The sequence below is a fragment of the Sinanaerobacter sp. ZZT-01 genome, assembly GCF_035621135.1.
In the GTDB taxonomy this organism is placed as follows: Bacteria; Bacillota; Clostridia; order Peptostreptococcales; family Anaerovoracaceae; genus IOR16.
This window is the reverse complement of the sequence record NZ_CP141728.1, coordinates 806,078-921,420: the sequence shown is the minus strand read 5'-3', so window position 1 is coordinate 921,420 and position 115,343 is coordinate 806,078. Positions and strand designations below refer to the sequence as shown.

The following is a 115,343-nucleotide window of genomic DNA, read 5'->3' as shown; positions in this document are numbered from 1 at the left end:
TGCCTGGAATGATGTAAGATCAGACTGACTAACGACAGGTTGTTGTTGACACAAAAAGAATCGATAAGCTTCGGTGTATTTTCTTTGCGCCGAAGCTTATTTTTTTGTAAAAAAAGATAGCAAAAACAGAGCCGCTTCGGATATAATAGAGTACATGATAATTTAAGGGAGGCAGACTATGAATACAGCAGCAGCGATGATACCAACTCAATTCGAACGAAAAAAAGCAGTTCTTTGTATGGCTATCTGTGCTACAATGTGGAGTATGGGGGGGATTTTCATTAAGATGATTCCCTGGAATGCATTGGCGATTGCAGGGATGAGAAGTGCGATTGCGGCAATTGTTATATATGCGTATATAAGAAAGAAAAAAATAAAGCTACGGTTTGTTAAGCCTGCTTTTTTCAGTGGCTTTTTTATGAGCGGAATTTATATAAGCTTCGTCATTGCAAATAAACTGACGACGGCAGCGAATGCCATCGTATTGCAGTTTACGTCACCGGTATTTATTCTAATCTTGTCAGCGGTTTTTTTGCATAGAAAAAGCAGAAAAGGAGATTTGATAACCGTAGCCGTAACACTGATTGGTATTTCTCTGTTCTTTTTCGACCAATTGACACCGGGTGGCATTTTAGGAAATTTTTTTGGGATGTTGGCCGGACTCATGGTGGCGTGTGCTTTTTTAGTAGTGGGTGAAGTGGATGAAGAAACCAGAATGACGGGAATTCTTTTCGGGCAGCTTTTTACTGCTATTGTCGGAGTGCCAACACTTTTTATTACCCATGCACAAATAACAACACCCGCTGTTCTCAGTATATTAGCTTTAGGCATTTTTCAACTGGGAATTCCGTATGTATTATTCGGCATAGCGATGAAAAGCTGCTCTGCCCTGGCTTGCAATCTGATTGGTGCCATTGAGCCGCTTTTAAATCCGGTATGGGTATTCTTGTTTAACGGGGAAGCGCCTGGATTTTATGCGTTGATTGGTGCTTTGATTGTAGTCGTTGCCATTACTTCTTGGTGTGTATGGAATGAAAAAGTGAGCCGGAAACAAGAGCAGGAATGTCAAAACATCCCTCTGGATTCTACAATAGTTGAAAAAACGATTTGAGTTTGTGTTTTTCCAAACTTTTGCAGACTTCCGACAAATGAATCTAATTTGGAAGGTGTAGAAAAACATACTTTGATTAACATGGAATAAGCACCTGCGACGTGATAGCATGCAACTACGTTCGGGCAGGCAGTAATAAATTTTGTAAAAGCTGTTTTTTCTTCCGGAGACATGGTAAGCTCAACAAAGGCAAGGATCGGATATCCTAGCTTTTCCGCATCGACGATGGCATGATAACCTTTTAGTATTCCATGCTTTTCAAGCTTTTCGATTCGTGCGGCTACGGCCGGCGGGGTGAGGAATACATGCTGCGATAATTGATTGAGAGATATGCGCGCATTCTTTTCTAATAGTGATACAATTTTTTTGTCAATGTCGTCCATCTGATCCTCCTGTTTGATAACATAACTCTATTATAGGTACTTTAAAAAATGAAGTAAAGTGCCTATTTTTTTTTGTTATAAAAATTGCAGGATATTCTATTCTTTAAATAACAAGGAAGAAGCTGTTCTCTATTTACCTAGTAAAATACTCGTGCTATTCTTTGGCTGAAATAAGAAATAAAGAACAAAAATAAAGTGAGAATATAGGAGGCAGAACAATGAAAATGAGAATAGAATCAGACTACATAGGAAAGATGGAAGTGCCGGAGGAAGCATATTACGGAGTGCAGGCTTTACGGGGACAAGAAAACTTTTTAATTACCGGAAGACCGATGCATCCGGCTTTGATTTCAGGAATGGCAATAGTCAAGAAAGCAGCAGCAATTACAAATGCACAGGCAGGACTGTTACCTAAAAATATTGCAGAGGCTGTTTTAGTCGCTTGTGATGAGGTGATAGAAGGGAAGCTGAGAGATCAGTTTATACTAGATGCTGTACAGGGGGGCGCCGGAACATCTGCAAATATGAATGCAAACGAGGTAATTGCAAATCGAGCAATTGAAATCTTAGGGGGAGAAAAAGGTGATTACACCATTGTACATCCAAACGACCATGTGAACATGGCACAGTCTACAAATGATGTGTATCCGACGGCCGGAAAGCTTGCGATTTTATCCTTACTGCCTAAAATTATGATTCAGCTGCGACGGCTTGAAGAGGCGCTTGAAAGGAAAGCTGTAGAATTTGATGATGTATTAAAGATGGGAAGGACGCAGCTGCAAGATGCAGTCCCTCTTCGGCTGGGGCAGTCCTTTCGTGCGTATAAGCACATGGTAAAAAGAGATATTGTACGCCTGGAGAAAGTGCAGGAAGAAATTAAGTGCCTGAACATAGGCGGAACAGCGATTGGAACAGCAATTAATGTTAGCCCATTCTATTTAAGCCATATCGTTGAGGAGATACGGAAGGTGAGCGGACTCGATGTCATACATGCAGAAGACTTGATCGATGCAACACAGAATTTAGATGGATTTGTGGCAGTTTCTTCTGCATTGAGAACCTGTGCGGTAAATTTATCTAAGATGTCAAATGATTTGCGTCTTTTGTCCAGTGGTCCGAAAACCGGAATTGGAGAAATCAACCTTCCACCAAGACAAAATGGATCTTCCATTATGCCGGGAAAAGTAAACCCAGTTATCCCTGAAGTTATTTCTCAGATGGCGTTTTTAGTCATTGGAAATGATATTACCATTACAATGGCGGCAGAAGCAGGGCAATTGGAGTTAAACGCATTTGAGCCCGTGCTCTTCTATAAGCTGTTTGAATCCATACAAGCACTGGAAGGTGCAGTGAAAACATTGACAGATCACTGCATATTGGGAATTACGGCAAACAGAGAACGCTGTGCAGAACTCCTCGAAAAAAGTGTGGGAGTCGTTACAGTCCTTTGTCCGTACATCGGTTATAAAAAAGCGGCAGAATTGGCAAAAGCTTCATTAAAAAATGAAATACCGGTGAGGGTTTTGGTACAGGAAGAAGGGATTTTAAAATCTGAAGAATTGGAACGAATTTTAAGCCCAACCAGTATGACTGGTGAGGCACTTCATGTTCAGGCACAATAAAAATCTAGACATTTTCATTTTAATATGCTTATAATGAAATAAGAGTTTGTATCAGGCGTAAAAGAGGTTGTTTATGGAACGGATTGCGGTAATTGCAAACAATAAAAAATATGCAAAGTATCTAACAGATAATCTGGAAACGTATTTTCGGGATAGAGCAGAATTTCATTATTATGGAACGAATGAGATTGAGGCGATGGAAACGATCCGTGAAAAATATATTGTCCTGTCAGCTTTTACAATTTTTCAACAGGTAAAGAAAAAAACAACAAAGGAAGCAAGGCTGATTATTGCAGATTTGACGTTAAATCGCAAATTTATTGATCGCCTTTATAAACTGCCAAAAGCGACTAAGGCATTGTTGGTTAATATCGATTACCGTTCATGTATGGAAGTGATCACAATGATATACAGTGCAGGCTTTAAAGATCTGGAATTGATTCCATTCTATGCGGGGTGTCAGTATGATAAATCGATTCGAGTTGCGATCACACCGGATGAAGAGCAGCTGGTTCCTGCTGAAATTACAACCGTAATTAATATAGGGCAGAGAGTGGTTGACTTGAGCTGCATTTGGGAAATTGCAGATTATCTGGGGATTACAGAGCCGTTTTCTTCTGAGGAAGCAGAGCATGCGAAAAAGGATATTATATCTTCCAATATCGGAATAAAGCGTGTTTTAGGTGAAAATGAAAGCCTTGCAGAGCAAATAAATGTACTTTTAAAATTGGTGCGGCAAGGATTTTTGGTTACAGATGTGAAGGGCAAAATCTATTTAAGCAATGATATGGCAAAGCAAATGCTGAGAAGTCGCACGGAAATCATTGAGGGATTTAATATCACAGAGGTTTTGCCTGAACTGCAAAATGCAAATACGCATCCCGGCGGGGAAGAACACAACGGAGATTTAATTAATGTAAATGGTGTGAATCTGATTGCTTCTGTGACGAAGATCATTTCTCATGATGAGATCAAAGGAAGCGTTATTATGCTGGACAATTTTTTGGAAGCAGAAAACAGGCAGCATAAAATTCGACGTAAGATTACGGGTTATGGACATATCGCAACATATACCTTTGATAATATTTTAGGAGAAAGTGAAATATTAGAAGAAGCGAAAAAAATTGCAATGCGCATGGCAAAGTCTGATTCTTCAATGATCTTGTATGGAGAAACCGGAACGGGTAAAGAGTTATTTGCGCAATCTGTGCACAATTATTCGAATCGTGCAGGATATTACTTTGTGGCGGTCAATTGTTCAGCACTGCCTGAAAATCTTTTGGAAAGTGAGCTGTATGGCTATGAGGAAGGTGCTTTTTCGGGAGCGAAAAAAGGCGGTAAAATCGGATTGTTTGAGCTGGCGCATCAAGGCACTTTATTTTTAGATGAAATCGGGGAACTCCCTTTATCACAGCAGGCAAAGCTTCTTCGTGCAATTGAAGAAAAAAAGATATTGCGTGTCGGTGGAATGAATTTGATTGATATTGACGTACGGGTTGTTGTGGCAACAAACCGAAATCTTTTAGAGATGGTGAATAATAAGGAATTTCGAAGTGATTTGTATTACCGTTTAAATGTACTTCCGGTATACATCCCCAGTTTAAAGGAGAGAGGAAATGATATTTTTCTGTTGTTCGATTCCTTTAAAAAAACACTTCATGCAGAATTCCAATTGTCTGCTGAAGCGAGGTCTGCTATGCTGTCTCATTCTTGGAACGGGAATGTTAGAGAATTAAAAAATAATGCAGAATATCTGGCGAATCTTGGGAAAAAGAAGATAGAGGCATCGGATTTACCATTTGCAGAGAAAGATAAGAATATAAATTGTTTTGGAACGGATTCAAAAAAAGATGCACATTTGATAAAAGAATTTTTGCAGATGAAAAAGGCCAGCCTGAATAAATATGGTTTGATTTTAGAAGAAATGGAACAAGCTTATCGACGTCGTGAGCGCATTGGACGATACAGTTTGCTGAAACGGGCAAACGATAAGAATGTATTTCTTACAGAGCAGGAAATCAGAGCGGCATTGTCTAAGCTTTGTGCGTATGGATTTGTCGTTTCCGGTAAAGGCCGAAAAGGAAGTGAGATTACAGAATTGGGAAAAATTCTTTTGAATCAGATAAAAGGAAGATAGCATATTATAGGGTCAATAGGTTGAATTAAAAAGCCAGTTGACCCTATATTTTTTTCTTTTAAAAACTCTAAACAACGTAGAAAAACAAATAAAAAGATGCAATTTAAGCGTAAAAACGGTATTTTTCAAGGTGAAAAGGCGCAAAGGTGAATGCACTAACAGATAATTTGGAAAATTAATTCTATTGGCATGGTCTTTGCTTAATATAAAAGTAATCGTATTTATTTTATTTTTAAAGGAGGTTTGTTTATGGATGCAGCTCAAGTAGTAGATTATGGAATGTTAGCACTCATACCGCCGATTCTTGCAATTGGATTGGCAATTTGGACGAAGAACATCATTGTTTCTTTATTTATTTCCATTATCGTAAGTACAACTATTTTAAATGGTTGGAATCCGATTGTTGGATTTACTTCAATGATTAAGGACTATATGTTTGTATCGTTGGAGGATTCGATGAATACACAGGCATTGTTTATGATGGTTATCATAGGTGGATTTGTGGCATTGCTCACGCAATCCGGAGGGGCGATGGCCTTTACTGATATGGTAACGAAAAAAGTAAACACACGTGCAAAATGCGAAGGCGGCATTTGGCTGGGCGGCTTGTTTGTCTGGTTTACAGATAATGGGAATTCTTTGATTGTAGGACCTATTTTTGAAGCGCTTGCGGAACGATTAAGGGTATCCAGAGAAAAATTTGCTTATATCTTAGATTGTACAACATCACCAATTTGTGCAATGATTCCGATTATCGGCTGGGGTGTTTATGCAATGAGCTTGATTGAGACCGAGTTAGAAGTAGCAGGTATTCATGAAGTGACCAGCTGGGATGTTTTTATGCAGGCAGTTCCACTTAATTTTTACGCAATACTAACTTTATTAATGGCAGGAATTATGGCATTTACTCAGTGGGATTATGGCCCAATGCTGCGTGCACAAAACCGTGCGATGAAGACGGGAGAGACCTTGCGGGCTGGCGGCACACCTATGCGCAGCGAAACAAAAAAGCTCGAGTTGCCAAAAGGTGTCACTCCTAAAATTTATACCATGATTGTGCCCTTAGTCGTTTTGTTGGTGGTTATGTTCTCCTACCTGACAGCAAAAGGATTGTGGTATACAAAGGTTGCGGGTACCGATATCCGTACTGCCATTGCGTCGGGATTCCTTTGTGCGACTTTAGTTTTGATTGCAATTTGTGTGAAAGAGAAGATTTATGATTTCAACAAATGCTTAAGTATTATTACCGGCGGAATGAGCAATATGATGTTCATGTGCGTTGTTTTAGTTTTGGCTTGGTCCTTATCGGGAGTAACAAAAGCCATTGGTACAGCAGCTTATCTGACCGAAATTTCTCAAGGTCTTTTGAATCCGGCACTCTTACCGTGCATTGTATTTGCAATTGGTGCGGTGATGTCGCTGGCAACCGGTACATCATGGGGAACGATGGCGATTCTAATGCCAATTGCGCTCCCTATGGCAATTACTTTCGGTGTTTCCTTACCGCTGATTTCTGCGGCAATCATCAGCGGAAGCTTATATGGGGATCATTGTTCTCCGATTTCAGATACCACTATTTTGGCTTCTATCGGGTCAGCGTGTGACCACATTGACCATTTTGAAACGCAAATACCATATGCTACAACCGTTGCGGTCATTTGTCTCGCAATGTTCTTAGTGGCCGGATGGAACCCAACGCCACTTATGACGTTGGTAGCTATTATTGTTTTGATAGCTGTAATCTTTACTTTGCATAAGATATACGTTAAAAAATATGGCCATGAGAAAGACCTTGTAAAAGCTTAAAAATAAGGATGCATAACTGATTAAAAACTGATATGAGAAAGAAGAATTTTTGGAGGAAAAAATGGAAAATCAAATAATTAACTTAGATGAATGCCTTGCACAAAAAAAGCCATTGCCGGATATTCAGGCAATTGACGGAGAACGTTGGTTTCCTATGGATACTACAATTACAGAGGATATGACAACTTATTGGGGTGGTGACTGGGGTTGTTCCTCTGAAGTTAATAAGCTTAGGGCAGTATTGATGAGAAGGCCTGGTAAAGAATTAGAAAATTTTGATTATAAAGAAGTTCGCTTCCGTGCGCCTGTTGATGCCGAAATATGCAGACAGCAGCATGATTTACTTGCGGACTATTACAGAAGCCACGGTGTAAAGGTATATTATGTAGAAGAGCAAAGAGAAGACCGTCCAAATGCAATCTTTGAACGGGATAACTTGTTTATGACTCCGGAGGGGGCGATTATTACTCGTCTTGCTATGCCGCTTCGCAGAGGAGAAGAACGATATACGGCGCAGACTGCTGCTAAGCTTGGAATTCCAATTGTAAAGACAATTGCCGGTGATGGTATCTTTGAAGGGGCGAATGCCGCATGGGTGGACCGCCATACCGTCATTCTTTCTTTGTCGAGCCGGGCGAATGCATCTGGATACCAGCAAATGGCGGATGAATTGCACCGACAGGGGGTAACGGATATTATTACAATGCAGATTCCTTACGGGCATGCACATGTCGATGGACTTTTGAATTTTGCAAGCAATGATACGGTAGTGCTGCATGCCTGCCAGGTACCTTATATGGTAGTAGACGCATTGAAGAAAAAGGGTTATCGCATTTTGGAAACACCGTCCTTAACCGAAACCAAGTATTGTTATGCAACAAACTTCGTTGCGATTGAACCGGGGCATGTTGTTATGAGCGTCGGCGCGCCAAGAACAGTAGAAATGATGGAAAAAGCAGGGATAAAGGTAGATGTCTTAGATCTTTCTGAACTAAATAAAGGAAGAGGATCGGTACATTGTATGACTGCCTTCTTAAAACGAGATGAAAAATAATTAGATAAAAAATACTTTTTAAAATGCAAAATTGAAATCCTTCTATTAAAAAGGGGCTGTAAAATAAGTCTCTGAATCAAGAATCGCCAGTCCCGGCAAATGTCGGTTCTAGCGATTCTTGATTTTACTTTTCAATATTTAGAGTGAATGTGACCTCTTTTAGCAAAAAAGGATGCATTTAATAAAAGCATCCGCATAATACCTTCATTTTTAAGCAGCTAACTTTATTCCCTGTTTTTTATTATGATATTTGTAAAGGTTAAAACCACAAGAAATCAGCGTAAGTTCAAGAATTACGTTTTTCGCACCTCTTCGGAATAATCTTTTATAAGACTTATCCCATTTTAGAATGCCAAATGTTCCTTCTGCTTGTATAGTACGGTTCATTCTTAAAAGTGCTCCATGTATAGATTCAAGGTTGGAAATCACCTCTTGATGAATAGAGGTCAATTCCTGATTCATTCGGATTGTTCTGTTAGCTGATGCTTTAGGACAACAATCATTTTTATGCTGGCAGTCTGCACATGATTCACATTCATAGATTTCTTCCATATTTGTTTTTATAGACATGCTTCCTGCTTTTAAAATGAAATTTTTTTCCGTTTGGACATATCAGATTTCCAGATCCATCCCGTTTAAAGTTTACTGCCCGATATGGATTCTCGTGATACTTTTTATCGGTTGTTTCTTTTTTGAACATGGTGAATTTCATGTATTTTTCCATCCCGTGTTCTTCGCAATAAAGATAGTTATTATAGGAGCCGTATCCTGCATCCGCAACTGGATACAAACTTTTATGCGTATAAAACGAGATTACATGGGAAATGACCAGCTCCTTCCATCATATAATCTCCAGACTGCTGTCTGTGTTGAGTATATTGCAGTAGTTGATATAAAACCATATGCATCAGACATGGAATGTTTCGTTCCTTTATTGGAGAAATTTAATAAATCCTACGGACATTATCCTAAATTTTAATCGTTCCAGATATCCTTGTAATTCTTGGTACTGTTTTTGTTGAATGCTTTTCCTGTGACCGCAGCCTGAAACAAACGTAGATTCATCCAGCCTTGTACCTTGCTTGTACTGTATCTGATATCATTTCTGCAGAGTTTTTCTATCTCTCGCAAAGATGAGATCCCGTGTTCCATAAAAGCAAAGGGTATCACTTTGAGGAGCTTCTGTTCATCACATCTTGGACGACCTGTTCTGTAGCCTTTCTCTACAAAATATTTTGATAAGTCGATGTGATCCATAACTGTCTTACAGTATAATTATCATTGGTGTTTTTATTTATTTGCATACTTAATTATACCAAAAAATCGCTCAAGCCTCACGGCCTGAGTGATTTTTCTTTTAAGGGAGTTTTTTTACAGCCTCATTTTGCGTTTAAAATGAAATATTTTGGATAGTTTTGTCGAAGGCCTAGCATTATATAAAATTGATAGTATAGTTATTGTATGGAAGGCCTTTTTCAATTTGTTGAATAGAAATTAGTGTAGAATAATTATATATATTTAGATGCATGATAGTTATTCTCATATTTTAGGAGGGATTTAAAGTGAAACTTAGAAAGTTAATACTATTACTTATTGTATTTATTTTGATTTTAGCACAAGTTTCTATATGCTTTGCAGCATCAAAAAGTGCAGAAGATAAAAACCATAAATTTATAGGCGGGTATAACCCTGATTTTGGAACTCAGATTTGGAATATTACAACAAAGTTAACTGTTGATTATAATAAATCTGGAACTAATAACAATTTGAAGCGCTATCAGATCTATGCGGCAGGAATGCCACATGTTCCAGAAATAGGTGAGGGTACTTATGATTTTCCAAAAGGAATAAAGACCTATAGCGGAGGTACTTTAATAGGGACTGATTACAGAAAGAATTTTTCATATTTTGATATAATATATGATCCAACCTCTACATATCCATATATGCATGGTGAAAAAAGTGTTTCTTATTCTGTGCCAACAAGCAAAACTGCTAAAGTAGAAGCTGAGTGCCAATTTAATATAAATGGTTGGACTCCTATATTAGGATCAAGTTGGTGGACTGAATTAAGTGTTTCAATTTAAAAGATATTAGGAGGGATGAATATGAAGAAATATCTAGTTTTTTGTTTGTCAATAATTATGATTGTGGGAACATCTGTTTTTGCATTTGCTGGAAACATTTCAGGATTGGACAACCATATAGATATGTTTAAGGAGGCAGAAGCCATTAAAATTGTTTTAAATTCGGATAAAGTAAATCCATCTTATAAGATAGCAGAGATATATGGCAGTCCAGTATATGAGGATGAGTTTATATTGCGGTATCGAAAAGCCGTAGCTTCACAAAGTAGTACTCCATATGAGGATGCGGTAGAAAGTCTTACAAAAATAAAGGTTGATAATAGTATTGCTGAAAACAACGGAATTCTACCAACAGAACAAGATGTAGAAAATTATACAAATGAGCAGAGAAAATTATATGAAAATGAAATTGATGCTGAAATGAAAGATTCTATTAAACATTTTATTGATCTTACGGGCATGTCAGAGGATGAGTATTGGGGAGTTTATAAATTGAAAGAGAACAAAGAATATTTGACTTGCATTAATGTTGAGTCTTACCTATATGATTCTAAAGTAATACAAGCATATACAAAGTCATCAAGTTTTGAGTTGATTGATGAAAACTTTAGTAAAGAGAATATAGACACTTATTTAAATTCAATAATTTAAGTGGTGAATCGCACAGAATTTTAATTAGATCTGTGCGATTCAAGTATTATCTAATAAAAATTTTAATAAGAAACCGTAAAGTAAAAGATAGATAAATGAAATTGTTTGTAAGGAGTATTTGGTGAAATATGAGTATTAGTAAACGCAAAAAAAGATATTCAATTTATTTTATAGGCATAATTATTGTTATTATTTTCGGTATCTATATGAATAATATGCAACAATCATTTTTTAACGAAAGTAATTTTGCTAAGTCCGGGTCCGATAGCGATATCAAACAACTTAAAAATGTTTTTTCCGAAGATTTAGAAGGAAACGAGCAGTTGGATTTACAAGTTGGAAATATTTATAAAAATATTAACCAGGATAAATCTGCGCGAGCGAAAAGAGTAATAGGCACCATTCAAAATAAAAAAGTAACAGCAAAGGAAATGGAACTAAGAGCTCTCCGCTTTCAATTAAAGGGGTCAGATAATCCTTATTTGGATGCATGGAATGATTTGAAACTGGAATTAGAGTCAAATCGGTTAGCAAAAAAGTATAAAATTGATGTAAAATCAGATGTAGAAGAGAATATGGCAAATGTAAAAGAGGGAATTGAGCAAGAAGAAACCTTAAAAGAGGCCTTCGAGAGACGGATAAAGAGATATGGAATGACAGAAGAAGATTACTGGAATCTTTGGTATTTTTTAAATGAAAAAACACTCATTCAATATCGGCTAGAGGAATACTTAGAAGAAAATAAATTGGGAGCAATTGATATAAATAATATTCCGAATAAGATAACGGATAAAGAATATGAGGATAAAATCAATGGAATTGAAATGAGCAAAAAGGGTGAAGCTCAATAAATTAAAAAATGCATTTTGAAATGACCGTTAAACGGCAAATCAAGTGCATTTTTTCTTTGTTTGACAGGGGTTAAATACCCTTGACAATCCCTCCGGCGTACGTAATGCTTTCTTTTGCTAAAACCAAAAGCGGATCGATAAAGCGTTCATCAAAGCTGTAATAGTCTGTTGCGGCGGATAATTCTGTACAGCCTAAGATAAATACGGAAGCACCCAGTTCCTCCATTTCTTTCACTGCTTCAAATAAGCCCTCGGTTCCGATGGTGAGGTTATTTTTTTTAATCCCCTCATAGATAAAATCCATAACTTTTTTTTGGTGAATAGAAGGCTTTACAAGCTTCATTCCGGCTTTTTCAAAATACTGATCGTAGATCCCGGATTGAGAGGTTCCGTCTGTTGCTAATAGACCGATGGTTTTTGCTGTACCAAATTTTGTTTTGATGTAATTCACCGTTAAATCCAGCATATTCAGAATGGGAACTTCTGAAATTTTTAATAAGTCACGATAGAAATAATGAGCGGTGTTGCATGGCATAATTAAAAAGTCTGCGCCTGCGGCTTCGAGACGTCTGATTGAATGTGTCATTTCGGGAATCGGGCTGCCACACCCTGTTAATATACATTTTGTGCGATCCGGAATCGCTGTATTACTGTCAATTATGATATGCAGCTGCTCTTGATCGGAGTCTGCCTTTGTATTGATTGTAATTTTCTTGTATAAATCAGCTGTTGCGAAAGGGCCCATGCCGCCTAAAATACCGATTGTTTTCATTTTTTGTCCCTCTTTTTTATTTTAATTTACTATTTTGACTTCCATAAAATAATTGTAACAAAAATAAAAAAATGTGCAAGATAGAATGCATGAACTTTCCCTTGATTGAAGCACTGCTATGATGTACAATAATATACTAAAGATTATGAAATGCATCGTAAGATATTGAATTTTAGAGAAAAGGGGATTAAAAAGGGTAAGATGAAGAGAAGAAAGAGAAAAAATAAAAATAAGAACTTATTATGGGTTGCTTTTCTGATTGTTTTGGCAACGATTTTTTTTACAAAAATAGTGGGAAACACATTGCTGAGTGATAAAAACAAGCCAGAGGCTTTGATTTCTTCTGAACAGTCGGAAAAGGAAGGGAAAAAAGAGCAGAAAGAGAAACCTGTTCAAGATGAAGAGTTGTTAATTCTAGTAAATAAGCAGCATGCAATTGATGAAACTTATGTACCGGATGACTTGACACCGATCAAATATTTTGCATCCGACCGCTCTGAGCAGGGACGCTATATGAGAAAGGAAGCCGCTGAGCATTTTCATCAGCTTGTCGAAGGGGCGAAGGAAAGCGGATTTGAGCTTGTTATGACGACGGCGTATCGTTCTTATGCATTTCAGAATACGCTTTACACAAACTATGTCAATCGTTATGGACAAGCTGAGGCAGATACTTTTAGTGCAAAACCAGGACAAAGCGAGCATCAGACTGGATTAGCAGTCGATGTATCCTCTCCGGTGGTTCAATACCGTCTGACAAGTGAATTGGGAGACACAGAAGAAGGAAAGTGGATGGCGGAGCATGGACATGAATATGGCTTTATTTTACGGTTTCCGCTCGGAAAAGAAGAAATTACGGGCTACCAGTATGAGCCGTGGCATTTGCGTTATGTTGGACAGCCTGCGGCAGATGAGATCTATGCACAGGGGATCACACTGGAAGAATATTTAGAAGAATAAGGGCAAGCCCCTATCTAATATAAAGCACAATAAATTTACGAATAAAAGAAGAATGGAGGAATCAAATGGCAATCTATTTTAATGAACCATCTCGTACCTTTAATGAATACTTGTTGGTACCGGGGTACTCTTCAACTGAGTGCAGACCGGAGAATGTAAGCTTAAAAACACCAGTTACTAAATTCAAGAAGGGTGAAACATCAAAGATTACAATGAACATTCCGTTGGTATCTGCAATTATGCAGTCTGTGTCGGATGACAAGATGGGAGTTGCGTTAGCCAAGGAAGGCGGAATTTCTTTTATTTATGCATCTCAGTCAATTGAGAGCGAAGTGGCTATGGTAAAAAAGGTTAAAAGTTATAAAGCAGGCTTTGTAACCAGCGATTCAAATATCCGCCCCGATCAGACACTGGCGGATATTTTGGCTTTGAAAGAAAAGAGCGGACACTCTACGATTGCAGTCACGGATGATGGTACGGCTGCTGGTAAGGTCGTTGGTTTGGTGACTAGCCGTGACTACCGTGTGAGCCGTATGGCTTTGGATGAGAAGGTTTGTAATTTTATGACACCGTTAGAAAGTCTTGTCTATGCAGAAGAGGGAGTGACTTTGTCTGAAGCGAATGATATGCTTTGGGAACATAAGTTGAATGCACTTCCGGTTATTGATAAAAACGGAAGACTGACGCACTTTGTATTTCGTAAGGACTATGATTCACATAAAGCAAATCCGAATGAGCTGTTAGATGAAGGAAAGAGCTATATTGTCGGTGCCGGAATCAATACACGTGACTATGAAGAACGGGTGCCTGCTTTGGTGGAGGCGGGAGCAGACATTCTCTGCATTGACTCTTCCGAGGGTTTTTCTGAATGGCAGGAAATTACTTTAAAATACATTCGAGAAAAATACGGAGATACGGTCAAGGTTGGTGCCGGAAACGTAGTGGATCGAGAAGGCTTCTTGTATTTAGTGAAGGCTGGCGCTGATTTTATTAAAGTCGGTATCGGTGGTGGTTCTATCTGCATTACACGTGAGCAGAAGGGCATTGGACGTGGACAGGCATCGGCTGTTATTGAAGTTGCAAAAGCAAGAGACGAATATTTTGAACAGACAGGAATCTATGTCCCGATTTGTTCAGACGGCGGCATTGTGTATGATTACCATATGACGTTAGCTTTGGCGATGGGAGCGGATTTCATTATGTTGGGAAGATATTTCTCCCGTTTCGATGAAAGTCCTACAAACAAGCTCAATATCAATGGAAATTATGTAAAAGAGTACTGGGGAGAAGGCTCTAACCGTGCAAGAAACTGGCAGCGTTATGATTTGGGCGGAGACGGAAAACTTTCTTTTGAAGAAGGCGTGGACTCCTATGTGCCTTATGCCGGTAATTTAAAGGACAATGTGACATTGTCGCTGAATAAGGTTCGTTCTACCATGTGCAATTGCGGTGCGGTATCCATTCCGGAACTGCAAAAAAGTGCGAAATTGACTTTGGTATCGGCGACCAGCATTGTAGAGGGTGGCGCACACGATGTCATTCTAAAGGACAGTTCGGCAAACCCTGTCAGATAAATTCAGCTGCCTTTAAAGGAGACGATGGGGAGTCATAGCTTTAGAGAGATCTTTATCGTAAAAAATCGGAAAGAAAGGGAAGGTATAGTGCTTATACATTATACGAGGAAATATAATGGAGTACCAAGGAATCTTAGTTGTTGATTTTGGCGGACAGTACAATCAGCTGATTGCCAGAAGAGTCAGAGAAGCGAATGTGTATTGTGAAATTGTTCATTACACGAAGCTGATGGAGCGCATTGAAAAGGAAACGCCAAAAGGTCTTATTTTCACCGGAGGGCCAAACAGTGTTTATCTGGAGAATGCACCGATGCTGCCTAAAGAGCTGTTTGAAAAAAACATTCCTATTTTGGGAATTTGTTACGGTGCACAGCTTATGGCACATGTCTTGGGCGGAAAAGTTGTAAGCCCGGATTTTAAAGAATACGGACGTGTAAAAATATACAGCGGAAGCAGAAATAATCCAACACAAAAGCATGAGAGCCTTTTATTCGATGGCATTGAAGCACAGACGCTTTGCTGGATGAGCCATACGGATTATATCGAGCAGGTACCGGAAGGCTTTACGGTTTCTTCCTACACGGATCATTGCCCGACTGCATCGATGGAAGATGTAAAAAAGAAGCTTTATGCAGTACAATTTCACCCGGAGGTGCATCATACACCGTTTGGACAGCAGCTTCTTAAAAATTTCTTATATAAGATTTGTGGATGCGAAGAGAATTGGACAATGTCCAGCTTTGCAAAACAGAAAATTAAAGAAATTAAAGAGATTGTAGGAGATAAGAAGGTGCTTTGCGCACTATCCGGCGGTGTGGATTCTTCGGTTGCAGCGGTCTTGGTTCACGAAGCAATTGGTGATAATTTGACCTGTATTTTTGTAGACCACGGTCTTCTCAGAAAAGACGAAGGCGATCAGGTGATGGAAGTTTACGGAAAGCAGTTCAAGATGAAAATTAAGCGTGTGAATGCACAGGAGCGTTTTTTATCCAAGCTGGCAGGCGTAAGTGATCCGGAGAAAAAAAGAAAAATCATTGGCGCAGAATTTATCAATGTGTTTGATGAAGAATCAACAAAGCTCTACGAAGAGGAAGGCGGAATTGATTTTCTTCTGCAAGGGACCATTTATCCCGATGTGGTTGAAAGCGGTGCCGGAGATGCGGCAGTCATCAAGAGCCATCACAATGTAGGCGGACTTCCGGAAAATATGAAGCTGGAGCTTTTAGAACCGCTTCGCCTTTTATTTAAAGACGAAGTGCGAGCTGTGGGAGAAGAGCTTGGCATTGCGCATGAACTGGTTTGGAGACAGCCGTTCCCAGGGCCGGGACTTGCCATTCGCTGCTTAGGCGAAATCACCGACGAGAAACTCCACATCATTCGCGAATCCGATGCGATTTTGAGAGATGAAGTAGCAAAGGCAGGACTTACGGAATCCATTTGGCAGTATTTCACCGTACTTCCGAATATCCGCAGCGTCGGCGTAATGGGAGATTTCAGAACCTATGATTATACCGTCGGCATCCGTGCGGTAACTTCCGTTGACGGAATGACCTCAGACTGGGCACGTATTCCATACGAGGTACTGGAAGTAATCAGTAACCGCATTGTGAACGAAGTAAAAGGCGTAAACCGTATCGTGTATGATATTACGAGTAAACCACCTTCAACGATTGAATGGGAATAAAGAAAATAAACCCCGAAAGCCTTGTAAATACAGGGGTTTTGGGGTGTTTTTATATCTTTAAGTAAAAATAAGTACAATATCAAAGGAAAATAAGAGCAACTAGTCTAAATAAATTGGATAGTTGCTCTTATTTTTGGCTGCGTATTTGCTACTCTTTTGCAGATAAGTTAATTATGTGACTTAAAAAGTTTTCTTGTGATATGTACATCTCCTCTGCTTGTTGCTGAACTTCTTGTAAATTCAAAATGGTTTCTGTAATTTTGTTAAACAATAAAAAATACATTTCTTTGTAATCCGTCATAGTATTTACTCCTTTTGACATTTGGTGAGTGTCATATTATTTATGAGTCTACCATACAATAAATATATTGACAAGCAGTAGATGTCAATACGGGGGTGTGAAATGTACAAGAATAAAAATGAAGATGGTTCGTTAAACCTTTGTGGCAGTAAAATCAAAAAATTAAGACAAGCGTTAATTCCTTCTGTATCGCAGAGAATGTTGGCGGATCAGCTTCAACTAATTGGCATAGACTTGGATAAGAATGCCATCCAGAAGATAGAGAGTGGCAAACGCTTTGTAACCGACATTGAAATAGTTGCTTTTGCCAAGATATTTAATACTACAACTGATGAATTATTAAGATAGGCTCTATGGCAATTATCTTGACTCCAATTTAACTTCAATATTTGCCCGATAAAAAACAAGAATAATTACAAATATAAATAGCATGATTAATCTAAAGTACACAAAAACATATATTAAAAGTATTATAGAATGGAATCGTAACCATCAATTCCACAGAGCCTGAAATATAGGTGCTGTGGAATTTTTTTATTGTCTGTGAGGCTGGCTGTCATCATTCATGTTTCATTTTTAGTTTTAAGGCTTTTCATACGTGAAATTTTAAGTATACTAGATAGTGCATATTATGATATTTTAATATATAATGCAGCAAGCACATCGTTAAAGTGGAGAAAGTTAACGCTCTTAAATTTTTATATTCCGGAATAAGTCGTTTAAAGCATTTTTAATAGCATGAGGGAGTTGAAGTACGTGGAAGCAGTATATTTGCAAAATTATCTTGTTGAAAACTATATACTGATTGCAATGGTAGTGGGGACATATTTTGTTGTTTCCATGAAATCGGCAGTCGATTTATTAATAAAAAAACGAATGGTTATCAATATGACTCTGCTTTTGATTCTGTCTATCGCTGAGTTTTATATGAATTATCTTAAAGAACAAGCGATAGGGGGATTGCCGCTCATTATAACAGGTATAACCTATTATGCGCTAAAGCCTTTGATTATGGCCGCAGTCATAAGTATGGTGGAACCAAAAAATAAATTAATCTATATTCCCGCCATTGTGAATTTCCTTTTTTACTGTGCGGCCTTTTTTAAGAATAGTGTGTTTTATTTCGGAGTGGGAGGAAGACTTGAGCTTGGACTTATGGGATATGCTTTTATTGTTACAGACTGGGTATATTGGGTGATATTCCTTCTTATATTGAATATGAAATTTTACAGAAAAGCAGATGTAAACCCTCTTGGAGTCTTCTTCTGTATAGCGTGGCTGATGACTGCAAATATAATGGAATCGATGGGGATACGAACGGGGATCTTGATCGAAACGTATGCCGTAGCTTTTTTGTTTTATTACCTTGTAATCCATGTATATATATCACAACAGGTGAATGAGGAAAAGGAAATCAAGCTGAGGGAGCAAAGAGTATCATTGATGCTCTCGCAGATACAGCCTCACTTCTTATATAATACATTGAATACGATCACTGCACTTTGTCGGGCAAATCCGAAGCTTGCAGAGGAAACGACGATAAAATTTTCCAAATATCTCAGAGAAAACATGTATAGCATGGGTGAAAATGACACACATCCTTTTTCTCAAGAACTGGACCATACAAATATTTATCTCGATATAGAAAAATTAAGGTTTGGAGATCGGGTAAAGGTAGAATATGATATAAAATCAAATGATTTTAATATGCCAATTTTGACGTTGCAGCCAATTGTGGAAAATGCAGTCAAGCACGGAATCTGTAAAAAGCTTGACGGAGGAACAATAAAAATTTCTACAGAGAAAAAGGGAAGGGATCACATTATAACAATTGCAGATAATGGAATCGGTTTTGAATTAGATAAAGCATTAAATGATGGAAATCCTCATGTTGGCATACAGAATGTAAATGAACGGCTAAAAAGCACCGTCAAGGCAGAAATGGAAATTACAAGTCTCATAGGAATTGGAACGACTGTAAAAATTATCATTCCTGGGGAAAGAAAAAATATAAGGCTAGAAAGTGGGGAACGACGTGAAATACTTAGTATTGGACGATGAAATCATTGCAGCAGAGTATCTTGCAGCGTTGATATGTGAAGTTGATGAAAAAGCAGAAGTTGTAACGGCAAATAATCCGATACAGTCATTGAAACTTGCCAAACAGCAGCCATTTCATGTGTGCTTTATTGATATACAAATGCCAGGATTAAATGGCATAGAGTTCGCAAGCAAACTTAAGAAATTGTACCCGAAGACGAACTTCATATTTGTGACTGGCTATTCGGATTATATGGGGGAGGCATTCGGATTGGACGCCAGTGATTATATCATGAAGCCTGCAAATGTGAAGCAGATACGCCATGCACTTGAAAATCTTAGATATGTATCTCAACAAAATTTGGAACAAAAAGGAAAACAGAGGATACAGATTACTTGCTTTGGAAATTTTGAGATATTGATAGATGGAAAGCCTGTAAAATTTAAGTTTGACAAGACAAAGGAGCTTCTGGCATATCTTGTTCATAGAAAAGGGACAAGATGTACTTCAAAGGAAGTCATTGCAAGTCTATGGGAGGAAGATGGGCATGATTCATACTACAGAATGCTGAAAAAAGATTTGCAGGATGTATTAAACCAGCTTGGCTGTGGAGAAATAATATATAGTGAGAGAGGACAGATTGGACTCTCAAACTTAGAATGTATCCAGTGCGACTATTTTAAATGGGTAGAAAACAGCATAGAGGGCAGAATGCTCTACCATGGAGAGTATATGGCACAGTATTCTTGGGCCGAAGAAGTGAATGCGCTCATTGAAATGGAGAAATATCTAAAATAATTTTAAAATATGTAAAAAAAATGTCTAATATTGATATTTATTGACACTTCCTTGACGGAGAAAATATTATGATGCAATTGTAATTTTATAAATCATTATATTTTCGGAGGTGTTTTTATGAGAGAAAAAAACAAAACAGCCAGATTGCCTAACAAAGTGGAAGCTCTTATTCCAATTGTTTTTCTTCTGACTGTAATGATTACAAACTATGCACTTGGATGGGGACAGGACCCTCATATTCCTGTTACTCTTGCATGTGGAGTAGCTATGATTATTGGAAAATTGTGTGGCTACAACTACAAGGAAATGCTTGCTGCAGGTCTTGAAGCGGTGAACCAGTCCCTTGAAGCAATCATTATCATTCTTCTTGTGGGCTGCCTGATTGGCTCATTTACTGCATGCGGAACGATCCCGGCGGTAGTCTATTATGGATTGAAGCTGTTTACACCGGCTGTATTTCTTCCATTTGTAACAATACTTTGTGCTGCTGTAGGAATTGCACTCGGATCTGCATGGACAGTAACAGCAACGCTTGGTATTGCATTTATGGCGATTGGTACAACGATGGGGCTGAATCCCGCACTGATTGCAGGTGCGATTATTTCAGGTGCATGTTGCGGAGATAAATTCTCACCACTTTCAGACTCAACAAATCTGGCTGCCGGTTCTGCACAGACTGGACTTTTTGATCATGTAGGAGCTATGGTAACTACGACTTTCCCAAGTTTAGTTATTGCAACATGTATCTTTGCATTTTTCTCACTTTCAAAAGTTCAGAACTATGATTCTACTCTTGCAAATGAGTTATCAAATGCAATTATTGAGCATTATACATATATGAGTCCGATTCTTCTGATTCCTATTTTACTGATTATAGTAGTAGCAGTAATCAAGATGCCGGCGATTCCTTCTGTTGTACTTCTTTCTTTACTTGGATGTGCATTTGCTTCAATTTTTCAAGGCGCAGGAATTTCTGACTGTATTACAATGTTACACTATGGATATGAAGCGGAATCACAAAACGCATTGTTTACAAAACTTGTAAACAGAGGTGGTATGAATAGTATGCTTTGGACGAACAACCTTGTAATCGTTGCGGTTGCTTTTGGTGGTATCCTTCAGAAGATTGGTTCAGTGGAATCCCTTTTGGGCGGACTGATCAAGAAGGTTAAGACTCCATTCCAGTTAATCGTTGTTACCATCCTGACTTCAATGTTCTGTATTACAACGATGTGTGACCAGTATTTAGGATTAATCATTCCATCATCAATGTATAAGAAAAACTTTGATGAAATGGGACTGGGCAGAAACATGCTGTCAAGATCACTGGAAGACGGTGGTACTTTATGGTCGCCGCTTATCCCTTGGTCATCCTGCGGTGCATACCATGCAGCAGTACTTGGCGTTCCGACACTGTCATACCTGCCATATTGCTTCATGAATATCATCAACCCTATTTATGCGATTGTCACAGCAAGCTGGGGTGGAAATATTCTATATGCCGATGGATCGAGAACGAATCTGTTTGGTAGACTGAAAAAGGGCCATGGACCTGCTGATGCACCGGAAGAAGCACATGAAATAGCGATGAAGGCACTTGCGGAAAGGAGAACTGCCGGAATATATAAGAGCCTATAGAAATAAATTTAGCAAATATAAGAGAGGAAATACTATGGAATATTACGGAATCATGCCGCAACGAAAACTGTGGGTAAAAGTGGCAGTTATCCTCTTTGGAGCTTACTCTGTTTATAATGCAGCTGTAAATCATAGCTGGTTTTACCTGCCATTTGGAATGATTATGATTCTTGCTGCTTTTTCTGACAGAAGACATGTAATCTCACAAGAAGGAGTGAACATTCTGTACGCTGTCTGTGGAGTCCAGTTTCATAATATGTGGGACTGGAGCGAAATAAACACCATTCATACAGATTCAATCAAATCCAGACCAAATGTACAGCTGCATATTGGTAAGAATGTAGTATCCAGGAGGTTTATTTTATCAGAGGATGATGCTGGCAAAGCAATCGAGATTGCGGGCAGAATGAATCCAAAGATTTATGTTGCAGAAATGAACCACGAATAATAAAGAATCAAATTCTACAGGGGAAAAATATGACTTGGCCACCCTTGGGAGTAAAATGAAGGGGTGAAAAAAGTATTGCCAGATCAGATAAAAAGTCATTTGTATATAAGCTATTTAATATGCAGGAAAAATTTGATGATTACTGCAACGACAGTGGCAGAGGTGTAAACAGCAAGCAATATATGGAATGCTTAAAATCGTGCTAAAGGTAGCTCTATAGCTGCTTCGTATTATAGTACTTGACTGCTCATATCAAATAATAGTATTTTAAGTAAAACAAAAGACCACAAAGCAATATTTATACGGTTTGTGGTCTATATTTTTGTATGACTTATTTGTTTATATAAAAGAGGAACGCAGGAAGTAGATATGCTGATAAAATATCGTAAAATCCATGTGCGATCATAAGTGGAAGAATGCTTTTATTTTTGGATTTGTAAAAGTAAATGCATAAAAAAAGCGTATTTAAAGTAATATTAAAAAATTCTCCGAAGACAAAACGTACAGGAGGCCAATGGAAAGCATAAAAGAGCAAGCAGTTAATTGCTATGATAACGATTTTTTTGTTGCATAGTTCATGGGTTTTTTGTAGTATAACCCCTCTGAATATTAATTCTTCTGTGAATCCTACACACAAAAAGCAATAGATAGACATAATAATTATATTGCCCCAATTAGGTTCTTTTGCGAAAATAGAGTAATCCACTTTCATTAATAGAAGAGGGATCTGCTGTGATACAAACATGCAGAATCCTAACAATAGACCGTTCGGAATATCTGGAAAAGAGGGAGCATGGAATCCGATATAAGATACTGGCTTCTTTTCTACTTTTGCTACGTACAAAATAATAGTCACAGAAGAAAGAAGATAAGCTAGAGCTCCAACCCAGAGTCCATCTATGTTTAAAATTCCTGCTATCCTGCTAAAAAAAGTGTTAAATACAGCCATAAGAAAAAAGCTGAAAGCGATTTCGATAATCAATCTTAATTTTTTTGATATTGTTAAGTTCATTTTTTAACTCCATATTCTGTATGATTCGTTTTTTTATGTTAAAAGTGACCACTGCCGTTTTTATATAGCAACAAACATATTGAAAATATTACCATTAAATAACATGCTTTTCAAGCGGAATCATGATAAAAGGGGAAATTATGTGCAAGACAGAAAAAAGCTATTTTTTACTTGAAAAAGATTGCTGAGGCTTGTATATTGGAAACAACATTAAAATCGATAGTAAGAAGTTCTTAAGCAGGAAAGGAAGGCTCAAAATGTGCAATAACGTGAAGATTGATGGAAACCCTAAAATGGAAGAAAGTTTAAAGGCATACCAGGAAGAGAATGTTGCAGAAGGAAGACGTCTAATGAAGGAATTTTTGAAAGACGTGGAAGAGAGCGGACAAGATCATTGCAATTGCAAAGAGCCTTGTATCATTCACGGAAAATGTAAGGAATGCGTATTGCAGCATCGAGGGGCAAAGGATCATTTACCTTACTGTTTTAGAGAAATGGTAAATGACCGAATTGAGAAACTTTCTGCAATTACAGAACACTCCTTAAAGGAGAGACTATAAGAATATGCATCTCACACCGTATTGTGTGTGTTACAGTAAAATTTTTTTTTAGAGCCAATAAAGTATAGAATAAAATGCAAAGCTCCTCCGATTTTCCAATTTTACAAAGGTACTTAGGGGAGCTTTTTCGCGTCTTTTTCTGTTTTCTAAAATTTCGTTATTTTCCAGGTTTATTTTTGTCTTTGTAGAAGTCTTCAATTGCCTGGGCGAAAAAATCAGCGGTTCCTTCGCCATATTTTTGGTCGAGTGTTTGCTTTAAACGAATCTGTCTGTAATTAGATGCAACCGACAGCATAATACCGGCTTCTTGCTTCGCCTGAGTAAATTGCTTCATGACAAAACTGTATTCTCCAATCAGCTGCTTCGTTTCAAAAGCATCTAGAGGAAATTTTCTCAGACCGCTCAGCTTTTTTTCAATCGCTTCTATCCGTTTGCCAAAAACAGCACCGACTTCTTTGCTTGGGGGGTTTTTCATCGCATTTAAGGCGCTGCCTTTATCCCCATACCATTCAATGAGCTTTTGATAATTTTTCTGCATATCTTCTCTTGAACAGCGCTCGACATAATGTTTGCTCCATTGTTCGATGCTTCCAAATTCTTTTATGATGCTTTGCTGCATTTGCTCTGGCATACGCTCAAGTGTCGTCTGGCAAAGCTCTGCAATTTCTACCCTGCTAAATACTTCAAAATCCATTCTATTCTCTCCTTTCAGGATCTCGTCAATACTGGAAATTAAGCGTCCTATGCGTGCTTTTTTAGCAATTAACATGTTCCGCTGCATTTGCAGCATTTGGTTTTTATCAAGGTCAGGATTTTCCATAATGGATTTGATTTTCTTCAAAGAAATATCGAATTCTCGAAAAAATAATATTTGCTGCAGTGCTTCCAATGCAGGATCATCATAGAGGCGATATCCCGCTTCGCTTTTTTCAGTAGGCTTTAACAGCCCGATTTCATCATAATAATGAAGCGTACGCACGCTGATTCCTGTTATTTTTGATACTTCTTTGACAGTTCGCATTTTTATGGCCTCCTTCGTCCTGATAAGATTACTTTAGCCTATGACGCACCGTAAGGGTCAAGTCTTTTTTAGGCAGATCTAATCTCTATAGTGGAGTAAACTACATGACATTGCAAGAATTAAAATGTTTTTTCTCTCTTGACAGATGAAGCTGTTTGGAATATTATGAATGTAACGGTGTTATATAACACTGTTATGATTTGCTTGAAGGTATAAAAAACAAGGCTTTTATGAATATGCTTAAGCCAAAAAACATTTTTTATGCATGTGAGGAAATACATTATTATGGATGAGGTTCCAGAGGGGCCTCAAAAATTTTTCGAAATGAGTTAGATAAATCTAACAGAGAATATAAAATTTGAAAAGAAAGGATAATTGAGTTATGCATTTTAAAAATAATTTCAACGATAGAATAGTGCACATTTTATTTTGTTAAAGATTTATTAGAAAAGGTTATAGCAAGAAATTCATTGACATGAGTAAAAAGAAGAAAATTAAGGAGGAGAATACAGTATGTCAAAAGAGAAAAAAACATTTATTTTAAAACGATTCACACCATATATGGGTAACAAAAAAATACTTCTACCCATATCATTGATTTTGTCTGGTATTTCTGCAGTGATGAATATCATACCTTTTGTGCTTGTATGGTACATAGCTCGAGAACTTTTAGGAGCTTCGCAGCAAGTACAGGTTTCCAATATCAGTTTTTATGCATGGATTGCCTTTGCAAGTGCGGCAGGAGGAATTATTATTTATTTTTTAGCACTTTTGAGTTCACATTTGGCAGCGTTCCGTGTTGAAGTAGGAATGCAGAAGGTCGGAATGGAGAAAATTATCTCAATGCCTCTTGGCTTTTTCGATAAGCATTCGAGCGGAAAAATGCGAAAAATAGTGAATGATGGAGCTGGAACGACACATACATTTTTAGCGCATCAGCTTCCCGATATGGCAGGCAGCGTCGTGTCTCCGATTATTTTAATTATTTTAATTTTTACTGTAGATTGGAAGATGGGTCTGGCATCTTTGGTCCCGATTATACTAGGTTTCATAACAATGAGTTTTATGATGAGTGCTGAGGGGAAAAAATTTCAGAAACTGTATTTTGATTCTTTGGAGGAAATGAGTTCTGAGTCAGTGGAATATATTCGAGGGATACCAGTTGTAAAAACGTTTGGTCAGACTATTTTTTCCTTTAAGCGATTTTATGACAGCATTATTAAATATAAAGAAATGGTTCATGCATATACGTTGCTTTGGAGAAGACCAATGTCCTTTTACAGCGTTATCATGCAGTCTGCTGCATTTTTCTTAATTCCGATGGCGATTTTTTTGATCGGAAACGGAGATGCCATACCGCTTGTACTTGCCGATTTTATTTTTTATCTTCTAATATCCCCGATATTTACCATGCTTTTAATGAAGTCCATGTATTTTCAACAGAATACATTGATTGCAGAACAAGCAATTGATCGGCTCGATAATCTTTTGGATTACGCAGATATGCAACAGGTAAAGAGCGCGAACCATATGAAAGATAACAGCGTGGAATTTAAGGATGTCGTATTTTCTTATGAAGGAAGCGACCAGCGTGTCATAGATAAAATAAGCTTTAAATTAAATGAAGGAGAGACAATTGCACTTGTAGGAGCTTCGGGAGGCGGAAAAACAACCATTGCCAGATTGACCGCTCGTTTTTGGGATGTAGAGGAAGGTGAAATCTTAATTGGGGGTGTCAATGTGAAAGAAATCCCTAAAAAAGAACTGATGGACAAAATTTCTTTTGTGTTCCAAACAACAAAGTTATTTAAGGAATCTTTGAAAGAAAATATTATATTTGGTAAAGAAAGCGTCACAGAAGAGGAGATAAATAAAGCAATTGATTATTCTCAATCAAGACAAATTATAGAAGAACTTCCGAATGGACTAGACACAATAATTGGATCAAAGGGCACGTATCTTTCCGGAGGCGAACAGCAAAGAATTGCACTGGCAAGAGCGTTTGTCAAAAATGCGCCGATTGTACTTTTAGATGAAGCAACTGCGTTTGCAGACCCGGAGAATGAACATTTGATTCAGAAGGCATTGAAAGAGCTCAGTCGCGGTAAGACGACGCTTATGATTGCACATCGTCTGACCAGTGTACAGAATGTTGATCGGATTATGGTAATTGAAAATGGAAAAATAGCAGAGTCTGGTACGCATAAAGAGCTGTTGAACAAAGGTGGAATTTATAAAACAATGTGGGATGAATATCAAAAGTCTGTTGCATGGAAATTAGTCACAAAAAATACTGAAATCAAAGGAGGCCGAAATGCTTAAATATTTTCAAAATAAATATGCCATGTCTGAAAAGGGAGCAAGAGATCTGTATCATTCTATTATTTGGACAATTGTAATGGATATAAGCTTCATGGCTCCTGTGGTGTTGAGCTTTAAATTTTTAGATGAATATATGAACTTGTCGTTTGGCGCATTCAATCAATCTCAAAGTACCATCTTTTACTATGTTGTCATCGCATTGGTATTGTTTGCCATTATGTTCGTGATTGCATATTTTCAATATGATTCCGCTTATAGCAAGATTTATGAAGAAAGTGCGAAAAGGAGAATCAGTCTTGCTGAAACCTTGAGAAAACTGCCATTATCTTACTTTGGAAAAAAAGATATCGCTGACTTAAGCTCAACCATTATGGATGATGCAACACAGATAGAGACACTTTTTTCTCATGCGGTGCCTCAAATTTATGCAGCGGTCATTACCGTTTTTATTATGGGAAGCATGATGTTTCTTTATAATTGGAGATTATCTCTTGCTGTATTTTGGGTTGTACCGGTTGCTGCTCTTATTTTTTACCTCTCAAGAAAGACACAAAAAAATATGCATACAGAACTTTACCACGTTAAGAGGGATATTTCAGATAAAATACAAGAAGGGCTCGATTCTGTACATGAAATAAAATCTTATAACAGGGAAACGTCTTTTTCAAATGCCTTAAACGTAATGCTTGACCATTATGAACAGGGTTTGATTAAGGGAGAGCTTTTGATAGGTGCACTGATTAATCTGTCCTATATCTTCCTAAAGCTCGGGCTTCCAAGTGTAATATTGGCTGGAGCTTATCTCTTATCGACAGGTACCGTAAATATCTTTAGTTACCTTGTTTTTCTTGTGGTAACGGCTCGTATTTATAATCCAATTATGGATGCAATGAATAATTTTGCATTGCTCATTTACTTAAGGGTTCGTATCAATCGGATGAAAGAGATGGATGGAATGCCAAGACAGGAAGGGAAAACGGAATTTTGTCCTAAAAACTATGACATACAGTTTGAGAATGTAGATTTTTCTTACCAAGGTAACGTACAGACTTTGAAAAATGTGAATTTTACTGCAAAACAAGGAAATGTAACTGCACTTGTAGGCCCTTCCGGTGGAGGAAAGAGCACCATTGCGAAGCTGTCAGCACGATTTTGGGATATTGAAAAAGGGAAGATCACTTTAGGGGGAGAAGATATTTCTCAAATAGACCCTGAAACATTGCTTAACTATTATTCCATTGTTTTTCAGGATGTTACACTATTTAATTCCAGCATTATGGAAAACATACGACTTGGAAGAAAAGATGCGACGGATGAGGAAGTGATACAGGCAGCGCGGCTTGCGCAGTGTGAAGAATTTGTTCAAAAGCTTCCACAGCGGTATGAGACCTTAATTGGAGAGAACGGGGAACGGTTATCTGGAGGAGAACGACAGCGTATATCCATTGCCAGAGCGATATTAAAGGATGCGCCAATCATTCTGCTTGATGAAGCAACGGCGTCACTTGATGTGGAAAATGAAAGCAAAATACAAAGCGCATTGAGTGAGCTTGTAAAGAATAAAACCGTTTTAATTATAGCTCACCGCATGAGAACCGTCTCAGGAGCAGACAAAATTGTAGTTGTAAAAAACGGCAGCATTGCAGAAATGGGAGAACCGTTTGAGTTAAAACAAAAAGGAGGGATATTCTCATCGCTTTTGGAGAAACAAGCGCAGAGACAGTAGCTTTGAAAGATCAATAAAAACAAAAAAGAAAGAACAAGCAGAAAATAACTGCAAGACTTCAAGCTGAACTCTTGCAGTTTTTTCTTGTCTATTTTTTTGAACATAGGTAAATATCACATGAAAAGTAAGAAAAAACATCAAAAAACAAAAATATACCAAAAAACATGTTATGATTAAGAATATAAAAAAAGGAAGGCTGTTTTTATAAGTGCATTATAGGGATTATGACAAGGAGGGATGCAATGAAAAAGCGAATACTATGTTATATCGGATGGGATGTTATCTTTTTTTTAATTTTATTCATAAGTGTGATGCTTGAAAAGAAGTATAGAGCATATTTCGTAAGGTATCAGCTAAATATAACTTTATATGCATGGTTATATGTACTTTGCATTGTAATTATGGGAGCAGCGCTTTCTCTGTTTTTATATTGGAGCAGAAGAACACACTTTAGACTGAAAGATGCGATTTGTGAGTTTATTTTCGTCGGTATTCCGTCTTTTGTTGTAGCGACAGCGATTGCTTTGCCTGCCAGCTTAGCAGCGATCATAAATAAAAATACGCTATATTATTCACCTTTCTTTTTTCAACTATTGACAAGCAAATATTCCATAATGATGGGGAGTTTACTTTTTGGAATAGAGTTGGTGGTATTGATTATTAGGATAATCGAATTCCGCACAATACCAAATCAAGAAAGCCTCAAAGAAATACAAACTGACAGATAATGAAGAATTTCTCAACTCAATTATTTTTTGTTTGTATATTTTCTGTAATAATTCTATAATAAATGGGATGAGATTGATATAAATTAGGGGGAACATCATGAAAAAAACGGATGATATGGAATCAAAGATTAATTTGAAGGGAATTAAGTGGAGTTGGTTTTTTGTTATGATCGCTCTCTTCTTATGGGGGATGTATGATTACATTAAGACGCAAAGAACCCCACTTCCGTCTCTCTTATTTATATTACAGTTTCTGGTTTATTTTTTTGTTACCAGTATTGAAAAATGGAGAGTAAAAAAAGAGAAAAACAAAAAGTGATATTATTTAATGCAAAAGGCAAACTGAAATAACCAGTTTGCCTTTTATCATTTATGGTTGTGTTTAAAATAAAGTAGGTTGCATATTTAAACAAACATAATTTTTTTATAAATAAACAGAAAATAAATAAAAAAAAAACATTCTTCGAATATACTAAACCTAATTATTTTCATTATTAAAACGATAAGAAAGGAATTTATTATGAAAGATGGAAAGCATCTAGAAAGTCTTACAACGGAAAATACCGAATTTAAACGTGAAATTGGTGTTTTTGGTGGGGTAAGTATTATCGGTGGAATCATGATTGGTTCGGGAATTTTCTATTTAGGTTCCTATGTATTAGAACGAACGGGAATGAACGGCGGATTAGCATTACTTTGCTGGATTATCGGAGGCGTTATCAGTTTATTCGGCGGTCTATGTTATGCGGAGCTTGGAACCGCAATGCCAAAAGCAGGCGGCAGAGTTGTTTATCTTGACGAGGCATTTCATCCTGTAGTTGGTTTTATGGCTGGATTTACAGATTGGCTAATCGGTGGACCGGGGTCAATCGCAGCGATCGCAATTGCTATGATGACAGTGTCTAAGTCATTTTTCAGTATCAGCGACACTGGCGTAAAAGCGGCGGCGATTGTGATTATTATTTGCCTGACCGCTTACAATCTCATTGGTGTAAAGCTGGCATCATTGGTTCAGAATATTTCTATGGTCGCAAAATTAATCCCAATTGCGATTGTTATGCTGGCAGCTTTGATCGTTGGAAAAGTAACGCCTGATTTAACCTTGGGTACAGCGGTGACTTATGCAGCGCAAAATAACACGAGCGTGTTCAGCATGATTGCAATTGCGGTAGTCGCATCTCTTTGGGCTTATGAAGGCTGGACAAACTTAAATACAGTAGCGGAAGAGCTAAAGAATCCGAAGAGAAATTTACCACTTGCCTTGATTATTGGAATCGGAGGCATTACTATACTTTATACTTTGTTTAACTTTGCTATTATGAAAGTGCTTCCTCATGATCAAATCGTTTCCATGATTAACGGCGGAGATCTGTATCTTGGAACTGCGGTTGCAAAGCAAGTATTGGGAAATACAGGTGCAGTCATTGTATCTTTAGGAATGATTATAGCAATGTTTGGTGCAGTAAACGGAATGATTATGGCACAGCCTCGTATGTATTATGCAATGGCAGTAGAGGGACATTTTTTTAAGTCATTCGCGAAACTTGATCCGAAACATAAAGTACCAACAGTACCTATTATTGTTCAAGGGGTGTTAGCTGTTGTTTTGGTCTGCCTGAGAAATTTAGATCAACTGACCAATATGGTAGTGGTAACAGCGATGATTTTCAATGTATTAGTTATACTTGCAGTTCCTATTTTAAGAAGGAAGTATCCGAAGATTGAACGCCCATACAAAGTATGGTTCTATCCGGTATCTGTATTTCTTACCGCTCTGATTTTTGCAGGCTTAGTCATCAACTCTGCAATGGAAGATATTGTAACAGGAGCAACCGGATTAGTGGTACCGGCACTTGGTGCAGTTGTATATTTCATCTTTGATAAAAAAGTAAAGAAAGAAAGTAAATAAAATGAAACAGATTTTATATAATGGAAAGATATATCTAGAACGTGAAAAATTTGCTGAGTCCGTTTTAATAAAGGATGGCATCATTGCAAAAGTTGGAATGAATGAGGAAATAAAAAAATTTGCGGATACCGAAACAGAGTTATTTGATTGTAAAGGGAATACGGTAATTCCGGGATTCAACGATTCCCACATGCATTTTACAGAGTGGGGAGAAACAATGTATCAGGTTCGAATCAATGATTGCAAGACGATTGATGAAATAATTTCCAGATGCAGGATCTTTGTCAAAGAGCATCCGGAAAGAGTGAAAAATGGAATTCATGCAATTGGATGGAATCAAGACTTATTTATCAATGGTGCCAGAATGCCAGATCGATTTGATCTTGATCAGGTTTCAACGGAAATTCCCATTGTCTTGGAACGGGTTTGCGGACATATCGTATCTTCGAATACCAAGATCATTCAAATGCTTGGCTTGGATAAAGATTCGCCTCAATTTCCGAGTGGAAGCTTTCTGACTGACGAAGAGGGATATCCCAATGGCATTTATACAGGCAACGCCTGTAATATTGTAAAAGATCTGATTCCTGATTTTTCAATAGAAGAGAGACGCAGTATGGTGCTGGAATCAATGAAAGCCGCTGTGGCAAGAGGAATTACGAGCGTGCAGAGCAACGATGTCGGAACGACTTTTATGGATGGGCCTGCTGCTTTTAAGCTGTTTCATGACATATATGAAAAGGGAGAAGGACTTCTGCGATATCGGCATCAAGTGTGTTTTAATGACCTGGAGGATTTTAAAAGATATTTATCTGAAGGAGAATTTGCAAATGGGGATTACCCTGAAGATTCTTGGCTGACACTGGGACCTTTAAAGCTTTTTAAGGATGGAAGCCTGGGAGCAAGAACAGCCTTAATGCGAAATGGCTATGCAGATGAGCCTTCCAATCATGGTTTAGAATGGACTTCAAATGAAGAGATGGAAGAATATTGCGCATTAGCAAAAAATGCAAACTTACAGGTTATAACACATGTAATTGGTGATGCAGCAATTGAGCAGACCATTCATTGCTATGAAAAGGCGTTTGTTGATGGAAAAAATAAACTGCGACACGCTTTGGTTCATTGCCAAATTACCGATCAAGCCCTTTTGAAGAAGATCGCGCAAGAGGACATTCTTGTGATGGCACAGCCGATATTTTTGGATTATGATATGCACGTTGTGGAAGATCGATGTGGAAAAGAGCTGGCATCTACTTCGTATGCATTTCATTCTCTTGAAAAAATGGGCGCAAGAGTTTCATATGGGACGGATTGCCCTGTAGAAGACTGCAATCCATTTCCTAACATTTATGAGGCAGTAACAAGAAAAGATAGGACTGGTTTTCCTGCGGGCGGATTTTATGCCGATGAATGTGTTGATGTTTACACAGCAATCGATGCATACACGAAGGAAAGTGCATATGCTGAATTTATGGAAGCAAAAAAAGGGAGGATTCAGGAAGGGCAATATGGTGATTTGGTCATCCTCGATAAAGATATATTTACAGTTGACTCTACAGAAATTAAGGATATCAAACCTCTGTTGACAATGGTTGGAGGAAAAATTGTCTTCCAAAGTAAGTTTTAATGAATTGGCTCATGTTTTTAAATATTATAAAAACATGAGCCATTATTATGATAAAATAAATATGATTTATGTAATAAAATCAAGAGATTTTATTACGGTTGTTTTATCGCTGTGAAACAAGCCAAGAGCCGTTTGTATATATTAGAATCAGATCGTGGCGAATTGAAGGGGAAAGACTATGAATGCAGATATTATAATAATAAATGGAAAATGTCTGACAATGAGGGGAGAGGAAACGGCCGAGTACGTCGTAATTAGGGATAAATATATTTTAGAGGTTGGAGACGGAAACGGGTGGGAAAAATACAGAGATTCTGCGATCCTATTGGATGCAGAAGGAAATACCGTACTTCCTGGCTTTATTGATAGCAATATGCATGTGACGAAAACAGCAACCAATGCCGCTGGACTTAATTTGTCAAAAATGAAAAATTTCGAAGAAATCGGAAATTTGATTCAAGAGGTGGCTAAAGAGCATCCGGGTGAACCAATATGGGGTTATTCCTTGCAATGTGAAATTCTTGATGAAAAACGATATCCAGACAGGTATATTCTCGACAAGTATTGTAACAATGCGCCTGTATCTCTTTATTCCACAGATTATCAAGTTTCAGTTTTGAATACCTATGGCATGCTTCATTACAAAATCCCCTTTTCACAAGAAGGCGTGGAGATGAATGAAAAGGATGTTCCGACGGGTGTGTTTAGAAGACAATCCAATGCGATACTATATGATAATATCGTTAGAACGATCCCAGATGAACGCAGAGATGCCGCAATGGAAAAAATAATGAATCGTTTATTGGCGAATGGGATTACAACCATTGTTGCTACGGAAGGCGAGAATATGTGTGGTTCGTTAAAAGAAGATGCGGAAGGTGATTATATATATAAATACGGTTCAAAGTATCCGATTGATCTGGAATTATTTTATCAGACATTAGATATTGAAAAAGTAAAGCGTATGGGCTTATCCAGAATCGGCGGAGAATTGTATATCGACGGAACGATTGGAGCGAAAACGGCTGCGCTGACATTTAACTACCGAGATGATGATACAAATGGAATTATTTGCATTTCTCAAGAAGTTCTCAATAAATTTGTTTTGGGTTGTTATAAAAACCAGTTGCAATGTGCCTTGTTTGCAATCGGTGACAGAGCGATAGAGGCAGCCATTATCGCACATGAAAATGCAGCGAAAGAATATGGTGTCAGCAACTTGCGTCATGTGATTGAGCATGCAGAACTTATAACAAAAGAACAGATGAAACGAGTTGCAAGGCTTGGCATTCTTTTGTCGATGCAACCTGCATATGAAGCGTATTGGGGCGAAGCGGGCGGTATGTATGAAGATCGGCTTGGTGAAAAATACAAAGAGACCAACCAATTTAGAGAAATTATAGACAGTGGAATTGTAATATGTGGAGGCTCAGATGGAGATGTCACGGAACCAAATCCTCTTTTAGGAATACACTATGCGGTCAATCATCCAATTAAACACCATTCGGTTTCTATTATTGAGGCATTAAAAATGTTTACGATTCATGGGGCTTATGGAATCTTTCAGGAAAGTGAAAAAGGAACGTTAGAAAAGGATAAACTGGCAGATGTAGTGATTTTAGACGGAGACATCTGTAATATGGATAAAAGAAAAATAAAAGATATGAAAATAATCGCGACTATAAAAGCAGGAGAATTATTGCACGACCGGTTATAGAAAAGGAATTGTTGATATGCTGAAGCTCTTTTTCTTAGGCAAAGTAAAAATTGAAAAAAGTGGAGAAAATATTTTTATAAAATTAGGCAATAAGACAGCAATGTTAATTGCTCTACTTATGATACAAAAAAATGGCTCTATGAGCAGAGAGAAATTATTTAGCTATTTATGGCCGGACAGTAATGAAGAGGCCGCGAAAGGAAATTTAAGATACAATCTATGGAAAATAAATAAGATAGTTGGGAAGGACAAGCATAACAACGCGTTGATCGAATCGAATAAGGAATTTTATACGGTTAATGGAAACTATGATTTCTTTTGTGATATATTCGAAATAGCATCCGTGAAAAATAATAAGATTTCATCGATAGAAGAACTTGAAATGCTTCTTAATCTGCTGTCTGGTGAATTTATGGAAGGCTGTTATTTTGGTAATTGCGATGAAATCAATGAAACAATCATTGCTCAGCGAAGATTATTAGAGAATAAAAAAATCATGATTATGAGAAGTTTGGTAGATGCTTATGAAAAAGAACTGCAAATTGATAAAGCATTGTCGCTTTTGCAAGAATTAATCATTCTGGAACCTTACGATGAATTCTTAGCTTCCTGCATGATAAAGCTTTATTCAAGAAAAGGGCAGCGAGGTGCAGCGATTGATTTCTACCATTCCTTTACCAGCAGGTTAGCTTGTAATTTAGGAATCGAACCTTCAAATGATTTAATTAATGTATATAATAAAATCAAAAATTCTTATGAAAACAGTAAAGAATTTGTACTAAATGAAAGTGAGAATAAAGACGGAAGTCAACTAGAATATACGATTCATACTTACTGTGCAAAGATTGATTGTTATCTGATTGCAGATCTGATCGGAAAGCTGCTGGATTTCAATCATGTTAATTTAAAGAACTATGTAGCAGATAATTGTATTAGAGATCTGGCTTTTATACAGCCTCGCCTGGGTGAAACAAATCAGATTATCCCAATCGCAAGAGTTGTTGAGAGTTTTCTTTTACTCATCTCTTCTTTTTGTAAAAGAAATAGATTAATCATATATATTGAAAACCGAGAAAAGATGGATCGTATCTCTATAGAAGTGTTAGAATGCTTAGCTCATATGCATCTAAGTAATTTAAGTATTCACTATATTTCTTGATGCATCAATTTATCTATTTAATAATTTGTAAAATAAAAGGAACTGGATATCCAGTTCCTTTTATTTTTGTTGATTACTTTTGGAAACTTCCACAATCTGTACATTCCACAGAGTTTGCAGTTGAAGAGCTTTTTACTACATTGATCTTATCCAATGTGCAGTAATTGTCATCTTGGCAGTGGAATTTACATTCAGATACAGAACATCCGATACTTGAATTATGATTCATAATTTTTTTCTCCTTTCATCTTATAAACTTTTTGCTACAATATTATTTTGTACGTTTTCTAATAAAGAATACGATTAAAATTTTAAAATATAAAAGCAGAAATTTATAAAAATGGTTAAACTAATAAAACGAATTTAAAGTATAAAATGAAAGGTAAAAGAGATTTATGATTAATTTAAATAGAGCAATCTATGTACTTTTACATTTGTTCTTATTATTTGCATTTATTTTTGCATTTATGATATATACGTCTTTAGATATGAATTTTCCATGGTATGATTCTTATGGAATACAATTTTTAAATTTATTTACTATTTGTATCCCAATTCTTTTCATAGCAGGTATTTCATTAATCCTTTTGAATACGAAATATCCAATTTTAAAAGGAAATTTATTTCTTCCTTTTTATTCCGCTGTAGGGATTTTATTTCCGATATTAGTAGATGACAGTTTAAGTAAGGCTACTTTAATGACAGGTGTCCTTTGCTCTTTTATCTCAATATTGCTAACTGTAGTTTTTTCGGTAAATCAACTCACAAAAAAGAACATCATAAAAAAAATGTCAAAAATACAGATTTTTACCGTAATTTTTTTAATATGTTATATCATATGGGAATTGAATGTGAGCAATTGGTCAGTCAGTGTGTTAGGACCTAGAATTCGAGTCGATTTAATTTTCATCTATCCGGTTTTGGCTGTATTGATTGGTACTTCAATTTATCAATGGATAAAAGCAAAAATAAATAAAAAATAAAGGAAATTAGGTCTTGTTTTGAAATGCAAAAAAAGGGTAAACTATAATCAGTTTAAAAATAACAAAAGAAGAAAGGATTGGTGAACCTATGGCAGTTTATGTTTGTGGAGTATGCGGCTGGGAATATGATGAAGCAGCTGGTTACGAGGAAGGCGGTATTGCACCTGGTACGAAGTGGGAGGATCTTCCGGATGATTTTGAATGTCCGCTGTGCGGAGTAGGAAAAGATCAATTTGAAGCAAAATAAAAAAGCAACATCGAATCTGTAATAATGAGCGACCCCCAAAAGTTAGACAATTGGGGGTCGTCGTTTTTATAGAATGAAAATAGGAATTTTTGGTTTTGTCATTTCCAGTTTTTTAATATTCATAATCGGTTCGATGAATAGGGATATCATTATTGACTTCTTTACTGAGAAGCAGCTGATGTAAATCGATAACACCATTATTAAAAGAAGCAGCACAGGCACAAAGATATAATTCCCACATGCGTGTAAAAGAATCCGTATATTTTGCCATGACCTGCGGTTTTACCTTTTCAAAGTTTCGATACCAGCAAAGAAGTGTTTTCACATAGTGGCGGCGCAGGCTTTCCACATCAATGGTATAAAAATTATAATCACCGCATAATGTTAAAATTTCACGCAGACTGGGAATAACGCCACCAGGAAAAATATATTTTTTTATCCATGGATCACCCGGATTTTCCTTTAAAGCACTGATATATTGGAGTAAAAATATGCCCTTTGCTTTTAAGACTGCATTTACATTTTCAAAGAATAAATCATAATTATCCCGCCCTACATGTTCAAGCATACCGATACTCACGACTCGGTCAAATTGGTAGCGGGAACGTTTGAGTTTTCGATAATCCATACAGCGCACTTCAAGTTGATCTTCCAAATTTTCTTTTTTAATTTTTTCTTTAAACGATTTGTATTGTTCTTCACTCAAAGTAATACCAAGCCCTTGGATTCCATATTTTTTTGCTGCTTCAATGAGAAGATAGCCCCAGCCACAACCAATATCTAACAACGTCATCCCTTTTTTTAACTGAAGCTTTTTAAGTATTTTTTGTACCTTATTGACTTGCGCTTCATAAAGGGTATCCTTTTCGGTTTTGAAATATCCACAAGAATAATTCAGCGTTTCATCAAGCCAAAGCTGATAGAAGTCATTGCCAATGTCGTAATGGGAGCAAACTTCTTTTTTTTGATTCTTTTCTTTTGTAGATGTATGCAAAATAGTATCCAATGCCTTGGAGTTGACCGAAAATTTGTCAATTTGGCTAAGTACGATATTTAAAGCAGTAAATAAATCACCTTCCACCTCAATATCACGCCGCATGTATGCTTCGCCCAGTGCTAATGAAGTGCTGTGGATCAGTTCTTTTTTGGGGATTGGTTTATGGATAATGGTCGAAAAAACAGGATCTCCTTTCCCGACGGTAAAAACATCTTCCCCCATAAATTGAACGCGGAAAGGAACTTGATCCAATTGATTAAGCAGCCTTTTAAGAGCAATTTTTTCAAATATCATAAGAGTTGTCCTCCTGAAATATACTAACGATACTAAAGTTTAGGATGGACGAAAAACCTTGCAATTATTCAAAATTCTATGACTTGAATAAAGTGATTTTATAGTGTAAGATAACACTGAAAGTGAGGGGATTTCATGAATCGAAAGGAATTTGTCGAGAAACTGAATGAACGTGTGAAGCTAATAAGAACCGAATATGCTTTTAACCAAGAGCAGATGGCATATATACTAGGAATCTCTAAGAAGACATTGGTTGAAATTGAGAAGGGGCGTTCCTCTTTGGGCTGGACAGGCGCTGTCGCAGTATGTACCCTTTTTTCAGAGAGTGAAATCCTTTCCGGTATCTTTGGCGGAGCACCTACGGATATGATTATTGCACTCGCATTTGAAGAGAATGAGCCTCGTTATCCGAAAACAATGGGAGGAAAAGTATGGTGGAGAATATTAGAGGAATATGATGGATATAAGCTCCAGCAGAATATTGTTTCGCAGCATTATCGCATCTTAAATCAGGAAAATAAAAGAATGCGAGCTTCCTTTCATTATGAGCAGATTCAAAAGCAGTTTGATGAATTGCGACGGGATCAATAGAAAATATAAAATTGACATAAAAGTGTCTTATAGTGTAATATTACACCATAAGACACTTTTTTAATTGATTAAAATACAGAGAAGGCATAAGACGGTTACTCTGTGAAACAAAGAAAGAAAAGGGTGAGAAAATGAAGAAAAGAGGGATATTAATTATACACGGTTTTATTGGAAGTCCGGATGAAGTAAGCATCCTTTCAAATTATTTACAAGAAAAAGGTTATCTTGTAAGTGTTCCACGACTGCTTGGGCATGGCTCAGACAAAGATTTGTTATATAAAGTTAAGGCAGCGGACTGGATTAAAGAAGTAGAAAAAGCTTATCTTGAACTTGCGGACACTTGTGATTCCATTTTTGTAATTGGGTTTTCCATGGGAGGATTGCTGGCGGCGCACCTTCATGATTACGGAATTTCAGGATTGGTAACAGTCAATACACCTGTGTATTACTGGAATGTAAAGCAGATGATTTATAATTTATTTTCTGATTACCGTAACTATTCATCAAAATATCTGAATTCGGGAAAAGGAAAACCATTAAATGCCATGATACAATTTCAAAAGCTTTTGAGTCTTACCAAGCCTATTTTCAGCCGACTAAATTGTTATTCTTTAGTATTACAAACTGCGGATGACGATACGGTGCTGCCGATAAGCTCTGATTACATTTTTTCTAAAATAAAAGGGAAAAAACGCTTGGTCAAAATCGCAGAAGGAGGGCATCAAATTTTTCAAAGTGATTCTGCACAAGAAGCTTGCATGATTATAGAAAGATATTTTGATGATTTTATTTCATGATTCGAATCATTTTTTTTTATTAAAATTAAAATAAGAAATGATATTTTTCAATAGAGGAGAGTGAGCGTGCTTAATTTTTAGGAGATAAATGTATTAAGCTCTAAAGTGGTAAAAAAAAGGAGATTTTGACCGACAAAAGCTCCTTTTTCTATTCAATAAATAATGCTTTTATTTATTCAGACTTTAATTCAGAAAGCCACATTTCACAATCGGCATCACTCGGCATTCTCCAGTCACCCCGAGGGGATAAGCTGACAGAGCCGACCTTTGGCCCATCAGGTACGCAGCTTCGTTTAAACTGCTGTGTGAAAAAGCGGCGATAAAATACAGTCAGCCATTTTTTGATAAAGGTTTCATCATATTCATCAGAAAAAGCTGTTTTTGCAATGTATAAAAGTTTCTTCGGCTGCATGCCAAAACGTATGGTATAAAACATAAAGAAGTCGTGGAGCACATACGGCCCTACAGTGTCCTCTGTTTTTTGTGCGATTTCTCCCTTTTCATCCGGCGGTAAAAGCTCGGGTGAAATCGGGGTATCCATGATTGCCTGCAACGTTTCTTTTAGTAAGCTATTGTTGCTGCTAAAAGCTTTGTCTTCTTTTGCACCGCTGAGTTTGTTATTCATAACCCATTGAATGACAAAGCGGACCAGAGTTTTCGGAACACTGGCATTTACACCGTACATAGACATATGATCGCCGTTATAGGTGCTCCAGCCCAGTGCAACTTCTGACAGATCACCGGTACCAATTACAAGACCGTTTGATTGATTTGATACATCCATCAGTACTTGTGTACGTTCTCTGGCCTGCGCATTTTCATAGGTAACATCATGGACGTTTTCATCGTGTCCAATGTCTTTAAAATGCTGCAAAACGGAATCTTTAATGGAAATTTCACGCACTTGGGTTTCCAGCAGCCTCATAATTGTCAACGCATTTCGATAGGTTTTTCCTGTCGTTCCAAAGCCGGGCATGGTGACGGCAATAATATCTTTTGTGTTTTTTCCGAGGAGTTTGAAGGTCTGCACCGCAACAAGAAGTGCAAGCGTCGAATCCAATCCGCCAGAGATTCCGATGACTGCTGTTTTTGCACGGGTATGCTGTATGCGCTTTGCAAGTCCGGCCGCTTGAATATTAAAAATATCACGGCATCTTTGGTCAAAGCTTTTTGGATCAGCAGGGACAAATGGATTCTTTGCATATTGCCGCATCAAAGTGTCTTTTTGGGAATCTAAGACGCGAAGAGGCTGCAATGCGACTGTTTGAATCTGATCTCGACTGCCATAAGCAGTATTGCACAGCTCAAAGGTTTGTCCATAGGTTCGCTCAAAACGAAGGTGTTCATAGTCAATTTCTCCGTAGAGTATGGCACTTTCCCGTTCGAATAAAGGACGTTCTGCAAGGAGTGTCCCGTTTTCTGCAATCACGCTGTCACCGCTGAAAACAACATCAGTCGTTGACTCATGGACGCCGCAGGAGGTATAGACATAGCCGCAGACATTTTTTGCACTGTTTTGCAGTATCAAGCTATGACGATAGTCTGCTTTCCCTACCGTCTCATTGCTTGCAGAGGGGTTAAATAAAATATGTGCACCATTGAGTGCCAAATGTGTACCGGGAGAAATTGGAACCCAAAGATCTTCACATACTTCGATGCCTAAATTCAGGTCATGCTGCTCGTCACGAAACAGCAGGTTCCCAAATGGAACATCCTCGCCAAACAGAGTAACCGAATTGCGAGATTTGGAAAGCGCAAATCCTGAGGCAAACCAGCGTGTTTCATAAAATTCTCTGGAATTCGGTAAAAACATTTTTGGTACAATACCGGCAAGTTTTCCACCCTGTATCAATGCGGCACAATTGTAATAATTATTCTCAACTTTGAGATAGAAGCCCACGATAAGAGCAGCATTCATATTAGACGTAGCATCTACGATAGTTTTTAAGCTGTTTAAATTTTGTTCATATAAGAAGGTTTGATAAAATAAATCAGCACAGGTATAGCCTGTGATACATAGCTCAGGGAATAAGATAACACCTGCACCTCTTGCATCCGCTACGCGAGCACACTTTAAGATTTCTTGCGTGTTATAGGCTGTGTTTGAAACCTTTAGCTTTGGAGAGACCGCGGCGGTACGGATTAAGCCCAATTGATTCATAAGAAGTCCTCTCTTTTTCTGTGATAAATTTATTATATACCAAAATACAAGAACTAAAAACAGCATTTACGTTATTTTTAAGATTAACAAGGCTAAATCCTTATTATACCATTTTATGAAACGTCTCCTTTTCATAAAGAAGATTGAATTTCATGAATCCCTTTTCTCTTATCTTGCGGGTAAGGGTTTAAGTAGTATATAATAAAATATAGAAAAAAGCTGAAAGAAGTTGAAAGAAATAGAAAAGAGAATTCGTAAAGAGTGAAATTCTTACGAACTTCAGATGAAATAGATGGAGGATTAACATGAAAGAACGTTATGTTGTAGAATTACGTGCGGAAGAAGAATTGCAGGATTTTTTTCTGGTAAAGTCTGTAGGAATTAAAATTGGATCAAATAAAAAGCAATATCTTGATTTGCTGCTTGCAGATAACACCGGAGAAATCACAGCAAAAAAATGGGACGTAGCGGATACGGAACTGCCATCTTTGAATGAAATTAAAGAAGGAGATATCATTAAAGTCAAGGCGAATGTTACAGAATGGAACGGAATGAAACAACTGCGTGTTCTTCGTGTGCGCAAAGCTGTTACACAAGATCAGGTTGACTTGGTACAATTTATTAAAGCTGCCCCGGAAAAAGCAGAGGATATGCTGCAATACATCTTAGATGCAGTTGAGAAAATGAAAGACTTGGATTTAAAAAGATTATGTGAACGGGTGCTTGCGGATAATCACGAAAAACTACTGTATTATCCGGCAGCGGCGAAGAATCATCATGCCGAGCTTTCCGGACTTCTTTACCATATGAAACGCATGCTGGATATGGGAGAAAGAGCTTGCCTTGTATATACCAATCTAAAGCGGGACTGGGTGATAGCAGGAGTTATCTTACATGATATGGAGAAGATAAACGAAATTGAAGCAAATGAACTTGGAGTGGCATCCGGTTATTCGTTTGAAGGGCAGATGCTCGGACACCTTGTTCAGGGAGTGAAGACCATTGATCGATTAGCAAGAGAGCTTGGGATGGAACGAGAAAAGGCAATTCTATTAGAACATATGATTTTAACGCACCATTATGAACCGGAATTCGGAAGTCCAAAGAAACCTTTGTTTCCAGAAGCAGAAATATTACATTATTTGGATATGTTGGATGCTCGGATGTATGACATGCAGGAAGCACTGAATGGTGTAGAACCGGGTGGATTTTCCGACCGTGTATGGACTTTGGATAATCGAAAGCTGTATAAACCGTTAGAGGAAGAAGGAGAAGCAAATCATGATTAAAATGCCGAAGGAAATAAACCGAATTCTACAAAGCTTGGATCAAAAGGGGCATGAGATTTATTTGACTGGTGCCTGTGTTCGTGAAGGATTATTGGGGAAAGAAAGTAATTCCTGGGATTTCATCGGAAATGCGCCCATTGAATCCATACAGCAAGTTGTACCCGAATTGGTAATTGTGAGCGAAGAATACGGATATGCAGAGCTTTCAGAGGGGGAATTACTGATAGAATTTTCTGTGACGGAGCGTATTCCGGAAGCTTTAAAGGAAACCGTTTTTACGATTGAGAGCATTGCAGACAATCCGAATCGTAAGCTTCTGGATTTGTATGATGGAAGGACGGATGTTACGAAGCGGCTGGTTCGAACGATTGGAGATGCGAAGCTGCACTTTGATAAGAATCCATTGCTGATATTAAAAGGAATTGCATTGGCAGCGGAGACGGACTTCGATGTTGAAATGGATACCTTTGAAGCAATGAGAGAAAAGGTATCAAAATTGCAAGAGAGCAAAATGGAAGATGTTCGGGACGCTTTTGCTGAAATTATCACAGCGCGCTATGCAGCAAAAGGTCTTCGAATGGCTATGGCAATCGGAAGTATGCCATATGTGTTGGGGGAGAATTGCTTTCCTCCAAAAAGCAAAAATGAAGCAGCAGATTTTCAAATTTTAATGGAGAATTTTGATCGATGCCGATCTGAATTAGAGTACCGTTATGCACTTATCTTTTTATGTTTTGAAAAGAAGAGAGCGATCGAGGCAATCCAACGACTGAACTTTGAACCGGAAATGGAAGAAAAAATGATATTGGCACAAAATTTAGTTCCCGAGCTTTATTTTATTGTACAGCCATTTCCGTTTAAAAAGTTTTTAGGTAAATATGGTTTTGAAATATATGAATATGCCGAAAATGTGACAAAACAGCAGAGAAAGGTCTATGATCATGCTGAAAACCGTATTTTGAGCAGATATTATATGCTTCAAGATTTTGAAAAGGTAAACATGCCGATCTATGTGGACGATTTAGCGTTAACGCCAAAAGATTTGACACAAATTGGAATTGAAGAGGAAGAAGAGGCCAAAGAAATGTTGAAAATGCTCTTGGATATGGTTCATGCGTATCCAAGAAGAAATGAAAAAAAAATCCTTTTAAAAAAAGCAAAGGAGTTTAAAAAAAATCCAGTCAAGCGCATGCTTCGAGGCGTACAGTGGATGAAATAAAAGAAATAGGCGGTAAAAATGGAAGAAAAGCAGGGAAGTATAGCAGAAGTTATTTATTATAATAAAGAAAACTGCTATACCATTGCAGTGATAGAAAATGAAGAAGAGCAATTCACGGCAGTCGGTTATCTGCCCGTGGCGGAAAAAGGACGAACCTTTACTTTTCAGGGAATGTGGAAAAATCATCCGGTTTATGGAGAGCAATTTGCATTCTCTGTTTTTCGTGAACAAATGCCGCAAAGTATACAGGGAATTGAAGGTTTTTTGGCATCCGGCGTCATGAAGGGGATCGGAAAGAAAACCGCGGCGGCAATTGTAAAGCAATTTGGGACAGATACGTTTCGCATTATTGAAGAGGAACCGGAGCGTTTATGTGAAGCGGAGGGGATTGGTCAGGTTAAAGCAGCTTCTGTTTGTGAAGCCTTCCATGCACATCGGGAATTTGCACAAATTACTTTGTTTTTCCAGCAATACGGGATCTCCGCCAATTATGCAATGAAGCTGTATAAGGTTTACGGGGCGGATACTATTAAAGCGATAGAAGAAAATCCTTACAGCTTAGTAAACGATGTCTATGGGATTGGATTTCGCAAGGCAGATCAGATTGCAGAAAAAATGGGAATGGACAAGCGAGATGAAAACCGCATCCATAGTGGCATTTTATATGCCTTATGGTCATTTGTAAATGAAGGACATACCTTTGCTCCGCAAAAGCTTTTCTGCGAGCAGACGGGGCAGCTCTTAGATGTTAGTGCGGAAGAAATTTATGAAGCAGCCGTGGAGATGTCGATGGAGGGTGAAATTCATTTAGAAAATCTGGATGGCAGAAATGTACTGTTTCTTTCTGCATATTGGAATGCAGAGCAGGCGGTTTGTAAAAAATTGATGCTTTTGAATCAAGCAATCTTAAAACACATTAATATTGATGTGGAGCAATTTATTCGGGGACAGGAGCTAAAAAGCGGAATGATACTCTCGGAGAATCAGAAATATGCTGTGACCTCTTGCTTAAAAAACGGAGTTTCAGTGATTACCGGCGGACCGGGAACCGGAAAAACTACGATTATTCATACCATAATGGGAATCTTTGAGCAGTGTGGCTTTCAGACTGCGATCGCAGCACCGACTGGGCGGGCAGCAAAGCGTATTACAGAAACTTCCGGCTATCCGGCTTCTACGATTCATCGACTTTTGGAATACTATTACTCTGAAGGAGAAGATTCCATGCGCTTTGGAAAGAATGAAGAAGACCCTTTGGCATACGATGCAATTATTGTGGACGAGGCTTCAATGATTGATATTATATTGATGAATGGTCTGCTTGCTGCGATACCGGAAGGGACTCGCTTGATTGTAGTTGGAGACGCAGATCAATTACCTTCTGTAGGTGCGGGCAATGTGCTAAGAGATATTATTGAAAGCGAAATCATCTATTCTGTGAAGCTCACCGAGATTTTTCGTCAAGCAAAGGAAAGCATGATTGTAGTGAATGCACATCGAATCAACAAAGGAGATTACCCTGATTGCAATGGCAAGGATAAGGATTTTTTCCTGCTACGTAAAAACGGAGAAAAAGATACGGTTAATACTTTACTGGATTTGTGTGTAAGGCGTCTGCCCAATTATTATAAAGATTGCACGGCTGTACGTGATATTCAAGTATTGACACCAGTGAGAAAGGGTATTTTAGGTAGCAGCCAGATGAATAAAGAATTACAGGCAGCGTTAAATCCGGAAAATCCGCTCAAGGCAGAGAAAAAATTTGGAGACCGTTTGTTTCGGGAAGGCGATAAGGTAATGCAGATCCGAAATAATTACCAGCTTGCCTGGAAACATTTGCACGACCTTTCAGAAGGAGAGGGCGTTTTTAATGGGGAAGTTGGATTTATACAGAGCATTGATAATGAAAATGGGGAAATACACATTCTATTTGAGGAAAATAAGCATGTAACTTATGAGTTTTCACAAATGGATGAATTGGAGCTTGCATATGCTATAACTGTGCATAAGAGCCAGGGAAGTGAATTTCCGATTGTTGTAATGCCTGTGAGCTGGTTTCCGCCGATGCTTGCGACAAGAAACCTCTTATACACGGCTGTGACACGTGCAAGGCAGTCTGTGGTATTAGTTGGCTCAGAAAATAAGCTGCATGCGATGGTAGATAACAATCGTATCATAGAACGCTATTCTGGGCTGGGATTACGCCTGCGTGCTTTTTTACAGCCGAGCAGTTAAGGAGTATAAGACGAAATGCAATTCGCTAAAAAATTAAGTGAATGGGTGAAAATGGCATTGGAAGCTGTCTTCCCTTCTAATATTTATTGCATTTGCTGCAATGATTTTATTGATAGTAAGCAGCTTTATGCTTTGTGCTCCTCCTGTATGCATAAGTTACATTGGATTGTGGAATCAACTTGTCCAAAATGTGGAAAAAGTGTAGAAGAAGAAGGACTGTGCTTGGATTGCAGTGCTTCTCATCGATGGTTTGAAAAAGGAATTTCCTGTGTACAGTACGGAAGATTAGAAAAAGAAGTGATTCACCGTTTTAAGTACCGTGATGCTGCTTATATCGGTTGCAAACTGGCACAACTTATGGCAGAACGCTTCGAGATAGAAAACCTTTCGGTTGATGCGATTGTTGCAGTTCCTATGTATTTAAAAAAGGAAAGAAGGAGAGGCTACAATCAGGCAGCGGTGCTCGCAAAAGAATTATCAAGGGAAATGGGCATAGAATATATAAACGGGCTGCTGATCCGTACGCGTGATACGGTCCCCATGAGTGAACTTTCTGCCGACGAAAGAATTAAAAATGTAAAAAATGCATTTACGGTGAATCAAAATTATTATAATATAGTAGAGTATAAAAAAATATTATTAGTGGATGATGTTTTTACTACCGGAAATACGGTAAATGAATGCAGCCGTGTGTTAAAGGAATGTGGAGCGGACAGCATTTATGTTTTAACCTTTGCTTCTGGTGTAGGCAAATAAGAATCGAATGAGGAGACCGGTTTGGTCTGTGGTTGAAAGTCCATGCTAGTTACGGGCAAAGGGACCCACGTAAGCTGGACCGCAAGGCGGCAGTGATCATGGCGTAGCTTAGAGGTAAGTCCTTGGATAAAAATCCAAAGGCAGGTGTGGGGGCAAAGACCAGGTCAGCAAAACGGTTTCCTCAATCGGTTCTTTTTTATGTCTTTGAGAGTATACGAATTGCAGCGTAAACTTTAAAGAGGAAAGCCTGTAAAAAAAAGAAAATTTAACCTTATGCACAGTTTTATCCACAGGGCTGTTTATAGATTGTAAAATCAGGGTATTTTATATAAAATGAATAAAATATAACAAGGAGGTTAATACTAAAAACGTTGAAAAACAAGGGATTTAGTCAAAAAAGGCGATGTGTGAATAACTTTAGAGATTGAAGAACGAATGAATTTTTTTCCACTATTGAAAACGTTGTATTTTCAATTATGCACAGAGTTATCCACAGTATTAACAGTGGATAATTTGTGGGGAATTTTGTACATTTATTACTCAAGGTTACTTTCAAAAAAAGAGGAAAGTCTATTAATTTGTCGAATAATACTATAAACAAATAACAAGGGGGTCATGCTATGAAAGTGATTATTACAAGCAAGAATTTTAGTTCTAGCGCCAATTTGAACGATACCGTTACATCAAAATTTGAAAAATTATCTAAGTATTTTTCTAGCGATATCGTAGCAAATGTCACAATGACTGTAGAAAAGGAAAGACAAAGAGTTGAGGCAACGATTAACGCAAATGGTACTCTTTTCCGAGCTGAAGATACTTCACTGGATGCTTATGCCAGCGTGGATCGCGTTGTGGATAAGTTGGCTTCTCAAATGTCCAGATTTAAGACAAAGCTTTTACGTAAGCATAAGGGGCAAAAAGAACTTAATTTTATAGAACTTCCTGATATTGAAGAAAATGAAGTGGAAGATGTAAAAGTAGTTCGAAGAAAGACCTTTGAATTACAGCCAATGTCAGTGGATGAGGCTGTTATGCAAATGGAATTGCTGGGGCACACATTCTTTGTATTCTTAAACATTGACACCGATAGCGTAGGTGTCGTTTACAAAAGAAAAGACAAGGATTACGGTTTACTAGAGACACAATATTAATCAGTTTATGAGAGGCGGATTGCAAAAATGGCAGTTCGCCTCTTTTTGCTTTGTTTTTTTGCTTTTTATATGGCGTTTTCTATTGAATAATCATACTTTTTTCGGTACAATAAAAATAACATTGATGATATTGTGAGGGAGTAATCAAATGTCAGATATTTTTTCTAACATTTTTTCTGGAATTGGAATTTCAGATGTGATAGATGTTATAATTGTTGCATTTGTAGTTTATAAAATAGTTGGTTTTATTAGAGAAACGAGAGCGGAGCAGTTGGCCAAGGGATTGATGGTATTGGTAATTGCTAATTTTGCATCTCGTCTTTTTCATCTTTATACATTAAACTGGATCTTAGTGAAAACAATGGATTTAGGAGTGATTGCGCTGATTATTGTGTTTCAGCCTGAGCTGCGTCGTGCACTTGAGTATTTGGGAAGAAGCAAAATTATTACCAAGCAGTTTGTACAGATGGATAAAGAAAAGGCAAAACAGCTTACTTCTGTTTTAATTAAAACCGTCGAATATTTTTCTTCAAATAAAGTTGGCGCACTTATAATTTTAGAGCGTGAAACGACATTGACTGATATTGCAGAAACTGGCACAGTTGTTGATTCAAAAGTATCTTTTGAACTGTTAGGCAATTTGTTTTACGAAGGAGCACCGTTGCATGACGGAGCAGCGATATTAAGAGGAGACCGGATTTTAGCTGCAGGCTGTGTACTGCCTTTAACTCAAAATAAAGATCTGAGTAAAGACTTAGGAACCAGACACCGTGCGGGAATTGGAATCACAGAAAATTCCGATGCAATTAGTTTAATTGTATCAGAAGAAACGGGTATTATCTCGATTGCAACTGATGGTAAACTCTCACGTTTCTTAGATTTAAAAACTGTTGAAAAAACTCTTTTGAATTTATATTTAAGCCAGCTTAATGCCAATGGGAATAAAATGCCATTTTTTAGCTGGTTAAGGAGGCGTGATAAGGATGAGCAATAGTACATTTAACAAAATACTCTCTATTGTGATTGCCTTATTGCTTTGGATTTATGTGATTGGAGAAGTAAATCCAACGACACAGCATACATTCACGAATGTACCGGTTTCACTGGTGAGCATGGAGACTCTTACTTCAAGAAATTTGGCTGTTGCCGGGGACAGTGAATATACAGTGGATATCGTTGTAGAAGGGCAAAGGGCAGATGTATCAAAGCTGACAATGGATGAAGTGGTTGCAACTGCAGATCTTTTTGGTTTTGGCAAGGGGCAGAGCTATATAGAGGTCTCTGTGAAAGTGCCGGAAAATGTAAAGAAAATTGAGGTTCGACCTGCGAGAATTCCGGTTAATATTGAGGAGCTTGTGGCAGTGAGTAAGCCGGTTCGAGTTACAGTAAGTGGGCTGGAAACAGGAGATCAAGAAGTTGGAAATATTAAATTGAAGCCAAGCGAAATTGAGGTTACAGGTGCGAAGTCTCAGGTTGATTCCGTTGAATACATCCAAGCAACACTTGATGCAACGAAGGTTTTAGAAAATGGAAGCACTTTACAGGTAACCGCAGTTCCGATTGACGGTGATGAAACACCGGTACGGAATGTAAGGCTTTCTTCAGAGTATGTTGAAATAAGTGCGAAATTATTTGGAGTAAAAACGGTAAAATTAAATACGAAAACGACAGGTGAACTTGCAGAAGGGTATGAGATATCAAGCATTGAGTTGCCGGAAACAATAAGAATAAAAGGATCGAAATCAGTACTGCGAAATTTATCTGAAGTCAGCACGGAGCCGATTGATATAACGGATATTTCATCCAATACAACGCAAAGGGTAAAAGTAAATCTTCCAGATGGAGTAGAGCTTGCCAATACGAACAAAACAATTGAAGCAAAAATTTATATACGAGATGTTGTATCGAAAGAGTTTGAGTACAGTTCGGATGAAATTCAGATAGAAGGATTGTCGGAAGGATATGAAGCATCCATTCAAACATCGCCGGTGATACTGAAAGTGATTGGTGAAGAAAGTGCGATGGGATTGATTCAAAAAGAAGATTTCACACTTTCTATCGACCTGTCTGAGGCAGATACGACAACTGCCTCTGCAAAGGTAATTGTGAACCATACAAAAACAGTAAGTCGTATTATTGTTACACCAGAAAAGTTAAACGTTACAGTAAACGAGGAATCATAGCCTCGTTTACTTTTTCTATACCTTTTTATGGACGCATGATTGAATTGAAATTGAAATTAGAGGAGAATTGAAGATGGGTAGATTATTTGGGACGGATGGAGTGAGAGGGATTGCTAATTCTGAATTAACACCGGAATTGGCCTTTCGTTTAGGAAAAGCCGGAGCTTATGTTTTGGGAAAAGAGGGACAGCGCCCGGTTGTTATTATTGGGAAAGATACCAGAGTTTCCGGTGACATGCTGGAGGATGCAATCAGTGCTGGCATATTAGCAATGGGTGGAAATGTTATTAAAATCGGTGTGCTTCCAACTCCTGCAGTTGCATATTTAGTTCGTTATTTTCATGCAGATGCAGGTGTTGTTATATCTGCATCACATAATCCTTTCGAATATAATGGAATTAAGTTCTTTAACAGCGATGGGTTTAAATTGGATGACGAAATTGAAGACGAAATTGAAGACATCATACTGAGAAATACTGACGTGCATACGAATATCACAGGAGAGCTTTTGGGAAGATCCTTGGAGGCAAACGAGGACGCGCTGTCTTTATATGCAGAGTTCTTAAAAGGTACGGTAGATGTGAATTTAGTGGGGATGAAGCTTGTCATTGATTGTGCAAATGGGGCTGCTTATCAAGTTGCTGAGCGTGTGTTTCGTGAACTTGGTGCAAAAGTGACAGTGCTGTTTAATGAACCCAACGGGCATAATATTAATGATAAATGCGGGTCTACACATCCGGAAAAACTGCAAGCTGCGGTTATTCGAGAAAAGGCAGATATTGGTCTTGCTTTTGATGGAGATGCGGATCGCTTAATTGCAGTGGATGAAAAAGGGAAAATACTGGATGGTGATCAAATGATCTACATTTGTGCAAAAATGTTGGAGAAGGCCGGAAAGCTAAAGGATCATCTGGTAACTGCAACCGTTATGAGTAATATTGGTTTTCATAAGGCAATTGAGAGCATCGGTGCAAAAGTAGAGACGACGCAAGTAGGTGATCGGTATGTGTTGGAAAGTATGCTGAAAACGGGATGCGTGATTGGAGGCGAACAATCTGGGCATATTATCTTTTTAAATCATACTACAACCGGAGATGGCATTTTGTCAGCATTGCAGCTGTTGCAGGCCATTAAGCAGTCAGGGAAGAAACCTTCAGAACTTTCGAAGGAAATCACAATATACCCGCAGATATTAAAAAATGCAAAAATTAAAAATGAACATAAAAAGAATTATATGGAACATCCGGAAGTTAAATCTGAAATAGAAAAAATGGAAAAAATAATGGGAGGGAAAGGGAGAGTTTTAATCCGCCCTTCGGGTACGGAGCCGCTTGTACGTGTTATGCTTGAAGGAGAAAACATCGAGCAAATTACAACTTTAGCAGAAGATTTGGCAACATTAATAACAAAATTTCTTTCTTAATTTTTTTATTATAGATATTAAACATGCAATTTTTGAATTTTTAGCCGACTAAAAATGACTTTAGTCGGTTTTTTCAGTTAATTACAAAAATATACATTAAGATTACTATTGATAAAGTGTCGAAGTCTGTGTTATTATGGAAGAACCGTCGTGTCTAAATAGGCGTGGCGTGGTATTTTATCTTATTTTTTACTAGGAGGGTAAAAATGAAAGCTTTAATCAAATTCTTACCGGTTATTGTTCTTGCAGCTCTTATGATATGCGGGTTCGATGCTTTACTTGCGGCTCCGATCGCAACGATCGCTGCGATCCTCATTGCTATGCTGACAGACAAGCTGAAGTTTCAAGACTGTATTGATGCTGCAATGGAAAGTGTGAGCAAAATTTTGGTTGCACTCTTTATCTTGATGTTTGCTTATGCTATGGCAAGTTCATTTATGTCAACTGGCGTAGGAGCATCAATTGTAAACGTCGCATTATCTTTAGGAGTAACTGCGAGAACAGTAGCGATGGTGGGACTTATTGTAACGGCAATATTGTCCGTTGCTACGGGAACTTCTTGGGGAACCTTTGCGGCATGCGCACCAATTTTCTTATGGTTAAACCATATTGTAGGCGGGGATTTATATTTAACAACCGCTGCAATTGCCGGCGGTGCCTGCTTCGGAGACAACATCGGATTGATTTCGGATACGACTGTAGTTTCTTCCGGTATCCAAGGTGTAGAGGTTATTGACCGAATCAGACATCAGGGTGTTTGGTCAATCGGTTCTTTAGTAGTTGCGGCAGCGATTACTTTCGTGATAGGTCTTACTTTAGGACTTCCAAACGAATCGACAAATGCTGGTGCGGTTATCAGCCAGATTCCGGATGAAGTTTGGACTGCATTGGCTGAGAAAAGACCGGCTGCGGTGGACTTATTGAATCAGGTACAAGCAGGTGTTCCTGTGTATATGATTATTCCTTTAATCTTGGTAATCGTGACTGCAATTTTAGGATTTTCAACATTCCTTTGCTTAGGAACTGGTCTACTTTCTGCGTATGTTTTAGGACTCTTTGCCGGAACAGTTACCAGTACGATGGATTACTTAAAAATGATTATGGATGGATTCGGTGAAGCTGGTTCTTGGGTAATTGTTATGATGATGTGGGTTGCTGCATTTGGCGGTATCATGAGAAAAATAGCAGCATTTGCACCGCTTTCCAGGCTTGTATCTGCAATATCTCATAATGTTAGACAGTTGATGTTCTGCAACAGCGTTCTGTCCTTACTTGGCAATGCATGCTTGGCAGATGAGATGGCACAGATTGTAACGGTAGGACCGATCATTAAAGACTTGGTAGATGAGAATGTAGTCGCAGAAACAGAAGAAGATATGTACAAGCTTAAGCTGAGAAATGCAACTTTCTCGGATGCTCTTGGCGTATTTGGTTCTCAGTTAATTCCTTGGCACGTATACATGGGCTTCTACTTAGGAATTGCATCTGCAGTATATCCGCTTCAAGAAATTGCAGCGTTTGACATTATTAAATATAACGTTATGGCAATGACGGCTGTGTTGTCCATTATGATCTTAACATTGACCGGATGGGATCGTTTCGTTCCATTATTCAGGCTTCCTAGAGAACCACAGGTTCAGCTGAAGAAAAAAATGAAGCAAGGAATGGCAGAGCGTTAATAGTCGTTTTGAATAAAAGAAAAGATAGATTCTTATCGTTCTTTAGAAGCATAGGGTTAGAAATAATCCTATGCTTTTTTTACATAAAACAATTAGATATATATAAATAAAATATACCCTTTTTTCTAAAGAAAATTATAAAAAAAACTCCCTAAACCGTATGTTGGAGGGAGTTTTCAGTATGGAATTAGTTATAAATTTTTAATCATGTGCAAGGATTGAGCGAGTTGATTCAAGTCCTTAAGAAATTCATTGATCCTTTCTTCAGGAGTTGCCCAAGATGTGACCAATCGGATTGCACTGTGATCTTTGTCGATGATCTGCCATACATAGAATTGATAAGACTTTTCCAATTCGGTAATGATTGTATTTGGAATAATTGGAAATATTTGGTTTGTTGGTGAATCTGTCAGAAATGTAAAACCCAATCGTTCAAATTCTCTTGCCATTTTTTGGGCCATATCATTAGAATGTTTTGCTAATTTAAAATACAGCTTGTCCCGCATTAATTCTTCAAATTGTATTCCCAGTACACTTCCTTTCGCAGTCAAGGCCCCTCTCTGTTTAATATGGAAGCGAAAATCCGGCTTGATTTTTTCGTTTACGATGATCAAAGCTTCTGCCATCAGTGCACCATTTTTTGTTCCGCCTATATAAAAGATGTCTGCAATTTTAGGAAGGTCTTCCATTTTGACATCATTCCCTTCCGCCATGATTGCACTTCCCAAGCGTGCACCATCAATATAAAGATACATATCATTCTCATCACATATTTTGCGGATTGCCAGTAATTCTGATTTTAGATAAATGGTGCCGTTTTCCGTTGGGTTTGTGAGAAAGACCATTTTTCTTCGAACTGTATGCTCGTCCTCAAAACCATCTAAGACTTCTTGAATATGTGAAGGCGTCAATTTTCCATCTGGTGTTTTAACAGAGAGAATTTTATGCCCGGTGGCTTCAATTGCACCTGTCTCGTGTACTTCGATGTGACCGGTACTTGGTGCAATGACTGCTTCATAGGAACGTAAACAAGCAGCGATTGAAATTAGATTGGTCGGAGTTCCGCCTGGAAGAAAATAAACATCTACATCTTCATGATTGATCTCTTTTTTAATTAGATTTGCAGCATTTATACAGTGCCGATCATAATTATATCCTTCGTTTTGTTCATAGCAAGTGCTGGCCAGTGATTTTAAGATATTAGGATGTGCCCCTTCGCTGTAATCGCAAATAAAACTATACATAAATGAATCCCTCCATAGCAATTTTATGGAATAAGTATATCATATTTAGAAGAAAATCGCGAAGGAGATTTATAGGTCGTAATAAATCGCTGGCATTTTTATGCCTTTTTTTATATAATATTATAGATAAGAGAAAGGAGGAAATTAAAAAAAATTTTAAAAAGCGCCAGAGCTTGTGTTCAAATGCAAGCTGACGAGGTCAGGGGAGTATCGAATATTCGGCGGATGCCCCTGGGGTTCAATTGGGAATCCTTAACGGTGAAACAAAACCTGCAGGCGACTGCTGGAACAAAAGCACCGCAGTATGATATGAAATAATAGGAGGGCACAAATTATGTGCGGAATAGTAGGATATGTGGGCGATCAAAATGCCTGCGATATTATTATAGATGGATTAAAGAAATTAGAATACAGAGGATATGATTCTTCTGGAATTGCACTTTATGAAAAGGGAGAACTGGAAATACACAAGTATAAAGGGCGTATATCAAATTTAGAGGATGCAATTGCCGATTATAATTTTAAAAGCACAATTGGTATAGGACATACGAGATGGGCAACGCATGGTGAGCCATCCGATTTAAATGCGCATCCCCATGTCAGTATGGATAAAACGATAGCAGTTGTTCATAACGGCATTGTGGAAAATTTTGTAGAATTAAAGGAATGGCTGATAAAAGAGCATGGAATTGTTTTTACATCAGGAACAGATACAGAAGTGATTGCCCACTTAATTCAGGTATGCTATAAGGGTGACTTGACTGATGCGGTTTTCGAAGCTGTTGATAAGATGCGAGGAGCTTATGCATTAGGTGTTGTGTGCAGCAAGGAGCCAGACAAATTGATTGCAGTACGGAAGGATAGTCCATTGGTTGTAGGCTTGGGAAAGGGGAGCAATTTTATTGCTTCGGATATACCAGCTTTGCTAAAGCATGTTCGTGAGATTTATCTAATTGAGAATAATGAAACTGTAGTGCTGACAAAAAATAAAGTGACGCTTTATAATGCAGAACGGCAAGAAGTAAAACGTGAAGTTTTTCATGTGACATGGGATGCAGACGCTGCCGAAAAAGAAGGCTACGATCATTTTATGTTAAAAGAGATACACGAACAGCCAAAAGGGATATTGAAGACGTTAACCAGACGCCTGGGTGAAAATAACGAGATCAATTTAGACGGAATAACCATGACGAAAGATGACATAGAGTCTTTTAATAAGGTTTACATCGTTGCTTGTGGAACTGCTTACCATGCAGGAATGGTTGGTAAATTTATCATAGAGAAGCTTGCAAAGATACCGGTTGAAATAGATGTGGCTTCTGAATTTCGTTACCGAGATCCTTTTGTTGATGATAAGACGTTATTCATTGCAGTCAGCCAATCAGGAGAGACCTTAGATACGCTGGCCGCATTGCGGGAGGCGAAAAGAAAAGGCGCTAGAGTCTTATCTATTGTAAATGTAGTGGGAAGTTCTGTTGCAAGAGAATCGGATGATGTTTTTTATACGTGGGCAGGACCTGAAATTGCTGTTGCTTCAACGAAAGCTTATACAACGCAATTAATGTGTATGTATTTGATTGCATTATATATGGGAAAGACCAAAGGCTGTCTGCCTATTGAAGAGTATACTCGTTATTTGGAAGAATTAAAGGAGATTCCTGATAAAATAAAAACAATATTAAAACAAGAAAAAGTAATTCAAAATATGGCAAAAGAACTATATAAGAGAGAGCAGGTTTTCTTTATTGGCCGAGGTGCAGATGTAGGAGTTTCTTATGAAGGGTCATTGAAGCTAAAGGAAATTTCCTATATTAATTCGTTTGCAATTGCGGCGGGAGAGCTAAAGCATGGGACGATTGCTTTAATAGAACAAGATACGCTGGTAATTGCATTGGCAACACAGGATGCATTGTTTGCGAAGATGTTATCAAACATTCAAGAGGTAAAAGCAAGAGGTGCCTATGTGGTTGGCTTTGCAAAGGAAAACAATAAGGAGATGGGAAGGCAGGCCAATCAAGTATTTTATATTCCAGAATGCATGGATGAAATTACGCCATTGTTGTCCGTAATCCCGCTTCAAATGCTGGCATATTATATTGCAAAACTGAGAGGATGCGACATTGATAAACCTAAAAATTTAGCTAAAAGTGTTACTGTTGAATAGAATAAAAAAATAAAATGAAAAGGACGGTGATTTTTTCACCGTCCTTTTATAGGTCCTTAATTTTTATATCATATATTATTGCGTTCTGTTAGAATTAGAGATTATTCTATCGATTTTGCAGCAATCTCTGCATCTAGTCTTCTTTGCTCCAATAGAGCTTCATATTCTTCATCTGTCATCTTTTCCATAGAGATTCCGGTAAATCCGTAGAAAATAGATACCAGTGGGTTGATCCAGTTTAAGAACGCATATGGTGCATATGCAAAGGTATCAACACCTAAGAATTTTGTCATGGAAGCACCGCAAGTGTTCCATGGTACTAATGCGGAGGTAATTGTACCAGAGTCTTCTAAGCATCTGGACAAGTTCTTCGCCTTCAGTTTTTTGTCTTCAAATGCTTCTTTATACATACGTCCAGGAAGAATGATGGAGAGATACTGGTCAGAAGCGATGATATTTACAAAGATACAGGAGCACACGGTAACTGTTACTAATGCACCTGTGCTCTTTGCTACCTTTAACAGTGCTTCTGCTAAAGCAGCTAGCATGCCGGTGCAGTCCATGATACCGCCAAAGGTCATTGCACATAAAATCAAGTTTACTGTCCATAGCATGGAAGACATGCCGCCGCCGCCAAGAAGGTCAGCTACGGTATAATCATCATTTAGAGCAACTTCACTGATCGATTCGTATCCATAGTGCATAATTCCGAACCATTCATTTACAGGTATCCCTTGCATAGTAACCATAAAGATAAGTCCAACAATAATTCCTCCCATTAAACCAGGAAGTGCCGGAACTTTTAGTACTACAATCGCAATCAGAAGAATCGGCGCGATTAAAAGAATTGGAGAAATTGAAAATTCATTTAGGATTTCATCCTGTAAGGTGGTAGCTAGGCTCAAGTCTACGTCACCGCTGCCTTTTCCCATACCGAGTATTGCATAGATAACAAGCGAAATGAGTAAGGAAGGAGTAACGGTCCAAACCATATGCTGAATGTGATCGAACAGAGTAGCACCTGCGACCGTTGGTGCTAAGTTTGTTGTATCAGATAATGGAGACATTTTGTCACCAAAGTAAGAACCGGATACAACTGCACCAGCTGCCATTGCCGGATTGATACCAAGACCAACTGCAATACCAATCATAGCAACACCTACAGTACCTGCTACGGACCAAGAGCTTCCGATTGCAAGTGCAACGATGCCGCAAAGTATACAAGCTGTTACTAGAAAGATTCCCGGAGAGATGATGTTTAAGCCGTAATAAATCATTCCCGGAATAACTCCGGCAGCTTTCCAAACACCAATAAGAATACCTACAGTTAATAAAATTAAACAAGATTGCATGGAACGGGAAATACTAGAGATGATACCTTGCTCTAAGAAACTCCATTTCCAACCATTGGAAATAGATACAACTGCTGCTACCATTGCTGCGATAATTAAAGGAATGTGTAATTCACCGTAACCGGTAAAGACGATGGAATAAATCAGAAGTGCAATAGTGATAAGCATTACAATTGCAATCTGCCACATAGGAATTTTTTTACCCATAGTTTTTTTCCTCCTTGAGATAAAAAGAGATAAGATAAGATAAAATAAGTAAAATATGTTGAGGACCCACCAACATAAATAGTATACTACAATTAATTGATTTGTCAATATATATCGAATTATCAGTTTCTTTTGATAGTTGTGAAAATGGCTAAAATAGTAGGGTTAAGGGGAAACAAAAAACTTTATACCAGCGAATCACCATGTTATATTTTCTTATTTATATATAAATATTTTAAGCCTTCTGAAATATTCGTAAAATCAAAGCAAAAAAACTGAATAGTCAAAATAGTGAGAATATAAATAATGCAAGTTAAGTTCATCAGTATCTAATATGTCTCATCTTCATTGTATTAATACAGCGAATTTGGATAATATTAAAGAAGAAAGGGAATAAGGAATTGCTTCTATAGGTAATCTTTATAAAAAAATACCTATAAAAAAGTATTGAAATATACTATATATAATAGTAGGAAAAATTTTTAAGGGTATCTTGAATAAAGAAGACTTTAGAGATAAAGGTAAAAAAATCAAAAAAACTGTTGACAGAATATAAATAATTTGCTATTCTATTATAGCTGTCACGCGAGATAAGATTCGTGAGAACATCGAAAAAAGTTTGAAAAAGATGAAAAAGATGTTGACAAAGACAAGCAAATGGGTTATACTAAAAAAGTTCCGTCAACACGGAGCAGCACTTGAAAATAGTGCATCGGACGAAGAAGATGGACAAAAGAATTTGAAACATTTTTCAGTCTGAGACCTTTCGGAAAGTATGCTCGGCATAAAAGAAGAAAGGGATGAACCTTGAAAACTCCATAGTGTAGAAATTGAGTCAAGAGATTTTTAAATAAATCTCAAACGTCGAAACAGTGCAAACTGACAGAGACGAAAAAGACTTAAGTACAAAAACAATCTGCAAAAGATTGGTAAGAAACATTCAATAAATTGGATGGATCTTCGTACAATTTCTTAAAAACAATAATTTCAGATTCGTAACTGAAAAATCTCTATCAACTAAAGTTGATGAGATTTCTGTACGACACCTACTAAAATTTGTGAAACGAATTTTGTTAGGGGTTCGAGCAATTATGAAAATGAAACCAAGCAAAACGCAATGCGTTTAGCTGAGCTAGATTTGAAGGTTCCGAAAGGAACGTTTAGATACCAAATTGATTAAGAGTTTGATCCTGGCTCAGGATGAACGCTGGCGGCGTGCCTAACACATGCAAGTCGAGCGAGAAGCTCACGAATGAAACTTCGGTCGAATGAGTGAGAGGAAAGCGGCGGACGGGTGAGTAACGCGTAGGCAACCTGCCTCATACAGAGGGATAGCCTCGGGAAACCGGGATTAATACCTCATAACATGTGAGTGTCACATGACACTTTCGTCAAAGATTTATCGGTATGAGATGGGCCTGCGTCTGATTAGTTAGTTGGTGAGGTAACGGCTCACCAAGGCAGCGATCAGTAGCCGACCTGAGAGGGTAATCGGCCACATTGGAACTGAGACACGGTCCAAACTCCTACGGGAGGCAGCAGTGGGGAATATTGCACAATGGGCGCAAGCCTGATGCAGCAACGCCGCGTGAGCGAGGAAGGCCTTCGGGTCGTAAAGCTCTGTCCAAGGGGAAGAAAAAAATGACGGTACCCTTGGAGGAAGCCCCGGCTAACTACGTGCCAGCAGCCGCGGTAATACGTAGGGGGCGAGCGTTATCCGGAATTATTGGGCGTAAAGAGTACGTAGGTGGTTATGTAAGCGTGGGGTGAAAGGCAATGGCTCAACCATTGTTAGCCTTACGAACTGCATGGCTTGAGTGCAGGAGAGGAAAGCGGAATTCCTAGTGTAGCGGTGAAATGCGTAGATATTAGGAGGAACACCAGTGGCGAAGGCGGCTTTCTGGACTGTAACTGACACTGAGGTACGAAAGCGTGGGGAGCAAACAGGATTAGATACCCTGGTAGTCCACGCCGTAAACGATGAGCACTAGGTGTCGGGGGAGCGATCCTTCGGTGCCGTAGTTAACGCATTAAGTGCTCCGCCTGGGGAGTACGCACGCAAGTGTGAAACTCAAAGGAATTGACGGGGACCCGCACAAGCAGCGGAGCATGTGGTTTAATTCGAAGCAACGCGAAGAACCTTACCAGGACTTGACATCCCTCTGACCGTCTCTTAATCGAGGCTTCCCTTCGGGGCAGAGGAGACAGGTGGTGCATGGTTGTCGTCAGCTCGTGTCGTGAGATGTTGGGTTAAGTCCCGCAACGAGCGCAACCCTTGTCATTAGTTGCCAGCAGTTCGGCTGGGCACTCTAGTGAGACTGCCGGGGATAACTCGGAGGAAGGTGGGGATGACGTCAAATCATCATGCCCCTTATGTTCTGGGCTACACACGTGCTACAATGGCCGGTACAGAGAGAAGCAAATTCGTGAGGAAGAGCAAAACTCTAAAACCGGTCCCAGTTCGGATTGTAGGCTGAAACTCGCCTACATGAAGTTGGAGTTGCTAGTAATCGCGGATCAGAATGCCGCGGTGAATGCGTTCCCGGGTCTTGTACACACCGCCCGTCACACCATGGAAGTTGGGGGCGCCCGAAGTTGGTCGAGAAATAGATTACCTAAGGCGAAATCAATGACTGGGGTGAAGTCGTAACAAGGTAGCCGTATCGGAAGGTGCGGCTGGATCACCTCCTTTCTAAGGAGACTACAATTTCTACACTATGAGTTTATATAAAACAATTGAAATGTGCAAATCGAAGATTTGTAGATTCGTTGTGTCCGTTTGCTTATCATTTACAATAGAAATGAAGCAAACTAGTATGGGGAATTAGCTCAGCTGGGAGAGCACCTGCCTTGCACGCAGGGGGTCAAGAGTTCGATCCTCTTATTCTCCACCACTTTGTATTGTTATACAGAGAAATAGGTTGCGCAAGTAACCGAACGTACCTTGAAAACTGAACAATGTAAATCTTAAAATTCAAATTAAGACGAAATCGAAGTGCACTTGTCTTACGTTTCCGTAGGAAATGTTAGAACGTGCTTCGTCAGGAATTCACAAACTTTAGTTTGTAGAATTCTACGGCGGAACATAGTCAAGCAAGTAAGACAAAGGCAAAAAAATAAAGTAAAAACTAAGACAGTCTTTTCGAGCATGGAATCGAAAGAGGAAGTGAAAGAGAAGCTGACTGGGTATTTACTACAATTTCAAATTAATTGAACCGAGAAACCAGAATTACTAAGTTTTTTAACATAGTAAAAAATAAGTCCACATTACTCAGTGGACGATTCACTTAGGTCAAGTGAATAAGAGCATAAGGCGGATGCCTTGGCACTAGGAGCCGAAGAAGGACGTGACAAGCTGCGATAAGCTACGGGCAGGTGCAAATAACCGTTAATCCGTAGATTTCCGAATGGGGCAACCCACTTGTGGTAATGCGCAAGTATCCTATACTGAATCAAATAGGTATAGAGAAGGTAACCCGGGGAACTGAAACATCTAAGTACCCGGAGGAAGAGAAAGAAACATCGATTCCCTCAGTAGCGGCGAGCGAACGGGGAAGAGCCCAAACCGGATTTATCCGGGGTTGTGGACCACTCATCACTTACAAGATTGATAGTCGAAGCGGCATGGAAAGGCCGACCGTAGAAGGTAAGAGTCCTGTAGACGAAATGAATCGAGTAAAGAGTGGCACCAGAGTACCACCAGGCACGTGAAACCTGGTGGGAAGCAGGGGGGCCCACCCCCCAAGGCTAAATACTACCTAGTGACCGATAGAGAATAGTACCGTGAGGGAAAGGTGAAAAGAACCCCGGAAGGGGAGTGAAAAAGAACCTGAAACCTTATGCTTACAAGCAATGGGAGCGCAAGTGACCATGTACTTTTTGTAGAACGGGCCAACGAGTTATGGTATGCAGCGAGGTTAAGGTGTTCAGCACCGGAGCCGAAGCGAAAGCGAGTCTGAATAGGGCGATGAGTTGTATGCTGTAGACCCGAAACCGGGTGACCTATCCATGTGCAGGTTGAAGTATCCGTAAAAGGATATGGAGGACCGAACCCATGTCTGTTGAAAAAGGCTGGGATGACGTGTGGATAGCGGTGAAATTCCAATCGAACCCGGAGATAGCTGGTTCTCCTCGAAATAGCTTTAGGGCTAGCCTCAAGGAAAGATACGCGGAGGTAGAGCACTGAATGTCCTAGGGGCCTTCACCGGTTACCGAAGACTATCAAACTCCGAATGCCGCAGTATTATACTTGGGAGTCAGACTATGTGAGATAAGTTTCATAGTCGAAAGGGAAACAGCCCAGACCAACAGCTAAGGTCCCAAAATGTAAGTTAAGTGGAAAAGGATGTGGAGCTGCATAGACAACTAGGATGTTGGCTTAGAAGCAGCCACTCATTTAAAGAGTGCGTAATAGCTCACTAGTCGAGTGGCTCTGCGCCGAAGATAAACGGGGCTAAAACTTACTACCGAAGCTTTGGAATTGCTTAGGCAATTGGTAGAGGAGCATTGTATACGGGCAGAAGGTGAGCTGTAAGGCGAGCTGGACTGTATACAAGAGAGAATGTTGGCATGAGTAGCGAGAGGTAGGTGAGAATCCTACCCGCCGAAAATCTAAGGTTTCCTGAGGAAGGTTCGTCCACTCAGGGTTAGTCGGGGCCTAAGCCGAGAGCGAACGCTGTAGGCGATGGACAACAGGTTGAGATTCCTGTACCACCGAAAATCGTTTGAGCGAAGTGGGGACACAGAAGGATAAGTTGAGCACGCCGTTGGTAGAGCGTGTCTAAGCGTCAAGGGAGTTATGGTAGGCAAATCCGCCGTAACAATTCTGAGGCGTGATGGGGAGGGAAATAAAGTACCGAAGCAACTGATTTCACACTGTCAAGAAAAGCCGCTAGCGAGATCGTAGGTGCCCGTACCGCAAACCGACACAGGTAGATGAGGAGAGAATCCTAAGGCGAGCGAGAGAACTATTGTTAAGGAACTCGGCAAAATAACCCCGTAACTTCGGGAGAAGGGGAACCACAGAAATGTGGTCGCAGTGAAAAGGCCCAGGCGACTGTTTACCAAAAACACAGGTCTCTGCTAAAGCGAAAGCTGAAGTATAGGGGCTGACGCCTGCCCGGTGCTGGAAGGTTAAGGGGAAGTGTCAGAGCAATCGAAGCACAGAACTTAAGCCCCAGTAAACGGCGGCCGTAACTATAACGGTCCTAAGGTAGCGAAATTCCTTGTCGGGTAAGTTCCGACCCGCACGAAAGGCGTAACGATCTGGGCACTGTCTCAACAATAGACTCGGTGAAATTGTAGTACCGGTAAAGATGCCGGTTACCCGCAGCAGGACGGAAAGACCCCGTGGAGCTTTACTGCAGCTTGATATTGGATTTCGGTGTTGCATGTACAGAATAGGTGGGAGGCTAAGAATCTAGTACGCCAGTATTAGAGGAGCCACCTTTGGGATACCACCCTTGTAACATTGAAGTTCTAACCACGTGCTGTGAACCAGTACTGGGACAGTGTCAGGCGGGCAGTTTGACTGGGGCGGTCGCCTCCTAAAGAGTAACGGAGGCGCCCAAAGGTTCCCTCAGCGCGGTCGGAAATCGCGCGAAGAGTGTAAAGGCAAAAGGGAGCTTGACTGCGAGACCAACAAGTCGAGCAGGGACGAAAGTCGGGCTTAGTGATCCGGTGGTACCGAGTGGAAGGGCCATCGCTCAACGGATAAAAGCTACCCCGGGGATAACAGGCTTATACCCCCCAAGAGTCCACATCGACGGGGGTGTTTGGCACCTCGATGTCGGCTCGTCTCATCCTGGGGCTGAAGTAGGTCCCAAGGGTTGGGCTGTTCGCCCATTAAAGAGGTACGCGAGCTGGGTTCAGAACGTCGTGAGACAGTTCGGTCCCTATCCGCTGTGGGCGTCGGAAATTTGAGTGGAGCTGTCCTTAGTACGAGAGGACCGGGATGGACATACCTCTGGTGTACCAGTTGTTCTGCCAAGGGCACGGCTGGGTAGCTAAGTATGGAAGGGATAAGCGCTGAAAGCATCTAAGTGCGAAGCCCCCCACAAGAATAGATTTCCTTCAGTTTACTGATAAGACCCGTGAGAGACTATCACGTTGATAGGTCGGAGGTGTAAGTATGGTAACATATTCAGCTGACCGATACTAATAGGTCGAACGCTTGACCAATGGTTTCAAGAAAGTAACGAAGAAAAGATTACATTGTTTAGTTTTGAGGGTACATGAGCCTGTCCCATTTAAGAATTAAATGGATGACAGACTTGTGCAAGAAATTCAATAAACTTGTTTGTTAGAATTTTATTGCCTAACCTTCAAAGCGGAAGAATTTCCGCAAGCACCTACCAACGCTTTATTTCATAAATCGGGTTAGGATGCGTATATCTGGTGACTATAGCAAGGAGGTCACACCTGTTCCCATATCGAACACAGTAGTTAAGCTCCTTTGCGCTGATGGTACTTGGCGGGCAGCTGCCTGGGAGAGTAGGACGTCGCCAGTTTTTATGGCTCCATGGTCAAGCGGTCAAGACACCGCCCTTTCACGGCGGTAACCCGGGTTCGATTCCCGGTGGAGTCACCAACAAAATGTGGGGTCGCGCTTATGCGCGACTTCGCTAATATTAAATGGTATGCGCGTGTGGCGGAATTGGCAGACGCACTAGACTTAGGATCTAGCGGGCGACCGTGGGGGTTCAAGTCCCTCCACGCGCACCAGAAGATTAGGTCAAAATAGATACATGGCTGAAAAAGCCAGTGTTTATGCGGCCTGACGAGGGTTCTGAATGAAAAATTCAAGACCCTCGTTTTTCATAGATGCACCCTGCTTTTTAACAAGAAAGCGGGGAGTTTCTCATTTTTGGCCAGAATCAGTCCGGTCAACAATTTAATAAAGCCAATACCCTACAGGGCAATTTTGAAGCGGCTGCAAAGCGGTGATCGATACTCTGTTTGAGTCGGAGGAACTGAACGCCTTTCTCAGCCGCCAGAAGGACATCGGCGAGGTGAAATGGACGGACGGTGTGTATGATCGCTTTGTAAACGGTTAGCGGGATACCCAAGAACTCACTCCGCTGAAAAACTGCCGTGTGTGGCAGTTAAAGCCTGAATCTGATCTCCGGATGCGCTTCATCAGCCTTGCGGATTTCTGCAAATTATTCGGGAAACCCAAGATGTCCGATTACCAGATCGTCTATGACGGAGAGGTGGAAACTAACGATCTGGAAGCCCTGTACACCAAATTCAATACCGCTCATCCTCCCGGCTATGCGGGACATTCCCTGTCCATGTCGGATGTGCTGGAGCTGTACGGTGAAAACGGCAGCAGCTTCTTCTACTGCGACCGCTTCGGATTTCAGGAAATCGGCTTCATACCACTGGAACAGACACAGACCATGCAGCTCTAAAGGGGGCTGTTTTTTATTGCCAAAATGCGTTTTTCTATGATGCTGCCGAGGGCTTATTGACATCCGTGATTCTGCTGATTACAGAATACTGTCCTCCGGAGAAACGGCACATCATATCGGTGTTCAAAATGATACAGGACTTGCTGGCTCCCTCGCCTGTGAAAAACAAAAGCCAGTTCCAGTTGCTCATGGACAAGTTACCGACTGACCATAAGGCAAGGTGGTTTGCAGGAGCCGCCCTCAATACCGCCGACCAAGCAATGGCCTCGGTGCTGTCCACTGCCATGTCAAGATTGAATGCTTTTCTGGATTCTGAGATGGAGCAGATTCTGTGCTTCGACAGCTCACTGGATACAGAAACCTTCTGCAAGGAGAAGTGCGCTATCTTTATCGTTCTGCCGGAGGAAGATAACACAAAATACTTCATGGTTAGCCTGTTCCTCCAGCAGCTCTACCGGGAGATGCTGACTGTGGCCGATGAGATTGGAACCATCCCCAAAATCCAGTCGATGGAAATGATGTTCTCCGCAGGCTGTTCTCGCCGAATCAGCATGGTACCCATTATCCAATCCTTTGCCCAGCTTGAGAAAAACTACGGCAAAGAGGGTTCCGCTATCATTATTGATAACTGTCAGGATATTCTATTCGGCGGTTTTGCACCTAACTCGGAAAGCGCTGACATCCTCTCAAGGGCGCTGGGAAATAAAACTGTTATGTCCGGCTCCATCAGCAGAGGCAAGAACCATCCTAGCCAGAGTTTGCAGATGATCCAAAGGCCGCTGATGACACCAGATGAATTAAAAACTCTGCCCAAGGGCAATTTTATTCTGGCCAAGACCGGCTGCTGTCCCATGCGCACTAAGCTGCCGCTGTTCCTGAAATGGGGTATCCAGTTTGAAAAGTCCTTTGAGGTGGAGGAATGTGCTACCCGAAAGGTTCATTATGCAGACCGCTTCGAGTTGGAACAGGAAATCCTCCAGCGTGGCTGTGCCTATGATGAGGATGACTTTGCTGAAATGCCTGAGCCCTCTGATGATGACCGCAGCGGTGGAACGCTGCACACACCGGTGCAGGAGCATGAGCCGGAACCTCCTGCCATGCCTCTGCGCACAGATTAAGGAGGTGTTTGTGATTGAGCTATCTCTCTTCTCTCTACGCTGCAGATGTCCCACACCGTGCCGTGGTGGTGTACCGATATCTGAAAGACCGGGCAAACAAGAATGGAACCTGTCACTCTAAGGATTTCTTTAAACACAGAGAAACAACAATAATCACTTTAACATGAAGAAAATCCACCTCCGAAGAAAGAAGATGGATTCTGCTTATCTGGAATCCAATAAAGCCTTTACGGTTGCAGCAGCTATTTTGATTTCCTTTTCGCCGCACAGCTGGATCATGTGCAGAAGCTGTTCTTTTTCTCTGTCTGTATGTTGAATTTCTGGATAAAAGATCGTATCGGCTGATATTTTCAAGGTGCGTATGATCTTAAGCAGCACCGGCATTCTTGGGTGTTATTTTCATTCTCAATGCCCATGGTATCTTGGCGTGACTCCGATCTGTTCCGCAAGAGCATCCTGTGTCATGCCTGCGGCTAGCTTCTGCTTTGCCGACTGAAAAAGTATTTCGTTTTTATCCGTTAATTCCTCCTCACTAAAATAGCGGTTGTCAATATATTTTGTATAGCGCAGCTCCATCATCACGCCATCAATCCGCTCGCCAAAAAGCTTACGGTAGTGGTTAATAATGTGTCCTCCCAAGTTTGCATTATCTATCACACTGTAGCCTTGTGCTGTAAGACTTTCATGCTTCCTTGATTAGGTTCAATAGTCAAAATGTCTTTTCTGAAAATTTTTTTAATTGAATAGTGTTGGAAAGCACAGCACCATTTGATACCCCTGCCCCGGCTCACTCTCAATGATCATGGCGCCAACGTGTGCTTCCACAATCTGCCGAACCAATAGAAGCCCTAAGCCGTGGCGCAGGTTTAGTCGTTCGTCCGTGCTTTCCATGTAGTGGGTACTTTCTTTAAGCTCCCGTAGCTTTTCAGCCGAAAGCCCCACACCATTGTCCGCAACCGTAAGAGTAATCACTGTTTCGGAGTAATCAAGAGTGAGCGAAATTTCACAGCCCTGCGGATTGTGACGGATGCTGTTTTGCACCAAGTTATTGATTCCACGCATAATTAAACGGGAGTCACATTCCAGCATGGCGTTTTCGGCGGCAGGCTTAATTTCAACCTCCACCGGATAGGATTCGGAAAGCCCACCGTTCAGCAGCTCCACGGCGTATGATCGCAGAAGTTTGGAGAAGCGTACCGGCTCCTTATGGATTGGCTGCATTTCGTATTCCAGCTGAGAAACCAAATTCAAATCCTGCACCAGTTCCTTGATTTTAATGCTTTGCTGCCGCACGATTTCAGCCTGCTCTTTTACAGAGTTGTTTATGGTTTTATTATCTGCAATGCGTCCGGCATATCCCAAAATCATGGACAGTGGTGTGCGAATGTCATGGGAAACACCGCTGATCCAGTTGGCTCTTGCTTCATTTTGCCTGCTTAAAATACGGGATGCTTTGTTAATACTTCCCGCAACTTCCGATAAATCACCTCCGATAGATAACGATACCGGCTTGCCATCGGAAAGAGTCTCAATCGCATCAATGATTGGGTCTGTGTTTCGGATAATTTTCCTCTTGGAAAAGAAATAGGCCAAAAACAACAATAAGAAGTCGGCTGCCAGCATTCCGGTAATATAGAGCGGAAGTGTTTGAATCGCATGGATAGAGAAATAGTTGCTGGTGAGCTTTGTATAGCTGTCTTTCGGATAGCCCAATACCAACAGGCCATTTTCGGTGTTCCAGACAAAAACGGGATAATCCTTTAAGTATCCTTTGGAAAAGAGCGCAACATCCTGAATGGTGTATTTTTCGAGAATGTCTTCTGGTGTATCGACGGCCCATATACGCTTCCCGTACGGGTTCAGAAGCATGGCCCAAATATGAGCGCTTTCCAGTTTTTGACGAGCATCGTCCGATACACCCTCTATTGTTGAAGCAGCGGCAATTTCCTCCAGCATATTTTGTGGCGAGGTGTCTCCGTAGTCGTTTATAATAACGTTCTGAAACGTAATACCAAAGGCCAGTACATTGAGTAGCGCCAACACAAGAATAAAAGCGGCAAAGGATGCTAGATGTTTCGAAATATATTTTCCAAATGCTTTCATGGCGTCACTTCCTTATATTCAGCTTATAGCCCAGCCCTTTAATGGTGATCAGGGAAACCGGTTTTGACGGATCTGTTTCAATTTTTTCACGAATACGTCGCACATGGGCATTCAGGCTGTTCTCATACCCGAAAGGATTGTCACCCCAAAGGGCTTCGCAAAGCGAATCTATGGAAACAATTTTGCCCTCATTGTGTGCAAGGGTTTCCAAAAGAGTATGTTCCTTCGCAGTCAGGGGGATAACCTCACCGGCTTTATGAACTTCGGCACGGCTGAAATCAACCGTGCATACGTCCAGCTTCAGGAGCTTACCATCCACTTTGTAGCAGCGGCGCAAAACAGCATAAACACGCAGTAACAATTCCTGGGCCATAAAAGGCTTTACGATATAATCATCGGCTCCCAGTCCAAGACCGGCCAATTTATCCGCAGCCTCGTCCTTAGCCGTCAAAAAAATGATCGGTACATCGGTAAAAGAGCGCATTTGCTCCATAAGGGAAAAGCCGTCTCCATCCGGCAGCATCACATCTAAAATTGCTAAATCAGGCTTTTCATTTTCAGCGACTGCGATACCTTCTTTCACAGAAGCGGTTGATACAGTATTTTCAAAACCGTCATCCTTTAAAATGGCGGTTACCATTTTAAGCAGTTCCGGCTCGTCATCCACAAGCAGGAGCTTTTTTGTGTGTAAAAATGTTTGATCCATTCCTTCACCTCCAACTGTAATCTATTATACCAAAGCATGTCCGTTTTGTGTGATGTTCAGCAAAAAGTAAGGTAAAAGTAAGGACAGGAGAATGTAGATGTCAGGTTGACGCTGTACCATAAGAGTATCGAAAGGAGATGTTCTTATGGACTACATGATTACAACAGAACAGTTGACAAAAAGATATAAGAATTTCACATCTGTCAACAGTGTTTCGCTTCATATCCGAAAAGGTAGCATCTATGGCTTTCTTGGGCCGAACGGTGCCGGAAAATCTACCACCATGAAAATGCTGCTGGGATTGACGGCCCCCACAAAAGGGAGCTTTACCATTGACGGAAAGCACTTTCCCGATGACCGGCTGGAAATTCTGAAAGAGATCGGTTCCTTTATCGAATCGCCCTCGTTCTATGCCAACCTGACCGGGCGTGAAAACCTCGATATTATCCGCCGAATTTTGAAGCTGCCGGAAAGCGCGGTAGAGGATGCATTGGAACTGGTTGGACTCACAGAGTTTGGTAATAGGCTGGCAAAGAAATATTCGCTGGGCATGAAGCAGCGGCTGGGACTTGCTGAGGCGCTGCTGGGTAGACCACCCATCCTCATATTGGACGAACCGACCAACGGTCTTGATCCCTCTGGCATCCACGAAATTCGTAATCTGATTAAATCTCTGCCGGAGCTCTATGATTGCACCGTGCTGATTTCTTCCCATATGCTGTCCGAAATCGAGCTGATGGCGGATGATATCGGCATTCTGAACCACGGTCGCCTGCTGTTCGAGGGCAGTCTGGACGAGTTGCGGCAGAGTGCGCTGCAGACCGGTTTTGCCTCGGACAATTTGGAAGAAATGTTCCTTTCCATGATAGAAAAGGACAATGCAGCCAGAAAGCAGAGGGTACAGCTATGAATGAACTTGCAATCGAACTGCGAAAAGAAAAGCGTACAGGAATAATTCCAGTGCTGCTGGCGGTTGGCATTCTGGGGGCGGCATACGCCTTTGTCAATTTCCTTGTACGGAAAGATACCCTGCTGAACCTGCCGCTGGCTCCGATGGATGTTCTTTTGACCCAGCTCTACGGCATGATCATGATCTTAAATATGTTTGGTATCGTAGTCGCCGCCTGCATGGTCTACAACATGGAGTTCAAGGGGAATGCGGTCAAGAAGATGTATATGCTGCCCATGAGCGTTCCGGGGATGTACCTTTGCAAATTTCTGATCCTGACCGTGATGCTTCTGGTTGCAGTTGCGCTGCAAAATCTGGCTCTGATGAATATTGGCATGACCGAGCTTCCACAAGGCACCTTTGAGATGGGGACACTGGTGCGGTTTGCCGCTTATTCGTTTATTACTGCCATGCCTGTGCTGTCTTTTATGATTTTAATCTCTTCCCGGTTTGAAAATATGTGGGTTCCTCTCGGTATCGGAGTTGCGGGATTTTTAAGCGGGATGGCCTTGGCAAACTCGAAAGTTGTTTTGCTGATGATTCACCCCTTTGTTGTGATGCTGAAACCCGCCGTTGCTATGAGCGCACAGCCAGATAGCACGGTGATCCTTGTTTCTTTAGTGGAAACGATCCTTTTTCTTGGGGCAGGGCTGTTGATGGCAAAGCATCTGCGCTATGAATAAGGAGGGAGGATTGAAATGAGTTTTTTAGAACTGCTTAAAATTGAATTTATGAAAGTGAAGCGCTCAAAGATTATTCCCTTGATTTTTGTTGCCCCGTTATTGGTGGTAGCATCCGGGATTGCGAATTTGAGCAGCTATTTTACACCGGAATATACGAATGCGTGGCCTGCTATGTTCATTCAAAGTGCACTAGTCTATGCCTATTATCTGCTTCCGCTCAGCATGATCGTCGTTTGTGTCATGATTGCCGGACGGGAAACGCAGAATAACGGCATTCTGAAAATGCTGGCTCTGCCGGTCAGCCGTTATACGCTTTCTCTGGCAAAGTTTTGTGTGCTGATGTTTTATCTTTTGGTGGAAATGGTGGTGTTCCTTGCAGTATTTGTTGTTGCCGGATTGATTGCAACAAACACCATGGGGATCACCGAAACACTGCCGGTCCTTTACCTGCTCAAGTGGTGTGCGGGGCTGTTTCTTACTATGCTGCCCAGCGTGGCAACCATGTGGGCTGTTACGGTGTTGTTTGAAAAACCGCTGCTGTCCGTCGGCCTGAATCTGCTCCTTGTCATTCCCAGCGTCTTGGTCGCCAACACGCCGCTATGGATTGTCTATCCATATTGCTACAGTGGCTATCTGGTGTCCTGCTCGCTGCACGAATTTACAACGAATACCGCAGGAATAGCCTTTAAGCTGTTTCCATTCCTGCCCTGTGCCGTCCTGATTTTTGCATTGGTGCTTACAGTGGCGGTAACACAATTTGGAAAGAAAGAAATGAGGTAAAAAGATGGAAAATAAGAAACTTCAAAAAACAAGTATGGCGGCACTGATTGTCAGCGTATTGCCGCTGGCAACCTTTATTCCGATTTTGCTGAAAATCACTTTGTCGGACGGAGTACGCAGCATTTGGGCTGGGGCCAATATTCTTTTTATTCTGGTAGGGCTTTGTCTTTCCATTGTCTGCGTGAAAAATAGCGAAAGCCGTAGTGTTTTAAATATCATCTCTACAATAATAAGTGTCGTGTTGATACTGATCGTGATTGGAATAATTATTCTGGCATTGTTTTTGAATTTTCTACAATAAGATGAATTGCTCCTTTGTCTAAATGTCAAATTTTTCGGTGAATTATCCGCCATATAAAAAAACGGTAGTTTGGCGGGACACTTTACATGCTTAAATACCATTTGAAACCCTCCAAACCCGTGAAGTTTATCACATTCCAAATGGAGATGCCAGTATCACATAGTATTTTCTCCGAAATATCGTAGACAAGAAATCTACGGAAAAATAAAAGCAGACATTGGAAAAATACTTAGAAATTTGTGTCAGCAAAAGGGCGTAGAAATAATTGAGGCAGAGCTTTGTCCAGATCATATACATATGCTTGTAGCAATACCACCTAAATTAAGCGTTGCAGCCTTTGTAGGATATCTCAAAGGAAAAAGTTAACTCATGATTTTTGACAAGTATGCGAATTTAAAATACAAATATGGAAATCGTCATTTTTGGTGTCGTGGATACTATGTTGATACAGTTGGGAGAATCAATTACAGGAAGACATCGCAAATGACCAAATAAGCATGAAAGAATATATTGACCCGTTTACGGGTAGCCAGAATAATTAGGCAAAAGAAAACGCCTTTAGGCGTAGCCTGAAAAATCATGCGGTTGGCGGGACTTTCAGTACGTCTTAAGGCGTTGCTAGTAACATGCCCTTATAGGGCTGGTACATACCACTAGTTCAACTAGTGATTTTGATTTTTTTATGATAGAATAAGGTAAACACATAGTATTTATATTTGCTTGATTTGCACTATATGGACAAGACTAATAAAAATTTACTTTAAAAGCATGAGGGGACAATTTGATTATTAAAAACGACAAGCAATTTAATATGTTTCCACTCATTTGGGACTAAGAAAGTATGTTTCAATATTACAACATTGTATTTCCGGGTATTGAGCCTTGTTTACACCAATAAAACTCGACAAATAAAGGAGAATGCATATGAACTGGGAGCCTTGGACAGGTTGTTACAAAATAAGCGATGGCTGCACAAATTGTTATTTTTACGGACCATACGCAAAACGCTACGGTCAAAACACCATACAAAAAACAGATAAATTTGATTGGCCTATAAGGAAAACTGCAAAAGGTGACTACAATATCAAAGGAAACAAAATTCTTGCGACCTGTTTTGCAACTGACTTTTTTCTTCCCGAAGCGGATGAATGGCGTAAAGAGATTTGGGCTATTATCAAGGAAAGAACAGACATTGATTTTTTAATTTTAACAAAACGAATTGATCGTTTTCTTATATCGCATCCATCCGATTGGTGTGCAGGCTATGACAATGTAAATATTGGGTGTACTGTTGAAAATCAAAAATTAGCAGACGAAAGACTTCCGTTATTTTTGTCCTATCCGATAAAGCGGCGTTTTATCGCTTGTTCCCCACTTTTAGAAGCGATAGATTTAGCACCGTATCTTTATGGGGTAGACCATGTTACGGTTGGCGGTGAAACGGGGCGAGAAGCTCGCGAATGTGATTATGATTGGGTACTTAATATTCGTGAACAATGCGTAAAAGCAAATATAACATTTTGGTTCAAGAATACAGGCTCACTTTTTAAACGTGACGGAATAGTGGAAAAAGTAAATCCATTTAAGCAAACAAGTATGGCGAAAGAGCTTGGTATAAATATTTCAGATGGAAAAAGATTGTTTTGACAGAAACGGAAGAGCATAAAACACCTTTTCTGCCATATTAAAGAAAATATTAATATATTGCGAAATTAAAATCTAGTCTAAGATATGGAAGTGGTGCTATTTTTCCGAATTTATTGCCCGCATCTATATTGACCGAGTGATACAGAAAAGACATATCCACCTTTGATGGAAAGCTATGTCTTTTTTTATTGTGGAAAGCGTGGTAAAATGAATTTGAATTCCCTTGTCATAGAAAGATAAACAACATATTTCTTGGGGAGCTCCACATTGAAGATTGTAGAGGCTGTATGCTTTGCTTTCAAGAAGGCGAAAGCAGCTGTCCCTGTCGAGATGATTTGAATGACTTGAAAAAGCGTTTATTCAGCGCTGACGGATTGATTGTCACAAGTCCTGTCTATGCATATCAAGTCACAGCGCAGTTAAAGCGTTTCATCGACAGAATGTCTTATTTATTAGGTTCAACAGGATAATTTATAATTTTTTTCCATGCTAGCAACTCCTTAAATATAGCAATAGTTACCTTAAGGTTAGTAAGTGAATAAAAGGCACTACTTGAATAAGATTAAGTATTATATACTGAGAACATAGTGAATTCAAATATTTCAGATGGGAGATAAAATTTTATGAACAAACAGTTAAGCGTACTTTATTTTAGCGCTACGAACGGTACAGCAAAAATCGTCAAAAGTGTGGCCGATGGGGTTGCTGATAGCTATAGAGAATATAACATTACCTTACCGGGCAACAGAGAGCAAGGGATTACTTTTGACTCTAATGATTTAGTAATTGTTGGTGTGCCTGTGTATGCTGGCAGAGTGCCAAAGTTCTTAATCGATTTCTTTGAAAATGTAAAAGGAAATAATACACTTGCAGTTTTTATTGCCGTCTACGGAAACCGTAATTATGATGATGCTCTTATTGAGTTAAAAGATGTCTTTGAGAGTAAAGGTTTTATTGGAATATCTGCTGGAGCTTTTATTGCAGAACATTCCAACACCTCGAAAGTAGGTACGAATAGACCTGATTCCAAGGACTTAGATAAGGCAAGAAAATTTGGTGCCGATATTAAAAACAAATTAGAGAACTTAAATAATTTATCGTCATTATCAAAGATTACCGTGAAAGGTAACATTCCATACAAAGAGAGAATGCCCGCACCGCCAATCGTTCCAGATACGAATGATGCGTGTACTGAGTGCGGCATATGCGCTAAGCATTGTCCAATGGGCGCTATCAGCTTTACTAATTTCAAAGACATAGAGCCTGCAAAGTGTGTGCGCTGTTGCAGTTGTATTAAGAAATGCCCTGAAAATGCTAAATCCATTAATCACCAGATGTTTATCAAAATTACCAACGGATTAATTGACAACTTCAGCACCGTTAGAAATGAACCTGAGTTCTTTATATAAACTCAATTTAGCTCTGCTACTGCATCTATTTTGACCTAATGACACAAATTTAAATCATGTATGAGATTATATCTCATATGTGATTTTTTATTATTCAACAAGGAAAGGGTAGTTGAATGAAAGGGCATGAACGTTGAAAAAGCATAGAAATTGACATTAAGACTTCACATTTGACAATAAATATGATATTATTTCATAAGTGTCTAATTTTCAATTGACGAAAAAATTTGATGCTTGTGGTATTTATATTAATTGGGGTTTAGAGTTTTTTTGAAAATTTTAAATTAGGGGTATGGAAAATGAATTATATTTTAGGATATGCTATATGGGCGATGCAGATTATTTCTTTTGTAGGTATTGCGTATGTACCGGTTGCCTTTCTTATGAGAAAGAAGCTGTCACCGCTTCGTCGTACAGCAAATTTCCTGTTTCTGTCATGGGTGATAGTTGTACTTTATGTTACTGTTTTTGGAAATATTGTTTGGGGTGTGACGGTATTTAGACCGGGAAACATTCCAGCAAATATAAATCTAATTTCCACGATTACGGAATGGTCAAAAAACTCGGGCAGAATTGTTGAGCAGCTTTTAGAAAACATAATTATGTTTATGCCAATAGGTTTTCTAATGCCGATGGTGGTAAAAAAAGCTCGTAAAATAGGATCGGCATTTTGCAGCATTTTGCTACTCACTTCCTTTATAGAAGTTTCTCAATACCTTTTAGGGACAAGGGCTGCTGATATTGCCGATATTCTTATGAACACTTTAGGTGGGATTATAGGATATGTGGTATTTCGAGGATGTAACTATGTGTTAAAAAACAAATCATGGTGGAAATCATTATGCAAATCCGATGCTCTTTCTTATTCAAGACAGTCAAATAAGGGTCATATCAACAACAGTAAAACTGCGGGAGCATATTTAGCTTTATTGATTCTTGCGATAAGCTCCTACGCACTCTTCACACATTTTGACAAGTTGATAAACTCTTCCTATTCTCAGATGAGCAGCTATAACGGTGAAAAGACATCGTCTAGTGAACCATATAAAGTTAGTCATAATGATTCTGATATGGAAATTTATCAATATACAGAAGAAGATCTTCAAATAGACCAAAAATTGCAGGAAATTCGAGAGCAGAATATTGAATTAAACCAACGAATGCTGGAAGAAGCAAAAGAAAAAGGGATAGAGATGCCTGAGGGTGCTATGTTTTTATCCTCTCCGGTCGATGTTTTGGGATATAGGGTTGAGCGTCCCTTTTTTAATGAATCCCAACTTCGTTCTATTTATAAAGTATATGAAGAGTATCTTTTAACCAGATATGATGAATTTGAACCTTATGATGAAGATAAATATACTTCAACCACTTCAAATGATCCACGCATCAGTGCTTTGCTTTATGACCCTGAGTCTGACCGTACAAAAGGGGCATTAAAAGATTATCAAGCCGATAATTTGTATGCCATGGAAGCGATGAAAAAAACAGGTGAATATACCACGATTATATTAGGCAGAGCCTCAGAAGAGGATAAATGGAAAGTAATATTAGAAGGAAGCTATTATGAATTACGACCACAAATTCTATAAAATGTATGATTTATTTGATACGGATTAAATGGATGGAGTGATCTCAAAAAGTCCGCGCAGATAAATATCACGCAGATGTTCAAATTATTATAGAGGAGACAGTCATTTACAGGAGATTGGAATGATCGGAACAATCGGGACGCGAAAGAAATTTGTTATATTTTTCATTATTTTACTCTTTGCAGCATTTGCTGTAAAGACAGCTATTAATCATGTTTATCCCGTTGGATATGAAGAGTATATTTTAAAATATTCTAGAGAATATGATATTGATCCCTATCTTTTAACGGCGATCATTAAGGTAGAAAGCAAATTTGATAAGAACGCAACCTCACATAAAGGAGCGATCGGTCTGATGCAGCTTATGGAGCCTACCGCATTTTGGATCGCGGAGTCCATGGGAGATGAAAACTTCGCAGTAGACAATCTTTATGATCCGGAAACAAATATAAAAATGGGAGCATGGTACGTCAACAACATTAGAAGAGAATTCAAATATACTGAGCTTGTTCTCGCCGCTTATAATGCAGGGCGGGGGAATGTGGCGAGCTGGATTGATGACTCTCTCATCGCTCGTGACGGAACGGATTACAGCGGGATACCATATAATGAAACAAGAAAATATGTTGAAAAAGTTCTATCAAATCAGGATATTTACAGAATCCTGTACAATATTAGCTAATATTTATATGCCGTGTGCGATATAACAAAAAAAGATAGGTTTATCCTGTCTTTTTTTGTATACAAAAACCTATAATATTGAATGATTCAAAAATCACAAAGAATTTGCTGCGGCTAACCCTTTTTGTTCAAAGTATGGTAGCAAAGGGGCTAGAGGCTCGCTTTTTTTATTCAATGACTGTAATTTTTTCTTGATTTGGAACATGGGGGCTACCAGTTTCTGTAGCATAGCCTAGTAAAATGCCAATGCCGCATTTGTACCCTTGCGGAAATTTCAGTCTGTGCTTGAATTCTTCCGCCTTGTCACCGGTAAATGCCATAGTGGCGAATCCGCAGTGTACGTTCGCGATGCCGAGAGAGGTCGCAGCGAGTGCTACATTTTGGGCAACGATTCCGCAGTCCATCCATTCCGCTCCTTCTAGGGAGGCTTCTCTAATTGCAAGGATAATCAAGCAGGGGGCATTATAGAATAGCTTGCCACCGCGTGCCATAATGTGTTCATATAAAGACTTGTCCTCCATGAGAGATAGAATTTTCATTCCCTCTGCTTCCATTTCACGGATAAGTGAATTGTCCTTTACGACAATGACTTGCCAGCCTTGACGGTTCATTCCGCTGGGAGCCTGTATGGCTGCTTGTGCAATGGCAGAAAGCTCTTTTTCTCCCAAAGGCTGGTCTGTAAAGCTGCGGCAGGAATAGCGTGTCGCTATTGTTTTTAACGTTTCATTCATAAAAATAACCTCCTTTATATAAAGAATATACACATAAGTAGATAATAATCTGATGTGGCTATCTAAACATTATAGCACACCCAATGTAAAAATATGCGCTCCTTTTATTAAACGCTGCTATTTTTCAGAAAGCAAACCAGTAGAAGTAAGATATTTCAAAAAAGATTAGAGATAGAAAACATTGTTTTGTTTAACATTTATGATAAAATGATAGGAAAAGTATTTTAATCAATGAGGGATGGGGTAGATGAACTATTATTATGTTTTTGGATTTGTATGTAGTATTATGGGGCTGATGGCACTAGAAATTTCTTCATTAAAAAAAGTGATTCGAGATTTACAAGAAAGATTGAATTGCTTAGCAAAATTGACAGATCATGAAGAATTATCTTTGAATTGGATTTCTAGTGAATTAAAAGAACAGGTAATACAGCTGACACGAGACGGAAAAAAGGTAGAAGCCATTAAAAAAATTCGGCAACAAACACAAATGGGTCTACTTGAAGCAAAACAATATGTTGAAAAATTAGATTGAAAATTCAATAGAAAGTCATGTAGAGGAAATTGAACTGATACATGATTTTTTATTTTGTTTACAGTGTTCGATTTCCAAATGTCCGATATAGCTACTTTTCAGCAAACACTAGAAATTTATAAATCCTCCGGTAGATTTTTGTAATGAATATTTCTTGTGAAATGATAAGAGACATGTTACCTTTGTAGTGTGGCATGAATGACCTATCCTTCATTGCAATTGAGTTGTACACCGTCAAAAGAGGGTAACGAGAAAATCTTAGGAAGCGAATGCAGTTTTAATCTTAAGATTTTATGAAAGGAGAAATGAACTTGTCTGAAAATATAACAAGACTAGATTATCAGGATAAAGAAATTATTTTAATAGGAACGGCGCACGTATCAAGGGAAAGCGCGGAGCTTGTCAAACAAGTGATCGAAGAGGAACATCCCGACAGCGTCTGCGTTGAGCTTGATGAAGATCGATATCATAATATTCAAAACCCGAAAGCATGGGAGGATACCGATATCATAAAAGTTATTAAGTCAAAAAAGGTAGGCTTTCTTCTTGCGAACCTTGCATTAAGTTCGTACCAAAAAAGGATTGCCAAACAACTAGATGCTCCTGTTGGTGGCGAGATGCTACAAGGAATAGAAAGTGCAAAGGAAGTAGGTGCCGCTTTAGTTCTGGCAGACAGGAACATTCAGACAACTTTTCTCCGCATTTGGAGAAAGCTTAATGCATGGGAAAAGTGTAAACTGATTGGCAGTCTGTTGTTCTCTTTTGATGATGACGATGAAGTATCAGAACTGGATCTGCAGGAGCTTTTGAAAGCGGACATGCTAGAGTCTGTTTTAGTTGATATGCGAAAACAATTCCCCAAAATTGGGGATATCCTGATCAGCGAACGAGATCAGCATTTAGCGGCAAAGATAAAAGAGGCGCCCGGTAAAAAGGTGGTGGCTGTTCTTGGCGGTGCACACGTTCCTGGGGTGAAAAAAGAAATCTATCGTTCACAAAATCTTGATGAGATTTTGATTGTTCCGCGGAAAGGGATTGCATCTAAAATTGCCGGATGGATAATTCCAGCATTGATTATTGGATTGATTTTCTATGGATTTGTTACTAATATCCAGACAGGGATTCAGCAGCTATCCGTTTGGGCACTTTGGAACGGCGGTCTTGCAGCTTTATTTACAGCGATTGCGTTGGGTCATCCTCTCAGCATACTCACAGCCTTTGTCACAGCTCCCTTTACCTCACTTAATCCATTACTGGCTTGCGGGTGGTTTGCCGGATTGGTTCAAGCAACCGTTAAGAAACCGACGGTTCAAGATGTACTCAATGTTCAGACTGATATCTTTAGCGTAAGGGGTTTTTTTAAAAATCGGTTCCTTAAGACGTTGATGGTTGTTGTGTTTGCCAATATCGGGAGCGGTATTGGAACCTATGTGGCTGGATTTGATATCATTAAAAATCTGTTTTGAAACTTATAATTTGGAAATACTAAAGTAAGATGATCCTGCTATAATACAATCTAGGCTCCCAAAACCAGCACAAGTTGTGAAAAGTTGCTTGTATGGGTTGAAATAGGGATTCCTGAGGCATAAACTGTGAATATCGGACATCTTTTGTGCGAACGGGATGACAGCAAATAAGGTGGCTATAATTAAAAAATAAATGAATCGTATTAGATAAAACTAACTTGACACTTAGAGTCTGTTGATATATAATGAACACATATTCAATATTGGAAAGAGTGAAGCTATGGCACAGGTATTAAAAGAGGAAATAAGAAAGCGCATCTTTGAAGCTGCTTTGGATGAATTTTTTGAGAAGGATTTCAAAACAGCTATTATGCGGGATATTGCCATACGGGCTGGCATTCCTACGGGATTAATTTACTCGTATTATAAAAACAAGCAGGCTCTCTTTGAAGAGATTGTTCGACCTGTTATTTGGAATTTCCCTGAGACTTTAAAAGAAGCAGAAGCTTCTTCCGACATGGGGATGGAAAACTATTTTAAAATTGAGAGAAAGTTTTATGTTAGTCTATTTGACAGGCGCAAAGAATTTCTTTTGCTCATGGATAAAAGTTTGGGAACCAAATATGCAGATGCAAAAGACAAAATGATTCACAAAATTGAGCAGCATATCCGGGTTATCCTACAAAAACGTGGCACTCAAGAATACGATGATATTTTATTTCATATTCTCGCAGCAAACCATGTGGAAAGTTTGTTGGAAATCATGAGGCATTATAAAAACCGGGAATGGGCCGAAGAGATGCTGGACTTAGTAAAAAAACAGTTTTTTCTGGGGAGCGATTCTCTCTAAGAAGCTTTCTTTTATAGAAGCTTCTCTCTTTTTTGAACAATATTGAATTGTGATTCAATATTGAGATTATATTGCGCAAATTCATGTTGCATAATTGGCCTGCAAAAAAAATAGGGATTCTCTCTTATTGCCTAAAGACAGACAAATTTAAGGAGGAAAATATGGATAAAACATTTGATTCAAAGAAACTATCAGAACAGGTTAAAGCAAAAAGTTTACCCTCTAATATTTTTTTAGGGGCAAGCATTTTGTTTGGGCTTGCCCCATCTATCATCATTGTCGTAATGGTTGGCTTTCTCATGAACGGAAGCTTTGATATGCGGCATTTTGGCATAAGTGCGGCAGGAATTACGGCAAGCCTGCTTTTAAAAGCACTCTTTTATGCGCTTTCTATTTGGAAAGCACATGATGCGGCCTATGGGACACTTACAGATATACGCCTAAATATGATTGAGCATATGAGGAGAATGCCCATTTCCTTTTTCCAAAAACGAAAGACTGGTGATTTGGCGAATATTATCAATCACGATGTAGAGCAGGCTGAAGTCTATTTGGCTCACGCAATCCCGGAAATTATGTCCTCTACTATTATTCCCGCAGCCATATTTGTTGTTGTACTGATTATGGATTGGAGAATGGGACTGGCTATGGTATCCACGCTCCCTCTTGTCTATCTTCTGCGAAAAGGCGTAAACAGCATGTGGTTCAGGCGGGCAAGAAAGTTTTCGGCTAGCAAACAAAAGATGTCCGAGGATTTGGTTGAATATATCGCAAATATTTCTGTGATTAAAGCTTTTGCGAAGGAGGAGCAAAAAACAAAAAATGTACTTAACGGCATTAAAGAATATCTGCGGTGGGTCAAAAAGTCCACCATTGGTGTTTCAATTCCTATGAGTATCATTACCATGCTGATGGAAAGCGGTGTCATTTTGATTATTATGGTAGGCTCCACTTTGTTTTTGGAAGGTCAGATTAGTGTACAGCAACTGATTTTGGCCTTTATACTCGGCGGCGTTTTTTCGGCCTCATTTTCTAAGATGGCAACTTTTCAGCATTATGGGATTGTATTTAATCAATCCATGAGAAATGTGGGTTCCGTACTGGGGGAAGAAGCACCTCGGCGCAGCAATCTTTTATCTGAGGCTGATGCAGGAGATATTGTCTTTAAAGATGTCAGCTTCAGCTATGACAAGGATAACGAGGTTCTATCCTATATCAATCTGACATTCAAAGAAAACTCGTTAAATGCCATTGTTGGTTCGTCCGGTTCCGGCAAGAGTACCCTTGCCAACTTAATTATGGGGTTTTGGGAACCTGACAGCGGAATGGTTTCTATTGGCGGTAAAAATATTGCAGATATGACAGAGCAGACATTAGCCGGACTTGTGTCAATGGTTCAACAGGATGTTTTTCTATTTAATCTTTCCATTGAGGAAAACATACGAATCGGAAAACCGGATGCGACCCTGGAAGAAATTATGGAAGCGGCAAAACGTGCTCAAATTCACGATTTTATTGTAAGCCTGCCGAAAGGATACGACACAATGGCAGGCGAAGCCGGAGTGAAGTTTTCAGGCGGAGAAAAACAACGAATATCCATTGCTCGCATGATTCTGAAGAATGCGCCGATTATCATTCTGGATGAAGCGACTGCTGCTATTGATCCCAATAATGAACATTTGATTCAAAAAGCAATTAGCAATCTTGGGAAAGACAAAACCATTATTACCATTGCCCACCATTTAAACACCATTGTCGGAGCCAATCAAATTATCGTAATGGATGCAGGGAAAGCTGTGGCAGCAGGTACCCATGAAGAACTGCTGGCAACATGCCCTCTCTATGCAGAAATGGTTGAGCAGCAAAACAAGGTGGATACCTGGCAGATCAAGGAGGAACTCGTATGATAAAGAATATTTTGGGGATGATGTCCCGTAAGGGAAAAGGTATGATGGCGGCAGCCATACTCTTTTATACCCTGTATGCACTGTCGGGAACAGCTATCATGGTTGTGGTGCTTGACTTCATCAATAAGCTTATTGGCGGCCAGACAATCAATCAATCTTCCTATTGGATTCTTTTGTTCTCGCTGTTGGCTGCAAAAGGAATTTTCAGTGTGATTGGAGATACAACAAAGCACTTTGCCGGATTTGATATTGTTGAGCAAATCCGTGGGGGCATTATTCTGAATCTTAAAAGATTCTCCCTTAGCTTCTACTCTCAGGAGCGTTTGGGTGAAATCAGCACTGTCATCCATAAGGATGTTGACAACATGGAAGGTGTTGTAGGTCACATGTGGTCCCGTATGGGCAGCGACTTTCTCGTGGCACTCATTTTGGGAACAGGACTTTTCATTGTTGACTGGCGTATGGGATTGGCCATGATATCTCTACTACCGGCAGGATTCTTAGTACTTGCAAACGGAATAAAATCCGGAAAAGCGCTTCAAAAGAAAAATCAGGACGATTTAGCCGATATGGTGAGCCTGTTTGTGGAATATGTAAAGGGAATTCCACTACTGAAAGCCTTTAGTGAAAGTGGAAACTTCCGGCAAAGCCTGAAAACAAGTGCTGAGAACTTTGGTGAAAGCAGCAAAAAATCAGCAAGATCTGTGGCAGTCTACTTAGGACGCTATGCGCTCTTTTTAGAACTTTCCTTTGCGATTATGGCTATTTTAGGTATTTGGCTGGTTTATCAGGGAAGCTTGTCTGTTTTTACCTATCTGTTGTTTGTCATTGTAAGCAGGGAGTTTTATAAGCCCTTTGCCGGAATGGAGGCTCATTGGACAAATTATCTTAAGGTTACAGACAGCTATTGCCGGATTTTAACTGTGCTGGAAGCCCCTGTTGTGGAGCAGCCCCCACAGCCCAAAACTTTAAAGGTTTTTGATATTGACTTTGATAAGGTACGGTTCTTTTATGAAGAAGGCGAATTTGAATTGCAGAATGCAAGTTTTCATCTAAAGCAAGGGACGCTTACTGCTCTTGTAGGACCTTCCGGCTCGGGTAAAACCACTATTACCAACCTGCTTTTGCGCTTTTGGGAGCCGCAGCAGGGTCATATCCGCATTGGTGGTATCTCCATTCAAGATATGGATTATGACGAGCTTTTGGGACACATCAGTATCGTCATGCAGAATGTCATGCTATTTGCAGATACCATAGAAAACAATATCAAAATCAGTAACCGCAATGCCACAAGAGAGCAGGTAATTACCGCAGCGAAGAAAGCGATGATACACGACTTCATTATGGGACTTCCTGGGGGATACGACACACGTGTGGGTGAAAACGGAGTAGGTCTTTCTGGTGGGCAGAAACAGCGTATTTCTATTGCCAGAGCATTCTTAAAGGATTCTCCCATTGTCATACTGGATGAAATCACGAGCAATGTTGATCCGGTCAATGAAGCTAAGATACAAATAGCTATCAGCAATCTTGCAAAGAACCGAACTGTTTTAGTTATCGCCCATCATTTGCGCACCATTCGCACAGCAGATAACATCCTTGTGTTTGAGAAAGGCGACATCGTTCAGTCTGGGACTCATAATGCCCTGCTTGCAAAGGAAGGACTTTATAAAGAACTGTGGGAATCTCAAGAACAGGCAAAGCAGTGGAACATTGCTGGTCTCAGACAATGTGGCATGACAAGCCCGGCAAAGGCGTTTTAAGTCTGCTCTTTGCTGTCCAAGGAAGACGCTGCATCCACAGGACACTTTGTACTTTAGAAAATCACTTGAAAGATAATCCTAAAACCCACTATAATTCGCTATAAATAGTAAGTTGACACGTTTTCACAAGAGAGCTTGTCAACTTTTTTAGTTTTAAAACAGACAGGAAATCAGATATAATAAAAAGATAAGTTGATTCTGACATTGAAAAGACATAAGTGATTGATATAGTAATGGTCGTTATGTAAGGAGGGCTGATTATGGAAAAGCTATTGATTGTGGATGACAATAAACAAATAGGATCAATCCTAGAAGAATACGCTAAAAAAGAAGGATATCAGACGATCATAGCAACGGATGGTGAAGAGGCGATCAGAAAATTCGAAGAAGAAAAGCCGGATATTATTTTGCTTGATGTCATGATGCCGAAAAAAGATGGCTTCTCCGTCTGCCGTGAAATCCGTCTTACCTCCAATGTACCGATTATAATGATTACCGCTCGCGGTGAAGATTTCGAAAAAATTATGGGCTTAGAGATCGGTGCAGATGATTATATTGTAAAGCCGTTCTCCCCGGGAGAAGTGATGGCGAGAATCAGAGCAATCATGCGCCGTATTGTCAGAGAGGAAAAACAGGAACAGCTTTTTATCTATGATAATTTAACGATCAGCCTGGATCATTATACGGTAATCGTAAATGATGATTTAGTGCCTTTAACAAAAAAAGAAATTGAAATTCTTTGGACTCTGGCTACAGCAAAGAATAAGGTCTTTTCTCGTGAGAATCTTTTAAACAGCCTTTGGGGATATGATTATTTGGGAGACGATAGAACAGTAGACAGTCACATTAAGCGGCTTCGTGCAAAGCTTATGAAATATGAGCACCCCACATGGGATATTAAAACAATATGGGGTGTCGGATATAAGTTTGGAGTGATTGCAGATGAAAAAAAGTAAAATTGCATTAAAGTTAAGTTTTAATTTTGCAGCAGCGCTCTTGCTGTTTTCCTTTATAATAGGAAGTGTTTTTCTTGTCCTATTTAAAAATTATACGGTAGAGGTTCATAAAAATGAACTTCAAAATTACGCAGAATCCTTAGCGAAAGCGTTATCTGACGAAGGTACTGATGGGTTTGGAAACCATATGGGTGGATATGGGGCGTATTTACGCTTTATTGGTGAAATTGCAAATACTGATGTGTGGATTGTAGATGAAAACCTTAATTTACTCACGGTAGGTAAAGGAAACAAAATGATGAATGGGCGATATAATTTTACCGATTTACCTGAAAACGCCAGTGAGTTGATTGATGAGGTATTGCAAGGTGAGACGACATTCAGCAAAGACTTTAGTAATATATTGTCACAACCTACCTTAACTGTAGGCGCACCGATTAAAAATGAAAATGGAGGTATTTGGGGTGTTGTACTTCTTCACTCTTCTGTAGAAGGATCAGCGGACGCGGTCAATCGAGGACTTGGTATTTTGGGCATCAGTATTGTTTTAGCACTTGCAGTCACTTCAATATTATCAATCATTCTCTCTTATTCTTTTACAAGACCGCTTTCAAGGATGAAACAAGTAGCATTGCGCCTTTCCCAGGGAGATTATTTTGTACAGTGTGGGATCAATCGAGAAGATGAGATCGGAGAGCTTTCTGATATTTTAGATTTGCTTGCCGCTCGATTGAAAGAAGCAAGCAGGCAGAGTGAGAAATTAGAGCAGCTGCGTCGTGATTTTGTCGCTAACATTTCGCATGAACTGAGAACGCCGATTACGGTTATGCGTGGTTCGTTGGAAGCGTTACATGAAAAAGTAGTAACTGAACCGCAGAAAGTTGAAGAATATTATATTCAAATGATTGATGAAGCGAGGTTTTTAGAGCGGCTTGTCGGCGATTTATTAGACTTATCAAGACTTCAAAATGCCGATTTTATCGTGAATCTGTCACCTGTTATTCTTTGCGATGTTCTTTCTGATGCAGCGAGAAGTGCGAAGCAGCTTGCGCAGGAGAAACAGATAGAGATTCAAACAGAGATGCCGGAGCCTTGCATGTGCATCCAAGGGGATTATGGCAGGCTGCGTCAAATGTTTCTCATTATTTTGGATAATGCTATTAAATTCTCACCGGAGAATACAGCGGTGCATATTTCGGTGATCGGACAAAGAGTTCTGATTCGTGATCATGGTCCGGGAATCGAATTACAGCATATTCCGCATATCTTTGAGCGGTTTTATAAAGCACAGGGAACGCAAAATAAATCAGGAACAGGTCTGGGACTTGCGATTGCAAAGCAAATTGCAGAAAGGCATAATATCAAACTATCGGTTGTAAATCATAGCGACGGCGGCGCAGAATTTACATTTGAACTACCTATGTCGTAACGGAGCAGACTCTTATTTCAAGAATAAAAATCAAGCAGCAAATCACATTTTCATGTGATTTGCTGCTTGATAGAAAAAAGGCGGACGTTAATACTTATTACTGGACGAAGCATCGTCAAAATGATCTGTAAATGCTTCCTCATAGGTAAAGTTCGTATTTGTATGGTCGATCAAATCACTGTAATCGGAAACATGGATATCCTCGGATTGATTCAATTTGAATCTTGCAATTAACTCCTTTAAAAGGTTTGATTGACTGGATAACTCTTCACTTGCTGCGGCACTTTCTTCAGCAGTTGCAGCATTTGTTTGCACTACCGCAGATATTTGTTCGACTCCCATATTAACTTGAGCAATAGAAGTTGCCTGATGGTCAGATGCCTTTGTGATCTGATCTATGATCTCCACTGTTTTAGCGGCTACTTCTGCACTGGATTCTAAGGAGTGTGCAGTTCGATTGGCAATGGATGAACCATTTTCAACAGCATAGATGGTTTCCTCAATGAGTGAGGTTGTGGTTTTAGCAGCCTCGGCGGATTTACCTGCTAGGTTCCTGACTTCGTCGGCAACAACTGCAAAGCCCTTTCCAGCAGATCCGGCACGTGCAGCTTCAACTGCAGCATTTAACGCAAGAATATTTGTTTGGAATGCAATATCATCAATGACTTTAATAATTTTAGATATTTCATTCGACTTTAATGTAATATCACTCATTGCTTTTAACATATCGTTCATCTCATCCGTGCTCTTCTGAAGCTCTTTTCCGGCTAGTTCTGTCATCTCATTTGCTTGCTTTGCATTGTCTGCATTTTGCTGAATTTCAGTAGTGATTTCAGAAATAGATGCAGATAGTTCTTCAATTGAGCTGGCCTGCTCGGTTGCACCTTGTGAAAGAGCTTGTGCACCATTTGCAACTTGATCCGAACCGCTGGCAACTTGATCAGCTGATTGATTCATCTGTAAGAAAGTAGCATTTAGGTTAGAAAGCAAGGCTTGCATATTTGTTTTCACCTTGGAAAACTGACCAACGTAATCTTTTTGCAATTCAATCATAAGATTGCCTTGTGATATTTTATTGAGTGCGTTCGAAATTTCATCAATGTATCCTTGGTAATTCATTAATTGCTGAATTGTAAGATTGAAGGCATTCGCAAGTTGACCGACTTCATCTTTTGAATTGATAGAAAGTTCTACGTCAAAGTGACCGTTTGCAATTTTTTGAGCCGCATTGGTAACTTGTTTAATCGGCTTTGTAATCTTCGAACTTATGAAATAAGTAACGGCAACTCCAATAATAAGGGAAATCAAGGAAAAGGTGACTAATAAAAATTTAATTGCATTGATCTCTTTTAGAATTTCACTGCTTTCAATTCCGACAGCAACAATCCAGTCGGTTCCCTCAATAGGAGCATAGGCAACAATTTTATTAATGCCGTTGTATGTATATTCTCCGCTTCCTGATTCACGATTGGTCATGGATTTTGTTAAAGCGCCTAATTCTTCAAGTGCCTGGTCAGTTTTGGCATCTTCAATAAAGTTTTCTTTACTTAAAACTAAATCTTTATTTTCATGACCCACCATAGTACCTTGATTATTTATGATATAGGCATATCCGGTTTCACGATAACTGATCCTGCTGGCAATGTCGGATAAAATTTGCCCGTTCTTTGTTCCGTAAAAGATACCGGAGACTTGTCCGTTTTTATAAACGGGGGCAGCGTAAATAAGTGCTAACTCATTTGTTGAGCTGTTGACAATCAGATCAGAAACAGCGATTTGACCGTTCATAGCGGATTTAAAAAATTCTTGATTTGCGTAATTAGCGGTTTCTTTTTTTGCGTCAAAGGCAATGCTGTTACCAGCTTTGTCGATAAATCCAAAGTTTAGATATCCTGTTCTCGCTGCTTCTGATTCGAAAAATGTTGATTTTTGTTCGAAAGAAGCGTCAGCATCAGTGAGCATTGGATTTTGCGCTAAGGCATCCACATAAGTAAGCTCACCGTTGTTTTCGGATTGAAGATAATTCGCCTCTTGTTTTGCAATTTCTTTTAGGTCACCATGAGTCCCGGTAATTAAATTTTTACTGGTCAGGTAAATGGAGGATATTCCTAAAGAAGATGTTAAAATTAGTATCAGTGTTGTAAAGATAATTATTAGCTTGCTTTTTAATGATTTCATGTCACAGAACCTCCTAAGTCTAATATTTTAATCATTGCCAATCTCTATAAACACTTATTACCCCATTTGTAATTCTTGAAACGAATTGTTTTTTTAGAAAATTGTAAGAAGATATAAATTAAGTTTAGTAAGTATATCATGCAAAAAATAGCGGGTCAATAAAGATAGACCAGAGTAAAACATGGTAATTTTTGTATTATCTATACCCTATAATTTTGTCAAAAAGTCTTTTTGAGAAAGTGTATTTTAGAGGAGGAATGAAACCACAATAAGATAAATAAACTATATTGACAGAGAACAAAATAAGTTTAGCTGAAAAATGCTAATAATAGATGCGAATCAAATAAAGGACGGGGTGATGTGATGAAAGTTGATTTTAAAATAAGAGTGTCGGTTCTGCTTACTTTTATATTGATGATAGCAGTCAATATACTTGCAAATGCAATTCCCATTAATGGTGTAACGACTGCTGAGGTAGCCGATTTTTACGCCAATTTGTTTACACCGGCGCCGATTACTTTTGCTATTTGGGGCCTCATTTATTTACTTCTTTTTGGCTACACTATTTATCAGTTTATTTATAAAGGAAGAAATATTACGGCACAGCTGATGAACCGAATCGGAATTTATTTTTTGATTTCGTCATTGTCAAATGCGGCTTGGATCCTTTGCTGGCATTATTTTAAAATTCCTTTCTCAATGATCTGCATGCTCCTTATTTTAATTTGTTTAATAAAGATTGCATCGGAGAATGCAAAAATGCAATTTTCTTTAAAGGAATGGTTTTTCATTCGTTTGCCTTTCAGTATATATTTTGGCTGGATAACGGTAGCGACCATTGCAAATGTGGCGACGCTTCTTGTTTATCTAAAATGGGACGGATTTGGTATTTCAGAAGTGATATGGACCGTAATTGCAGTTTCATTGGGAGCAATCATCGGTATTCTGACCATGCTGCTGTATAGAGATATGGCTTATGGTTTTGCTGTAATATGGGGATTCATTGGGATTTTAATAAAACAGCTGTCACCAAGCGGATTTCAGGGGGAATATAAAGCTATTATTTTAACTGTGTCTGTAGCCATTCTTTTATTATTCATTGCGGAAGTATACTTATTTCTTTCTAAACTTCGCATGAAAAAATAAATACAAAAGCTGCGACTGCTTCTCCTTTACAGAAAGATTAAATTGTCGTTTTTTGTCTTTATAATAGTTGACAGGAAAATTGAAAAGCGAGATAATGATATGATAAGAAAAAAGGGAGGAGCATTAATGGAAAAGAGATTGTATAAATCGAGAGACGACCGTGCAATTATGGGAGTATGCGGCGGCATTGCAGAATACTTTGAAATTGATTCTGTGATCGTTCGTTTGCTGGCGGTTGTATTTATTTTTATGGCTGGCGCAAGCATTTGGGCTTATATTATAGCAGCAATTGTAATACCGGAAAGACCGATAAAAATGATGAACGAAGAGTATGGTTCAACCTACGAAAACGGTGAATATAATGCGGCAGAGGAAAAATCGTCTACGACAGAAAAAGGAAGACATAGCTCAAAGCTGGCAATCGGAGCAGTATTTTTGTTCTTAGGACTTTACTTGCTTTTGAAAATATTTGTACCGTATTTTGATGGCAGAATTATTATGGCAATCGCCTTTATTCTGATTGGTATCGGTGTAATTGCGACCAAATAAATAATGGAAAGGAGATCTTTTATGTATAGAAAAGGAATGAAAATGGAGATTGTAGTACACATGGAGGTATGTGTAAAATAATACTCTTACAAGATACCTCCAAACGCATTTAAATTGTATTTAGGAGGATTATATCATTGAATAAATTAGATTGTTATGGAGTAAGCGAGCGCTTCTTAGGGGAAGCAAGCTTATATCCTGCTTTTGAATTGGGGAGAGTCATTTCTCAATATAGAAAGCTGTATAAGATTATAACAAATAAGGGAGAAGTTTTTGCGGAGGTATCCGGTAAATTTCGTTATGAGATACGTTACTTGTGTGATTATCCTGCAGTTGGTGATTTTGTAATGCTGGATCAAGCTAAGGAGCAGTCAGGAAATCGGATGATCCATAATGTGCTTACCAGAAAAAGCTCTTTTGAAAGGACTTCTGTCGGCGCAAAAGATCAAACGCAGGTGGTTGCTGCAAATATTGACTATATTTTTATTTGCATGTCATTAAACCTTGATTATAATTTGCGCAGGCTGGAGCGGTATCTTTCGATTGCATGGAACAGCGGAGCAACCCCCGTTATCATCCTGACAAAGTCGGATTTATGTATCAATATTGAGCAGAAGCTTATTGAAATGGATCAGGTAGCAATTGGTGTTGATGTCATAGTCGCTTCCGGAATGGAGGGGGATTCATACCTTCAATTATTAAAATATTTCAAACGTGGTGTAACGGCTTCTTTTATTGGCTCTTCTGGAGTCGGAAAATCAACGCTGATCAATCGTCTAGCAGGGAAAGAAATTCTTTTGACTTCTGAAATCGGCAAAGACGATAAAGGGAGACATACAACAACGCACAGAGAATTAATTCCCCTTCCACAGGGTGGAGTTGTTATTGATACACCGGGAATGCGGGAATTAGGGGTTGATTCAGTTGATTTGGCAAAGGCTTTTGCAGATTTAGAAAAATTAGCTGAGTCGTGCCGATTTAAGGATTGTTCCCATAAGGATGAACCGGGATGTGCAGTAAGGGACGCAATTGAAAAGGGAGAAGTTGATCGCAAGAGACTGGAAAGTTATCATAAGCTTAAAAAAGAGGCACGTTATGATGGATTGACATCTAAACAAATAGAAACAGAAAAGCTGAATTCGATGTTCCAAGAATTCGGTGGCATGAAGAATGCAAGAAAGTATATAAAGAAGCATAATAAACGAAGCATAAAATATTAAAAAATACAGAAGAGACTTAGGATTCCAAATTAAAAGTATATACTCCCCTTATGGTAGTCAGTGAAAAATGATATATCGTAAGGAGGAGTATATTTTTATGGGACAAGTAATTCTGAAAAAAATATTTATTTTTTTTCTTTGAATAACAATTTATAAATATAATATAAATAAAATATCATTAATTGTTGTAATATAAAGAAAAACAGGATAATTTATATGTTTGGTTTAAAAAATTTGTTTTTATTTAAAAAAATATATTAATTCAATAAAATTGTAGTGAAAGTAATTGAAGTAACATATATTAAATAATGAAAAGTTATTCATTATTTGCAATATTTAAAAATTTGAAATTACAATTAATTACATATGCTTTTTTGAAAGTATTGACTTTATATTTTCTTGGTGTTAGCATCAAACTTGATATTATAATATTTTAAGATAGATTAATAATTAATTCTTTAAATGTTTTTTGAAAGGTCAGGTGCTCTATAAAATGGAAAATCAAACCAAACCTGTTTATAAAAAGATTGATGTATTAAAATTTATTATTCCATCTGTATTAGGCATTATTTTGTTTATGATTCCCATTCAATTTGAAGGGAATTTTACAATACCTATTGCGCTTGTTGCAAAAGTAATGTCACGCGTATTGGGAGCGTTTCTTCCCGGACTATGCACTTTTATTGTTTGTATATCTGCTCTTGGCAGTCTAATCGCTTATTTTTTCAAACCTAAATTTATATTAGAAAGTAAGAGCCTTAACGGGTTTTTTAATGTACAGCTTATATGGGTGATCGCACGAATATTAGGTATGATTTTTATTTTAATGGTTTACACAGGGACCGGTCCCGAATATGTTATTTCTGCCGATACGGGTTCCTTTGTTATGGACTTATTATCTACACTTGTTCTTATCTTTGTTTTTGCAGGTCTATTGCTTCCACTGCTATTGGATTTTGGTTTACTAGAGTATGTGGGAACTTTATTGGTTAAAGTTATGAGACCGATATTTACGCTTCCGGGACGTTCTGCGGTAGACTGTATGACCTCTTGGCTGGGTGACGGTACGCTAGGTGTTATGCTGACATCACGGCAATATGAAGAAGGTTATTATTCTGCTCGTGAAGCATCTGTTATCTCAACAACCTTTTCCGCAGTATCCATTACTTTCTGTTTAGTCGTCATTGAAGAAGTTCGCATGGCGCACATGTTTGTTCCATATTATCTAAGTATCTGCTTTATCGGTGTTATCATTGCCCTTATTATTCCTCGTATTCCTCCTTTATCCGTGAAAAAAGATACATACTTTGGGGATGGAGATATACCTGACGAATCGATTCCGAAAGGTCATACAACAGGAAGCTGGGCGTTTCATAAGGCAATTGAAAAATCTCATGCAAGCGGTGGATTTAAAGAATTTATTGGAAATGGGTGCAAAAATGCCATAGATATGTGGTTTGGCGTTATGCCTATTGTTATGGCATTTGGTACTGTAATTTTAATCGTGTGTACATATACCCCTATTTTTGCCATACTGGGCAAGCCATTTGTTCCGCTGCTGAATTTTTTACAGTTGCCGGAAGCAGAGACGGCCTCCACTTCTCTTTTAGTGGGGTTTGCGGATATGTTTGTTCCGGCCATCATTGCTGGTGCACAAATTAGCAGTGAACTGACCCGCTTTGTAGTTGCGGTGATATCGGTTACACAGTTGATTTACATGTCTGAGGTTGGTGCTTTGATCCTTGGATCAAAAATACCTGTTAAACTGTGGGAGTTATTCGTAATATTTTTGGAAAGGACGCTGATTAGTCTCGTTATTGCATCTTTAATAGGAAGGTATCTTCTTCATTTAGTTTAGATAAAGAGTAATAAAGAAATAGAAAAGGCAGATAATTTTATCTGCCTTTTCTATTTCTTTTTAAACATTAAAATAAATGCAACAGTAAGCATCGCACATGTTAAAAGAACAGATTTTTCCATGAAGTGAAGTGTGATGTAACTTCCGACAATAGCGCCAAAGAGGAAAGAAAGAATGAAAAAGAAATAATGAAAGCTTTTTTTTATAGAATCCATTTCTTTATGTCGTAAGCCGTAGTAAAGCTGTTCAGAAGCGTTTCTTAAATTTCCGGTACACATTGTCGTTGAAGTAGATTTCCCATTTATGGTTCGAAAACTTTCCACTTGCATCGAGCAGACAAAAGAAATCATGACATTTGCAATCGCGTTTTCGGGCCCAACGGGAATATATGCAACAATAAGCAGAAAAATGATTTCAATTGCAATTACAATTTGCCGCCAATGAATTAGACTTTCTCTTTGTATATGGTGATTTTTAATCATTTCGACGATAAGAATGCCAAAAATAAAAGCAAAAATCGGCAGCAAATAGTAAGAAGCACTTTTCCAGTTCTGATGCATAATGTTGATACCTAGAAGTACGATATTTCCGGTTTGTGCGTTTGCGAAAACATGATCTCTCGAAATGTAGGTATAGGCATCGAGAAATCCTCCGACACAAGATAAAAGAAAACCCAAAAGAAGGGATTCCGATGGCTGATGGGGGGTGGAATCTAAGTATTTCATATAAGAAAACCTCTTACAAAAAAGTTAAAAAGTGAAAGAAGCTGTTCTTCTTTTCAGAAGAACAGCTTTTTATTTATTAAGAAATATTTTGTTGGGATACAATGTTTTTGGATCAGTGTGTCTCATTATATTTTTTAATTCCCAGAGCAAGAAGATCCATTGCTCTTTCAAGATCTTTTTGATTGAGCACGTAAGCAAGGCGGACTTCATTTTTACCGGAACCCGGAGTTGCATAGAATCCACCGCCAGGAGCAAACATAACTGTTTCGCCGTTATCATCAAATTCAGTTAACAGCCAGATAAGAAACTCTTCTGCATCTTCAACGGGAAGCTTTGCCATAACATAAAATGCACCTTGAGGCGCTTTGCATACGACACCTTCAATCTGAGAAAGCTTTGCATAGATAGTATCCCTTCTTTTCTTGTATTCTTCTCTTACTTCATCAAAGTAAGTTGCAGGAACACCATAAAGTGCAGCGGAAGCAATTTGATCCAAGGTTGGAACAGAAAGTCTTGCTTGGCAGAATTTCATAATATGCTGCTGTAATTCTTTGTTCTTAGTAATGACAGTACCGATTCTTGCACCGCAGGCACTGAATCTCTTGGAAACAGAGTCAATGATGATGACATTATCCTGAATGTCTTCAAAATGTCCCATGGAGGCTAATTTTTCACCGCCATATACAAATTCTCTGTAAACTTCGTCACCGATTACAAATAAATTGTGCTCTTTAGCAATATCAGCAATTAAACGCATTTCTTCCTGTGTCAAAACAACACCGGTTGGATTTCCTGGATTTGTGAACATAATTGCTCTAGTATTTTCATTGATGCAAGCTTCAATTTTTTCTCTTACAGCATAACGGTAACCTTCATCTACTGAAGTCGTCAAAGGTCGGATATTCGCACCGGTTGCCTTTACAAAGGTATTGTAGTTTGGATAGAAAGGCTCTGGAATAATAATTTCATCGCCATTATCAAGGATACAGTTTAAGACAATCTGTAATGCTTCACTGCCTCCTGTTGTGACAACAATGTCACTTTCCGCATAGTCAATACCAATTCCTTTATAGTATTTTTGAATTGCCTGCACCATTTCAGGAATACCGGGAGAAGGAGCGTATGCAAGAACAGGGGCATTAAAGTTTTTAACAGCTTCAAAAAATGCTTCCGGTGTTTTAATGTCAGGCTGTCCGATGTTCAACTGATAGATTTTTTTTCCCTTTTTTTTAGCTTCTACGGTATACGGGTAGAACTTACGGATCGGGGAAAGATTACATTGCTTAATCTTGCTTGAAAATTTCATGCGAAATACCTCAACTTTCCTATTTACATTTTGTATTTGACGTTTTTTACGCAAATATCCACTGCGATAAGTATATCAAGAAATAACATTTCTTGAAACCCCGTAATGAAAAAAAGTACAATATTTTTTGTGGTTTTTTTTCTTGAAAAGGAAAACAAGCTATGGTACACTACAGCTAGTAGTTATGTGGATTGGTAGGATAGAAAAAAGTAAGGAATTTGTACGGCGGTACTGCTATTTTGCTATAGGTACTGCTCTTTTTTTATCAAGATTGAACTGGGAGGTATGTAGGAAAATGATATGGAGTGATATGGAAACTCTGGATAGAGAGCAATTTCGAGAAATTCAATTAGAACGGTTGAAGAAAACCGTTGCCCGTGTATATAATAATGTACCGTTTTATCAGAAGGCATTCAAAACGGCAGGAGTTGAACCTGGTGACATCAAAGCACTGGAAGATGTCTCAAACCTTCCAATGACGGTTAAGCAGGATTTTCGTGACAATTATCCATTTGGTCTCTTTTCTTCTCCACAGGAAGAAATTGTACGTTTTCATGCGTCATCAGGAACGACCGGAAAACCTACGGTAGTCGGTTATACAAGAAACGACATGGATATGTGGTCAGAATGTGTCGCCCGCCTGGTGAGTATGGCAGGTGTTACGAATAAAGATACCGCTCAGATTTCGTTTGGATATGGGTTGTTTACGGGAGCGCTGGGTTTGCAGCAGGGACTAGAGCGTGTAGGCGCATCTGTTATTCCTATGTCAAGCGGGAATACAAAGAAACAAATTATGATTATGAAAGATTTTCGAACCAGTGCATTAATCAGTACACCTTCCTATGCACTTCATATGGCAGAGATTGCACGAGAGATGGGGATTGAACCGAAAACGGACTTAAATATAAAAATTGGATTATTCGGAGGTGAAGGCTCAACGGAGGCGATGCGCAAGGAACTGGTTGACAGCTGGGGATTATTTGCAACAGAAAATTACGGAATGAGTGAATTAATCGGACCTGGTGTTTCCGGAGAATGTGAAGCACTTTGTGGAATGCATATAAATGAAGACCATTTTTTGCCGGAAATCATTGATCCGAAAACGGGTAAAGTACTGGGCGAAGGAGAAGTAGGCGAGCTTGTTATCACAACAATCACGAAAGAGGCACTGCCGATTATTCGTTACAGAACAAAAGACATCACTTCGCTGCACTATGAAAAGTGTAAATGCGGAAGAACGACGGTTCGGATGTCAAAGATTCAGGGCAGAAGTGATGATATGTTGATACTGGGAGGCGTTAATGTCTTTCCTTCACAGATCGAAGAGGTACTTCTTAATACGAATGGTATTGGGCCGCATTATCAAATTAAGGTATTTAAAAAAGGTTATCTTGATAAAATTGAAGTAGATGTTGAGTTGGTCGATGCAAATCTTTTGGATTCTTTCTCACTTTTAGAAGAATTAAAAAATACGATCAGAGGGAGACTTCGTACCGTTCTTGGCATTGATGCAAAAGTTACCTTGCTTGAGCCTAGAAGCTTAGCACGTTTTGAAGGAAAAGCGCAGAGAGTTATTGATATGAGGGGGGCGAAATAATGCTGGTAAAACAAATTTCTATTTTTATCCCAAACGAAAAGGGGTCTTTGGCGAAATTGACTTCTATATTAGTAAAGAACCATATTGATATTCGGGCAATTTCTGTTTTTGACACAACGGAATTCGGAATTTTAAGGATGGTAGTGGATAATCCGGAGGAGACGGTGGCTATATTAACAAAAGAAGGAGTTGTCGCAAAGATAAGTGATGTTTTAGCGGTAGAGCCGGAAGACAAACCGGGTAGTCTGGATGCAATTTTTCAGATTTTGAGCGAAAATGATATTAATATTGATTATATTTACTCTTATGTCATGCGTATGAGAGAGCTTCCATATATTGTTTTGAAAACGGATCATATGGAAAAGGCAGCAAAGGTTCTTTCAGAACGAGGCATTAAAGTGATACAATAAAAAGTGGCAATTGCCACTTTTTTTTTATAATCAATTATAATTTATTTTGTTTTATCCGATCATTCATAGTACAATTAACATCAATAAATGTGATTTGCTTAATTAAAGTAAAAAATTTAAATAAAATATTATTGGGGGGATTATGAAACAGTATCGCGATGCAGGAGAAAAATACATTTTAACTGTTCTTCTTATACTTATATCCATTCCATTTTGGCTTCCGCTCCTGATTGGTGTAGTTGACAAATATTATTTTACGCCTACGAGAACGATTGAAGATACATGGGATATAGACATTCCTGCTGGTTTTCGGCAAATTTATCACGTAGATACAGACAGCTTCTATGCAAAGGGAATGGGGTATACCCTTTATGAAGTCACAGAAGCAGAGGAGTCATTTGTAAAAGGGTTTTCATTCACAAAAGAATCATCATTAGAAGATAATACCAATGAGATAATAAGCGATTTGTCCATTCCAAAAAGCTATTGCCCACCTTTCGATGAGTTCTATTTTTCTTTGCAAAAATATAAAAAACAAAGCGGAAGCCACTTAGTTGTTCTGTATTTTCCCGATGCAAAACGGTGTTTTTTCATAGAATCTTATAGTTGGGATAGTCCGCCGCAGGGATATGAATCAAAACGATAGAAATCGATGAAGTGCATTGAAAAGCTGCCATGCTAGAAAGGCTGGTAGGATTTGACGGAGTATGATAAAATAATAAAGCCTTCTGATACAAAATGGCTTTCATGCATAGGATGAAGTATCAGTTGATTTTAAAAACTTATTGACACAGAAAAGTTTAAACAAGGAAAGGGAAAGACATGGAAATTAGCCAAAGTGATCTAAAGTACCTAGAGCTGTTATCAGAGCAGTATAAAACTGTCGGCGAAGCCAGTACCGAGATCATTAATCTAATGGCAATTTTAAATTTGCCAAAAGGTACCGAACATTTTATCAGTGACCTGCATGGAGAATATGAATCATTTCTTCATATTATAAAGAATGCATCCGGCGTTATTAAATTGAAGATTGATGAGACTTTTGGAGAACGGATGACTCCGGAACAAAGAAAGTCACTTGCCACTTTGATTTATTATCCAGAGCAAAAGCTAGAGATTATGAAGCAGGAGGTTTCCGATTTAGATGCCTTTTATCGAGAAACACTAGCAGTCTTGATTGAACTATGCGGAATCATTACATTTAAATACACGAGATCTTATGTAAGAAAGCAAGTTCCAAAGGAATATGCTTATATTATAGAAGAATTGCTTTACGGATTAAGCAGAAGTGAGAGCGAAAACAAGCTGCAGTATCGGCAAAGCATTATCAATACAATTATTGAAATCCATGCTGCGGATGATTTTATTATTAAAATGTCAGAGCTGATTTCACGAATCAGCGTCAACCGTCTGCATATCATAGGCGATATTTTTGACAGAGGCCCTGGCGGCGATATTATTTTGGAAGCGCTGATGAATCATCACAGCGTAGATATTCAATGGGGAAATCATGATATCTTATGGATGGGCGGTGCAGCAGGGAATAAGTCATGCATTGCCAATATTATAAGAATTTGCACACGCTATGATAACTTACATACGCTGGAGGTTGGCTACGGAATCAGCATTCGGCCTTTGGTAACCTTTGCATTGAGCACCTATGCGGATGATCCGTGCCCGAATTTCAAACCAAAGGTAAGCACGACGGATGCATTATATGCCAGTGATGTGAATTCTCTTGCAAAAATTAATAAAGCGATCGCGATTATTCAGTTCAAATTGGAAGGCCAATTGATTGAAAAGCACCCCTTCTATGAAATGGATGAACTGCGTTTGCTGCACAAGGTAAATTATCAAAATGCAACGGTAGAGATAGACGGAAAAGTATATGAGTTAAACAATAAATTCTTCCCGACGATTGATCCGGAAGATCCGTATAAGCTGACAGAAACGGAAGAAGCAGTAATGAACCGCTTGCAGCAGGCATTTTTAGAGAGCGAAACACTGCAACGGCACATACAATTTTTATTTGCAAAGGGCAATATCTATAGCTGCTATAATGATAACCTGCTATTCCATGGCTGTATCCCAATGGAGCTTGACGGTTCTTTTTCAGAAATCAAAACAAGCACCGGAACGATGAAAGGAAAGGCTTGGTTGGATCACGCAGAGCAGATTGTACGCGAAGGATATTTTGGAGAAGAAGGAACTCCGCAGAAAGAGCGTGGGGTTGATTATTTCTGGTATTTATGGTGTGGATATAAGTCACCGCTTTTCGGAAAGAAAAAAATTACAACCTTTGAGCGTTGCTTCATAGATGATGAATCAACCTGGTATGAAGCAAAAAATCCATATTATAAGCTCATAGATGATGAAGAAATTGTGGATAAAATGGTTGAAGAGTTTGATCTGCCGAAAGGTGAGGCGCGCATCATTAATGGACATATGCCGGTAAGCAAGGGAACCAGTCCGGTTCATGCAAACGGGAGAGTTTTTGTAATCGACGGCGGGTTTGCAAAGCCATACCAAAAAAAGACGGGGATTGCGGGATATTCGCTGATCTATAATTCATACGGCTTTATTCTAACATCACATGAGCCGTTTGAATCTGCTAAAATTGCGGTAGAGCAGGAAAAGGATATTCATGCTACAATGGTTGCAAAAGAAGACATTACAGAACGTATCTTAAATAAAGACACAGATCTTGGCAGACAGATGCAGGGAAAGATTGCAGACCTGAAGAAGCTGCTGCATGCATACCGCTGCGGTATGGTGAGACAGAAAGCTTAAGTATGGCCAAGAAATAGGAAGAAGAGAAACAAAAAGCAGGTAAGGAGAGCATAGTAGATTCCCCTTACCTGCCTTTATTATATGAAGAAAGTTAAAAGCATGTTGATTACGATTTATAAAATTGTGACACCATCAATGAGCTCTTTTTCCATCTCGATACGGTGGAATGGAGTATTGATTCCCGGCTGACCTCCGGTATGCAGGAAAATAATCGTTTCTCCTTTTTTTATTTTTCCTTGCTGTACCATATCTAAAATAGCGGCAAAGGTTTTTCCTGTATAGCAGGGATCTAAAATAATCGCTTCTTTGCGAGCCATCTTATAGATTGCTTCTCGAACCTTTTGATTCGGTTTGTTATAACCCTCTCGAATATAGTCCGTTTCTACATCGAAATCAGATGCTGACGGAGTGAGAGGAAGACTGTAAAAATCTTTTATCTTTTTAAAATAGTTCATGAGATGAATTTCTTTTTCTTCTTCAAAAGGCAGAATCGCAATACCCGTTAAAGCCAAAGGAGAATTCTCATTTTTTAAGCCGCAGAAAAGTCCCATGTAGGTCCCCATACTTCCTACCGTTGAAATTACCCTAGCATTTTCTAAATCCAGAGTCTCTGCCTGTTTTGTCAGCTCCATTGCACATTCATAATAGCCTAACATTCCTAACTCGTTGGAACCTCCGATTGGGATCGGATATACAACTTCACCTTCCAATTCATACCGCTTGCTTATTTCTTTGGTCAATTCATCGTATTGCAGGGAAACATCCCGGCCATCACTTTTCTTTAGAACAACTTCTGCTCCCATCAAGCGATCTAAGAGTATGTTTGCAGATACTTCACCGGGGTATTCATCAATGCATAAAATGACACATTTCATACCATGCTTTGCAGCAACAGCAGCGGTTAGGCGGCCGTGATTGGTTTGTGCTCCGCCCAAAGTTAAGAGCGTGGTTGCACCCTTTTGTTTTGCATCATAAAGGAAGTATTCCAATTTTCTCAGTTTATTTCCACCCATGCCGATTCCGGTCAGATCATCTCGTTTTATATACAGCTCTATTTGTAATTCTTTTGAGAGCGTCGGCAAATATTCCAAAGGCGTTGGCAGATGAAGAAAATTAATTTTTTCATGATTAAGCAACATAGGTATATTCTCCTTTTTATTTTTATGTTACGATACAATTGTAAAGAATGAAAACAGATACATTTCGGCATATTAAAAGAATATGGGGAAATCTGTACTTGCTTGCATTATATACCTAAATTACTGGAAAGAGAAGCATAATTTTGGTTTTAAAAGGGAGAAAACGGGTATATACAAAAACGTTATATTGTTAGTTATGAAAAGTGCTGATGATATAGAATGGGGGAAAGAAAGGAAAGGGTAAAAATGAAGACAGTAGAGTTAACAAAAGACTTACATTGGATTGGGACATTGGATCCTGACTTGAAAGTATTTGACATCATTATGTATACAGAATTTGGAACAAGCTATAATTCTTATTTGATTCGAGGATCAGAAAAAATAGCTATTTTTGAAACGGCAAAAGAGAAGTTTTTTGATGAATACTTAGAAAGATTAAAAACATTGGTTTCAATTGAAGATATCTCTTATATTGTTGTAAATCATACTGAACCCGATCATTCCGGATCGATTGCGAAGCTATTGGAATTGAATCCAAAAATTAAGATTGTAGGTTCTGCAGCTGCGATTAATTTTGTAAAAGAAATCTGCAATCGGGATCTGCATTCGGTTGTAGTGAAAGACGGAGATACTTTGTCTTTAGGGGATAAGACGCTTCGCTTTATAAATGCACCGAATCTGCACTGGCCGGATAGTATATATACTTATATTGAAGAGGAAAAAACACTGGTTACATGCGATTCCTTTGGCGCACATTATTCTTTAGAAAAAGTTACGAATGACAAAATTGAAAATAAAGAAGATTATATGAAAGCACTTCGCTATTATTTTGATAATATCATGGGACCGTTTAAACAAGATGTGCTGAAAGCCATTGCGAAGATTGATGAGCTGGATTATGTAAGGATTTGTCCGGGTCACGGACCTGTTTTGGTAGAGAATCCAAAGGAAGTGGTGGAGTATTATCGTGAATGGGCAACGGAAATAAATCCAAATAAAAAGAAGACGGTTGTGATCCCATACGTTTCTGCTTATGGATATACCGAGAGTATGGCAGAAGAAATAAAAAAAGGAATCCAGGCAGCAGGGGATATGGAAGTTCGTTTATATGATTTGGTTACGACGGATCATAAAACCGTTTTGGACGATATGTATTGGGCAGATGGACTATTATTTGGAACGCCGACGATTGTCGGTGATGCTTTAAAGCCGATTTGGGATTTGCTTACCTCTATTTTCGCCAAAACACATGGGAAGAAGCTCGCTTCTGCCTTTGGTTCTTACGGCTGGAGCGGGGAAGCAGTACCAAATGTTTTAGAACGTTTAAAACAGTTAAATATGAAGGTGTATGGAGAAGGTCTTCGTATCAGATTTAAGCCAAGCTTGGCACAATTTCAAGAGTGCTTTGAGTTTGGATTTGGATTTGGAGCCTCTGTACTTGCAGGAAAAATCGTAGATGCAAAGCCGGTGAAGGGCGCAACAAGAAAATGGAAATGCCTAATCTGCGGAGAAATTGTAGAAGGAGATGAGCCGCCTCAGGCTTGCCCTGTCTGCGGTGTAGGACCGGAGCAATTTGTTGAAGTACAGCAGGATTTGGTGACATTCCAGTCTTCTAAAGACGAGAAGTTTATCGTGATTGGAAATGGTGCAGCAGGAATGTCTGCTTGTGAAGAAATCAGAAAAAGAAATAATGTGTGTTCCATTGAGATGATCTCATCGGAAAAAGTCAATACCTATAATCGACCGATGCTGACGAAAGGAATCTTGACAGAAATTGATGATTTGAATTTCTTTGTAAAAGAAGCGGAATGGTATCAAGCGAATAATATAAAAGTAACACTGGGAGCAACTGTCAAAGAATTGCACACAAATGAAAAGACAGTAGCACTCGATAATGGAGAAACAAGAAGCTATGATAAACTGATTCTGGCAACAGGAGCCGAATGCTTCGTTCCACCGATTAAGGGCGTAGAGAAAAAAGGCGTATTTACCATTCGAAATATAGCGGATGTTCATCAGATTCAGGCGTACAAAGAAAATACAGAATCAGCCATTGTAATTGGTGGTGGCGTCTTGGGTCTTGAGACTGCATGGGAATTGCAGCAAGCAGGTATGAAAGTAGCGGTCATTGAGCTTTCTACAGGATTGATGAGCCGTCAGCTGGATGAACGTGGAAGTGAACTGTTGCAAGACGAGGTTGAGCGGGTTGGAATTTCTGTCTTTACGAATGTTGGTATTGCTGAAATCATTGGAGAGGAATATACTGAGGGCATTCGATTGACGGATGGCATTGAAATTAAAGGCGGTTTGGTCATTCTATCAACAGGGATTAAGCCGAATGTTGAATTGGCGAAAAATGCAGGACTGGAAAGCGGTCGCTCGATCATCGTAAATGAGAAAATGCAGACAAGTTCTCCTGACATTTATGCGTGTGGCGATTGTGCAGAATTCAAGGGAATTAATTATGCAATTTGGAATCAGTCACTGGAAATGGGTAAAACTGCAGGAACAAATGCGGCAGGAGATGAAGCCGTTTATGAAACAGTCATACCATCCAATGCATTTAATGGGATGAATACTTCTTTATTTGCCATTGGTGACAACGGGAAAGATCCGGAAAAAAGATACAAGAGCGTGGAACTTTTAGATGATGGAAAAGGAGTTTACGAAAAATTGTATTTCTGGAATGACCGTTTCTGCGGTGGAATACTCATCGGTGATGTGGGACGGTCTGCAAGGCTTCTCACTGCGTTCCAAGATCAGGAATCTATGAAAAGCATGCTATCTCTTTTCTAGATCGTAAAAACTAAGATATTTTGCTTCATCTTATAAAAAAATAAACTTTTTTAACTAAAAAAGGAGCCTTCGGGCTCCTTTTTGAATAGGATAAAGAGAGGTGAAAGCATTTTGATTGTATTAGATCATTTGCCGGTAATCCCGATGCGAATTACGAGTAAGTATGGAAAAAGAAAAATAGGGATTCTAGGAGCAACGATAAACCACAAAGGAATTGACCTTGGAAACAACCGAAGTGTATTGGATACTCCAATTTTTTCGGTCAGTTCAGGAAAGGTAAGTAATAACTATTGGAATGACTATCGAGGTTGGGTCGTGATCATTGATCATGGCACCTACAAGACACTGTATCAGCATTTAAAACAGCAGAGTCCGATAAAAAAAGGCGAAAAAGTTGTGGCTGGTCAGCAGATTGGTTTGATGGGGAATTCGAGTGATAAGACCAAATTATCCGTAAAAACACATCTGCACTTTGAGTTAATTATAAATGGTTTACAGGTCGATCCACAACCATATTTAGAAAAGGTAAAGAGAGTTGAGGATATGACAAGAGAAGAAGTGATTGCAATCGTCAGAGAGATATTAAACGGGAGTGAAAATTTGCCTTCACCGTGGGCAAAGAAGCACTGGGAGAATTCCATCGCAGATGGAATTGTAACAGGCGCCGGCCCGAAAAAATATGCAACGAAAGAAGAAGTTGCAGCTATGATTCAGTTATCCAAAGCGAAAAGCGATGGATGACATGAAGAGAAAGGACGATGTAGGATGAAAATCAACTGGATACTGCGGTTAAAAAACAAAGCAACTTTATCGGCGCTTCTGGCTTGTTTAGCAAGTTTTGTATATCAAATACTAGGTATCTTTGGTATTACGACATCTATTTCGCAGGATGAAGTAATGCAAATAATTGGGTTGCTAGTGAATATTTTAGTTGCGATTGGAATTGTCGTTGATCCAACTACCCCTGGAGCAAATGACAGCGATCGCGTTATGGAATATAAAGAAAAGGAATAAAAATAACGTTTTTTGGCGTATGGAAAGCCTAAAGATTCTTCAATGATAAGGAGAATATTCTAAGGTTTAAAATTTGTTGCAGGATAGCATGCTATCCTGCAACTTTCTTTAATAAGACAAGAAAAAATTATTTTTTTACATTAAAAAAGAGTGTACTGCTTTTTTATAGATACTTTTCAACTTATTATCCTAAAAGCAGCATGGACGCATATATATAGTAGTATATTAAATGATGTTTAGATAGGATGAGGTAGGACTATGAATATAAAAAAGAGTAAAGTTTATTTTAAATTAGGTTATTTTCGCATCTTCCATGCTGATCCGGATATAGTCGGTGTAGACATATATGTAGACGATAAATTGGTTGCAGAGGATTTGGTGTTTGGAGAAGCAACTGCATACCTTCCTGTGTTGAAAAATAATTATAAGGTTTCAATTTATGAAGCGGGAACGAACAACATTCTTTTGACAAGGTTTGTTTCTGTTGCAACAGATGAAATTATAACATTAGCATTAGCAGGAAGTAAAACAAGTAATGAAGACGGTGCTAATTTTTTACTGATTCCGGATGCGCACTTGATTATTAATCCTGAAAAATCAATGCTCTGTTTTATCAATTTATCTCCTAATGTACCTTCCGTTGATGTTACATTGACGGATGGAACGGTACTCTTCAGTAATGTTTCATATCGTGAAATAACTCCTTATCTTTCACTTGATCCGGGCATATATAATTTGCAGATTCGAATAACAGGAACGTCCGAGGTACTGCTGGAAGTGCCGAACATAGTTTTGGAAGCAGATACCTATTACTCCATTTACTTAATTGGGTTACTTGGAGGAGAACCACCGCTGCAAACCGTATTTCTAATGGATGGCTTCAAATAGATAAATTGATTTCACATTTTAAGAACTTTCCTCATAGTATGCCTAAGAATACTATTTTCTAAATTTATTAGGAGGGAACAATGCAAAATACTTATCTTAATCAGGGGCTGAGCCAATTACCATATAAGCCAATTGAAACAGAATGCGACCAGAAGTGGAATACACCTTGTAATCTGTGTTATCCTGAAATCTATTATAAAGTACAGCCCTTTGTAATGTCTGCATGTGATCAGATGGATTCGTGCGGCAGAGTGATGCCGGACCAAGCATCGTTTGACCAAATCAGTGAAGACATTTATTCAAATGTGTGTACGATGTATCCGGACTTGACGGAATATGTAACGTGTTCAAAAATGAACTTGTCTGTAAGACCTACCCAAAGAAACCGCAATAATAATTTCCGAAGAAGAGGTCTTTTTCAGGATTTTGTAGACCTTCTTTTGCTGAATGAATTGATGCGGAGAGGATTTGGAATCTTTTAATAAAGTGATTTGTATAGTCAGCTTTGGGAAAACCGGCTGGCTATTTTAATTTACTAATGCATGAATAAATCACCTAAAAAATGTAAATATTAGTATAAATATATTTTAAAATTGAGAATACGTTAAAGGGGTAGGAGATGTTTGTATTATTAACAATGATTTTTCTGCATATTGTAGATGATTTTTATTTACAGGGATGGTTGGCAAAGGGAAAACAAAAAGAATGGTGGCAGATCAATGCACCGCAGCCTATGTATCAGTATGATTATTTATGTGCGTTGGGCGTGCACGCCTTTAGCTGGACATTTATGATTATGTTTCCAATTATAGTCGTATTTAAATTTCGGTTAAACTTAATTTTTCTTATTTTCTTTATTATAAATTGTGCAATACATTTTATTATCGACCACCTCAAAGCAAATGCAAAGATGATAAATTTGATGCAGGATCAAGCTATGCATCTATTACAATTAATCATTACTTACAGTGTACTGTTAAGACCGGGTGTTATTTCCTATTTATAGAATGGGCTGTTAAGGAGAATAAGTGAAATAAAAATAAATCCGGATGTTACTCGGAATCGGTATCTATAAGTACAGAAATCGTAGCCAGTGTGTCCCCTAATTGTGTGAACATGACAGATAGCAAAGTTAATTCATCTTCTGTCTTGTCTTTTGCGATTAAATTTGAAACCGTTGTGATAAAGTAAGTCAGCTCCAGAGCAGTCATAATACCACCTCACATTACAATATGATGCAGGTATTGTTTTGTGATATATAACAGTTTCTTTCGGTCCAACAGGGGGCTGATTTATTTAACTTTCATGTTGCATTTCGTGTTGCATATGTTTGAAAATGGCATCCTTTTATGCAACATATTACAATTTTAACTTAAATATTTCAAAGTCCGTTTTTCCGGCAAATCCCCTGCGTAGATTTGGGAAAAAAGGCGACCGGAATCTGCGATTCCCTTGTTATCGTACTAACTCAAAACAAAAAGCACCCGAAAGGGTGCTTCTCTGTTTTGGAGCGGGTACCTTCGCGATTTAAAATCGCTACGCTGTCCGTTTTTCCGGCAAATCCCCTGCGTAGATTTGGGAAAAAAGGCGACCGGAATCTGCGATTCCTTTGTTATCGTACTAACTCAAAACAAAAAGCACCCGAAAGGGTGCTTCTCTGCTTTGGAGCGGGTGAAGGGAATCGAACCCTCGTATTCAGCTTGGGAAGCTGATGTTCTGCCATTGAACTACACCCGCACAACGCTTTCTTAGTATACCAAATTTATTTATATTATTCAAGAGGAATTAGAGAACAAACTGCAATGTATTTGTATTTTTTTTCTATATCGCATATAATAATGAAAATAACAGAGTCTATACTGGGACGATCAGAAATTGTATAGCGGATAAAAAGATTACAAACGATAGGCAAAGAGGGTAGAATAAATGCAAAAGATATTAATGATTGAAGATGAACCCAATATTCGGGAATTGGTGAGCTACCACTTGATACAGAATAACTATGAGCCTTTGATGGCAGAAGACGGAACAGAAGGCTTGCGAATGGCAAGAGAGGAATTTCCTGATTTGATTTTACTGGATATCATGCTGCCTGAAAAAAATGGCTATGATATTTGCAAAGATTTGCGTGCAGAGGGAAACAAAACGCCGATCATCATGTTGACCGCCAAGAGCGATGAGGTGGATAAAATATTGGGGCTTGAATTTGGTGCGGATGATTATTTAGCAAAGCCTTTCAGTCCAAGAGAGCTTATGGCACGGATTAAGGCAGTTCTGAGACGTTACTCTCAAAAGGACAGAGAAGATAAAATAAAGGAACAGACAAAATCAGAACGCATCATAGTGGACAGCCTTATTATAGATAAACTTCGCCATGAGGTAGAATTGGATGGGGAAATCATCTCATTGACACTAAAAGAGTTCGACTTGCTTTTGACTTTGGCGGAAAGCCCAGGAAGAGTTTTCACAAGAGATCAGTTGTTAGATCGAGTTTGGGGCTTTGAATATGTTGGAGAGACAAGAACAGTGGATGTTCATATTCGTTATCTTCGCAAAAAATTAAAAGATGATGAAAGAACAGGGAAATACATTCAAACTGTAAGGGGAATTGGCTATAAGATGCCTGAAAGAAATACCAAAAAGCAACAATGATTATTGATAAAATCCTTGAAAAAGATAAATAGGCTTTACGGTCAGGAGGCTAAGATGAAACGTAAAATACTAACCTTGTCCATATCCCTTATTCTAATCAGCGTCATCGTGACCAGCTATTTATCCTTTCATTTAAATATGGAAAGTTTGGTGACACAAAAAGAAGGAGAACTTTTAAGCTACTGCAAACTGATTAATCAGGCGATGGAAGAGGATTTACAGCATGGACTGACGATTGATTATCAGTATTATGCAGATGTTTTTTCAGAACAAATCGGAGAAAGAGTTACGTTTGTAAGAGCGGATGGTATGATATTGGCAGACTCGCAAATGGGTGCAGACTATGTCGATATGGATAATCATAAAGACCGTGAAGAAATCAAGAATGCTTTAAAGAAAGGCTATGGCGCAAGCAATCGTTCCAGTAATACGTTGGGAAAAGAGTATTTGTATGTTGCAGTCAACCTTGTCGATCATGGTGAGCTTGTCTTAGTTACACGAGTGGCAATGGAAATTGACCGTTTGGACATGATGGGAGATTTTTTGAAAGAAGCGGCTTTGAAATCCGCAGCTGTAGGGGTCGCCATTGCTATTATCCTCAGTATCATCTTTGCTTTTTGGCTGACGAAGCCAATTAAACTGCTGGTAGGACACGCTCGAAAAATTTCCGGAGGGGATTATACAAGCAGAGTAAGCTTTCAAACGAATGATGAGCTGCAAGAGCTTGGAGAAACGTTGAATGAGATGGCAGAACAGCTGCATTTGGCAGTGGAAGAGATGGAAAAGGCAGAAACCATTCGGCGGGAATTTGTAGCAAATGTAACACACGAATTAAAAACACCTCTCACATCAATTTCCGGTTTTGTAGAAACGCTGCAAGACGGCGCTGATGAAAATCCACAGATTCGTAAAAAGTTTTTAGACATTATCTCAGTAGAAGCCTCCCGTTTGAAACGGCTGATTGACGATATTTTAATTGTATCAGATATTGAAGGCGGTCGTGAGATCAATACGGATACGGACATTAACGTAAAAGAAGTGATCGAAGAAATTATTGTTTTTTTGGAACCGGAAATGAAGAAAAAAGCAATATCGGTTGAAACCACGTATCCGTATGAAATTTACATTGGAGGAAACCGTGACCGATTCAAGCAGATGATGTTGAACTTGATAGAAAATGCAATGAAGTATTCCAATGAAAACGGCAAGATAAAAGTAACCGTGAAAAAGCTGGAAGAAAAAATCAGCATTGCGGTTGAAGATAACGGAATTGGAATTGCACAGGAGCATCTGCCCAGACTGTTTGAACGCTTTTACCGTGCAGACAAATCGCGTTCTCAGAAGGTAGGCGGAACAGGGCTTGGATTAGCAATTGTAAAACACATTGTTGCACTTTTTGACGGTGATATTAAGGTGGAAAGTGAAGAGGGAAAAGGGACAAAATTTACGGTGCAGTTACCGCTGTAATACCATAATAAGGCTAGATGTACAGTGTATTGAAAAAATAAGAAAAAATATACTTGAAGGGAATTCTCATAAAACAGAGAGTTCCTTTTTTTGTCGGATAAGAACGATTTCTTTTTTATATGGATTTTGAGTTTGTTTTATCAAGTGATAGAAAATGACATTTAACATGCTTTTAACAAAAGACTCATTTGCCTTTAACAAAGCCTCGATAATATAAAGTTAAAGCAAGGGAATACTAAGTACATGAAAAATCATCCTTTAAATTTTAACCAAAATGAAAAGGAATATAAAAAAAGAAAAGAGGAATGAATATGTTAAAGAGAAAAAAATTGTTGGTAATCGGACTAATCACAGCTATGACGCTGACCGTTGCATTAAGTGGGTGCGGTGACAATACGCAGACAGAGGGAAGCAACGGAGAATTGAGCGGGACGGTTGTGATTGCAGGATCTACTTCTGTACAGCCGCTGTCCGAAGAACTGGCAGAGGCATTCATGGATAAAAATAAAAATGTCTCGGTGGAAGTGCAAGGAGGCGGTTCCGGACAAGGAATCAAGGCCATTGAACAGGCGATTGCCGATTTTGGCGCATTGTCCAGAGAAGTAAAAGAAGAAGAAAAAGCAGAAGTAAAAACAGAAACTATCATAGCAAAGGATGGAGTCGCAGTCGTCGTAAACCCGGAATGTACCGTAAAAGACCTTACGCTCGATCAAATTCAGAAAATCTATACAGGAGAAATTAAGAATTGGAAAGAAGTCGGTGGCGAAGATGCAGAAATTGTCGTAGTTACCAGAGAAGAAGGCTCCGGAACCAGAGGGGCATTTACTGAAATTACAAAAGTGTTATCCAAGGACGAAGCCGGAAAAGAAATCGATAACACGATCGCACAGGCAATCGTACAGCCATCCACAGGAGCTGTGAAACAGACCGTAGCAACAACACCAAACTCCATTGGATATGTATCCCTCGGTTCTCTGGATGATACAGTCAAAGCAGTTTCCGTTGAAGGAGTTGCTCCATCCTCTGATACAGTAGTAGATGGCAGTTACAAAATTTCAAGACCCTTTATCTATGTGACAGGAGCAGAACTGAGCGAAGCAGCACAGGCTTATGTGGACTTCGTAATGAGTGAGGAAGGGCAAGCAATTGTAGCGGAAGAATTTATACCGGTGAAATAACATGAAAGCATACGAAAAAGTAATCGAAAAAATAATCATCCTTTGTGCAATCCTATCGACTTTGTCGGTAGGATTGATTACCATTTTTATTTTCCATTCCGGTCTTCCCGTATTGAGAGAATACGGTGTTTTTTCCTTTATTTTCGGGATGGACTGGAAACCGACAAGCGGAGAATATGGAATCTTTCCATTGATCGTAGGAACTTTATCCGTTACCTTGGGGTCGCTGATTATAGGCATTCCAACAGGGATCGCCTGCGCGGTGTTTTTAGTGGAGATCCTGCCCCCGAGAATTGCTAAAATATTTAAAAATGCAGTAGAGCTTTTGGCAGGAATCCCATCCGTCGTTTATGGATTTTTTGGACTGGCGGTACTGGTACCGGCCATCCGTACTTATATATTACCGATTTATCAGATCTTCCGCCCGGGAGCGACAACCACCGGATTCAGCGTTTTGGCAGGAGCCATTATTTTAGCCATTATGATCTTGCCGACAATTGTGAGCATTTCTGAAAATTCACTGGCGGCCGTTCCCCATGAATATCGAGAGGCTTCTTTAGCACTTGGTGCAAATAAGAGAGAAACAATTATGAAAGTCTTGATTCCGGCGGCAAAGTCAGGGATTCTCTCTTCCATTATTTTGGGAATGGGAAGAGCCATTGGTGAAACGATGGCTGTCCTTTTAATCACAGGAAATATGCCCGTAGTTCCAAAAAGTATACTGGATTCTGCGGCAACATTGACAGGAACGATTGCAATGGAAATGTCCTATGCAGCACCGACTCACCAATCTGCTTTGTTTGCGGTGGGAATTGTACTGTTTGTCATTATCATGCTACTGAATATTCTCGCCCAGCTTGTAATGCGGCGTATGGGAGGAGATGCATAATGGAAAAAGAAAAATTATATAATAACAATCAAAAACGATCAAAGTCCATAAAAGATGGAATTTTCTATAGCAGTCTTGGAATTTTGGCAGCGATTACCTTAATCAGCTTAGTTGTAATTGTCGGATATATCCTAATCAATGGTCTTACTCATATCAATTGGGAATTTTTATCACAGGAACCTCGAAGACTGGGAAAAGAGGGCGGCATCTTTTCTGTTATCATCGGAACCCTTTATATCACAGCAGTCGCGATGGTCATTTCCATGCCGGTTGGCATTGCGGCAGCGATCTATTTCAATGAATACGCAAAAGGAGGAAGAATCGTTTCCTTAATCCGATTTTTCACGGAAATATTAGCAGGAATTCCTTCCATTATATTTGGTTTATTCGGATTTGCGTTTTTCGTCGTCTTTCTCGGCATGGGATGGTCCGTACTTTCCGGAGGACTTACGCTGTCCATGATGGTTCTGCCTACACTTGTACGTGCGACCGAAGAATCCTTGAAAACCGTACCCATGTCTTACCGTGAAGGGAGCTTATCGCTGGGAGCCAGCAAGTGGCAGACAATTATAAAAGTAGTTTTGCCTTGTTGTAAGTCAGGCATCTTGACCGGATTGATTTTAGGAATCGGAAGAGCAGTCGGAGAGACGGCGGCAGTTATGCTCACTGTCGGCGGCTCTTTAAAGCTGCCAACCAGCGTTTTCGATTCGACAAGGAGTATGGCAGTGCATTTGTACATGCTGGCATCAGAGGGATTGTCAAAGGAAAAGACCTATGCGACGGCCGCCTTGTTAATCTTAATGGTTCTTTTGATTAATACCGCAGCGAATTTTATCAGTGGCAGCCTGGGAAAAGAAAAGGAGTAAATCGATGCAGATAGAAGAAAAAGCAGAAGGTAAAATGAAATTTGAGGTTAGAGATTTAAACCTTTTTTATGGTAGCTTTCAAGCATTAAAAAATATAAATATGGACATCTATGAAAATAAGATCACCGCTCTGATTGGACCGTCGGGATGTGGAAAATCAACCTTCCTCAGAACGTTAAACCGAATGAATGATCTGATAAACGGAGTGAGAATCGAAGGGGATATTTATTTTGACAAAGAAGATATATACGGAAAGGATTACGACCTGACTGCATTGAGAAAAAAAGTGGGAATGGTCTTTCAAAAACCAAATCCATTTCCAAAATCAATCTATGAAAATATCGTATACGGACCCAAGATTCACGGAGAAAAAAATAAAAATAAATTGGATGAAATTGTAGAACGCACCTTGCGTGAAGTTGCACTCTGGGAAGAGGTAAAAGACCGTCTCAACCGATCTGCGGCAGGACTTTCCGGCGGACAGCAGCAGCGTCTGTGCATTGCAAGATGCCTGGCCGTAGAGCCGGAGGTCATACTAATGGACGAACCGACTTCCGCGTTGGACCCGGTTGCAACAGCAAAGATTGAAGAATTGTTAAACACACTTTCGGATAAATATACGATTGTAATTGTAACCCATAATATGCAGCAGGCGGGACGCGTTTCTGATTTTACTTCCTTCTTTTTGAGCGGAGAAGTGATAGAAAGCGATCGGACAGAAACGATTTTTTCCAATCCCGCAAATAAAAAGACGGAAGATTATATTACAGGGCGTTTCGGGTGATTTTAATAGGAAAACCTATATAAAGGAGAGAAGGATATGGCAGCAAGATTGCAAATGGATCAGGAAATGGCCGTGATTAAAGCGGATTTACTGAGTATGACCGCACTGGTTGAAGAAACCATTCGGGGAGCGATAAAATCTCTGAAAGAAAAGGATGGAGCTTTAGCAAGAAGCATCATTGACAACGACGAAAAAATAGACGATT

At 39.1% G+C, this 115,343-nt stretch carries 101 protein-coding genes, 4 tRNA genes, 3 rRNA genes and 2 pseudogenes (2 of these 110 running past the window's edge); 87 read left to right on the top strand and 23 right to left on the bottom strand.

The annotated features are described in order from the left end of the window. A protein-coding gene (gene groL / locus U5921_RS04575; protein WP_324825288.1) for a chaperonin GroEL crosses the window boundary here: on the top strand, nucleotides 1–17 show its final stretch. The gene continues 1,609 nt to the left of window position 1, outside the view; the window shows 17 of its 1,626 coding nt (coding positions 1,610–1,626); its start codon lies beyond the left edge, outside the window; its stop codon occupies nucleotides 15–17. Between the two features lie 161 nt (nucleotides 18–178). Further along, on the top strand, nucleotides 179–1,111 hold the full coding sequence (locus tag U5921_RS04570) for a DMT family transporter (protein WP_324825287.1): 933 nt from the start codon (nucleotides 179–181) through the stop codon (nucleotides 1,109–1,111). On the opposite strand, the gene U5921_RS04565 is transcribed toward U5921_RS04570, so the two are convergent. Further along, nucleotides 1,066–1,494: an Lrp/AsnC family transcriptional regulator gene (locus tag U5921_RS04565; protein ID WP_324825286.1), complete on the bottom strand. Its 429-nt coding sequence runs from the start codon at nucleotides 1,492–1,494 to the stop codon at nucleotides 1,066–1,068. The two genes, U5921_RS04570 and U5921_RS04565, sit on opposite strands and share 46 nt — an antisense overlap. 218 nt (nucleotides 1,495–1,712) lie before the next feature. Here U5921_RS04565 and U5921_RS04560 point away from each other — a divergent pair, with 218 nt between their 5' ends. From U5921_RS04560 to U5921_RS04545, 4 genes are all read left to right on the top strand, one after another. Further along, complete coding sequence (locus U5921_RS04560) at nucleotides 1,713–3,116, top strand: aspartate ammonia-lyase (protein ID WP_324825285.1); 1,404 nt, start codon at nucleotides 1,713–1,715, stop codon at nucleotides 3,114–3,116. A gap of 73 nt (nucleotides 3,117–3,189) precedes the next feature. After that, a complete protein-coding gene (locus tag U5921_RS04555) occupies nucleotides 3,190–5,253 on the top strand; it encodes a sigma-54 interaction domain-containing protein (RefSeq protein ID WP_324825284.1) in 2,064 nt (687 codons plus the stop codon). Between the two features lie 249 nt (nucleotides 5,254–5,502). Beyond that, on the top strand, nucleotides 5,503–7,059 hold the full coding sequence (locus U5921_RS04550; protein WP_324825283.1) for a Na+/H+ antiporter NhaC family protein: 1,557 nt from the start codon (nucleotides 5,503–5,505) through the stop codon (nucleotides 7,057–7,059). Nucleotides 7,060–7,120: 61 nt separating this feature from the next. Then, nucleotides 7,121–8,113: a dimethylarginine dimethylaminohydrolase family protein gene (locus U5921_RS04545; RefSeq protein WP_324825282.1), complete on the top strand. Its 993-nt coding sequence runs from the start codon at nucleotides 7,121–7,123 to the stop codon at nucleotides 8,111–8,113. A 210-nt stretch (nucleotides 8,114–8,323) separates the two neighbouring features. On the opposite strand, the gene U5921_RS04540 is transcribed toward U5921_RS04545, so the two are convergent. Both U5921_RS04540 and U5921_RS04530 read right to left on the bottom strand, forming a co-directional pair. Next, nucleotides 8,324–8,683 (bottom strand): transposase, encoded by a 360-nt coding sequence (locus tag U5921_RS04540; RefSeq protein WP_324825281.1) that lies wholly within the window; start codon nucleotides 8,681–8,683, stop codon nucleotides 8,324–8,326. Between the two features lie 405 nt (nucleotides 8,684–9,088). Continuing rightward, on the bottom strand, nucleotides 9,089–9,370 hold the full coding sequence (locus U5921_RS04530) for a hypothetical protein (protein WP_324825280.1): 282 nt from the start codon (nucleotides 9,368–9,370) through the stop codon (nucleotides 9,089–9,091). Nucleotides 9,371–9,675: 305 nt separating this feature from the next. Between U5921_RS04530 and U5921_RS04525 the strand changes: the two genes are divergently transcribed. From U5921_RS04525 to U5921_RS04515, 3 genes are all read left to right on the top strand, one after another. Continuing rightward, entirely contained in the window at nucleotides 9,676–10,200 is a 525-nt protein-coding gene (locus U5921_RS04525; protein WP_324825279.1) for a hypothetical protein, read from the top strand. A 21-nt stretch (nucleotides 10,201–10,221) separates the two neighbouring features. After that, a complete protein-coding gene (locus U5921_RS04520) occupies nucleotides 10,222–10,851 on the top strand; it encodes a hypothetical protein (protein ID WP_324825278.1) in 630 nt (209 codons plus the stop codon). A 128-nt stretch (nucleotides 10,852–10,979) separates the two neighbouring features. Next, complete coding sequence (locus tag U5921_RS04515) at nucleotides 10,980–11,702, top strand: hypothetical protein (protein ID WP_324825277.1); 723 nt, start codon at nucleotides 10,980–10,982, stop codon at nucleotides 11,700–11,702. A 70-nt stretch (nucleotides 11,703–11,772) separates the two neighbouring features. Here the strand turns inward: U5921_RS04515 and U5921_RS04510 are convergent, their stop codons facing one another. Continuing rightward, nucleotides 11,773–12,474 (bottom strand): aspartate/glutamate racemase family protein, encoded by a 702-nt coding sequence (locus tag U5921_RS04510; RefSeq protein ID WP_324825276.1) that lies wholly within the window; start codon nucleotides 12,472–12,474, stop codon nucleotides 11,773–11,775. Between the two features lie 150 nt (nucleotides 12,475–12,624). Between U5921_RS04510 and U5921_RS04505 the strand changes: the two genes are divergently transcribed. From U5921_RS04505 to guaA, 3 genes are all read left to right on the top strand, one after another. Further along, nucleotides 12,625–13,431, top strand: a complete 807-nt coding sequence (locus U5921_RS04505) for a M15 family metallopeptidase (RefSeq protein ID WP_417765038.1) — start codon at nucleotides 12,625–12,627, stop codon at nucleotides 13,429–13,431. Between the two features lie 65 nt (nucleotides 13,432–13,496). Then, nucleotides 13,497–15,005 carry an IMP dehydrogenase gene (locus tag U5921_RS04500; RefSeq protein WP_324825274.1) on the top strand — a complete coding sequence of 503 codons (1,509 nt, stop codon included), beginning with the start codon at nucleotides 13,497–13,499 and terminating at the stop codon, nucleotides 15,003–15,005. Between the two features lie 115 nt (nucleotides 15,006–15,120). Further along, nucleotides 15,121–16,689, top strand: coding sequence for a glutamine-hydrolyzing GMP synthase (gene guaA / locus U5921_RS04495; RefSeq protein ID WP_324825273.1), 1,569 nt, complete (start codon nucleotides 15,121–15,123; stop codon nucleotides 16,687–16,689). A gap of 148 nt (nucleotides 16,690–16,837) precedes the next feature. On the opposite strand, the gene U5921_RS04490 is transcribed toward guaA, so the two are convergent. Then, nucleotides 16,838–16,990 (bottom strand): hypothetical protein, encoded by a 153-nt coding sequence (locus tag U5921_RS04490; RefSeq protein WP_324825272.1) that lies wholly within the window; start codon nucleotides 16,988–16,990, stop codon nucleotides 16,838–16,840. A 102-nt stretch (nucleotides 16,991–17,092) separates the two neighbouring features. Here U5921_RS04490 and U5921_RS04485 point away from each other — a divergent pair, with 102 nt between their 5' ends. The 5 genes from U5921_RS04485 (at nucleotide 17,093) to U5921_RS04465 (ending at nucleotide 21,915) form a co-directional block, all read left to right on the top strand. Then, a complete protein-coding gene (locus U5921_RS04485) occupies nucleotides 17,093–17,338 on the top strand; it encodes a helix-turn-helix transcriptional regulator (protein ID WP_324825271.1) in 246 nt (81 codons plus the stop codon). A 408-nt stretch (nucleotides 17,339–17,746) separates the two neighbouring features. Continuing rightward, nucleotides 17,747–19,051, top strand: coding sequence for a sensor histidine kinase (locus U5921_RS04480; RefSeq protein ID WP_324825270.1), 1,305 nt, complete (start codon nucleotides 17,747–17,749; stop codon nucleotides 19,049–19,051). After that, nucleotides 19,026–19,829 carry a response regulator gene (locus tag U5921_RS04475; protein WP_324825269.1) on the top strand — a complete coding sequence of 268 codons (804 nt, stop codon included), beginning with the start codon at nucleotides 19,026–19,028 and terminating at the stop codon, nucleotides 19,827–19,829. Before U5921_RS04480 ends, U5921_RS04475 begins: the two co-directional genes overlap by 26 nt. Nucleotides 19,830–19,946: 117 nt before the next feature. After that, nucleotides 19,947–21,467, top strand: a complete 1,521-nt coding sequence (gene nhaC, locus U5921_RS04470; protein WP_324825268.1) for a Na+/H+ antiporter NhaC — start codon at nucleotides 19,947–19,949, stop codon at nucleotides 21,465–21,467. A 34-nt stretch (nucleotides 21,468–21,501) separates the two neighbouring features. Beyond that, on the top strand, nucleotides 21,502–21,915 hold the full coding sequence (locus U5921_RS04465) for a hypothetical protein (RefSeq protein ID WP_324825267.1): 414 nt from the start codon (nucleotides 21,502–21,504) through the stop codon (nucleotides 21,913–21,915). A 331-nt stretch (nucleotides 21,916–22,246) separates the two neighbouring features. Here U5921_RS04465 and U5921_RS16195 read toward each other — a convergent pair whose 3' ends face one another. Then, nucleotides 22,247–22,570 carry a CPBP family intramembrane glutamic endopeptidase gene (locus tag U5921_RS16195; RefSeq protein ID WP_417765052.1) on the bottom strand — a complete coding sequence of 108 codons (324 nt, stop codon included), beginning with the start codon at nucleotides 22,568–22,570 and terminating at the stop codon, nucleotides 22,247–22,249. A 614-nt stretch (nucleotides 22,571–23,184) separates the two neighbouring features. Here U5921_RS16195 and U5921_RS04460 point away from each other — a divergent pair. Next, complete coding sequence (locus U5921_RS04460; protein ID WP_324825266.1) at nucleotides 23,185–23,487, top strand: LPS biosynthesis protein; 303 nt, start codon at nucleotides 23,185–23,187, stop codon at nucleotides 23,485–23,487. A 157-nt stretch (nucleotides 23,488–23,644) separates the two neighbouring features. Here the strand turns inward: U5921_RS04460 and U5921_RS04455 are convergent, their stop codons facing one another. After that, the gene (locus tag U5921_RS04455) at nucleotides 23,645–24,508 is read right to left on the bottom strand and encodes a MerR family transcriptional regulator (RefSeq protein WP_324825265.1); all 864 of its coding nucleotides are present in this window, start codon (nucleotides 24,506–24,508) and stop codon (nucleotides 23,645–23,647) included. A gap of 513 nt (nucleotides 24,509–25,021) precedes the next feature. Here U5921_RS04455 and U5921_RS04450 point away from each other — a divergent pair. The 8 genes from U5921_RS04450 (at nucleotide 25,022) to U5921_RS04415 (ending at nucleotide 35,699) form a co-directional block, all read left to right on the top strand. Beyond that, nucleotides 25,022–26,830, top strand: coding sequence for an ABC transporter ATP-binding protein (locus U5921_RS04450; protein WP_324825264.1), 1,809 nt, complete (start codon nucleotides 25,022–25,024; stop codon nucleotides 26,828–26,830). Beyond that, nucleotides 26,823–28,556 carry an ABC transporter ATP-binding protein gene (locus U5921_RS04445; protein WP_324825263.1) on the top strand — a complete coding sequence of 578 codons (1,734 nt, stop codon included), beginning with the start codon at nucleotides 26,823–26,825 and terminating at the stop codon, nucleotides 28,554–28,556. The genes U5921_RS04450 and U5921_RS04445 overlap by 8 nt, the downstream gene beginning before the upstream one ends. A gap of 242 nt (nucleotides 28,557–28,798) precedes the next feature. Then, complete coding sequence (locus U5921_RS04440; protein WP_324825262.1) at nucleotides 28,799–29,284, top strand: hypothetical protein; 486 nt, start codon at nucleotides 28,799–28,801, stop codon at nucleotides 29,282–29,284. A 97-nt stretch (nucleotides 29,285–29,381) separates the two neighbouring features. Next, nucleotides 29,382–29,603: a hypothetical protein gene (locus U5921_RS04435; protein ID WP_324825261.1), complete on the top strand. Its 222-nt coding sequence runs from the start codon at nucleotides 29,382–29,384 to the stop codon at nucleotides 29,601–29,603. A 201-nt stretch (nucleotides 29,604–29,804) separates the two neighbouring features. Beyond that, nucleotides 29,805–31,193: an APC family permease gene (locus tag U5921_RS04430; protein ID WP_324825260.1), complete on the top strand. Its 1,389-nt coding sequence runs from the start codon at nucleotides 29,805–29,807 to the stop codon at nucleotides 31,191–31,193. 1 nt (nucleotide 31,194) lies between these two features. Further along, nucleotides 31,195–32,823 carry an amidohydrolase gene (locus tag U5921_RS04425; protein ID WP_324825259.1) on the top strand — a complete coding sequence of 543 codons (1,629 nt, stop codon included), beginning with the start codon at nucleotides 31,195–31,197 and terminating at the stop codon, nucleotides 32,821–32,823. Nucleotides 32,824–33,001: 178 nt separating this feature from the next. Then, a complete protein-coding gene (locus tag U5921_RS04420; RefSeq protein ID WP_324825258.1) occupies nucleotides 33,002–34,540 on the top strand; it encodes an amidohydrolase in 1,539 nt (512 codons plus the stop codon). A 16-nt stretch (nucleotides 34,541–34,556) separates the two neighbouring features. Then, nucleotides 34,557–35,699 (top strand): AfsR/SARP family transcriptional regulator, encoded by a 1,143-nt coding sequence (locus tag U5921_RS04415; protein ID WP_324825257.1) that lies wholly within the window; start codon nucleotides 34,557–34,559, stop codon nucleotides 35,697–35,699. Nucleotides 35,700–35,772: 73 nt separating this feature from the next. Here U5921_RS04415 and U5921_RS04410 read toward each other — a convergent pair whose 3' ends face one another. Beyond that, entirely contained in the window at nucleotides 35,773–35,928 is a 156-nt protein-coding gene (locus U5921_RS04410; RefSeq protein WP_324825256.1) for a DUF1540 domain-containing protein, read from the bottom strand. A gap of 166 nt (nucleotides 35,929–36,094) precedes the next feature. Between U5921_RS04410 and U5921_RS04405 the strand changes: the two genes are divergently transcribed. Both U5921_RS04405 and U5921_RS04400 read left to right on the top strand, forming a co-directional pair. Beyond that, nucleotides 36,095–36,682 (top strand): hypothetical protein, encoded by a 588-nt coding sequence (locus U5921_RS04405; RefSeq protein ID WP_324825255.1) that lies wholly within the window; start codon nucleotides 36,095–36,097, stop codon nucleotides 36,680–36,682. Nucleotides 36,683–36,770: 88 nt separating this feature from the next. After that, entirely contained in the window at nucleotides 36,771–36,929 is a 159-nt protein-coding gene (locus U5921_RS04400; RefSeq protein ID WP_324825254.1) for a rubredoxin, read from the top strand. Nucleotides 36,930–37,041: 112 nt separating this feature from the next. On the opposite strand, the gene U5921_RS04395 is transcribed toward U5921_RS04400, so the two are convergent. Next, nucleotides 37,042–38,220 (bottom strand): cyclopropane-fatty-acyl-phospholipid synthase family protein, encoded by a 1,179-nt coding sequence (locus U5921_RS04395; protein WP_324825253.1) that lies wholly within the window; start codon nucleotides 38,218–38,220, stop codon nucleotides 37,042–37,044. Between the two features lie 135 nt (nucleotides 38,221–38,355). Between U5921_RS04395 and U5921_RS04390 the strand changes: the two genes are divergently transcribed. Continuing rightward, the gene (locus tag U5921_RS04390) at nucleotides 38,356–38,811 is read left to right on the top strand and encodes a transcriptional regulator (protein WP_324825252.1); all 456 of its coding nucleotides are present in this window, start codon (nucleotides 38,356–38,358) and stop codon (nucleotides 38,809–38,811) included. A 131-nt stretch (nucleotides 38,812–38,942) separates the two neighbouring features. Continuing rightward, nucleotides 38,943–39,608, top strand: coding sequence for an alpha/beta hydrolase (locus U5921_RS04385; protein WP_324825251.1), 666 nt, complete (start codon nucleotides 38,943–38,945; stop codon nucleotides 39,606–39,608). Nucleotides 39,609–39,780: 172 nt separating this feature from the next. On the opposite strand, the gene U5921_RS04380 is transcribed toward U5921_RS04385, so the two are convergent. Continuing rightward, the gene (locus tag U5921_RS04380; protein ID WP_324825250.1) at nucleotides 39,781–41,769 is read right to left on the bottom strand and encodes an NAD(+) synthase; all 1,989 of its coding nucleotides are present in this window, start codon (nucleotides 41,767–41,769) and stop codon (nucleotides 39,781–39,783) included. A gap of 305 nt (nucleotides 41,770–42,074) precedes the next feature. Between U5921_RS04380 and U5921_RS04375 the strand changes: the two genes are divergently transcribed. From U5921_RS04375 to U5921_RS04335, 9 genes are all read left to right on the top strand, one after another. Continuing rightward, nucleotides 42,075–43,058, top strand: coding sequence for a 3'-5' exoribonuclease YhaM family protein (locus U5921_RS04375; protein ID WP_324825249.1), 984 nt, complete (start codon nucleotides 42,075–42,077; stop codon nucleotides 43,056–43,058). Further along, a complete protein-coding gene (locus U5921_RS04370) occupies nucleotides 43,051–44,277 on the top strand; it encodes a hypothetical protein (protein ID WP_324825248.1) in 1,227 nt (408 codons plus the stop codon). The genes U5921_RS04375 and U5921_RS04370 overlap by 8 nt, the downstream gene beginning before the upstream one ends. Nucleotides 44,278–44,295: 18 nt before the next feature. After that, nucleotides 44,296–46,512 carry an ATP-dependent RecD-like DNA helicase gene (locus tag U5921_RS04365; protein WP_324825247.1) on the top strand — a complete coding sequence of 739 codons (2,217 nt, stop codon included), beginning with the start codon at nucleotides 44,296–44,298 and terminating at the stop codon, nucleotides 46,510–46,512. 15 nt (nucleotides 46,513–46,527) lie between these two features. Next, the gene (locus tag U5921_RS04360; protein WP_324825246.1) at nucleotides 46,528–47,268 is read left to right on the top strand and encodes a ComF family protein; all 741 of its coding nucleotides are present in this window, start codon (nucleotides 46,528–46,530) and stop codon (nucleotides 47,266–47,268) included. A gap of 620 nt (nucleotides 47,269–47,888) precedes the next feature. Next, nucleotides 47,889–48,419: a ribosome hibernation-promoting factor, HPF/YfiA family gene (hpf, locus tag U5921_RS04355; RefSeq protein ID WP_324825245.1), complete on the top strand. Its 531-nt coding sequence runs from the start codon at nucleotides 47,889–47,891 to the stop codon at nucleotides 48,417–48,419. A 148-nt stretch (nucleotides 48,420–48,567) separates the two neighbouring features. Beyond that, nucleotides 48,568–49,413, top strand: coding sequence for a diadenylate cyclase CdaA (cdaA, locus tag U5921_RS04350; protein ID WP_324825244.1), 846 nt, complete (start codon nucleotides 48,568–48,570; stop codon nucleotides 49,411–49,413). Then, nucleotides 49,403–50,602, top strand: coding sequence for a YbbR-like domain-containing protein (locus U5921_RS04345; protein ID WP_324825243.1), 1,200 nt, complete (start codon nucleotides 49,403–49,405; stop codon nucleotides 50,600–50,602). Before cdaA ends, U5921_RS04345 begins: the two co-directional genes overlap by 11 nt. A gap of 73 nt (nucleotides 50,603–50,675) precedes the next feature. Further along, entirely contained in the window at nucleotides 50,676–52,025 is a 1,350-nt protein-coding gene (gene glmM / locus U5921_RS04340; RefSeq protein WP_324825242.1) for a phosphoglucosamine mutase, read from the top strand. Nucleotides 52,026–52,231: 206 nt separating this feature from the next. Continuing rightward, nucleotides 52,232–53,704, top strand: coding sequence for a Na+/H+ antiporter NhaC family protein (locus U5921_RS04335; RefSeq protein ID WP_324825241.1), 1,473 nt, complete (start codon nucleotides 52,232–52,234; stop codon nucleotides 53,702–53,704). A 191-nt stretch (nucleotides 53,705–53,895) separates the two neighbouring features. Here U5921_RS04335 and U5921_RS04330 read toward each other — a convergent pair whose 3' ends face one another. Further along, entirely contained in the window at nucleotides 53,896–54,948 is a 1,053-nt protein-coding gene (locus tag U5921_RS04330; RefSeq protein WP_324825240.1) for a threonine aldolase family protein, read from the bottom strand. Nucleotides 54,949–55,282: 334 nt separating this feature from the next. On the opposite strand from U5921_RS04330, the gene glmS reads away from it, so the two are divergent. Beyond that, a complete protein-coding gene (glmS, locus tag U5921_RS04325; RefSeq protein WP_324825239.1) occupies nucleotides 55,283–57,112 on the top strand; it encodes a glutamine--fructose-6-phosphate transaminase (isomerizing) in 1,830 nt (609 codons plus the stop codon). Between the two features lie 101 nt (nucleotides 57,113–57,213). Here the strand turns inward: glmS and nhaC (U5921_RS04320) are convergent, their stop codons facing one another. Continuing rightward, a complete protein-coding gene (gene nhaC / locus U5921_RS04320) occupies nucleotides 57,214–58,671 on the bottom strand; it encodes a Na+/H+ antiporter NhaC (protein ID WP_324825238.1) in 1,458 nt (485 codons plus the stop codon). Between the two features lie 637 nt (nucleotides 58,672–59,308). Here nhaC (U5921_RS04320) and U5921_RS04315 point away from each other — a divergent pair. From U5921_RS04315 to U5921_RS04275, 9 genes and pseudogenes are all read left to right on the top strand, one after another. Continuing rightward, entirely contained in the window at nucleotides 59,309–59,431 is a 123-nt protein-coding gene (locus U5921_RS04315) for a hypothetical protein (protein WP_324825237.1), read from the top strand. 412 nt (nucleotides 59,432–59,843) lie between these two features. After that, nucleotides 59,844–61,363, top strand: a 16S ribosomal RNA gene (locus U5921_RS04310). Nucleotides 61,364–61,489: 126 nt separating this feature from the next. After that, nucleotides 61,490–61,565 (top strand) — tRNA-Ala (locus U5921_RS04305). Between the two features lie 396 nt (nucleotides 61,566–61,961). Then, nucleotides 61,962–64,851 (top strand): 23S ribosomal RNA (locus tag U5921_RS04300). 212 nt (nucleotides 64,852–65,063) lie between these two features. Next, nucleotides 65,064–65,180, top strand: a 5S ribosomal RNA gene (gene rrf / locus U5921_RS04295). The 16S, 23S and 5S rRNA genes sit together here with 3 tRNA genes alongside, the layout of an rRNA operon. A 5-nt stretch (nucleotides 65,181–65,185) precedes the next feature. Further along, nucleotides 65,186–65,260 (top strand) — tRNA-Glu (locus tag U5921_RS04290). A gap of 51 nt (nucleotides 65,261–65,311) precedes the next feature. Further along, nucleotides 65,312–65,394 (top strand) — tRNA-Leu (locus tag U5921_RS04285). 404 nt (nucleotides 65,395–65,798) lie between these two features. After that, the gene (locus U5921_RS04280) at nucleotides 65,799–66,083 is read left to right on the top strand and encodes a YodL domain-containing protein (RefSeq protein ID WP_417765051.1); all 285 of its coding nucleotides are present in this window, start codon (nucleotides 65,799–65,801) and stop codon (nucleotides 66,081–66,083) included. 14 nt (nucleotides 66,084–66,097) lie between these two features. Next, nucleotides 66,098–67,201 (top strand): annotated as a pseudogene (locus tag U5921_RS04275) (type IV secretory system conjugative DNA transfer family protein); the annotation flags it as partial. A gap of 204 nt (nucleotides 67,202–67,405) precedes the next feature. Here the strand turns inward: U5921_RS04275 and U5921_RS04270 are convergent. The 4 genes from U5921_RS04270 to U5921_RS04255 form a co-directional block, all read right to left on the bottom strand. After that, nucleotides 67,406–67,579 carry a hypothetical protein gene (locus tag U5921_RS04270; protein WP_324825235.1) on the bottom strand — a complete coding sequence of 58 codons (174 nt, stop codon included), beginning with the start codon at nucleotides 67,577–67,579 and terminating at the stop codon, nucleotides 67,406–67,408. A 27-nt stretch (nucleotides 67,580–67,606) separates the two neighbouring features. Then, nucleotides 67,607–67,858: a hypothetical protein gene (locus U5921_RS04265; protein WP_324825234.1), complete on the bottom strand. Its 252-nt coding sequence runs from the start codon at nucleotides 67,856–67,858 to the stop codon at nucleotides 67,607–67,609. 78 nt (nucleotides 67,859–67,936) lie between these two features. Beyond that, nucleotides 67,937–69,304 carry a HAMP domain-containing sensor histidine kinase gene (locus U5921_RS04260; RefSeq protein WP_324825233.1) on the bottom strand — a complete coding sequence of 456 codons (1,368 nt, stop codon included), beginning with the start codon at nucleotides 69,302–69,304 and terminating at the stop codon, nucleotides 67,937–67,939. Between the two features lie 4 nt (nucleotides 69,305–69,308). Continuing rightward, nucleotides 69,309–70,010, bottom strand: coding sequence for a response regulator transcription factor (locus U5921_RS04255; protein WP_324825232.1), 702 nt, complete (start codon nucleotides 70,008–70,010; stop codon nucleotides 69,309–69,311). A 145-nt stretch (nucleotides 70,011–70,155) separates the two neighbouring features. Between U5921_RS04255 and U5921_RS04250 the strand changes: the two genes are divergently transcribed. The 10 genes and pseudogenes from U5921_RS04250 (at nucleotide 70,156) to U5921_RS04205 (ending at nucleotide 78,050) form a co-directional block, all read left to right on the top strand. Further along, nucleotides 70,156–70,920 (top strand): ABC transporter ATP-binding protein, encoded by a 765-nt coding sequence (locus U5921_RS04250; RefSeq protein WP_324825231.1) that lies wholly within the window; start codon nucleotides 70,156–70,158, stop codon nucleotides 70,918–70,920. Continuing rightward, a complete protein-coding gene (locus U5921_RS04245) occupies nucleotides 70,917–71,642 on the top strand; it encodes an ABC transporter permease (RefSeq protein ID WP_324825230.1) in 726 nt (241 codons plus the stop codon). Before U5921_RS04250 ends, U5921_RS04245 begins: the two co-directional genes overlap by 4 nt. A 15-nt stretch (nucleotides 71,643–71,657) precedes the next feature. Continuing rightward, complete coding sequence (locus tag U5921_RS04240; protein ID WP_324825229.1) at nucleotides 71,658–72,422, top strand: ABC transporter permease; 765 nt, start codon at nucleotides 71,658–71,660, stop codon at nucleotides 72,420–72,422. 4 nt (nucleotides 72,423–72,426) lie between these two features. Beyond that, nucleotides 72,427–72,723, top strand: a complete 297-nt coding sequence (locus tag U5921_RS04235; RefSeq protein ID WP_324825228.1) for a hypothetical protein — start codon at nucleotides 72,427–72,429, stop codon at nucleotides 72,721–72,723. A gap of 159 nt (nucleotides 72,724–72,882) precedes the next feature. Then, nucleotides 72,883–73,265 (top strand): annotated as a pseudogene (gene tnpA, locus U5921_RS04230) (IS200/IS605 family transposase). A 382-nt stretch (nucleotides 73,266–73,647) separates the two neighbouring features. Further along, on the top strand, nucleotides 73,648–74,370 hold the full coding sequence (locus U5921_RS04225; RefSeq protein ID WP_324825227.1) for a DUF5131 family protein: 723 nt from the start codon (nucleotides 73,648–73,650) through the stop codon (nucleotides 74,368–74,370). A gap of 236 nt (nucleotides 74,371–74,606) precedes the next feature. Beyond that, a complete protein-coding gene (locus U5921_RS04220) occupies nucleotides 74,607–74,840 on the top strand; it encodes a flavodoxin family protein (RefSeq protein ID WP_324825952.1) in 234 nt (77 codons plus the stop codon). 153 nt (nucleotides 74,841–74,993) lie between these two features. Next, a complete protein-coding gene (locus U5921_RS04215) occupies nucleotides 74,994–75,779 on the top strand; it encodes an EFR1 family ferrodoxin (RefSeq protein WP_324825226.1) in 786 nt (261 codons plus the stop codon). A gap of 299 nt (nucleotides 75,780–76,078) precedes the next feature. Next, complete coding sequence (locus U5921_RS04210) at nucleotides 76,079–77,368, top strand: VanZ family protein (protein ID WP_324825225.1); 1,290 nt, start codon at nucleotides 76,079–76,081, stop codon at nucleotides 77,366–77,368. 121 nt (nucleotides 77,369–77,489) lie between these two features. Beyond that, on the top strand, nucleotides 77,490–78,050 hold the full coding sequence (locus U5921_RS04205; RefSeq protein WP_324825224.1) for a lytic transglycosylase domain-containing protein: 561 nt from the start codon (nucleotides 77,490–77,492) through the stop codon (nucleotides 78,048–78,050). Between the two features lie 166 nt (nucleotides 78,051–78,216). Here U5921_RS04205 and U5921_RS04200 read toward each other — a convergent pair whose 3' ends face one another. After that, nucleotides 78,217–78,780, bottom strand: a complete 564-nt coding sequence (locus U5921_RS04200) for a nitroreductase family protein (protein ID WP_324825223.1) — start codon at nucleotides 78,778–78,780, stop codon at nucleotides 78,217–78,219. A 247-nt stretch (nucleotides 78,781–79,027) separates the two neighbouring features. On the opposite strand from U5921_RS04200, the gene U5921_RS04195 reads away from it, so the two are divergent. The 7 genes from U5921_RS04195 (at nucleotide 79,028) to U5921_RS04165 (ending at nucleotide 87,686) form a co-directional block, all read left to right on the top strand. Continuing rightward, entirely contained in the window at nucleotides 79,028–79,315 is a 288-nt protein-coding gene (locus tag U5921_RS04195; protein WP_324825222.1) for a ribosomal protein L7/L12, read from the top strand. A gap of 311 nt (nucleotides 79,316–79,626) precedes the next feature. After that, nucleotides 79,627–80,781: a TraB/GumN family protein gene (locus U5921_RS04190; protein ID WP_417765037.1), complete on the top strand. Its 1,155-nt coding sequence runs from the start codon at nucleotides 79,627–79,629 to the stop codon at nucleotides 80,779–80,781. A 280-nt stretch (nucleotides 80,782–81,061) separates the two neighbouring features. Beyond that, nucleotides 81,062–81,631: a TetR/AcrR family transcriptional regulator gene (locus U5921_RS04185; RefSeq protein ID WP_324825220.1), complete on the top strand. Its 570-nt coding sequence runs from the start codon at nucleotides 81,062–81,064 to the stop codon at nucleotides 81,629–81,631. Between the two features lie 161 nt (nucleotides 81,632–81,792). Continuing rightward, complete coding sequence (locus tag U5921_RS04180) at nucleotides 81,793–83,538, top strand: ABC transporter ATP-binding protein (RefSeq protein ID WP_324825219.1); 1,746 nt, start codon at nucleotides 81,793–81,795, stop codon at nucleotides 83,536–83,538. After that, entirely contained in the window at nucleotides 83,535–85,301 is a 1,767-nt protein-coding gene (locus U5921_RS04175; protein WP_324825218.1) for an ABC transporter ATP-binding protein, read from the top strand. Before U5921_RS04180 ends, U5921_RS04175 begins: the two co-directional genes overlap by 4 nt. Nucleotides 85,302–85,561: 260 nt before the next feature. Then, nucleotides 85,562–86,257, top strand: a complete 696-nt coding sequence (locus tag U5921_RS04170) for a response regulator transcription factor (RefSeq protein WP_324825217.1) — start codon at nucleotides 85,562–85,564, stop codon at nucleotides 86,255–86,257. Then, nucleotides 86,244–87,686, top strand: coding sequence for a sensor histidine kinase (locus U5921_RS04165; protein ID WP_324825216.1), 1,443 nt, complete (start codon nucleotides 86,244–86,246; stop codon nucleotides 87,684–87,686). Before U5921_RS04170 ends, U5921_RS04165 begins: the two co-directional genes overlap by 14 nt. A gap of 87 nt (nucleotides 87,687–87,773) precedes the next feature. Here U5921_RS04165 and U5921_RS04160 read toward each other — a convergent pair whose 3' ends face one another. Further along, nucleotides 87,774–89,864: a methyl-accepting chemotaxis protein gene (locus U5921_RS04160; protein WP_324825215.1), complete on the bottom strand. Its 2,091-nt coding sequence runs from the start codon at nucleotides 89,862–89,864 to the stop codon at nucleotides 87,774–87,776. A 363-nt stretch (nucleotides 89,865–90,227) separates the two neighbouring features. Between U5921_RS04160 and U5921_RS04155 the strand changes: the two genes are divergently transcribed. The 4 genes from U5921_RS04155 (at nucleotide 90,228) to U5921_RS04140 (ending at nucleotide 94,637) form a co-directional block, all read left to right on the top strand. Further along, complete coding sequence (locus U5921_RS04155) at nucleotides 90,228–91,010, top strand: tryptophan-rich sensory protein (RefSeq protein WP_324825951.1); 783 nt, start codon at nucleotides 90,228–90,230, stop codon at nucleotides 91,008–91,010. Between the two features lie 126 nt (nucleotides 91,011–91,136). Further along, complete coding sequence (locus U5921_RS04150) at nucleotides 91,137–91,559, top strand: PspC domain-containing protein (protein WP_324825214.1); 423 nt, start codon at nucleotides 91,137–91,139, stop codon at nucleotides 91,557–91,559. Nucleotides 91,560–91,690: 131 nt separating this feature from the next. Continuing rightward, entirely contained in the window at nucleotides 91,691–92,779 is a 1,089-nt protein-coding gene (gene rsgA, locus U5921_RS04145) for a ribosome small subunit-dependent GTPase A (RefSeq protein WP_324825950.1), read from the top strand. Between the two features lie 493 nt (nucleotides 92,780–93,272). Beyond that, the gene (locus U5921_RS04140) at nucleotides 93,273–94,637 is read left to right on the top strand and encodes a YjiH family protein (protein ID WP_324825213.1); all 1,365 of its coding nucleotides are present in this window, start codon (nucleotides 93,273–93,275) and stop codon (nucleotides 94,635–94,637) included. Between the two features lie 50 nt (nucleotides 94,638–94,687). Here U5921_RS04140 and U5921_RS04135 read toward each other — a convergent pair whose 3' ends face one another. Next, nucleotides 94,688–95,362, bottom strand: a complete 675-nt coding sequence (locus U5921_RS04135; RefSeq protein ID WP_324825212.1) for a YoaK family protein — start codon at nucleotides 95,360–95,362, stop codon at nucleotides 94,688–94,690. Nucleotides 95,363–95,474: 112 nt separating this feature from the next. Next, nucleotides 95,475–96,668 carry a pyridoxal phosphate-dependent aminotransferase gene (locus tag U5921_RS04130; RefSeq protein WP_324825211.1) on the bottom strand — a complete coding sequence of 398 codons (1,194 nt, stop codon included), beginning with the start codon at nucleotides 96,666–96,668 and terminating at the stop codon, nucleotides 95,475–95,477. Between the two features lie 295 nt (nucleotides 96,669–96,963). Here U5921_RS04130 and U5921_RS04125 point away from each other — a divergent pair, with 295 nt between their 5' ends. The 4 genes from U5921_RS04125 to U5921_RS04110 all read left to right on the top strand — a co-directional run bounded on the left by U5921_RS04125 (nucleotide 96,964) and on the right by U5921_RS04110 (nucleotide 101,465). Further along, nucleotides 96,964–98,265, top strand: a complete 1,302-nt coding sequence (locus U5921_RS04125; protein ID WP_324825210.1) for a phenylacetate--CoA ligase — start codon at nucleotides 96,964–96,966, stop codon at nucleotides 98,263–98,265. Then, entirely contained in the window at nucleotides 98,265–98,675 is a 411-nt protein-coding gene (locus tag U5921_RS04120) for an ACT domain-containing protein (RefSeq protein ID WP_324825209.1), read from the top strand. Before U5921_RS04125 ends, U5921_RS04120 begins: the two co-directional genes overlap by 1 nt. 142 nt (nucleotides 98,676–98,817) lie before the next feature. Further along, nucleotides 98,818–99,321: a hypothetical protein gene (locus tag U5921_RS04115; protein WP_324825208.1), complete on the top strand. Its 504-nt coding sequence runs from the start codon at nucleotides 98,818–98,820 to the stop codon at nucleotides 99,319–99,321. Between the two features lie 176 nt (nucleotides 99,322–99,497). Then, a complete protein-coding gene (locus tag U5921_RS04110) occupies nucleotides 99,498–101,465 on the top strand; it encodes a fructose-1,6-bisphosphatase (protein WP_324825207.1) in 1,968 nt (655 codons plus the stop codon). Nucleotides 101,466–101,578: 113 nt separating this feature from the next. On the opposite strand, the gene U5921_RS04105 is transcribed toward U5921_RS04110, so the two are convergent. Further along, entirely contained in the window at nucleotides 101,579–102,604 is a 1,026-nt protein-coding gene (locus U5921_RS04105; RefSeq protein ID WP_324825206.1) for a D-cysteine desulfhydrase family protein, read from the bottom strand. 246 nt (nucleotides 102,605–102,850) lie between these two features. On the opposite strand from U5921_RS04105, the gene U5921_RS04100 reads away from it, so the two are divergent. From U5921_RS04100 to U5921_RS04075, 6 genes are all read left to right on the top strand, one after another. After that, on the top strand, nucleotides 102,851–105,400 hold the full coding sequence (locus U5921_RS04100; protein WP_324825205.1) for an FAD-dependent oxidoreductase: 2,550 nt from the start codon (nucleotides 102,851–102,853) through the stop codon (nucleotides 105,398–105,400). A 111-nt stretch (nucleotides 105,401–105,511) separates the two neighbouring features. Then, a complete protein-coding gene (locus tag U5921_RS04095) occupies nucleotides 105,512–106,141 on the top strand; it encodes a M23 family metallopeptidase (RefSeq protein WP_324825204.1) in 630 nt (209 codons plus the stop codon). Between the two features lie 24 nt (nucleotides 106,142–106,165). Next, nucleotides 106,166–106,414: a phage holin gene (locus U5921_RS04090; RefSeq protein WP_324825203.1), complete on the top strand. Its 249-nt coding sequence runs from the start codon at nucleotides 106,166–106,168 to the stop codon at nucleotides 106,412–106,414. 258 nt (nucleotides 106,415–106,672) lie between these two features. Continuing rightward, nucleotides 106,673–107,302, top strand: coding sequence for a DUF4397 domain-containing protein (locus tag U5921_RS04085; protein WP_324825202.1), 630 nt, complete (start codon nucleotides 106,673–106,675; stop codon nucleotides 107,300–107,302). A gap of 80 nt (nucleotides 107,303–107,382) precedes the next feature. Further along, entirely contained in the window at nucleotides 107,383–107,784 is a 402-nt protein-coding gene (locus U5921_RS04080) for a hypothetical protein (protein ID WP_324825201.1), read from the top strand. A 137-nt stretch (nucleotides 107,785–107,921) separates the two neighbouring features. Continuing rightward, nucleotides 107,922–108,308 (top strand): hypothetical protein, encoded by a 387-nt coding sequence (locus U5921_RS04075; RefSeq protein ID WP_324825200.1) that lies wholly within the window; start codon nucleotides 107,922–107,924, stop codon nucleotides 108,306–108,308. Between the two features lie 46 nt (nucleotides 108,309–108,354). On the opposite strand, the gene U5921_RS04070 is transcribed toward U5921_RS04075, so the two are convergent. Next, the gene (locus U5921_RS04070; RefSeq protein WP_324825199.1) at nucleotides 108,355–108,513 is read right to left on the bottom strand and encodes a DUF6774 domain-containing protein; all 159 of its coding nucleotides are present in this window, start codon (nucleotides 108,511–108,513) and stop codon (nucleotides 108,355–108,357) included. Nucleotides 108,514–108,965: 452 nt separating this feature from the next. Next, nucleotides 108,966–109,039: transfer RNA gene (locus U5921_RS04065), tRNA-Gly, on the bottom strand. Nucleotides 109,040–109,228: 189 nt separating this feature from the next. Here U5921_RS04065 and U5921_RS04060 point away from each other — a divergent pair. From U5921_RS04060 to phoU, 7 genes are all read left to right on the top strand, one after another. After that, nucleotides 109,229–109,954 carry a response regulator transcription factor gene (locus tag U5921_RS04060; protein ID WP_324825198.1) on the top strand — a complete coding sequence of 242 codons (726 nt, stop codon included), beginning with the start codon at nucleotides 109,229–109,231 and terminating at the stop codon, nucleotides 109,952–109,954. Between the two features lie 54 nt (nucleotides 109,955–110,008). Next, complete coding sequence (locus tag U5921_RS04055) at nucleotides 110,009–111,421, top strand: sensor histidine kinase (RefSeq protein WP_324825197.1); 1,413 nt, start codon at nucleotides 110,009–110,011, stop codon at nucleotides 111,419–111,421. A 311-nt stretch (nucleotides 111,422–111,732) separates the two neighbouring features. Next, the gene (locus tag U5921_RS04050; RefSeq protein ID WP_324825196.1) at nucleotides 111,733–112,599 is read left to right on the top strand and encodes a phosphate ABC transporter substrate-binding protein; all 867 of its coding nucleotides are present in this window, start codon (nucleotides 111,733–111,735) and stop codon (nucleotides 112,597–112,599) included. Nucleotide 112,600: 1 nt separating this feature from the next. Further along, the gene (gene pstC, locus U5921_RS04045; RefSeq protein WP_324825195.1) at nucleotides 112,601–113,488 is read left to right on the top strand and encodes a phosphate ABC transporter permease subunit PstC; all 888 of its coding nucleotides are present in this window, start codon (nucleotides 112,601–112,603) and stop codon (nucleotides 113,486–113,488) included. Beyond that, nucleotides 113,488–114,354, top strand: coding sequence for a phosphate ABC transporter permease PstA (pstA, locus tag U5921_RS04040; RefSeq protein WP_324825194.1), 867 nt, complete (start codon nucleotides 113,488–113,490; stop codon nucleotides 114,352–114,354). The genes pstC and pstA overlap by 1 nt, the downstream gene beginning before the upstream one ends. 4 nt (nucleotides 114,355–114,358) lie before the next feature. Continuing rightward, on the top strand, nucleotides 114,359–115,138 hold the full coding sequence (pstB, locus tag U5921_RS04035; protein WP_324825193.1) for a phosphate ABC transporter ATP-binding protein PstB: 780 nt from the start codon (nucleotides 114,359–114,361) through the stop codon (nucleotides 115,136–115,138). Between the two features lie 36 nt (nucleotides 115,139–115,174). Continuing rightward, nucleotides 115,175–115,343, top strand: partial view of a phosphate signaling complex protein PhoU gene (phoU, locus tag U5921_RS04030; protein ID WP_324825192.1) — the 5' end (the start) only. It continues 509 nt past the right edge of the window; only the first 169 of its 678 coding nucleotides appear in the window; its start codon is at nucleotides 115,175–115,177; the stop codon falls past the right edge of the window.

Bases quoted from the DNA above. Each gene is read 5' to 3' on its own strand.
- U5921_RS04440 (WP_324825262.1), top strand. From the start codon at position 28,799: ATGAAAAAGCGAATACTATGTTATATCGGATGGGATGTTATCTTTTTT.
- U5921_RS04090 (WP_324825203.1), top strand. From the start codon at position 106,166: ATGAAAATCAACTGGATACTGCGGTTAAAAAACAAAGCAACTTTATCG.
- U5921_RS04415 (WP_324825257.1), top strand. From the start codon at position 34,557: ATGCTGAAGCTCTTTTTCTTAGGCAAAGTAAAAATTGAAAAAAGTGGA.
- U5921_RS04385 (WP_324825251.1), top strand. From the start codon at position 38,943: ATGAAGAAAAGAGGGATATTAATTATACACGGTTTTATTGGAAGTCCG.
- U5921_RS04210 (WP_324825225.1), top strand. From the start codon at position 76,079: ATGAATTATATTTTAGGATATGCTATATGGGCGATGCAGATTATTTCT.
- U5921_RS04115 (WP_324825208.1), top strand. From the start codon at position 98,818: ATGAAACAGTATCGCGATGCAGGAGAAAAATACATTTTAACTGTTCTT.
- U5921_RS04360 (WP_324825246.1), top strand. From the start codon at position 46,528: ATGCAATTCGCTAAAAAATTAAGTGAATGGGTGAAAATGGCATTGGAA.
- U5921_RS04150 (WP_324825214.1), top strand. From the start codon at position 91,137: ATGGAAAAGAGATTGTATAAATCGAGAGACGACCGTGCAATTATGGGA.
- U5921_RS04510 (WP_324825276.1), bottom strand. From the start codon at position 12,474: ATGAAAACAATCGGTATTTTAGGCGGCATGGGCCCTTTCGCAACAGCT.
- guaA (WP_324825273.1), top strand. From the start codon at position 15,121: ATGGAGTACCAAGGAATCTTAGTTGTTGATTTTGGCGGACAGTACAAT.
- U5921_RS04345 (WP_324825243.1), top strand. From the start codon at position 49,403: ATGAGCAATAGTACATTTAACAAAATACTCTCTATTGTGATTGCCTTA.
- U5921_RS04565 (WP_324825286.1), bottom strand. From the start codon at position 1,494: ATGGACGACATTGACAAAAAAATTGTATCACTATTAGAAAAGAATGCG.
- U5921_RS04165 (WP_324825216.1), top strand. From the start codon at position 86,244: ATGAAAAAAAGTAAAATTGCATTAAAGTTAAGTTTTAATTTTGCAGCA.
- U5921_RS04465 (WP_324825267.1), top strand. From the start codon at position 21,502: ATGGAATATTACGGAATCATGCCGCAACGAAAACTGTGGGTAAAAGTG.
- U5921_RS04545 (WP_324825282.1), top strand. From the start codon at position 7,121: ATGGAAAATCAAATAATTAACTTAGATGAATGCCTTGCACAAAAAAAG.
- U5921_RS04100 (WP_324825205.1), top strand. From the start codon at position 102,851: ATGAAGACAGTAGAGTTAACAAAAGACTTACATTGGATTGGGACATTG.
- U5921_RS04505 (WP_417765038.1), top strand. From the start codon at position 12,625: ATGCATCGTAAGATATTGAATTTTAGAGAAAAGGGGATTAAAAAGGGT.
- U5921_RS04170 (WP_324825217.1), top strand. From the start codon at position 85,562: ATGGAAAAGCTATTGATTGTGGATGACAATAAACAAATAGGATCAATC.
- U5921_RS04530 (WP_324825280.1), bottom strand. From the start codon at position 9,370: ATGGATCACATCGACTTATCAAAATATTTTGTAGAGAAAGGCTACAGA.
- U5921_RS04570 (WP_324825287.1), top strand. From the start codon at position 179: ATGAATACAGCAGCAGCGATGATACCAACTCAATTCGAACGAAAAAAA.
- pstA (WP_324825194.1), top strand. From the start codon at position 113,488: ATGGAAAAAGAAAAATTATATAATAACAATCAAAAACGATCAAAGTCC.
- U5921_RS04215 (WP_324825226.1), top strand. From the start codon at position 74,994: ATGAACAAACAGTTAAGCGTACTTTATTTTAGCGCTACGAACGGTACA.
- U5921_RS04520 (WP_324825278.1), top strand. From the start codon at position 10,222: ATGAAGAAATATCTAGTTTTTTGTTTGTCAATAATTATGATTGTGGGA.
- U5921_RS04365 (WP_324825247.1), top strand. From the start codon at position 44,296: ATGGAAGAAAAGCAGGGAAGTATAGCAGAAGTTATTTATTATAATAAA.
- U5921_RS04225 (WP_324825227.1), top strand. From the start codon at position 73,648: ATGAACTGGGAGCCTTGGACAGGTTGTTACAAAATAAGCGATGGCTGC.
- U5921_RS04085 (WP_324825202.1), top strand. From the start codon at position 106,673: ATGAATATAAAAAAGAGTAAAGTTTATTTTAAATTAGGTTATTTTCGC.
- U5921_RS04390 (WP_324825252.1), top strand. From the start codon at position 38,356: ATGAATCGAAAGGAATTTGTCGAGAAACTGAATGAACGTGTGAAGCTA.
- U5921_RS04135 (WP_324825212.1), bottom strand. From the start codon at position 95,362: ATGAAATACTTAGATTCCACCCCCCATCAGCCATCGGAATCCCTTCTT.
- U5921_RS04195 (WP_324825222.1), top strand. From the start codon at position 79,028: ATGAACTATTATTATGTTTTTGGATTTGTATGTAGTATTATGGGGCTG.
- U5921_RS04185 (WP_324825220.1), top strand. From the start codon at position 81,062: ATGGCACAGGTATTAAAAGAGGAAATAAGAAAGCGCATCTTTGAAGCT.
- U5921_RS04380 (WP_324825250.1), bottom strand. From the start codon at position 41,769: ATGAATCAATTGGGCTTAATCCGTACCGCCGCGGTCTCTCCAAAGCTA.
- U5921_RS04060 (WP_324825198.1), top strand. From the start codon at position 109,229: ATGCAAAAGATATTAATGATTGAAGATGAACCCAATATTCGGGAATTG.
- U5921_RS04075 (WP_324825200.1), top strand. From the start codon at position 107,922: ATGTTTGTATTATTAACAATGATTTTTCTGCATATTGTAGATGATTTT.
- U5921_RS04130 (WP_324825211.1), bottom strand. From the start codon at position 96,668: ATGAAATTTTCAAGCAAGATTAAGCAATGTAATCTTTCCCCGATCCGT.
- U5921_RS04500 (WP_324825274.1), top strand. From the start codon at position 13,497: ATGGCAATCTATTTTAATGAACCATCTCGTACCTTTAATGAATACTTG.
- U5921_RS04155 (WP_324825951.1), top strand. From the start codon at position 90,228: ATGAAAGTTGATTTTAAAATAAGAGTGTCGGTTCTGCTTACTTTTATA.
- U5921_RS04550 (WP_324825283.1), top strand. From the start codon at position 5,503: ATGGATGCAGCTCAAGTAGTAGATTATGGAATGTTAGCACTCATACCG.
- U5921_RS04400 (WP_324825254.1), top strand. From the start codon at position 36,771: ATGGCAGTTTATGTTTGTGGAGTATGCGGCTGGGAATATGATGAAGCA.
- U5921_RS04050 (WP_324825196.1), top strand. From the start codon at position 111,733: ATGTTAAAGAGAAAAAAATTGTTGGTAATCGGACTAATCACAGCTATG.
- U5921_RS04435 (WP_324825261.1), top strand. From the start codon at position 29,382: ATGAAAAAAACGGATGATATGGAATCAAAGATTAATTTGAAGGGAATT.
- glmM (WP_324825242.1), top strand. From the start codon at position 50,676: ATGGGTAGATTATTTGGGACGGATGGAGTGAGAGGGATTGCTAATTCT.
- U5921_RS04515 (WP_324825277.1), top strand. From the start codon at position 10,980: ATGAGTATTAGTAAACGCAAAAAAAGATATTCAATTTATTTTATAGGC.
- U5921_RS04455 (WP_324825265.1), bottom strand. From the start codon at position 24,508: ATGCGAACTGTCAAAGAAGTATCAAAAATAACAGGAATCAGCGTGCGT.
- cdaA (WP_324825244.1), top strand. From the start codon at position 48,568: ATGTCAGATATTTTTTCTAACATTTTTTCTGGAATTGGAATTTCAGAT.
- U5921_RS04175 (WP_324825218.1), top strand. From the start codon at position 83,535: ATGATAAAGAATATTTTGGGGATGATGTCCCGTAAGGGAAAAGGTATG.
- nhaC (WP_324825268.1), top strand. From the start codon at position 19,947: ATGAGAGAAAAAAACAAAACAGCCAGATTGCCTAACAAAGTGGAAGCT.
- U5921_RS04490 (WP_324825272.1), bottom strand. From the start codon at position 16,990: ATGACGGATTACAAAGAAATGTATTTTTTATTGTTTAACAAAATTACA.
- U5921_RS04235 (WP_324825228.1), top strand. From the start codon at position 72,427: ATGGAAAATAAGAAACTTCAAAAAACAAGTATGGCGGCACTGATTGTC.
- pstB (WP_324825193.1), top strand. From the start codon at position 114,359: ATGCAGATAGAAGAAAAAGCAGAAGGTAAAATGAAATTTGAGGTTAGA.
- U5921_RS04160 (WP_324825215.1), bottom strand. From the start codon at position 89,864: ATGAAATCATTAAAAAGCAAGCTAATAATTATCTTTACAACACTGATA.
- pstC (WP_324825195.1), top strand. From the start codon at position 112,601: ATGAAAGCATACGAAAAAGTAATCGAAAAAATAATCATCCTTTGTGCA.
- U5921_RS04450 (WP_324825264.1), top strand. From the start codon at position 25,022: ATGTCAAAAGAGAAAAAAACATTTATTTTAAAACGATTCACACCATAT.
- U5921_RS04485 (WP_324825271.1), top strand. From the start codon at position 17,093: ATGTACAAGAATAAAAATGAAGATGGTTCGTTAAACCTTTGTGGCAGT.
- U5921_RS04125 (WP_324825210.1), top strand. From the start codon at position 96,964: ATGATATGGAGTGATATGGAAACTCTGGATAGAGAGCAATTTCGAGAA.
- U5921_RS04110 (WP_324825207.1), top strand. From the start codon at position 99,498: ATGGAAATTAGCCAAAGTGATCTAAAGTACCTAGAGCTGTTATCAGAG.
- U5921_RS04205 (WP_324825224.1), top strand. From the start codon at position 77,490: ATGATCGGAACAATCGGGACGCGAAAGAAATTTGTTATATTTTTCATT.
- U5921_RS04180 (WP_324825219.1), top strand. From the start codon at position 81,793: ATGGATAAAACATTTGATTCAAAGAAACTATCAGAACAGGTTAAAGCA.
- U5921_RS04430 (WP_324825260.1), top strand. From the start codon at position 29,805: ATGAAAGATGGAAAGCATCTAGAAAGTCTTACAACGGAAAATACCGAA.
- U5921_RS04395 (WP_324825253.1), bottom strand. From the start codon at position 38,220: ATGATATTTGAAAAAATTGCTCTTAAAAGGCTGCTTAATCAATTGGAT.
- U5921_RS04445 (WP_324825263.1), top strand. From the start codon at position 26,823: ATGCTTAAATATTTTCAAAATAAATATGCCATGTCTGAAAAGGGAGCA.
- U5921_RS04120 (WP_324825209.1), top strand. From the start codon at position 98,265: ATGCTGGTAAAACAAATTTCTATTTTTATCCCAAACGAAAAGGGGTCT.
- U5921_RS04420 (WP_324825258.1), top strand. From the start codon at position 33,002: ATGAATGCAGATATTATAATAATAAATGGAAAATGTCTGACAATGAGG.
- U5921_RS04330 (WP_324825240.1), bottom strand. From the start codon at position 54,948: ATGTATAGTTTTATTTGCGATTACAGCGAAGGGGCACATCCTAATATC.
- U5921_RS04280 (WP_417765051.1), top strand. From the start codon at position 65,799: ATGCGCTTCATCAGCCTTGCGGATTTCTGCAAATTATTCGGGAAACCC.
- U5921_RS16195 (WP_417765052.1), bottom strand. From the start codon at position 22,570: ATGTCTATCTATTGCTTTTTGTGTGTAGGATTCACAGAAGAATTAATA.
- U5921_RS04055 (WP_324825197.1), top strand. From the start codon at position 110,009: ATGAAACGTAAAATACTAACCTTGTCCATATCCCTTATTCTAATCAGC.
- glmS (WP_324825239.1), top strand. From the start codon at position 55,283: ATGTGCGGAATAGTAGGATATGTGGGCGATCAAAATGCCTGCGATATT.
- U5921_RS04245 (WP_324825230.1), top strand. From the start codon at position 70,917: ATGAATGAACTTGCAATCGAACTGCGAAAAGAAAAGCGTACAGGAATA.
- U5921_RS04250 (WP_324825231.1), top strand. From the start codon at position 70,156: ATGGACTACATGATTACAACAGAACAGTTGACAAAAAGATATAAGAAT.
- U5921_RS04315 (WP_324825237.1), top strand. From the start codon at position 59,309: ATGTTGACAAAGACAAGCAAATGGGTTATACTAAAAAAGTTCCGTCAA.
- U5921_RS04405 (WP_324825255.1), top strand. From the start codon at position 36,095: ATGATTAATTTAAATAGAGCAATCTATGTACTTTTACATTTGTTCTTA.
- U5921_RS04200 (WP_324825223.1), bottom strand. From the start codon at position 78,780: ATGAATGAAACGTTAAAAACAATAGCGACACGCTATTCCTGCCGCAGC.
- U5921_RS04260 (WP_324825233.1), bottom strand. From the start codon at position 69,304: ATGAAAGCATTTGGAAAATATATTTCGAAACATCTAGCATCCTTTGCC.
- U5921_RS04070 (WP_324825199.1), bottom strand. From the start codon at position 108,513: ATGACTGCTCTGGAGCTGACTTACTTTATCACAACGGTTTCAAATTTA.
- U5921_RS04335 (WP_324825241.1), top strand. From the start codon at position 52,232: ATGAAAGCTTTAATCAAATTCTTACCGGTTATTGTTCTTGCAGCTCTT.
- U5921_RS04240 (WP_324825229.1), top strand. From the start codon at position 71,658: ATGAGTTTTTTAGAACTGCTTAAAATTGAATTTATGAAAGTGAAGCGC.
- U5921_RS04375 (WP_324825249.1), top strand. From the start codon at position 42,075: ATGAAAGAACGTTATGTTGTAGAATTACGTGCGGAAGAAGAATTGCAG.
- U5921_RS04410 (WP_324825256.1), bottom strand. From the start codon at position 35,928: ATGAATCATAATTCAAGTATCGGATGTTCTGTATCTGAATGTAAATTC.
- U5921_RS04425 (WP_324825259.1), top strand. From the start codon at position 31,195: ATGAAACAGATTTTATATAATGGAAAGATATATCTAGAACGTGAAAAA.
- U5921_RS04540 (WP_324825281.1), bottom strand. From the start codon at position 8,683: ATGTCTATAAAAACAAATATGGAAGAAATCTATGAATGTGAATCATGT.
- U5921_RS04105 (WP_324825206.1), bottom strand. From the start codon at position 102,604: ATGTTGCTTAATCATGAAAAAATTAATTTTCTTCATCTGCCAACGCCT.
- nhaC (WP_324825238.1), bottom strand. From the start codon at position 58,671: ATGGGTAAAAAAATTCCTATGTGGCAGATTGCAATTGTAATGCTTATC.
- U5921_RS04370 (WP_324825248.1), top strand. From the start codon at position 43,051: ATGATTAAAATGCCGAAGGAAATAAACCGAATTCTACAAAGCTTGGAT.
- U5921_RS04460 (WP_324825266.1), top strand. From the start codon at position 23,185: ATGTGCAATAACGTGAAGATTGATGGAAACCCTAAAATGGAAGAAAGT.
- U5921_RS04560 (WP_324825285.1), top strand. From the start codon at position 1,713: ATGAAAATGAGAATAGAATCAGACTACATAGGAAAGATGGAAGTGCCG.
- U5921_RS04140 (WP_324825213.1), top strand. From the start codon at position 93,273: ATGGAAAATCAAACCAAACCTGTTTATAAAAAGATTGATGTATTAAAA.
- hpf (WP_324825245.1), top strand. From the start codon at position 47,889: ATGAAAGTGATTATTACAAGCAAGAATTTTAGTTCTAGCGCCAATTTG.
- U5921_RS04255 (WP_324825232.1), bottom strand. From the start codon at position 70,010: ATGGATCAAACATTTTTACACACAAAAAAGCTCCTGCTTGTGGATGAC.
- U5921_RS04555 (WP_324825284.1), top strand. From the start codon at position 3,190: ATGGAACGGATTGCGGTAATTGCAAACAATAAAAAATATGCAAAGTAT.
- U5921_RS04080 (WP_324825201.1), top strand. From the start codon at position 107,383: ATGCAAAATACTTATCTTAATCAGGGGCTGAGCCAATTACCATATAAG.